This is a genomic window from Primorskyibacter marinus (assembly GCF_003313245.1).
GTDB classification, from domain to species: domain Bacteria; phylum Pseudomonadota; class Alphaproteobacteria; order Rhodobacterales; family Rhodobacteraceae; genus Primorskyibacter; species Primorskyibacter marinus.
Map to the genome: position 1 here is coordinate 1 of NZ_QJSD01000015.1, position 86352 is coordinate 86352.

The window sequence follows — 86352 nt, forward strand, 5'->3', positions numbered from 1 at the left end:
ATCTGTCAGCGCCCACCCTCCGAGGCTGACAAGCTGATCCATCACAGCGATCGCGGCAGCCAATACCTGTCGAACAGGTACACCGAAGACTGGCCGAGGCCGGCATCGACACCTCGGTCGGCAGCGTCGGTGACAGTTACGACAACGCCTTGGCTGAAAGCATCATCGGCCTCTTCAAGACTGAGGGCATCAATTTCCTCGGCCCCTGGAAATCGGTTGGTCAGGCCGAATGGGAAACCCTGAAATGGGTCGACTGGTATAACAACACACGCCTGCACAGCGCTATCGGATATGTCACGCCACAAGAAGCAGAGGAGGCTTTCTACGACAGCTTGAACGAGGACGAAAAAGCAGCCCAACTATTGAAACAAACCCTCTCCGGTAAAACCGGGGCGGTTCAGCCAGCCAGCCCAAAGATCATCAGCCACCTCGTCCCAACTTTGCCTCCCGTAAAGCTAAAAGCTTGGATATGTTCTGCCGATGTGTCAATTCAATGGCGACTGAGGAACGAGGAACAGCGCCGGTGAACCTGACACTCCGACAACTCAAAGTCTTCAAAACGATCGCCAAAGTTGGGAGTTACCGAAAAAGCGCGAAAATGTTGAACACATCACAACCGGCGCTGACAAAGACTATCCAGTCGTTGGAATATACGCTTGGCGTCGAGGTATTTCGGCGCAACACACGTTCGGTCACCCTGACCTCCGCTGGTCTTGAGTTGCTGGGCCGGATCGAGGGGATATTCGAACAGCTCGACCAGACCGTAGATTCGGTGCGTGATGTATCATCGGGCCGAGGCGGCAGCATCAATCTGACCTATGTCGACTTCGCAATTCTTGGAACGCTGCCGGACACGCTCGCGCGCTATCGGCGTTATAATCCGCGGATCAAGATCAACGTCCAGTTCGCCTCGACTGCCGATCAGATCGCGCTGGTCAAATCGGGTAAAGCCGACCTTGGGTTTGTCATGGATATTGACCTGAAGTTGCCCAGTTCGTTCTGTCGCAAGCACGTCGTGCAAGAGGGATTGGTTGCCGTGGTGCCGCCCAAGCACCGGTTGGCCGAGCGTGAGACGATCGAGCTTGCCGAACTTGAGTTGGAGTCCTTCATCATGGGGGACACATGGTCACGTTATAACGAATTGATCCGCGATCTGTGTATCGAACGAAACTTTATGCCGCAGGTAACCCACAAGGCTTTCTTGCGGGATGAGATGCTGGCCTTTGTCATGGCCGGCCTTGGGGTTCTTGTTTATCCGAAATGTATCTGCAATGCTGGGTTGCTAGGTCTGAAAGTGGTGCCGATCACCGATGTACCACCGGTCGTTCGGACGACCGCAATCTGGCGGGCCGACGCCAAGAACCCGGTGCTCCCATCCTTTCTGCGTGAGGTCAAGCCGATGTAGGCCGATCATTTTCGGGAGGATAAGATCATGCGATTTGACGCTGGCAAGCACGGCGGTTTTATCATCTTACCATCTCGTCTGGTCGACCAAGTACCGTTACAAGGCCCTGACCGGGGCGCTTCAACTGCGGGTGCGTGACACCTGCCGTCAAATGTGTCGCTAGAACGGGGCAGGCACCTTGCGTGGTGTACTCTCGAGCGACCATGTCCACATGGTCGTGGGCAGAAAGGAACCTTCGCGCCGTTGGTCGGCACCACGTCGTCGTCCATCTGTCACTTGTCTACAGGTTTCGGCCGATCCTTTCGGATGCAGTTGGCAAAATGGGGGCCGAACCGGCTTGCCCACAGTCGAATGCTCTCTCCGCTGACGACCACGCCATGCTCGGCAAGCAGATCCTCGACATCGGCTGTGCCGAGTGCAATCCGATCGTAAGCCCAGACGGCATAGCGTGCCGTTTACTGATGGCTGCATCACGGATCCGTGCCTTGCCTGCGATCCGTGACATTCAGATCATCGGCCGGAACGCAAAGCGGCCCCAACACTTGCAGAATGGGTGGTGGGGACGGTTGATCAAGGTCGAACCCGTCGATGACGTGCAGGATGATCACAGTGCAGATGATGTACGCGGTTATGCTGAGCCGGATGTACCATTCTGACCCCTGCGTCGGATGGGGCGAACCTAAACCACGACAGCAGATGCCACGGCTGCGGGGATTGGTACATTCCATTCTGGGCCGGCTCCGTGCTTTTCCAGAACCTTCGACACCACTGCTGCCCGGATCGCCGTGGCATTTTCAGCCGGTTGGGGGCGCAACAACGCGCCGCCCCTTGCCGTACCTCTTAGGAAGAAATCATAAGGTGCGCCGGGATCATTCACCTGCCACTCGGACGCGACAATAGACTGGTGGCAGTCGGAAACCATACGCGTTCCCTTCAACAAGCGCCTCAAGGCGAACACTCTATCCTCTTCACGGGAACAGGCGTCACGACGTTTCCTGCGGCATCTTTAACCTGAAGTCGAACCGCGCCTGAGCCTGCCCTGATGCACTCGCCAATGAATACATGCGGCGGAGGATTGAGAGGGCCAATCGTACTCGTCGGCGGCCCTGGGAAAACGCCACCGTAGTCTTTGTCGGCGATTGGAACGATCCTGACATCGCCCGAGGCCGCCACCCCAACTATATCGATGCCGCTTGTCCGACCCACAAAGCCAGGGCCGACAAGTCGCCTATCTTCCACGTCAACGACTATGTCGAATGCGCTCCTCACCCTCGCCGCGGCAGGCACGGTAAAGGCCTGAACATCTGGCATTAGCGTCTCTCGTATAATCACCTTCGCGTCGGTGGTCGCAACGGGTCCGCCGCCGGCTGGTTGAAACAAGCACCTGACCAATACATCGCGCGAAGTTCCGGTGTTTCGCGTCGGTCTGTAGGTGGTCTGAGCGCTGAAATTGGGCGGGACGGCAGGGACCGGGCCTGCATTCGATACTAATCCATCGCCAATCACCGAGAAGCTGATAGTGCCGGCACCAGTCGTTTGACATCGAACGAGCGAAGACCCACTGTCCTTTATGTCGCTTGGGGCTGCGGTTGCGCTGGCTGGCGGGGGAGGCGCAAGAAACGCACAACTTCCTGTCAGAAGGACAGTTGCCACAGCTGATGCGTGAATTATTGAAGTTCGAGTTGGACTCCGCATCGTCGGAAACCTCTCTTGAGAAACCGGTCGTGCACTTCTGAAGCGTAATTTTTTATGACCATGATAGCAGAGAATGCGTTCTTTGTCGTGTGGTTGTTTGATCCCACGGTTTGATGGCGCTATTTTTCTCAGACGTGGAAGGCAGCACTACGGGACAAGTCCGTCACGGAAGCGCCACGACCACGCATGCCGTCAGAGGGCTGCAAAAATCGCCAAAGGGACTAAAGTTACTGGAAGTGCCCGTCTTCCAGCGCTTTGGTAGCATTGGTGCAATGACGGGCTTTCTCCTCATCACTGAGAAAGCGCAGGCTTGTACGGTTTGATTGTACGAGCACCGCGCCGATGCTCCGGCGGTTTTCGTCCTGAACGACGAAAAGCCCACGCGCGGGGCCACGGAAACGATGGGTTTCGACAAAGGCGTTCAGCATTTCATGGGCAGGCCATGGCGCGGTCCCGGGGCAGGGCAGGATGTGAGCAAGCGCGGGCGCGTCTTTCTGTAGGGCTGGCCGCAGTGTGGTGTGGCCAACGGTCATAACTCGCGGGTTCAGAAGGTGCCACTGCTCTGGGGCCAGGACGTAGTCTCGACACGGCTCGGCGCGTTGCGTCGCGTGAAAAAATATACGTCGGCCATTTGGGCAGGCCGCAAAGCCCAGCCGGGTCAGCAACTGCTGCGATGCGGTATTGTCGTCGTGGCAGGTGGCAACCATCGGCGGTGCAGGCAAACAGAACCGCGCGCCGATCGCCATCCGCAGTGCTCGTTGCATGAGACCCTGACCCCAGCAATCCGGGGTCAGCCAATACCAAAGCGCGGCACCAATACACAGCCCGCCCACGACCGCGCCATCCTGTTCGATCATGCGCATCATTTCGCCCGGATCGCGGCTGTGTGCCAGGATTTCATCCGCTGCCGCCGCGTCGAAAGGCTGCCGCACGGCGGCGAGCCAACGCGCGACGCGAGCGTCGTCAAGATCACGGGCAATTGTAGGCAGGTCTGCCTGTGTCAGAGGGCGGAGTAACAGGTCATCTTGTTGCAGAATGTCGGCGCAGTTTGTCATCTCTTTTCCCCGAACAATTAGGGATGCGGATCAACTCAGCGTCAAAAGACCACAAATAGCAAACAAATGATTCGACTGATTAACATGCAAATCAAAATCTTCTGTATTGCTGCGAAACCGTCTTTGGAACAGGCCGTTACACGGCGCGATTCAAAACGTAAATTTAGTTTACACTTTATCGGCACCAAGGCGAAATTTCACAGAAAGTCGAAGGATTCTTACAGAAAACGTTGCGTCACCATGTCGCTCGGGTAGCTTTCTCGACGCTTGGTCAATCGAGTGTTCATGGGAGGTGAGGCCAATGTTTGAACCGCGCGCAGAGTATGCCCGCGATCACTGCCGCAACTGGCTAGTTTGGTCTTCGTTTGCTGGGGTCGGCGGCCATGGGCAACGCATCCCAAATCGCCGAGATATCAGTGGCCATGATCAGGTGCGCTTGTTGCAACAGGCGGTCTTTCAAAGCGGCGTCCAATGCGTCCATAGACTGACGTGCGGAAAGCAAGTCCCTAGAATGGCCTGTCTCGACCGCGCGGTCAATCGCCTCGCGGCAGGATTGATCCACGTCGCCGGACTGGCTGCAAATTTGTTTGAGCGCGCGGAAGAAACGGACATCGGCAGGATCGTTCATCGGATGAGCCTTTTGGTTTGCAAGACGCGCTTGATGTATAGGGGGCAACAATGACAGGTCAATTGCGCAGCCTCGAAGAGATCATGAAGGATCGGCTGAAGGCGACGCAGGACATCGCTGCCGCGAATGCCGAACAGATGCGACTGAACCAGAAGTCCAGCGGCCTGCTCGTCCTGGATTTGAAAGTCGAGCGCGACGGCATCGTCGACAGCACCCATGAGAACGAACACGCCCGAACAGAGGCGGCTGTTGAAGACAACTTACGAAAAATCGATCGGTTGGAACGCGAACTTTCCGCATTGGATGAAGAGCTTGAAGCCACTATGAAGAAGGAAGGCTGATGACACAGCACAAGCCGCCACAAGCGATGACGTTATTCGATCTGCTAGCCCGGACCTGGGCACTGCCGGGCGAGGTGCGTGATGTCATTTTCAATGCCACGGGGTCGTCATTGGCCGTCCTGCTGGCCGATGGTCGGCTTGCGTTTATATCGGTCAAGGATGCCGAGCATCCCGAAAGTCGCGTCCGGATAGAGGCCGACACCGGACGGACAAGCATCCGGCCCCGGACAAAGCCTTTGCCTGCGCCAGTGGTCAGCGATGCCGCTGTGGCGCGCGCCGATGTGACGCCGTGTCGACTTGGCGATCAGGGCTTTGCCTTTTCGAATGCCGATACAAATGCCTTGTGGCGCGCCACGGCGCGGGGGCAAACCCTTGCTGTTAACGGGGCACGCAATGAAGAAGCGGTCACGGCGCTGGCGGCGATCCCGCGAACAGGGCGCATCGTGCTGGCCTATGACAACAGGTTGGCATTGGTCGCTGAAGACGGAGGCGCAGAATTTGCCACCGCCGAGTTGAGCCACGGCGTGAGCCGTATCGCGGTGTCTGATGATGGTTGCGTTCTGGGATGTTTGGGCGCGGACCAGATCAGCATCGTCGCGAGTGATGACCTTAAATCAACCAGCACCTTTGCCTGCGAGGGTGAGGTGCTCGACCTTGGCTGGTCGCCCTGCAAACGCTGGTTGGTGGCCGGTTGCGCCAACAAGACCGTGCTGCTGATCGATGTGCAGGCAGGTGTTTCCGACCGGATCGTCGATTTTCCCGATGCCGTACGAACAATCGGTTTCAGCGACAAGGCGCGCGCCATGATCGCGTCTGGGGCCTTCCGCGTCGTCGGGTGGTCACTGCCTGATCTACCCTTCGGTGACGATGAAGGCAGCGCAATCGAAACCGGCAAGCCGGGATTGACGCTTGTCGATCTCGTGGCGGTCCATCCGAAAAGGGATCTCTGTGCGGTCAGCTATGCCAACGGGCTGGTGATGATCTGTCGCATTGGCCATCCGGACGAAATGCTGCTGTGCGAAGGCAGCGGTGCCACCGTCAATTCCCTGACCTGGTCTGACGATGGTGCCCATCTGGCAATCGGGGGCAGGGATGGCAGTGTCTCAATCGCGACATTCCCGAAAAACATGTTCAAATAGAAACCCCAGGGAGGGAAGCCAATGACACAAGTTCTGTCTGACGAAGAAAAAAGCAAAGACAAGTATTTCCAACAAATTGCCAAGGTCGCAGAGGCCATGGTGGAGGAGCACGGCAAGGATTTTGCCGCAGGGGCGCTGGTGTTGGCGGCGCGCTGGGTTTCTGAAAACCGTCTCGGTCGTGCCGAAAACCTCAAGCACTAATGTGGTTTTGCTGGCCGTCTCGATGTTACGGGTTGCGGCGAAAGACTTGAAATTTGATTGACGAGTATTCCGCTCAAGGGACCGGCCAACGCTGCAAGGGCGCTGACGGCAGGATCTGCTGTTGCAGAAACTCGATCAGCCGCAGCCAGTGTCTCCGTCAATTCAGGCTTAAGCATCTGCGCAAAGGCACATAGCTCATGGATACGAAAGGTTGAAAAATGCAGGCTGTCGCCGTTCAGCAATACGGCACCCTGTTGCCGGGTGAGCAGATCCGTTCGAAGAGCATTGCTGTGAACGGCCGCGCCCAAGGTGGACAGCACCGATTTACGCCATTTTGCATATTCCGTATCCGCCGAATGGTCGATCCCTACGGAATACAGCCGTTCGGAAATGCTGCGGAACGCACGCCCGCCCGCGATGTGACGCCGCCAGAAATCGTTTGCCTCTTCGACGCTGCGACATTCGGCAAAGCGCTGTGCCAGTTTGGGGCGGATCAACAGGACCAGTGCCATGTCCACATCCTCGGAAACCGAGCGGGCGATCTGCATTGCAGGCATCGGCAGGTCGGTCAGCGCCAAAAGACGCAAAGCTGCGAGTTGTTCAGTCAATCGCGCCGACAGCGCCGCCAACCCATGCCATTGCGCCGGGCTCAGCCCGTCGATCTGTCGGTCGCGGCCGACATTCGCGGCACTGTGCAGGGCCCGCACCCAAAGCACAGATTGATCGAACAGAAAAACCAGATCCACCTCAGTGCTGGTGGCCGATGCCTCGACCCGTGGCACGGCACGAAAACCCGGCAGAGTGCGGACGCCGATCCGCCAGTGGCGGTCAAAATCCAACCCATTGGCGGACCACAGCAGCTTTACGCGCGCAAGAAGTTGCGGCGACAAGCCGGGGTAGGACATTTCCGGCGGGGCGCGATCAAGCGGAACAATGCCGCCGATTGGGGGGTTCTTGTTCATCACACTGCAATTCAAGGGTTTCTTTCGGCCACGTTAGCCCGGTGCGTACTGTCATGGCCAGTGATTTGTCCCCTGCACATTCTGCCGAGGGCGGTATGTCGCTAGGGTTCAAACTTGGTGTCAAACAGACCCAGGTGTTTCGGCTGGGGCAGGTGGTCAGCGTGTTACAGATGTCGGCTGGCAAATTGGACGACCATTTGAAAGAGGTGGCGGAAGCCAATCCGATGGTCATCCCGCGCCGACGGCCCGGTGCGGGGGCCAGTGCGACAGATGCGCTTGAAATGACTGCGGTCGAGGAAGCGGGAAGCCTATACAGCCATGTTTTCCGCGCGCTCGCCGGACTGATCGCCCAAGGTGGCATGATGGAGCGGGTAATCACCGCCCTGATCGAAGAGTTGGAGCCATCCGGCTGGCTGGGTCGCCCTGTCGACGACATTGCCGACACGCTTGGACTGACGCCGCAACTGATCGAGACGGCGCTGAAGGTCGTTCAAAAACGGGTGGAGCCAACCGGGATTTTTGCACGAAATCTTGAAGAATGCCTGCGTCTACAGCTTGAGGACCGCGATGCGATGACCCCTGCCATGAACACTGTCCTTGCCCGGCTTTCATCGCTGGAAAATGGTGGGCCTTGCGCGCTCGTCGCGGCCACGGGGCTGCCTGAAAACGAGGTAAGCGATTGTCTTGCCGTGATCCGATGCCTTGATCCGAAGCCGGGCGGGGCGTTTGCCACGGATCCCACGCTGATGCGAGAGCCGGATGTTCGAGTTGTTCCTTCCGGCGATGGCTGGGACATCGAATTTATTTCGTCGTTGAAAGACGATATCGACATCGCCAATATGCCCAGATCTCAACAGTCCGACATGACACGCGAGGCGCTGGCCAAGGCGCGGGCGCTGAAACAGGCTTTGGATATAAGGCAATCTGCACTCCGGCAGGTGGTCGGGCAAATTGTCGAACGGCAGGGTGGGTTTTTGCGCACTGGCGCATCAGCATTGACGCCGATGACGATGTCCGAAATCGCGCAAGCCACGGGGTTTCATCTGAGTACCGTCAGCCGCGTGTTGAACGGGTTGCTGATTGAAGGGCCGATCGGCATCGTTGCAGCCCGATCGCTTTTTGTCGGCGCAGCCTCGGCGCAGACGGCGCATTCCAGAACGCAGGTACGGGCACGGATCCAGGCTTTGCTTGCCGATGAAGACCCAAAACGACCGATTTCGGACCGGCGTCTCACCACGCTGTTGCGGTCCGAAGGCATTACAGTGTCACGGCGTATAGTGTCAAAATACCGCCACAATGCCGGTATTTTGGCGGCGGCGCTACGGCGGCGGCAAGGCTGATTGCCCCATCAAACGCGCGGTAGGTTTTAAGGCCGTGGGGCTTGCTCCAGCCTCAAACTTGTCCATGAAATTCCACGATCACGCGGGCCGTAATGCGGGGCCAAGCCGTTGTTTGACGGGTGGAAGCCATGCTTGGCAGCCCCACGCGCACTATGTGCGGGCGCAACCGTGACCCCACGATTTTTCGGGCCGGGGAAATATGTAACGAAGCGTAAAGGCCAGAACGCAACGAGTGTAACGATATGCGACAATGTGCCTCGGGCGTTTGAATGCTTCGCACCGCCGAAAAATTACGCCGCAATTTTTTATAGCTAAAAAAGTACCGTATTTTCAGAGCGTTAAGAATTATTTGGTGACCAAGAGGCGCATTTCTCGAAATCTGGAACATGCCTTGCCACAAGAGAGGCACAAGATGCGAGCGTCCAACCAAACAGGGGCGGCTCAAAGAACGAAGGATAGGGAGAGAGGCATGCGTCCCGGCGCAGGCCGCAAGCGCCAACGGGCGCAGCAGCGGGCATTGTCCATCTTCAAAACCTTTGCCGAGAAACCGGTGCCTGTCCGTCACATAACGGCAGGTGCTCACATGAAACGGCAAAAGCCGCCAACGGGTGGTCGGGCAACCGGCCCCAGAGCTTTAAGGAGGCTCATGGCATGACTTTGACGCTTAACAAGATCACGTCGCAACGTGGTATCTCGGTTGGGGAGGCAACTAAGAAGATTTCCGACTTGGGATGGAATCCTTCCTATGTTCAGGAAGCCAGCACATATCCGACGGACTACAAGATTACCAAAGCCCCGCGCGACCCGATGAAACAGGTTCTGCGGTCCTATTTTCCGATGGAAGAAGAAAAGGACAACCGGGTTTACGGTGCGCTTGATGCCGCGCTTCGCGGCGACATGTTCCGCAATGTGGAGCCGCGCTGGATCGAATGGATGAAGCTGTTCCTCGGGATCATCCCGTTTCCGGAAATTTCGGCTGCGCGTTCGATGGCAATGGTGGCCCGTCTGGCCCCGGGCGAGGATCTGCGCACCGGCTTTACCATGCAGATGGTCGATGAATTCCGTCACTCCACGATTCAGATGAACCTGAAAAAGTGGTATATGGAAAACTACATCGACCCGGCCGGTTTCGACATCACGGAAGAAGCCTTTGGCAAGTGCTATGCCACGACGATCGGACGCCAGTTCGGTGAGGGTTTCATCACCGGCGACACAATGACCGCCGCATGCATGTATTTGACCGTGGTTGCCGAAACCGCGTTTACCAATACGCTGTTTGTGGCCATGCCCTCCGAGGCGGCGCGGAATGGTGACTACGCGCTGCCGACGGTGTTCCTGTCAGTGCAGTCGGACGAAAGCCGCCACATCGGGAACGGCCATTCGCTCTTGATGGCCGCGTTGAAGGAGCCGGAGAACCACCTGCTGCTGGAGCGCGACCTGCGCTATGCCTTCTGGCAGAACCACGCAATCGTTGACGCCGCCGTCGGGACGATCATCGAATACGGCACCACGAACCGCGACAAGGACAAGGAATCCTATGCGGAAATGTGGCATCGCTGGATTTTTGAAGACTACTACCGGACGTATATGCTGCCGCTCGAAAAATACGGCGTGAAGGTGCATCACGACGACGTGCAGGAAGCCTGGAAGCGGATCACCGAGAAGAACTATGTCCATAAGGTTGCACAGTTCTTTGCGGTCGGCTGGCCCGTGAACTTCTGGCGGATCGAAGCCCAGACCGAAAAGGACTTCGAGTGGTTCGAGCACAAGTATCCCGGCTGGTATGCCGAGTTTGGCGACTTCTGGAAATGGTATGGCAAGCTGTCCAAACCGGGCGAGACCATCATCACCTTCAACGAAGACACCGGCTATGTCTATCCGCACCGTTGCTGGTCCTGCCTGGTGCCGTGCCTCATCCGTGAAGATATGGTTGTCGACGAGATCGACGGCGAGTTGCACACCTTTGCGCACGAGTTGGATCGCTGGACTGCGGTCGAGGCCTTCTCGGATGAATTCCAGGGGCGTCCGACACCGGCCATGGGCAAATTCTCGGGCAAGCGTGAGTGGGAAAGCGTCTATGATGGCTGGGATCTGGCAGATGCCATCAAGGATCTCAACTTTGTCCGCGAAGACGGCGAAACACTGGTGCCACAGCCACACCTGCGCTTCGACAACAAGGACATGTGGAAGCTTGAGCATGTTCGCGGTCACACGCTGCGCTCGCCGCTCAACATGCTTCGCGGCATGTCAGAGACAGATCGTGCAGCCCATGTTGCCGAGTATCAGGCGGGTTTCACCATCAATCCATGCAACTGATTGCAGAAAATGCGGGGGCCGTTTGCGCGGCCTCCGTCCCCAGTGCGCATATCTGCGCGCAGCGGCAAGGGAGAGAGAAATGACGGACACTTACAACGTCCGATTGGAGCCGGTCGGCGTGGAATTCGAGGTTGAGGAAGACGAGACAGTCCTCGATGCGGCATTCCGCCAGGGCATCGCGTTGCCCCACGGATGCAAGGAAGGGCAGTGTTCCGCCTGCAAATGCGTTCAGTTGGACGGTGAATCGGAGATGATGAAATACTCCACGTTTGCCCTGAATGACATGGAAAAGGACAGCGGCCACATTCTGATGTGCCGGACCCTGGCATATAGCGATCTCGAAATCGAGCTTTTGAATTTTGACGAGGAACTCCTGTCGAAATCCATTCCAGTGAAGCAGTTTTCCGGCAAGATCGTCGATTTTCACAAACTGACCCATGATATTCGCGGTGTCCAAATCGAACTGGATGCGCCTTTGAAATTCTGGGCGGGTCAATATGTCGACATCACGGTCAAAACAGAAATGGGGGAGGAGATTACGCGCTCGTTCTCCATGGCAAATCCGCCGAGCAAAACCCAAAACCTCGGCTTCATCATCAAAAAATATCCAGACGGGAGGTTTTCAAACGAACTCGACGACGGAGGCATCAAAGTCGGCGTCGACGTCAAAATCGAAGGCCCCTACGGAATGTGCTTCCGAAGAGACAACCGACAAGGACCGGTGATCTTGGTTGGCGCAGGTTCGGGTATGTCGCCGGTTTGGTCGATACTGAACGATCAGATCACCAGCGGCGAAGATCGTCCAATCTACTTCTTCTATGGCGCGCGGTCGCAGGATGACCTGTTCAAGCTGGACGAAATAGATGCGCTGACCACTGCGCATTCCAACGTCGAATTCATTCCGGTGCTCAGCCATGCGGATGATGACGCAAGCTGGACTGGCGAGCGCGGCTTTGTTCACGAATGCGTCGACGCGCGGCTGAAGGCTTTGGGGATCGACGGCGACGGAGATGTGTATGCCTGTGGACCGCCACCGATGATCGATGCGCTGACGCCTGTGCTGTTCATGCATGACTTCGATACCGATCGCATTTTCTACGATAAATTCACGCCCACTTCCGGTTCTTCGGGCCACTGATTTCGGCCTGAACGCTAGTGACGTGATACCAACCAAAGGGAGGCTACAATGGTAGCGACATCCAGCTCTATCAGTTCCGGTGCCGCAGGTTCCGCACAATTCGTCGGCTCGAACAGCCGCAAGTACAACTACTTTGAACCGCGCGGGAAACGCGCGACCCACTACGAAGACGTGACTGTCGACGTGCAACCAGATCCCGAACGCTATTTGATCCAGGATTGGATCATAGAATTCGAAGGTGGCAAGGGCGGCGGCGCATATACCAAAGACAGCACCGCAGCCAAGTCGAGCAACTGGCACGCGTTCCGCGCCCCTGATCAGGAATGGGAGCGGACCCACTATCAGCGTCAGTCCAAGATCGAAACCATGGTGCAGCACGTCATCACCAATGCCCGCAAAGCAGGTGCACACAAGTCCTTTGACAAGGTCTGGCAGGCGGTTCTGCAAAAGCATCTGGGTGCCTGGAAGCATGCGGAATTCGGCCTTGGTACCTCGCTCATGCAGGCGCAGCGCTATGGCTTCACGCAGATGATCAACAACGCCACGTTGACCAACTCGTCCTACAAGATGCGTCTGGCACAGGACATCACGTTGTATCTGGCCGAAATCGGCATGGACATTGATGGCTGGAACGACGACCTGGGAAAAACGACCTGGCTGGAAGATCCGATCTGGCAACCGACGCGCGAGGCGATCGAGACGATCATGGGCTCGGAGGATTACCTCGAGCAGTATTTCGCGATCAACATCGTGTTCGAGCCGCTGGTGGGGGAACTGCTGCGCTCGGGCTTCTTCATGCAGGCGGCAGCGGCAAACAACGACTTCATCACGCCGCCGGTGATTTCGGCTGCCGAGGCGGACTACGAGCGCAATCTCGCGAATACGGTTGACCTGATCTACCTGCTCGCCAACGACGAAGAGTACGGGGCTCAGAACAAGGCCCTGTTCAAGTCATGGCTGAAAAAGCACGGCGATCTCGCGCATAAGGCCGCCGCCGCGTTGCAGCCGATCTGGTCGCAACCGCATTCCAAACCGGTTTCCTTCGAGGACGTCAAAGCCGTCTCGCAAGAGCGTATCGGTCAGATCGTCGCCGAGCTGGGTCTCGAGTAAGCCTCTGAAAAGGAATTAAATTATGTCTAGCATTGCGCGTGACTCATCCAACCAGAACATCTTCAAGTCGATGAAGGACATCGACCTGACCTCGCGCGAGGTCTCTCACCAGTGCGGTGTCACCATGAACGACAGCGTCGAGGCTCGTGCCATCGCCGAGTTCATGGAGGAGAACGATCCCAAGGTGACGATCACCTACAACCCGGCGACCATCCGCATCGACGGCGAGGGCAAGCTGATCTTCAAGATGAGCGAGATCACCGAGTTTCTGGGGCGTGAGATGACAGCCGAGACCTTCGAGGTCAACACCTCGACCCACTATGGCCGGATGGTTCGGGTCGATGACGACACCGTTATCCTGTTCGGCGACATGAACGAGGTCATGGAATACATCTGATCTGCCTCTGAACACGTCCAGGGCCTGCACAGCAAAGGCCCCGGACATCCGACAGGATACTCAGCGAAAAGCAAGGGAGGACACCATGTTCAAAACACCCGATGGAAGAGAGATCTTCGTTCTCGACAGTCATGTCCATTATTGGGACGCCAGCCCGGAAAACCAAACCAACGTACAAGGCAGGCAATTCATTGATTGTTTCTATGCGTATCACACCAACCTCAGCCCCGAAGATCAGCTTTGGGAAAAGGCAAAATTCGAGAAGTACAGCGAAGAGGACATCTACCGCGATCTTTTCGTCGATGGGCCTGACGATATGGCGATCGTCCAGTCGACCTATCTGAAGGAATTCTACAACAACGGCTTTTCGTCGATCGAGCGCAGCACGTCGATGGCCGAACGCCATCCTGAACGTTTCATCGTCAACGGCTCCTTCGATCCCCGCGATGGTGAAAAGGCGCTGGAATACATCCACTACATGAAAGAAACGTTCGATATAAAGGGCGTGAAGATGTACACGGCCGAGTGGAATGGCGACAGTAAAGGTTGGGCGCTGAATGATCCGGCGGCCTACAAATGCTTTGAACTGTGCGAAAAGCTGGGCATCAAGAACGTCCATGTCCACAAAGGCCCAACAATCAGGCCGCTGTCGAAAGATGCGTTTGACGTTCACGATGTGGATCACGCTGCGACTGATTTCGTAAACCTTAACTGGATCATCGAACATTGCGGTCTGCCGCGGCTGGACGATTTCTGCTGGATCGCGACGCAGGAGACGAATGTCTACGCCGGTCTTGCCGTCGCGATGCCGTTCGTCCACTCGCGTCCGCGCTACTTTGGCGAGGTGATGGCCGAATTGTTGTGGTGGGTCGGCGAAGACAAGCTGCTTTTCGGCTCGGATTACGCGATCTGGACCCCGCAATGGCTGGTCGAGCAATTCTGGGACTATCAGATCCCCGAAGACATCGCGGCAGAGCGTGGTGGGGTGCAACTGACAGACGAGGTGAAGGAAAAGATCCTCGGCCTCAATGCAGCAAAGCTCTATGACATTGATGTTGCGCAAAAGCGGGCCCAACTGGCCGGTGTTCCCGTTCAAATTGCGGCGGAGTGATCCGATGTTGGTCGCCAATCTTATGGCGGAACTGGAAATGGATGTCTGGAACCGTCTCGATGCCGTGACCGACCCTGAACTCGACGAACCCATCACCGATATGGGTTTCGTCGAGAGGGTCGAGGTGACGGATGCGAAAATGGTGCGGGTCGAGTTCCGGCTTCCGACCTACTGGTGTTCGCCCAATTTCGCGTTTCTTATGGCGTTTGGAATTCGCCAGGAGGTGATGTCGCTGCCTTGGGTGGTCGAAGCCACGGTGCAACTCAATGATCACTGCTTCAATGACCAGGTCAATGCCGGGGTCAACAGTGGTCGAAGCTACCATGACATCTTTGCCGAAAACTGTGAGGGTGCCGATCTGGATGAGGTGGTGATGAAGTTCCTGGCCAAGGCGTTCGACCGCCGACAGGAAACCGTGCTTCTGGGCTTGCAGGGTCTTGGCCTTGCCCCGGCTGACATCGTTTCAATGACGCTGGGTACGCTTCGGCAGATTCCGTTTCGGGGCGAAGAAGAGCTTCGGCAATTGCCGAGGTATCTTGAGCTGCTTGCGTCGCAAGGCCTTGCGCAAAACTCGGGCGATCTGGCCTTCCCGACTTGGGGCGGGGATCCGCTTAAACCCGGTAACCTGTCGGATCATCTGGCCCGCCTGCGAAGCACCCGGATCAATATGGAGTTCAACGGTGCCCTGTGCCGCGGGCTTGCCAAGACACGCTACAAGGAAGTCGAGATTGGGCCCGACGGACCCACATTGGTTGATTTCATAGCGGGGCATGTGCCGCCAAGGGAAGAGACAACCGCCAACAGTTAAGTAACTGGAAAAGCGAAAATTTTGGGATGACGCCCAGGAAAGTCCCTGGGCCGAAGGAGGAAGATATGGCTAAACTCATGGTACATGGCAATGTTGCCAGAAATTGTCTTGCACGCGGTGTCGCACGACTTTCAGCGGCAGTGGAGCCCACGCTGGGACCGAAGGGCCTGAACGCGATGGTGGACCGCCCGGTGGGCACGCCTTTGGTCACGCGTGACGGGGTCAGCATCGCCTCAGAAATTGAGCTGAACGACCGGTTCGAAAACATGGGCGCACAGGTTGTCCGCGAAGTGTCGATGCAAACCAACGATGTGGCCGGAGACGGGACAACCACGGCAATCGTTCTGGCAAATGCACTGATCCAGCGTGGTGTCGATCTGACCGATAGCGGCGTCAAGCCGGTTGACCTGTGTAAGGGAATAGATCTGGCCGTAAGCCGCGTTGTGGATGCGATCGACGCCTCGTCGCGCAGTTGCGACGACCATCCTGAATACCTTGAGGCAGTGGCGCGCGTGTCGTCGACCGATCCGAAACTGGGCGAGTTGGTGGCAGAGGCCTTCCGTCGCGTTGGTCGGGACGGGGTGATCTCTGCCGATTTTGGCGTCACGATCGAGACGACGATGGAAGTCGTCGAAGGCATGTCATTCGAGCGCGGCTACATCTCGCATCACATGGTCACGGACCGCGAGAACATGGAAGCCATCCTGCGGAAGCCGCTGATCCTTCTGACGGATCAGAAAATCCTCAAGCCGGAGTTGCTCGATAGCGCGGTCGCTATTGCGGAAAGCGAAAATCGCCCTCTGTTGATCGTGGCAGAAGAGATCGCCCCCGAAGTGGTCATCAAGCTTCTGGAAAACGGCGGGGCGGGCAAATATCTGATCGTTCATCCGCCGGAATACGGTCATTGGCGGACTGCAATGATGGACGATCTTGCGATCCTGACCGGCGGCGAAGTCTTGGCCCGCGATCTTGGCAAGAAGATCGAGAATGTCACGAGGGAACAGCTTGGCGGGGCTGAAATGGTTCGCTCGCACGCGTCCGGAACGTCGGTTCTGCGCGGTGAAGGTGAACCGGATGCCATCGTGGCGCGGCGCAATCAGGTGCAGCGACAGCATGATGCGGCACCGCCGAATATCGACAAGGACAAGCTGCGCGAACGGTTGTCCAAACTGACTGGTGGCAGTGCGATCATCTATGCCGGCGGGTTCACCCCGGTGGAACAGAAGCGGACGATCCAGCTGATCGAGGATGCGCTGTGCGCCGTACAAGCAGCGGCAGAGGATGGCGTGGTTGCAGGTGGGGGAACGGCGCTGGCCCAGATCGGATCCTGTCTCGACAACCTTGATGCGTTGGGGGATGTCGCCAAGGGTATCCAGCTTGTCCGGTCTATACTAAGCGAGCCGGTGCGCCGGATTTCGCGGAATGCAGGCGCAGACGTGGCGGCCGTTGCCCAGGCAGTGGCCGCGGGTGCCGCGGGTCACGGGTTCAATGCCGCCACAGGAACATTTGGCGATATGTACGAGGCGGGCATCATCGACCCGGCGCGCGTGCCTGCAAGTGCGTTGGTCAACGCGGCGTCAGTGGCGACGCTGATCCTGACCACCGAGACCCTCGTGGCAGACCTGGATGAAGGCGAGGCCGATCCGACCGAAGGCCCCGCCCGCGGCGGCGGCGCAGAGCTGCTGGGGCGTGCCTGACCCGGTGTTCAACAGTATATTGGTCGGCCTTTCGGGGTCGGCCAGTCCAGACAGCGTGGCCAAGCCGAACAGATAGGCCAGATCAGACGCAGGGAATGAAAAAATGAAAGCAGCCAGATTATACGAATACGATCCCGACATGAATGTGGAGCTGAAGATTGAGAATGTTCCTCCCCCCACAATCACGGCTCCCGATGAAGTGATCGTCAAGGTCGGTGCGGCGGGCCTCTGCCGCACCGATCTGCATATTATCGAAGGTGTCTGGAAAGACATCATGGATACCGAAGGCAACCTGCTCCCCTATGTGATGGGGCATGAAAACGCGGGTTGGATCGAAGATGTCGGCAGCGCCGTAACCTCGGTCAAACCGGGTGATGCGGTGATCTGTCATCCGTTCCGAAGCTGTGGCATCTGCCTGGATTGCCGGTACGGACATGACATGTATTGCGATCACGGACAGTTCCCCGGCCTTGGAATTGACGGTGGTTTTGCCGAGTATTTCAAGACCAACGAAAGCTCGCTCATCAAGCTCAATACCGGGATCACGCCGCTTGAGGTTGCCCCGATGGCCGATGCCGGCATCACGGCATATCGCGCTGCTAAAAAGGCGGCGAAACTGCTGAATCCGGGTGGCTATGTGATGATCCTGGGCGTCGGTGGGCTAGGACATATTGCGCTACAGGTGCTGAAAGAGACCTGTGGGGCGCGGGTCATCGCGGTAGACCGTGAACCTGCGGCTCAGGTGTTGGCCAAGGAGCTTGGTGCCGACATCGTGCTGGACGGCGGTCCCAACCTTATCGAAGAGATCAAGGAACTGACTGGCGGCGGCGTGCATGTTGCGATCGATTTTGTCGGTGAACACGGCACCGAAAATACCTGCTGGAAATTGCTCAGGCAGGGCGGAGAGCTGATCATGGTCGGTTACGGCGGAACCATCGAGGTGCCGACGCTGGAACTGGTTGCCAATGAGATCAAGATCGGCGGCAGCCTCGTGGGTGATTTTGTCGAGCTTGTCGAACTGATGGAGTTGAACGCCGACGGAAAGGTGAAGATGCACCAGACCGAATACAGCCTCGCGAACATAAATCAGGCGATTTCAGACTTTAAAGATCGCAAATTTACCGGACGCGGGGTTATCGTTCCCTAGGATTCCGCTGTGGTCGCGCGGTGCATCGGCGGTCTGTCGACCATGTCTGATGCACACGCCTTGGGGCGGATCTTTTCCAGCGCGCCACAAGGCGCCGATGTCTAAAACTTCAGAGGACCAATATGGCCAAAGCAATTCACTCCATGATCCGTGTGCTTGACGAAGAACGTTCTGTGGCTTTCTACCGCGAGGCTTTTGGCCTCGGGGTTGCCGAACGGATGGATTTCGACGGTTTCACACTGGTCTACCTGTCCAACGACGAAGCCGCGTTCGAACTTGAACTGACGATAAACAAGGACACGACAGAGCCTTATGATCTGGGCAACGGCTACGGGCATCTTGCGTTCTGCGTCGAGGATGTTGACGCCGAACATGCCCGTTTCGAGGCCGCCGGCCTTTCGCCGCGAAAGCTCGTGGACCTCAAGAAGGACGGCAAAACACTTGCCCGCTTTTTCTTTGTGCAAGACCCCGATGGCTACGAAATCGAGGTTTTGCAGCGGGCGGGTCGATACCAGTAAACACTAACCAAAAATAAGGGAGGATATCATGTCAATTCGTAAGCAAGCCATGACGCGACGCCAGCTGCTGTCAAAAAGCGCGATGTTCGGTGCCAGTTTTGCAATCGGTAGCGGCTTCGTGGCGGGCCAAGCCACGGCCGCGAACTGGGCGGTTGAAGTCGAACATCTGAAACCTGAAACGATGGCCACGCTGATCCAGCTGGCGCGGGACATCTATCCCCATGATCAGGTTTCGGATGAATACTATGCCGTTGCCGTCAAAGGATATGACAGCGCCGACGCCGCTGAAGGGATCGAGGTCGGCATCGCCGAGCTGAACGAAGCGGCCAAGGGCATCGGATTTGCCAATTACATTGATGTCGGCTGGGAACGCGACCGCGTTGATCTGCTGCGCGGCATGGAAGACAGCGCGTTCTTCCAGCAAATCCGCGGCGGGCTGGTGACCGGTCTTTATAACCAAAAGGCTATCTGGCCGATTTTTGGCTACGAGGGCGAAAGCTTTTCCAAGGGCGGTTACATCGACCGCGGCTTTGACGACATCAATTGGCTTTGAGGGGGACACGCTATGAGTGCACCATTTGACATGAATGACGACAACGTGGTTGTTATCATCGGAACCGGGGCAGGCGGTGGCGTTCTTGCCAACGAGCTTGCCCAAAAGGGCGTTTCAGTCGTCGCGTTGGAAGCGGGCGGGCGCTATTTGCCCGAGGATTATATCAACGATGAGTGGGACAGTTTCGGCCAGCTTGCCTGGACCGATCCGCGCACCACATCGGGTGATTGGCGCGTGGCCAAGGATTTCTCTGGCCTGCCTGCCTGGATCGTCAAGGCGGTTGGCGGCACCACGACCCATTGGGCGGGCGCGTCGCTGCGGTTTCAGGATCACGAATGGAAACCCCGCACGACGTATGGCGACATAGAAGGCGCGAATCTTCTGGATTGGCCAATCGACCCGCGCGAGATGGACGATTATTATACCAAAGCCGAAAACAAGCTGGGCGTGACCCGGACCGGCGGCCGCGCTGGCCTGCCGGGCAGCAACAACTACAAGGTTTTCGAGAAAGGCGCCAAGGCGCTGGGGTATGAAGAAGTCCATACCGGGCGTATGGCGATCAACTCTGCCGATTTCGATGACCGGTTGGCGTGCCAGCAGACGGGGTTTTGTTTTCAGGGGTGTAAATGGGGTGCCAAGTGGTCCTCAGCCTATACCGACATTCCCCGAGGCGAAGCGACGGGAAATCTGGAAGTGCGGGATCGCTGCCACGTCATGCGGATCGAGCATAACGAGCAGGGCAAGGTCACAAGCGTTGTCTATGTGGATGCAGATGGCAATCAACAAGAGCAACGGGCGCGGGTGGTCTGTGTCGCAGGCAACTCGATTGAAAGCCCACGGCTGCTTTTGAACTCGGCCTCTTCGATGTTCCCTGACGGGCTTGCCAACAGCTCGGGGCAGGTGGGTCGCAACTATATGCGCCATGTGACCGGGTCGGTTTACGCCGTCTTCGATCAGCCGGTGCGTATGTGGCGTGGCACAACGATGGCGGGCATCATTCAGGACGAAGCCAAGAATGATCCATCGCGCGGATTTGTCGGCGGGTACGAGCTTGAAACACTGTCGCTTGGCCTGCCGTTCATGGCGGCGTTCCTTGACCCCGGCGCATGGGGGCGCGAATTTACTACGGCGCTGGATCACTATGAAAACATGGCCGGAATGTGGATCGTCGGTGAAGACATGCCGCAGGAAACCAACCGCATTACGTTGAATCACGATGTGACCGACCAGCACGGGCTGGCCGTCGCAGATGTGCATTTCGACGACCACCCCAACGATGTCGCGATGCGCAATCACGCCTATAAGCAGGGCATCGCGGTCTACGAAGCGGTTGGTGCCACGCGGGTTTTCCCGACGCCGCCCTATCCGTCGACGCATAATCTGGGCACCAATCGGATGTCGGAAGACCCGCGTGACGGGGTGGTCAACCGCCACGGACAAACGCACGATATTTCCAATCTGTTTGTGTCCGATGGCAGCCAGTTCACCAGCGGTGCGTCGGAAAACCCGACGCTGACGATTGTGGCTTTGGCAATCCGGCAGGCTGACTTCATCGCGGCTGAATTAAGCAAGAACACTCTCTGAAAAGAGCGCTTTGACAAGAATTCCGGCACCCCGCGCGGCGGGTTGCCCAGCCCTGCCCGGCAATTGGGCAGGGCCGCGATACCTATTTTCCGAACGAGGGAGCAAAAACAATGGACGGAAATGATTTGCGTGGGATCGGCGGTTGCCCCGTCATGCACGGTGCCACGAATGTTTCGGGGCGCAACAACCGCGATTGGTGGCCAAACCAGTTGAACCTGCGGATCCTGCATCAGCACCCGCCGTCATCCGATCCAATGCCCGCCGGATTTGATTATGCCGAGGCATTCAAAGGGCTGGATCTTGATGCGGTGAAGGCCGACCTGACCGCGCTGATGACGGACAGCAAGGATTGGTGGCCCGCAGATTACGGCCATTACGGGCCGCTTTTCATCCGCATGGCCTGGCACAGCGCAGGCACATATCGCACGGCGGATGGCCGCGGCGGGGCATCAACCGGGAACCAAAGGTTCGCGCCCCTGAATTCCTGGCCGGACAATGGCAACCTTGACAAGGCACGGCGTCTGCTTTGGCCTATCAAGGAAAAATACGGAAACGCGATTTCCTGGGCTGACCTGCTGATTCTTGCGGGCAACGTGGCCATCGAAAGCATGGGCGGCAAGACGTTTGGCTTTGCCGGCGGACGTGCGGATATCTGGGCACCCGAAGAGGACATCTACTGGGGTGCCGAAGTCGAATGGCTGGCCCCATCCGATAACCCGAACAGCCGCTATTCCGGCGACCGTGAGTTGGAAAACCCGTTGGCTGCCGTGCAAATGGGGCTGATCTACGTCAATCCGGAAGGCCCTGACGGCAATCCCGATCCACTGGCATCGGGCCGTGACATCCGCGACACGTTTGGCCGGATGGCGATGAATGACGAAGAGACCGTCGCACTGGTTGCAGGAGGGCATACTTTTGGCAAAGCGCACGGCGCGGGGGATCCCGGACTTGTCGGTGCAGAACCCGAAGCATGCGGACTACAGGACATGGGCTTGGGCTGGACGAACAGTCACAAGTCGGGCAGGGGGGTGGACACCACCACCTCCGGCATAGAAGGCCCGTGGACGGCCAATCCGATCAAGTGGGACAATGGCTATTTCGATTTGCTCTTCGGGTATGACTGGGCGCTGACCAAGAGCCCCGCCGGGGCACATATCTGGCACGCAAAAGGTCTGTCGGACGATGATCATGCGCCGCAGGTAGATGGATCGGCCGAAACCGTGCCGGTGATGATGACCACCGCCGACATGGCGATGAAGATGGACCCGATCTATGGCCCGATCTCCAAACGATTCCATGAAAACCCTGCTGAATTTGCCGACGCGTTTGCAAGGGCATGGTTCAAGCTGACGCATCGCGACATGGGGCCGAAAGACCGCTATTTGGGCAAGGAGGTGCCGAATGAAGACTTGATTTGGCAGGATCCGGTTCCGCCCGTGGATCACCCCTTGATTGACGACAAGGATATCGCCGTTCTGAAGAAGGAGTTGCTTGGCTCGGGCTTATCGGTGGCGGATCTGGTCTGGGTGGCATGGTCGTCGGCCTCAACATACCGGGGGTCGGACAAACGCGGTGGCGCAAACGGCGCGCGCATCCGGCTTGCCCCGCAAAAGGACTGGGAGGCCAATGACCCCACGCGGCTTGCGCGGGTTCTGGACAGGTTGAACGGCATTGCATCGGCGTTCAACGGCGGGGCATCCGGGGGCAAAAAGGTCTCCTTGGCCGACCTGATCGTGCTGGGCGGCAGTGCAGGGATCGAAGAGGCGGCACGGGCGGCCGGACAGGATGTCACTGTGCCTTTCGTGCCCGGACGGACCGACGCCAGCGCCGACCAGACCGATGCGGATTCCTTTGATCCGATGGAACCTTTGGCCGACGGTTTCCGCAACTTCGAAAAGGCGGCCTATACCGTTCCGGCAGAGGCGCTTCTTGTCGATAAAGCGCAGCTTTTGGGACTTAGCGCGCCAGAAATGACGGCTCTTGTCGGTGGGATGCGCAGCATCGGGGCGACCCATGCCCCAACTCAGACCGGAGTTCTGACCGATCGTCCAGGTACGCTTAGCACCGATTTTTTTGTCGAACTCCTTGATATGACAATGGAATGGGTGCCTACGGATGCGGATGAGCGTCTATTCGAAGGTCGTGACCGGGCAACGGGAAACAAAAGATACACCGGATCGCGCGTTGATCTGGTCTTTGGCTCCAACTCACAATTGCGCGCTTTGGCGGAAGTCTATGCCAGCCGTGGAAACGAGCGGCTCTTCATCAATGATTTTATAGCCGCCTGGACCAAGGTGATGAACGCCGATCGGTTTGATCTGCACTGAAACAAGAGCGCATGATGTCTGCGTAGACGCCGTCATCACATTGAATTAATCGTAGGCCGGTTCTCCGGCCTCGATTGCATAGGTTCACCTAATACGCTGAATTATAATAAACAAAATGTGTATGTCGTGGGCTTAACTGGCCTGAGTTCGAAACTTGACACAAAACAGAACAACCTATTCGACCTATTAATAATAGAAATCGAGGGTCTTTATTGGTAGGTTCTGCATCGGGAGGAGATCCAAGTGGACATTTTTTCAAAGCGGGATGGTCCGCGTTTAGAAGACGTGAAGGCCAAACGCATCATGTCTGAAAACGCGGGTACGATCCGTAAACTGGCGGACCAACTTACCAATGGCGGCTATTCAAGAAATCAGGCCGAGCAGGCGCGACGAAAAGAGCCCCCAAAGCCCGATGGCCTGATCATACATGATCTCAAAGCAAGGCCGAGTGTGGACGCGCCAGTGCCCTATGTCAAAATCAGCGTGAACAATCGCGTGGTTCTGGTGGACAAATCTACGGCGCGCCAGCTTGAGATGCTGGGTGAAGTTCGCGGCAATTACCTGACAAAAACATTCGTTCTGGCCACAAAGGAAAACGGTTTTTTTACGCCCGTCAGCGACGAAATTCTTGCTTTGATTGGCCATCTCGATCATCGAGAACTCTCTGCCGAGTTCACGACGGACGATCTTGCGGCGGCTCTGGAGGCTGTGCTTGTTCCGGAGGGTGCTGTCTAGGCACCTCTCTTCACTTTCAATGAAGTGAATCAGAAGGATAATTTTCCTCGGCCAAGGTACAGGACTGGCAGCCTATGTCGAAAAGCAAGAGGGTCAAACATTGTCTAAAAACTCCAGCTATTCGGATTCCTACACACGAGAGGCTTGGGAACGTTTCGTTTCTTCAAGCGAGGAAGGTGACGAACGGCCCACCGCGGTTCGTGATGAAATTCTTGATTCCTGGAAGCGCAGCAGACAGCTGGGTGTCGCTGCCGACGGCTCGGCCTCGCACAAGATCCTGGACGAGAACCAACTTTACCTGCGTCGCGAACGGAACGCCGCGTTGCGACAGGCGGCCTCGGCCGCGTTCAAACGGCTTGAACCGCATCTGACGGAAGCCAGAACCATTCTGATTCTTGCAGATGATCAGGGTGTGATCATTGATGCAATTGGCGACGAAGAGGTGCTGGATGAGGGGCAGGGCATTCACCTGGAAATTGGCGGTGACTGGAATGAGAACATAATCGGAACAAACGGCATTGGCACGGTGCTGAAGACGGGTAAACCGACCTATGTTCATGCGTCCGAACACTTTGTGGCAGGCGTGCAATCGTGGACCTGTGCGGGCGCCCCGATCTACGATCCATTCACGCAAGCGGTTATCGGGGTGGTGGATCTTTCGGGGCCACCGCAGATTTTTAGGCAGCATAACGTGGCCTTGGTGCTGGCGACCGCGCGCGAAATCGAGATCGCGCTGGCTGAACAGAGGCAGGTTGAACGTACGCAGTTGCTCGAAGCCTTTATCATGTCGAACCACAGCCGCGCCCATGACAGCGTCATTCTGGTGGATCAGACCGGACGGGTTCTGTTCCGCCGGGGACTGGAAACCGATGTGCTACGGCGCACCAAAGAACTGTCAGTCGGCCACAAGCTCTTGCCGAAACTAGAAGGATTGTCAGATCAGGAAATTCCGAATTTCCTGCCTCTGAGTATTGAAACGCAGGGCATCGAGAGACTGAACCTCGAAGGTGTTTTTCGGGGGGTGGCTGTCTTCTTGAAAGATGGGGCGAAGCTCCAGAAAGGTCCGAACGAGGCCTACAAGATCAAGCCGCGCATCAACGTTTCAGAAGGTCAGACCCAGATCGTCGGTTCTTCGCCCAAGATGGTCGATGCGATCAGCCTTGCGGAACGTGCTGCGATGGCCAATGTGTCGGTTCTGATCCATGGTGAAACCGGGGTCGGGAAGGAACTGTTTGCCCGTCTGATCCACAGTCAACTTCCGGGGGCGGCTGCCCCCTATGTGCCAGTCAACTGTGCTGCAATTTCAAGCGATCTGATCGGCGCCGAGTTGTTTGGTTATGTTGATGGTGCCTTTACCGGTGCCGCGCGCGGCGGTCGCGCCGGTAAATTCGAACTCGCCGACAAAGGCGTTCTTTGTCTTGACGAAGTTGGCGATATGCCAATCGAGCTTCAGCCCTATCTGCTCCGGGCCTTGGAACAACGCGCGATCTACCGGGTCGGGGACAGTCAAAGGCGGCCGGTCGACGTCCGATTGGTTGCGATGACCAACCGTAACTTGCGCACTGAAATCGAGAAGGGAAATTTTCGGCGCGATCTGTTCTACCGTATAAGCCTGATGACCATCGAAGTGCCTCCCCTTCGTGAACGTGGCAATGATATTCTGGAGCTTGTCCACCACTTTTCAGAGCATTTTTCCGAACAGACTGGACAGCCTCCGATGGTCTTTACCGACAAGGTGCTTGAGTTGCTGGCCGGGTATCAATGGCCCGGCAACGTCCGGGAGTTGCGAAATGTCATGCACCGTTTCTATCTGATTAAGACCGACAACGTCGTGACAGAGCGCGACCTTCCTCCGGAGATCCTCGACGATTTCGAGAACGATGACGAGGACGCATTGGAACACATCCTTCGCGGCCATTCCGGAGATCTGGAGAGCATTGAGGCCAGCGCCATTCGGCGGACGATCATTTCCGAGAATGGCAACCTGACCAAGGTTGCGCATGTCTTGGGAATTTCCCGGCCGACCCTATACCGCAAGATGAAGCGGTATCACATTCGAAAGAACTGAGCTGGATATATTACGAGAGCATCCGGCGTTGGATCATCAAACTCGGCGCGATTAACCTTCAATCAATAAAATAGCTACTGAACACGGTTGCGCCAACAAGAAGGAACAAGGTTTCGGAAATGAGAATGAAGAAAAGATAAGGTTGAACATTCAAGACTGCCCTCAGGTTCGATCGCACGCCAATTGCGGAAATTGCCGCCACCATCATCCATTGTGACATCGCCGACAGAAACTGAACCGCAGATTCGGGTATATCAAAAACCGATCTCACGATTGCCAGAAACACAAAGGCGAGAAGAAACCATGGAAAGGCCAACTTACCGGTCTGGCTGTTACGGAACCAAAAATGAACTGCGATCAGGATCAGGGGCAACATGGCAACGCGCAGCATCTTGACCACGGTGGCGGCGATGCCGACTTCGTCGTTTATGGAGTAGCCCGCACCCACAACCTGCGCGACGTCATGAATCGTTGCTCCAAGGAGAAACCCAGTCTGGACATCGCTGTAGCCGAGAGCCTGAAACAGGACCGGATATAGCACCATGGCCATGGTTGACAGGACGGTGACAGTGATGACCACCAGAACGGTATCCTTATCCCGACTTGGATGCCTCGGTAGAACGGAAGAAAGCGCCAGCGCGGCAGACGCGCCGCAAATTGCTACCGAGCCGCCGGACAGAATGCCAAAGACCGCTTTACGACCGAACAGATATGAAAGCGCCACTCCACACAGGATGGTTGTCATAACTAGCGCGACTATGCCGCCCACTGACGCGATTCCCAGCGCCTGCACCTGACTGAGCCCCAACTGCGCCCCCAAGAGGCCGACCCCGATACGCAGCACGGTCCTCGCCGAGAAGGACAAACCGGGTTCGAGTGCGGGAACGTCCGACAAAAAACCCAACGACAAACCAATAAGCAGGGCGAACAGCATTTTCGGAACACCGTAATGCTCTGACAGGAACGTCGATGCTGCGGCGATCAAAAGGGCGACAGCAATGCCTTTCCATATTTCCGCGGTTGGCAAAACAGCTGTCCAGCCGAACATTCTGTTGGAATCGCGCAGCGAGGGCTGTTGGTTGGTCATATTGGATCCATAGTTCGAGGGCGTACCGTCCACGGCATTCGGGCAGTTGCAGCGGCCTGTTAAGACCGGTCGCGCCGATCCCGGCGCCGACCGTTGTTGACTGGATTATTCACGCAATGTTCTGATCGGCTTTGCATCCGGCCAGTTGTGATATCAGGAAAGAATCGCGCCCGCATTCGGAGCCGTTGGATCTAGCCCAAGCGATTTCAGCATGAAATGCGTCGTACAGGCCGCTGCCGAGACACTGGGCAACCCGTATTTCGCTTCTATTAGCGGCAGCGATGCGAGCGATGGCATCTGAACGCATGCAGACGCCACGATCACATCAACGTTTGCGGTCTTCAGACCTGCCGCGATCTCTGCAGGCGCAGCCGGATCGCGACGGCCGACCTCAATATTATCGGGTATTTCCAGCGCGATGGAATCCTCAACCTCGATACCCTGATCTTCGATGTAGTCGATCACCAATTGTGCCAACGGCTTCATATACGGACAGATAAGCGCAATTTTTTTGGCACCCATCTCATGCAGCCCATCGACGAGCGCCCCAGCGCTGGTAATAACGGGGGCGGGCGCGCCGTTGTCCAAGGCCACCCGGTGGAGCCTGTCCTGCGATGTCAGGTGGTATCCTTTGCCCATCGACATGATCGCCACCAGGCAGGCATATCCCAGCACATCAACCCTGGCATCCGAAAGCTCAAGCGCACAGCGGTCACTGTCGGCATCCATGGCCGCAAGCTCTTCTTTCGTCACTTTTTTCATGCGCATCCGGCTGGAATGAAAGGTAAAACGGTCCGGCAGGATCGCTTCACGCGCGCGCAGCATTGCGGGGATCTCGGTCTCCATCGTGGTGTTTGAGCTGGGCACGATTTGGCCGATGCGGTAAGTGGTCATTGTTATTCTCCAGTGTCATATCTTCAGGGTTTGAGGCCCAATACGTCGAGTATCCATCGTGCATATGCGAACAGCTCTCTGTCCTTCCGTGGGTAACCGATAAGCTGAATTCCAAGCGGCATGCCGTCCGCCTCCAGCACCGGCAGGCTTATGGCCGGAGCCCCGAGGACAGAGGAGGTCACCGCATAAATGGGATCGCCGGTCCAATCGTGGCCCTGGGGTGCCGGGCCGGGGGCAGACAGCGTAATGAGGCCCGTAAACTCGTCGCTGAGCGCCTCATGCGCTGCGCGCATTGCCTGTCGTTTATCCAGAAGTACCGCGTACTGATCGGCGGAAATCTTTTCCCAATCCGATAGCCGCCCCGATATGTTCTGACTTAACGAGTCGGGATCGCGTCTGTGGTAATACTTGAGAGGCCATAGAGATTCATAGCCGCAGATGTCATTCGTCACGTCCAGCGCAGGCGTCATCAGCTGCTCGAAACCTTCCAGCCGAGGGCAGTTCTGGCACCCGGAAATCGGAATGCCGGCGGAGGACAGAATCTGGATAAAGGCATTGAATTTCGCTTGGATGTCTGGCGATGTCTTGTCCCACCCCGCGCTATTGAACCGGGCAAGGTGCCCCGGACGCGTAGGTTCCGGTAAGGCGACGTCACCGGTCAGGCCCACATATCCCGGATCGCCGCCACAGAATTTCGCTGCAACGCGTGCGGCGACCCAAGCATCGGTCAGCGTCGCCGCATGTGTGCCAAGCGCAGTCTGACTGAGATTGGAATAGGCACCTTCACGGTTGATTGCGCCAAAAGAAGGCTTGAAGCCGTAATTTGCGTTGTAGCTGGATGGTCGGATTAGCGAACCTACGACTTGGCTGCCGATGGCCACAGGCACAAACCCCGCACCAACAGCCGCGCCTGATCCACTTGATGAACCGCCCGGAGTGCGGCCGAGATCGAACGGGTTCCGCGTTGGGCCAGGATTATAGAATGCGAATTCAGTGGTAACTGTCTTGCCAAGAATGATCGCCCCCGCCGCTCGCAGGCCCGCGATCAAAGCGCTATCGCGCCCGGTGTGGTTATCCTTGAAGATTGGGCTGCCACATTTGGTCGGCATATCCTCGGTTTCGAACAAGTCCTTGATACCAAGCGGCATTCCGTCGATTTCCGAAAGCGGGGCCCCGGCGGCGTAGCGCGCCGTCGACGCATCAGCCGCCGCCCGCGCCCCATCGATATTCAGCGTCACAAAGGCGCGCACATCGCCCTCGCGCCGATCGATTTCATCAAGACACCGGTCGAGATAGGCGCGCGGCGTATCGCTTCTGTCCAGAAAGCGCTCGACATGCATGTAGAAGCCCCGCAGGCGCGTAGCCTGCGGATTATATGTTTCGGATATCATGAGATACGTCCTTTTGAGGAAGATCAGCCGTAGATCGGAGTTAGCTTCTTGAAGGCTTCAAGCATCTGCGCATTGCCGACGAAGACACCCTCGTCCAGAATTTGTTCGCCATCGATCCAGAGCGATTGCATCCCAATCACAGTGTCGGGGTGGTTTTCGCCGCCGCCGGGTTCCCAGAACGGTACGCCAAGCCCGATCGCGTTGTAGCCAATCACCCGCTGATCCTCGATGAAACACTGGCCGGTGTAGCGCGCTGTGGGGTGAAATCCACAAGTGAAGTGAACCACATGGCCCAGATTGCCGTCGCCAGCCCGTTCCAGAGCCCGCATCATCACCTTGTTTTCGGGGCCGCCGCCAACCACTTCTTTGACATCGCCATCAAGGATCAGCGTCATAGGCTCGAATCCTGTAACATAGTATTCATGGAGCACGTCGCTGGTAACGAACTGCCCCTGTACGGTCTCTATCTCGGGAAGGAACACTACCGTACCGGGTACAAAGTAGCCGCCCGGCTTGTTGGCCTTGGACAGGGCAAACCCGTTGGTCGGTGCCAGCGTAAAGGTCAAGTCCGTGCCAGCCGCCGTCGTCACGCGCCCGGTCTTGCCCACGGACTTTTCGATCAGCCCGGAGAAAATGTCCCCAAATTCAAACAGGGTGTCCAGATCGGCACCGCCGAAGATACGCACGATTTCATCCGCGCCGATATCGGCGGCCAGCACATAGCGTGTACGCCCGTTTTTCATCGCCTCGTCATGAGCATGGCATCCCGCCATGTACGGCATGCACAGGTCGATCCAGGCATCGCAAGTGGTAACCGCGGCCTCAACCGTGTCAGACACGTAGGCATCGGCCAGTCCGCCCTGAAACGGCAAGCGCGGTGCCAGGATCAGTGTCGAGACCTTCGCCCCGATCATATAGGCCGCGTCCTGAATGGCATTCACCGCTGTCAGGTCAGCGCCTGTATTGATGGTGATCAGAACGCTTTCGTCCTTCTTCACGCACATCATGTCACGCACGAATACCATCGCTGCACGGGCGAGTTTGGGTCCGACATCAGTATGAAGCATGGTAGGCTCCTTTCGGTTGAAAATTGGTGGAGGGAAGTATGGACGCTTTGGTCATCGTGCCAATTCAGGCAGGAAAAGCGCCAGTTGCGGAAAAGCGACGATCAGCACCACCAGCAGGATGGAACAGATCAAGAAGGGCAGCCCGGCCATGAAGATTTGCGAAAGGCGCAGCGATCCACCCGTGATCGAATGCATGACGTAAAGCGCCAGCCCCAGCGGCGGCGTCACTGCGCCGATCTCCAGTGAAATCATCATGATCACGCCGAAGGACACTTCGTTGAACCCCAGGTTCTGCACGATGGGCAAAAGAATAGGGATCGTGAGCATCATGGTGGAGATTGCGTCGAGGAACATGCCTGCAACCAGCAAGACAATGAAAATGACCGCAATCATCGTGTAGATGCCGAAATCGAAGCCTGTTGCCCAATTCACAAGCCCATGGGTGGCACCGGAATAGGCGAATACCTGCGAAAAAGTGGAGGCACCGACGATTACAAAGAAGATCATCACCGAAAAGCGCAGAGATTCCTTTACAGAGCAAACCAACACGTCGATTGCGAAACAACGGTAGAACACCATCAGCACCAGGACAGCAAGCACACCGAACGCCGCGGATTCAGAAGGGGTCGCAATACCGGCGATGATGGTGCCGACCACGGCCACGATCACCAGCGACAGCGGCAGAACATCCGTTGTGAAGATGCGGAACTTTCGCCCAATCGAGATTTTCTCAGTAGTGTAGTCCGGTGCACCTTGGGGATCGAGTTTTGTCATGATGAAGATCGTGGCGGCATAGAACGTCGCCAGAAGAAGTCCGGGGATCACCCCCGCAAGCAGAAGCGATCCGACATCGATCCGCGCCAGGCTACCCAGTAGCACCATGAGGATCGACGGCGGGATCAGGATGGCAAGCCCCCCGGCCCCCAGCAACGGTCCGACGATGAACGCACTTTTGTAGCCGCGCCGTTCGCCCTCGGGCACCATGATCGATCCCAGCATCGCGGTGCTGGCCAGACTGGAACCGGACATCGCTGCCGTGACCGTCCCGCCCGCGATGGTGATGTAGGACAGCCGCCCCTTGAAGTTTCCGAACAGTTTGTCGAGCGCGTCAAAAGCGCGTTTCGACAGACCGGATCGAAAGAACAGTTCCCCCATCATGATGAACAGCGGAATTGGCACCAGCAAAAAGCTGTTGACGGAGGTCGCGCCGTTGGCGACCAGCTGCGAGACGCCGCGCTCGCCACCCATGAACAAGTAAACGCCCACAATATTGGTGATCAGAAAGCCTATGGCGACGGGGAAACCAAGCGCCATAAGGAACAGGATCAATCCACACATCAGAAGGGCGGCAGAATACCATTCCATGATTTTAGCCTCCTAGAGCCACGGTATCGTTGGATAGTGCCCCGGCACCGAACGCATCCCGAAGAAACTGGAGAGCGAGCAGAAAGAACCCTATGGGAAGTGGCGCGAAGCGAACCCAGCGCGGAGTCTCGATCGCGGAAACGTCGTAATATCCGATATTGGCATGTACGACGGTTGCGGATCTGTAGCTGAGATAGAGGCACACAATCGCGCAGATCAGTGCCACACACTGTGCCAGCCTGCGACGAGGGACGCCGCGCAGCTGATCGGCGATAACCTCCACATAAATGTGTCCACGCTCGCGTTGCAGCCAAGGAGTAGCAAGAAAGGTCGCATAGACGAGGAAAATTGCACTGTAGTCGTTCACCCAGACCGATGCCCCTATCCGCAGGACACGCAGGGCAGCGTCGTAGAAGATCAAAAGGGGCACCAGGGCGAGCAGAATTCCTGCGATAATCGCCATGGCATTCAACAAGCCATCAAAAAGCCGGATCATGCTCACTATCTTTCGTAAGAGAGTAGGGGAGTTTCAAAGGGACGGGTGAGGCCCGACGGATCAGTCTGGCGGGCCGTCACTCGATGGAAGCGCGTTAACGCGTGAATGCAGCTTCGAGATTATTGCGGTTCTTCGCACCCGAAGATTCTTCCACCAGATCCCACAGTGCCTCGGTCGCTGACGCGAGATAGGCTTCGGCCGCCTCGCCCTGCAATTCGATATCCTGCATACCGGCGTCATGCAGCGCCGCGGTCTCGGTCTCCTGCAAGCCTATCATGTAGTCGTGCGCGATCAGCTCGTATTCTATCGCGATTTCGGTCAGTAGCTCTTGCGCCTCTGGCTCCAGCTTGGTCCAAGCCTCCTTGCCAACCAGCACCGACACATCGCCCTGCCAAAAGTTGGGCGTGATCCGGAAATTGGTATGATCCTGCCAGGAAAAATCCGTCAGCCCGATATCCAGCCAGCCGAACCCGTCCACCCGACCCCGCGACAGAGCCTCGTACAGCTCGGCGACCTCGACATTTATCGGCGTCGCATTCACATGCTTCATGACCGGATGCCACAGAAAAGGTGCCCGAACCCGCATGCCGGTCAGATCAATATCGCCATCCGCTGTCTGGGCGGGTTCCTTGTTAAGATAGACATAAAACGTGTAGCCCGAGCCGAAATAGCCCAGATAATGCAGGCCAATGTTGTCAAAGAACGGGCGCAACAAGTCAAAAGATCCGCGCTCACGAAGCTCCGCCGCCGTGTAATCACTTAGGACCAGCGCGCGAGCCTCGGGAACACGCTGCTGGAACGCCGAGATCGTGCCATACCACATGTCATTCACGCCCAGATCGAGCGATCCAATCTGTTCAGAAAGGGGCGTAACCTCGGGGCCGCCGACTATACGGATCTGGACCAACCCTTCACCGCGCTTGTTCACCTCTTCCACGAAATTCTGAAGCGGAACATGAAAGAATGACGTGGTCGGCCAGCCCGTGATAAGGCGCAGCGTCGTTTCCGCCGTTGCCGGGGTTCCACCGGCGGCGAAGGCCGTCATCGCCAGCGCACTGACCGTAAAAAGCGTTCGAAAAGTGGTCTTGATCGTCATCTGGACTTTCTCCGTGTTGGATGAGGGCCGCACCTTATCTTAGATGCACGCGGTGCTTTTCACCCTTATATCCCTATGTTTTATAAGTATTATTTTGCACCCTGATTTGCATTTTTGGGCGCTGGTACTGACCTATCTAACGAGCCCTCTTCGAAACAGTCCAGAAAATCTTCCTACTGATAACATTTTTATATCAGTGCGATAATTTTCTTGAGTTTGAGCTTTTTCGCCTGCTTCTTCTCGCCACATGCGTTCGCCCAAAGATAGCGGCACACGCGCTCCAATTGCCGGGCTCTGCGCACCGGTATGCGGCTTTTTCAGGCGCAAAACACAAAGAAGAGGTTGAAAAATGTCAAAAGCCAATTTGAAAATCGCGGTCGTAGGGGCCGGCCTTGGCGGTTCAACCGCAGCCGCTCTACTGCAACGACAGGGATTCGACACCACACTGTACGAGCAAGCCCCAGCATTCGGCCGTGTTGGCGCAGCCATCCACTTGGGCCCCAACCTAGTCAAGGTACTTCGGATATTGGGACTGGAACAACAATTCCTGAAAACCAGTGTCGCCATGACAAACTGGGTCAGCCGCAAGTGGGACACGGGGGAAACCCTGTTGGATTATGAGGTCGACGGCGAAAACCGGTTTGGCGCGCATTACCTGCAAGCGCATCGGGGCGACTTTCATGCCGCTGTCACCGGTGCCGTTGATCCTGAGACTGTCGTGTTCAACAAGAAACTCGTGGGCTACGAATTGAAGGGCGGCAAGCCACTGCTGACCTTCGAGGACGGATCGACCGCTACGCACGACATCGTTATCGGTGCCGACGGGGTGAACTCCAAGCTGCGGACGATCCTCGCAGGGGCACCAAAGCCGATCTTCATGAAACAGGTCGCGCACCGGTCGATCTTCCCGACCGAGCTTCTGGGTAAGCAGGGCGACCAAGAAACGGGTCTTTATACCAAGTGGTGGGGAGAGAAAGGCGAACACCGGATGGTGAACCACTATTTCTTCACCCCCGACCGGAAAGAGTTCTTCGTCTATACAAGCACCCCACGCGAAACCTGGGATTTCGAAGGGTCTTCAGCCCCCGCCGATATCGAGGGAATATTGCAGGCCTTCGACGGTGCCCATCCCGATCTTGTTCAGGTCGTCAAAGCCATGCCGCCGGAACGGTCGTCGATGTGGTCTCAGTTCATATGCGAGCCGCTGGAGAAATGGACACATGGTCCAATCGCAATGCTGGGTGACGCGGTTCATCCCATGCCTCCCTATCTGGGCCAGGGAGCGGCTATGGCGGTCGAGGACGGCGCGATGCTGGCCCGGTGCATTGGTGCCTTTCCGGACGATGTCGATCACGCGTTCCGCGTTTACGAGGCCAATCGCATCGCGCGCACGGCAAAGGTGCAATACACGGCGCGGAACCATGACATCTGGCTGCGCGACTTCGCTGATCCGGACTGGATCTTCGGTTACGACGCCTGGGACGGTCCTCTTAAAAAAGCGGTGGCCTGAGCCATGGCCAAAAAAAAATCTGACTTCAACGGCGATACGCTGCGCGGCATGACCGACCTGAGTGGTCAGACGGCTGTGGTCACTGGCGGCAGCGCCGGAATCGGTAAGGCCACGGCGCGGCTTCTGGCCGAAGCCGGCGCGAATGTGGTGATCGTCAATCGCCGCGCCGAGGCAGGGCGCGTGGTGGCTGATGCGCTCGTGGCCGAAGGTCACAGCGCCGTTGCCATGGCCTGCGATGTTGGCGACGAGGAATCGATCCGGCACCTTTTCGAAGACACAGCCGGACGCTTCGGCACGGTGAACATCCTGGTAAACAATGCCGGGATCATGCCCAAGACGCCCTTCACCGAAGTGACCGCCGAGGAATGGGACACGGTCCAGCGCGTCAACCTGCGCGGCACCTTTCTGTGCATGCGCGAAGCCGCGCGCCTGATGCAGGACAACCCAGAGGGCGGGCGAATCGTAAATGTCTCATCCACCAGTTCGATGCATCCGGGTGTTATCGGCAATGCCGCCTATTGCGCATCCAAGGGTGGCGTCAACATGTTGACTAAATCAGCGGCTTTCGACCTTGCGCCGGATAGTATCAACGTCAATGCGGTTCTCCCCGGGGGCACCGAAACCGAAGGCGTCGAGGAATTGCGCAAGGGTTCGACCGTTTTTGTCGGACCGAACACTGAGAAGCAGCGCTACCGCTTCGGTCGCCTGGCTGAACCGTTGGAAGTCGCCGCTGCGATCTTCTTCCTCGCCAGCCCTGCCGCCAATTACATCACCGGCCAGACACTTGTGGTCGATGGCGGTTTTCAAGTCGCGTGACGTAGAAAAAGGATTTTCCATGAATATCATCGATTTCAGGGCACGGCCGACCACCAGGGAATTTGAATATGTCCAGACCAATCCCGCGATGATCGATGAGTTCGAGCGCATGGGTTTCAAACCCAAACCGCTCGGCTCGATCGAGGATTTCATCGCGACACTGGATGCTGCCGGCGTGACCCAGGCTGTCATACCTGCCCGGGATGCTGAAACCAACTGGGGCGAGAAGGTCTCTAACGACTACCTCGCTGAAATCGTGGGTAAGTATCCAGATCGCATTATCGGTTTTGCCGGGACCGATCCGCTCAAGGGGCGGGCCGCGGTCGAAGAAATCGATCGCGCCATTCGCGAACTGGGGCTTTCGGGCGTCTCGCTTGACCCGTGTTTCGCCTTCATGGCACCGAATGATCGGCGTCTCTATCCGCTTTATGAGAAGTGCATCGAGTTGAACGTGCCGGTGATCCTTACCATCGGACCTCTGCCGATAAAGCCGCTGCGAATGGAACATGGTGATCCGATGACCGTGGACGCGCTGGCCACAGATCTTCCGGATCTGGACATTGTCTGTTCCCATGGCGGCTGGCCCTGGACCCAACAGATGATCGCGATCGCTATGCGCCATGACAATGTGTGGTTTGAAAACGCCGGCTATCACACGATGCCGGGGGCCGAGATGATCGTGCAGGCCGCCAATACACTGATCCCCGACAAAGTGCTTTTTGCCACCGCCTATCCCGGTGGGCAGTGCGACAGCCTGAAGGAAGAAGTAGAGCAGTTCAAGAATCTCGGATACGCGCCAGACGTGTTGCAAAAGGTGTTTCACGACAACGCCAAAGCACTGCTAACCCGCGATTAGAGGTTCCGATGAACCCCCATCAAACATTTTGTGTGGCCGATTTCGCGCTGGAATGCGGCACCGTCCTGCCCGAGGCAGTGTTGGCCTACGAAACGATGGGCACACTGGCCCCGGATGGCCGTAATGCCGTGATCTATTGCAGCCATTTCGGGGCCACACATGAGCAGTGCAAGTTTCTAATCGGCGCAGGGGCCCCGCTGGACCCGGCGCGCCACTTCATCGTGCTGACCAATCTCTCCGGCAACGGATTAAGCTCCTCGCCCGACAACACACCAGCTCCGTTCAGCGGGCCAAACTTTCCCTTGATAACGATCCGGGACAATGTGCGCCTGCAACGGGCTTTGGCGGATCATCTAGGCATCAAGCATGTGGCGCTTGTGCTGGGACACTCCATGGGAGCGCTGCAAACCTTCGAATGGGCGGCGTCCTACCCGGATTTCGTGGCGGCCGCCCTGCCTTACTGTGGGGCCGCGCGTGTTTCGGATCACAACAAGGCTTTTCTGGAAGGAATGTTGGCAATCCTCGCCTGCGATCCGGCGTTTCGCGGGGGCTATTATACCAGCCCGCCTACCATGGGGCTGAAGGCAATCGGCCGGGCTTGGTCGGCTTGGGCACCGACGCATGGATTCTACCGGATCCGGGCTTGGGAACAGCTGGGATTTGAAAGCCTCTCGGCCTTTCTTGTTGATTATTGGGAAAAAACCTTCGCCGGGTTTGATGCCAATAACATGCTATCGCAGATCCGTACCTGGCTGACGGCAGATATTGGCACCCATCCTGATCACGCGAGCTTCGAAGCAGCCTTGGCCAGCATAACGGCCCGAACCGTGGTGATGCCCGGCGCGACGGATGCGTATTTTCCAAAGGAAGACGCAGAATTCGAAGTTTCGCAAATGCCAAACGCCGAATGCCGTCCAATCCCGTCGGATTGGGGGCACTGGGCGGGGTCGGGGCGCAATCCAAAGGATAATGATTTTTTAGGCGTGGCTGTGCGCGAGCTACTGAACGACTACCGGCAGGTGCCGCTATGATCTGGACTGTCCCGTTTTCGTGCCGCCCCAAGTGCTCGTTTAAACCACTTTTCTTTCGAATGCGACGAGGGTTTCCCAGCCCAGTGCTGAGTGACGGCGACACGGATAGCCCCCTGATGTAGGCGCTGCTCTCGCAGGGCCTCTTTCGATCAACGCTGCGGTTTTTCAGAACAAATGGGGCGAGATCGGTAGTCGTATATGATGCCTACAATCAACATAAGAGTGATTATCGGCACAAATTTCCGAAGTAGGAGCGCGCTACCCTGAAGTGCGCCTCCTATTAGAAAACAATGAGTTATCTAATAGGAGATCATGGCATGGGAATGGTTTACACGCAACTATCACTGCGAGAACGCCGCAAGATCGAGACCTGGTGGCACGCAAAGGTGCCTGTCAGAGAGATGGCGCGTGTTCTCAAGCGCCACAAATCGACGATCTTTCGTGAGATCAAACGGAATTTCTGAGCGGATGACGCGTTCCCGAAGAAGTACGCAGGTTACTTCGGTCATGCGGCTCAGTTGCAGACAAACAAGCGCCGTTCAGTGCAGCGTAAACTGATCCGGCACCCTGAGCTGTGCCAGACGGTCATCGCACGCATCAAACAAGGCTGGACGCCCGAGCAGATCGGCAATCGCATGATCTACGAAGGTGCTGCGCTGCGTGTCTGTCAGGAGACGATTTATCGCTATATCTATTCCAAGGAAGGCATGGATCAGGAGCTGTGGTGGTATCTGCCTGAGCATCGAAAGGCGCGTCGTCCACGTCGGGCCAGAAAGCGCCAAAAGCCCAAGTTCGCCCGTGATGTCAGCATCCTGTTCCGCCCGGACGATGTCGCACACCGCCGCCAGTTCGAACACTGGGAAGCTGATCTTGTCTTGTTCAAACAACGCTTTGGCCAGTCAAATGTGACCTCTCTCGTGGAGCGCGTGAGCCGCTTCACTGTTTTGTTGAAGAACCCGAACAAACGCACCAAGCCAGTGATGGGTAAAATCATGAAGGCTGTGCGCGACCTGCCCTACATCGCACGCCGCTCAATCACCTTCGACCGGGGCACGGAGTTCGTCAGTTGGCCCCATCTTCAGGCCGAGATCGGAACCCAGACATGGTTCTGCGATCCCTCGAGCCCGTGGCAGAAAGGCACGGTCGAAAACACCAACCGGCGCGCTCGAAGATGGCTGCCCCGCAAGCGCGACATCACGGCGGTCTCAGATCATGAATTGAAAATGATCTGCGACCGCCTCAACGCAACACCCAGAAAATGCCTCGGATGGAAGACACCGGCCGAAGTGTTCCCGGAAAAGATGATGGAAGAGATGGGGCAGTCCCCCTACCCTCAAAAGGAATAGGAGTCGCGGTTCAAGTATCGCTCACACTTTGCACCTAGGTCGGAAATTGCAAGCATCCAAGTATGAAAACGGACGAAACTCTCACTTAAAAACGATAGGCAAATAAGGTCAGTACGGCCGACCTAGTTAACATAATCCGGGCATGCAGGGCTAAAGGGTCCGCAGTCGCATCCGTTCAAGAATACCGGCCAGGACGTCCCGCGCTTCGCGGCGATGCTTGCCGTGGAGACGTCGCGCCCGGGCTGCGTCACCCGCGAGGATCGCAGCATGGACCTCGCGGTGATCCTCGTTGGACCGGACCGGTAGAGGGCGGAGAAAGAGTGTCGAAACCTTTGCGCGGCGCGCCTGGTCGCTCATCATCGCTGCGATCATGGCGACACGCGAATTGCCCCCAGACGCATCAATTCGGCGTGGAACCGTTCGTCCGCCTCGGCCCGGGCTGCCAGGTCCTCGTCTACGATCGCACCATCCATGTCCGCAATGGCCGCAGCCAGATCGGCAAGCTCCGGCTCCTTGTAACCGATCTCTGCCGCCGTTCCGCAGCGAGGCTCTAAAGCCTCTGGGGCTGGAGGCCGAGGCGGTGACGCAGGCTATCGTCACCCATCTGCACTACGATCACGCGGGCGGTCTGCACCTGTTCCTAATGCGGTGCTGCACATGCAGGCAGCAGAGAGGCAATACGCCACCGGACCCTGCATGTGCCACGACATGTTGCGCGCGCCGTTCACGGCGGGGCATGTCTGCGAAGCGGTGAAGCGGCTCTATTCCGGCAAGGTGGTGTTCCACGATGGCACTGGGCCAGCTAGTAGTGCCCGAAAGCTCTCGCAACCAGCGGGTTTCGTCCTCCGGATCGGCGGTGCCGCAATTGGCCTGAACGTGGATGCTGGCCGAGAGCGGCAGGCCTTTGAAAGCCGCGAGGTAATCCGCCGGAAGGAAACCCGGCGGATTGTGGCCTTGTCGCCGAAACGCGCGGGCGGCGCATCGGGGGCGAGCCAGCGGTAGGGAAAGCGCGACAGTTCCCAGAAGTGGTGATGGGGGTCGATCAGCGTGATCCCGTCCAGCCAGTGCGCCATCAGTAGGTCGCCCGGCCGCCCGAGAGATCAAAGACCGAAGCGGTGGTGAAGCTGTTCTCTTTCGAACAAAGCCAGGCGATCATTGCCGCGGCCTCGTCGAGTTCGAGGAACCGACCCCGCGGGATCTTCGACAGCATGTAGTCGATGTGCTCCTGCTTCATCTGGTCGAAGATCCGGGTGCGCGCAGCGGCGGGCGTCACGCAGTTCACCGCGATGTCCTTGTCGGCCAGTTCCTTGCCCAGCGACTTTGTCAGCCCGATCACCCCAGCCTTGGATGCGGAATAGGCGCTGGCCATGGGATTGCCCTCCTTGCCCGCGACCGAGGCGATGTTGACAATGCGGCCATAGGCTTGGTCGGTCATCGCGGATACCACTGCACGGTTGACGTGGAAGGTGCCGAGCAAGTTGATCTCGGTGATCTGGCGGAATTCCTCGACCGGGTAATCGACCAGCGGCCGGTTAGAGCCCGCGATCCCGGCGGAGTTCACCAGGATGTCGGCGCGGCCTGCCGTGTCCAGCGTCGCTTTCATAGCCGCCTCGACGCTGGCCCAGTCCGAGACGTCGACATCGCAGGCGAATGCGCCGCCGCCGATCTCCTCTGCGGCCGTGTCGCCAAGCGCCGTGTCGCGGTCCCAAATGGCGATCCGCGCGCCGCCCTTGGCGAGGCGGTTGGCGACGGCGCGGCCGATGCCCTGTGCGCCCCCGGTGATGATGGCGGTCTGATTTGTGAAATCTGTCATTCTGAGACTGCCTTCTGGTTCTGTTTGATGATTTGTTCCGCCCCCTGGGCCTTGTCCGAGGCGGCGATGGCGTGAAGTGTCTCGGCGGCGCGCAGGTCGGTCAGCCAGTAGAGAATGCCGAGCGCGTGGGAGAGCTGGCCATAGGCGTAGCCGCCGCCTTGATCGGGGGCCTCCCATGTGCTCCGGTCGGGCTGGACGGCGATATGTTTCCAGTTCGACAGGCTGCCGCCGGGGAAAATGCTGCGGGTAAAAGTGGCCAGGTGGCAGACGATGTGCTCGATCTCGCCGATTTGGCTGACCATGTCACGCATTTCGTCGAGGCCCGAGGAAGAAGATCGCGTCGGGCTTATCTTTGCGCGCCATGAGGCGCTGGATCAGCGCGCCCCCGCCCTCGATCGTGGCCGGGCTGTCGTCCTCGACAATCGTGTCTTTGGTGACACTGCACCCTGCCCCGCGCATGGCATCGACAAAACCGGGTGTCCGGTCTTCGGTCTGGTCATTGCGATGGGCCGCGCCCCCGACCATAACGATGTTTTCGGAACCCCGTTCAATCAGGGAGCGGGTCATCTCGACAGAGGCTGCGTAGTTGTCGAAGCCAACGGCACTGTCTATGGCGCTGTCGCGCAGGTTCCAGGCTTCGACGACCGGGCCGGAGAACTTGCCCAAGAGCTTGGCGCGCGTATCGGCATGTACCGCCTTGGGCTGGCGCAGTGCCCGCGACACGGTGGTCAGCGATAGGCCCGAGGCTTTCGAGACGTTCTTGAGCGTCACCTTCCTGTTGTCACCCTGCGCCATTGGCGGACTCCTGTTCGGTATTTTGCCATCGCGTTCCCCGCAGATCCTGCGCAAGCCGGGCAGCGGACGCAATGCTGCAAAATATCCGTTAACATACGAGTATCATTGCCCTTAACGTCCGTCACCATGAAATGATGTTCGTATGCCGTTTACGTTTCCGCACAGCGCGCGTCACGAAAGGGAGGACAAAATGTCGAAATCAATCAGCCGCCGCAGGTTCCTGGGCACCACAGCCGCCGTGAGTGCGGCCACCTTTCTGCCGGGCAGTCCCGGCGTTTGCCGCTAGCGAAGAGATCACTGTGTGAAAGTTCGGTGGAACGCCGCAGGAGGTCGAAGTCTGGGCGCAGCGCAATAACGCCTTTAATGCGGCCAAAGGGGATATCGACCTGAAATACTCCTGCCTCAACGGTCAGATGCGCAATCGGCTCGGGATGCAAAAGGTTCGTGGCAGCGCTCAGCCTGGCGAGATGCGCGTCACGACACGAAGCCGGAAAGTGGAGCTCAAACTCCGGCTGCGCCAGTTTAACCAACGATGAAAAGCGCATCCAAACCTCCCTGTGACGACATGCGTCAGGGACCGATGCGGGACCGGATCCGTGAGATCATTCGGCAGACCTGAGAGGAAATGGGCGTCCACATCGTGCGCGGCGTCCTGGCGCGGGACCACATGTTCCTGTCGATCCAGCCAAAACTCTCGTTGTCGGATGTCAGGCTGCGGATCAAACGGAGGCCGTCCCGGCGCATCCAGATGGAGTTCCCGGAACTGCGCAAGCACTACTGGGGCAGGCGGTTCTGGGCGCGGGCATATTTTTCAACCACCTCGGGCAATGTCACCGACGACATCATCTTGCAGTATCTGGAATTTCATTCCTCCAAATGATGCTATCGGCCTCCGCGGGTAGTCGTTCACTTTATCGGGTAAAAATACGAATGCCCTCCCTGTTCTTGACCGAACGGGAGGGCAATGCGAGTTTTTGACGATTTTGCGCTGTGGCTGTCGCCTGCCTAGATGGACGGAAGCGCGTTCACCATGGCCGCGAGCACGTCGTCAGCCGGCTTTTTCCACCAGTTTTCGGCCGAGAAGATCTCGACCTCGACCAACCCGTCAAAGCCTGCGGCCTCGACCATCTGACGGAAGGCAGGGATGTCGATCACCCCCTCGCCCATCATGCCGCGGTCCGTCAGCATGTCCCTTGTCGGGCTCATCCAGTCGCAGACGTGGAAGGCGTGGATTCGCTCCTTGCCCGCGCGCCTAATCTGGGCGGCAATCTCCGGATCCCACCAGATGTGATAGACATCAAGGGCCACGCCGATGCCGACACCCAGTTTGTCACAAATATCCAGCGCCTGCCCCGTGGTATTCACGCAGGCGCGGTCGGCGGCATACATCGGGTGCAGCGGCTCGATTCCGATCCTGACACCTTGGGTGCGGGCATATTCCAGCGTTTTCGCCAGCCCCTCGGTGACGATCTCGCGCGCCGCCACGATATCCTTGGAGCCTTCCGGCAGCCCACCGACAACCATGACGAGGGTTTCCGCCCCGATGGCCGCCGCCTCGTCCACGGCGCGCTTGTTGTCGTCAATCACGTCTTGCGTCAGCGCACCCTCGGCGGTGTACCAGCCGCCCCGGCAGAGCCCGGACACGCCCAGCCCCGCTTCGCGGATGAGCCTGGCGGCGCGGTCGACACCGCATTCCTGCAACTTGTCGCGCCAGGGAGAAATACCGCCAATGCCGTGACGCTTGCAGCCTTCAATGCACTCTTCAAGCGACCATTGCTTTGACACGGTGGCGGTGTTCAGCGACAGGTCGGCGGCGTTGAGCGTTCTCATGCCCACACCCCCCGTGCCTGAAACACCGGCGTCGCGCGGCGCACCACCTCGTCGGGATCGGTGAAGAGTTGCGCGGCGTTTGCCAGCCGGATCGCCTCGGCCAGGTGCAGGGTCGAGCGGGCACTTTCCTGGCCGCCGACCATGGTGAAATGATCCTGGTGTCCCATCAGGTAGGCCAGGAAAACCACCCCGGTCTTGTAGAACCGTGTCGGTGCCTTGAAAATGTGTCGGCCCAGCGGCACGGTCGGGTCGAAGACGTCGTGGTATTTCGCGTCGTCGCCCGCGGCCAGTGCATTCAGCGCCCGGCAAGCGGCCCCGGCAATCGGGTCGAAGATGCCCAGGAGCGCGTGGGAATAGCCCTGGTCGTCGCCCTTGATCAACTCGGGGTAGTTAAAATCGTCGCCGGTGTACATGAGCACGCCCTCGGGCAGGCGACGGCGCATGGCGATTTCTTTCTCGGCCGAGAGCAGCGAGACCTTGATGCCGTCGATCTTGTCGGCATTGTCGGAGATCACCGAAAGGCAGGTCTCCATCGCCGTCATGTGATCGGCATCGCCCCAGTAGCCCGCCAGCGCCGGGTCGAACATCTCGCCCAGCCAGTGCAGGATTGCGGGTTGCTTGAGCCCCGAGAGAACACGACCATAGACTTTCGCGTAATCCTCCGGCCCCTTCGCCGCCTGCACCAGCGCGCGGCTGGCCATCAGGATCACGCGCGACCCGGTGGCCTCGACCGCCTCGCATTGCATCTCGTAGGCGGCGATCACGTCGTCGAGGGTGACCTCCGGGCCGGGGGCAAGGTGATCGGTCCCCGCGCCGCTGGCGATCAGCGCGCCTTCGGGGGCCACGTCCATGCTGCGCTGGATCAGCTCCAGCGAGGTCGGCCAGTCCAGCCCCATGCCGCGCTGTGCGGTGTCCATTGCCTCGGCCACGCCGAGGCCCAGCGACCACAGGTGCTGGCGGAAGGCCAGCGTGCGGTCCCAGTCGACCGCGACGCCATCGCCGGGATCGACCGCCGCCAACGGGTCAGCGACCACATGGGCCGCGGCATAGGCGGTGCGGGTCCAGTCGCCGCCCGGTGCGGGGACCGGGCCTGCGGTGATCTCGAACGGGGCGGTGCCGCCGCCCGCTGTGGGAAGGATGAGTTGTGCCATGTCCGCCTCCTCAGATGTCCAGCGCCGGCACGTCGAGCCAGCAGCGCTTCTCGGAGCTTTCATAGCCCAGCTCCGCCAGTTGCACGCCCTTGGCACCCTCTTCCAGCGTGTAGGACCACGGCGCATCCTCGACCACATGGCGCAGGAATTGCTCCCATTGCACCTTGAAACCGTTGTCAAAATCCTTGTTGTCAGGCACTTCCACCCAATCATCGAAGAAATTCATCGTCTGCTTCTGATCGGGGTTCCAGACCGGCTTGGGCGTGTTGACGCGCGCCTGAGAATAACAGGTATGCAGCCCGGCCACGGCACTGCCATGGGTGCCGTCGATGTGGAAGGTCACGAGGTCGTCGCGCCGCACCCGGGTGCACCACGAGCTGTTGAGTTGGGCGATGATGTCGCCTTCCAGCTCAAACGTGGCATAGGCCGCGTCGTCGGCGGTGGCGTCATAACGCTCGCCGTTTTCGTCCCAGCGCTCTGGGATGTGGGTCACGGCGGTACAGTTCACCGCCTTCACGGGTGCCACGACGTTGTCGAGCACATAGCGCCAGTGGCAGAGCATGTCCGACACCATGCCGCCGCCGTCCTGCTTGCGGTAGTTCCAGGACGGGCGTTGCGCCTCCATCCAGTCGCCTTCGAAAACCCAATAGCCAAACTCGCCGCGCACCGAGAGGATCTTGCCGAAGAACCCGCTGTCGCGAAGCCGCTTGAGCTTCAGGAGGCCGGGCAGGTCCAGCTTGTCATGGACGATGCCATTCTTCACGCCCTTTGCCTTGGCGTGTTTGGCAATGGCAATCGCCTCATCCAGCCCTTCGGAGACCGGTTTCTCGGAATACACATGCTTGCCCGCGTCGATTGCCTTGCGCAGAAGGCCGGGGCGCATCTGGGTGCTGGCGGCGTCGAAGAAAATGGTGTCGTCGGGATTGGCCAGTGCCGCATCCAGATCGGTCGTATAGCGCTCGACGCCGTGTTTGGCGGCCAGTTCGGCGATCTTCTTTTCGTTGCGACCGACGATGATCACATCCGGAACAAGCCGGTCACCGTTCTTGAGCAGCATGCCGCCCTCGTCGCGGATGGCCAGGACCGAGCGGATCAGGTGCTGGTTCATCCCCATGCGTCCAGTGACGCCGTGCATGATGATGCCGATGCGTTGTGTGGTCATTGTCTTGCTTCCTTTTTCTCGGGGTCTTTCGGGCGCACGCGGCGCTTGGGTGCCGTTAATCTGCACGGGCGAAGACAGGAAAACGCGATGCTGTTCATGTATCCTCCCGCAAGCTTCCACCTGGTAGCCTATAAACTACTAATTAGTAGTTTAAGAGAATCAAGTCAATGATCGATGCTTGAGACACCGCGATATTCGGCTCTGCCGGGGGTCAGTTTTGAATTGTCGGGAGAACCTAGTCGGCGTCCGTCTCGGGCCGCCGCAGATAACCCACGATCATGTCCGCAGCCTTGTCGGCGTGGACCGTCAACCAGTCTTCCGAGATCGGCGCGCGGAAGACCGCGCTGAGCGTGTGCATGTTGGAGATCGGGAACCAGCAGACCGAGGCGATAAAGATATACAGCTCCACCGGGTCGATGGAGGAACGGAACTGACCTGATGTATTGCCGCGCCGCAGGATTTCCTCGACACGGCGCAACAGGACCGACTGGATCTCGGTGGCGTCGTCCAGCGTCCGCACGGTTTCGCCCCCCATCAGGTTCTCGGTGTTCAGCATCCGGATGAACCACGGATTGTTCCAGAAGTGGTTCATGGTGAAATGCACCAGCGCACGCACTGCCTCTTCCGGCTCCAGCGTATCGAGCTCCAGCGTCATTTCGCCTTGACGAATCTGCACATAGGCTTCGCGGAGTGCCGCGGCATAAACCGCGTCCTTGTCGCCGAAATAGTCATAGATCATCGGCTTGCTGACACCGGCCCGAGCGGCGATCCGGTCGACACGCGCGCCGGAATGGCCGACCTCGCTGAACTCCTCCAGGGCGGCATGAAGAATGGCGGCCCGGGTCACTTGCGGGTTGCGCTTGCGGTCCTTGCGGATCGGGGTAACTTGCTTGGCCATGCGTCCTCTCGATGGTCGTGCGATCCCCCGCCCCGGGGCTCTCTTCTCCTTAGCAGCCGAAACCGGGGCGGGCCAGAGAGCCGATTTCGACACTGCCACCGGCAATGCGAAGCGCCACTCCATTGCGATCCTGCATCAGGATATCGTCATGGCGCTCCAGCAGCATCGCGCGTTCTTCTTCCGGCGCGCCTTGCATTCCGCCTGCGAAATGATGGCCGTTGCGTTCAACGTCCCGCACACCGCAGGCCGACATCATCGCCGCGTCCTGAAGCCAGCAGATGCCGGGTTGACAGGTCAGATCCTCGCCCGAGAGGATCGCCCCCGCCACTTCGGCGCGCGCCTTGTTGATCAATGCCCTGAGCACGCCCTTGCAACTCTTGATCGAAGTGCCGGACCAGCCGAGGGCCAGGGCGCGGGCAAAGGCATCCTCTGTGTCGTCGCTTTCGTCGATGATCAGTGGAAGCGAAGCTTCAACGGGCGCGGTCAGGGCGATCTCGCGCGGGAAGGGTTGCTCCACAAAGCGGACCGCTGAGAAGAAACGCTTCAGCGTTGCATCCTTGGCAAGCGCGCTCAGGAAGGCTTCGAAATCCCTGGGCGCATATTGCTCGTTGGCGTCCAGCGTCACCGCATAGTCACCGCCCTTGTCAAGCAGCCCGGCGATGTCGCACAGACGACGATGATCGGCATCCGGGCCGCCTTTGAGCTTGATCTTGAACGCTGACACGCCGGTTTCCTCGATCACTTCGTCCAGCGATACCGGCCGCCCGTCTCCTGGGCGGTCCTGCCCGACATCGGCCTGCCGCAGGGGCGCGTCAAAGCCGACGGTATGGCGCAGGACAAGCGCTTTTGGCGCAGATATAGAATCCAAGGACCGAGACAGATCGGCAGGCAACAGATCGTTGGGACAGCCGCTGACCAGCCCGAAGACATCTTCGCGCGCCGCCTTCCAGAAAGGGAGCCGCAGCGCTGTGCAGATCGCATCGATCACCGCCATCTCGACCAGCGCGGGCCCGAAACAGCGCGCCAGCGGCGGGGTCTGAGGCAAGGCCCGGTCCAGGCCGTCACGCAAGGCGCGCGTCACGTCCAGCGCGGTGCCGCGCAATCCAGGGGCCCCGGCCACCGCGCTGTCCACGACCGCGCGCAATTCATCAATGGTGTCGGCATTGCTCATCTCCGCGCTCTTGTTGAACCAGCGCGGCACCATGAGCTGTGCCGACCGGCCCGTGACCCGAGTGCCGTTTACCTCGATCTCGACGCGGGCATGCGCCTCGGCGGTTTCGCGGACCTCGGTGCTGCCGAACTGGAACGGCAGCCGCATGGTGACGGGGCGTTCCGACCAGGTGGCCGATAGGATCGTGAGTGTTGTCATGCACAGGCCTTTTCACAAGCAAGCAGGGTGGCAATTGCGGTGGCGGCGGTGACGCGCGCGTCGATCAGGGTCCGGAATGGCTCGACGCCGACGGGCCGATTCCAACCCGTGTCGAGCAGTGCGGCGACGATCTCGGGAAACGGGTCATCCCCCATTCCCGGCGCGCCGCGATTGGTGTCGTTGGCGTGGATATGCCCGATCATGCCGGTCGGCACCCATTGGCGGATCAAATCGGCCACCGGCGGCTCGGTCTGACCTGCGGCGCTGATGTCGATCATGGTCTTGAATGCCGGACTGCCGATGGCCCGTGCCAGCGCCGCGCCCTGCGCCACAGTGTTGATGGTATTGTCCTCGGCGCGCGACAGCGGCTCGATGCAATAGATCACGCCCGCCTGCTCTGCCGCCTTTGCCACCGGCGCGAAAAAAGCAGCCAGATGGGCGGTCAGCGCGGCATCTTCCATCCCCTCCGGGCGCAGCCGTTGCTTTGGCGATCCGTGGATCAGGACTTCGCCGCCGAGCGCCGCGCAGAGCTCCACCAGTTTGACGAGAATGTCCTGTGTCCTGCCCTGCCGCGCCGGATCGGTGATCGAAAGGTCGGGATAGCCGCTGAGCAACCAATGCAATCCGGTAACGCGGAGACCCTCGGCCTCGATCACGGCGCGAAGATCGGCAATCACCTGCGCGCTCAGGTCATGCGGCGCGTCGCCTAGCGTGGCGGGTGCCAGTTCCAGCCCGCAATACCCCAGCGCGGCAGCAACACGCGCCTGTTCGGCCAGACTGCGGCCCTCCTTGGCGAGCAGTTCGTTGCACAGGGTATACTCAAGCATTCAGGCGCGCTCCGATCCAGCGGAACGGTGCCAGCGTCACGCGCCGCACCACGGGCATGTTCATCGCGATGGACAGAACGATTACCGCCACGAATGCCGCCGACACCGGCCGCGTGAAGAACGGTGCCAGATCGCCATCGCTCAGCGTCAACCCGCGCCGCAGGCTCTTGTCCAGCAGGTCGCCCAGGATGATGCCCAGCACCAGCGGTGCCATCGGATACTTCATCTGCCGCAGGACGAACCCCACCAGCCCGAAAAACACCATGATCCAGATATCGAAGATCCGCTGGCTCAAAGCGTAGGTGCCAATGACGCAGAGCACAAAGACCACCGGCATCAGATAGCTATAGGGCACGCGCAGCACCTGCACGAAGGCCTTGGTCAGCGTGAGGCCGTAGATCGCCATGAACAGCGTCGCGATCAACACCATGGCACTGATCAGCCCCACGAAATGCGGCTGTTCGATCATGATCAGCGGCCCTGGGCGGATGCCGTGGATAAAGAGCGCCGCGATCAGAACGGCAGACGAGGCCGAGCCGGGCACGGCCAGCGTGATCGCAGGGATCAGCGAACCGGGCACCACGGCGGAATTTCCGGTCTCGGCGGCAATCAACCCCTCGTGGCTGCCGTGGCCGAACTTTTCTTTTTCCTTCGAGGTCTTGCGCGCGGTGGCATAGCTGGCCCAAGCGCCAATATCTTCGCCGACGCCTGGAATGATGCCGACGATGGTGCCGATGATGCCAGAGCGCGCGATGGTGAACTTGTAGCGCCACAGATCGGCAAGGTCAGGGATGGTCCGGTCGCTCTTGTCCTTTTTGGCGACGACTTCGCCGGCCTTGTTCCACATCGCCGTCAAAACCTCTGCAAAGCCAAAGGCACCGACCATTGCCGGAATAAGCGCAATGCCTGCGTTCAGATCCCCTACCCCAAGGTTAAACCGCACATGCGCGTGGATGCCCTCGGAACCGATCATTGCCACCGCCAGCCCCAACAAGCCCGCGATATAGCCCTTGAGCGGCGTGGTGTCGGCGGTCAACTGGCCGGAAATCAGGATACCGAAGACCGCCAGCCAGAAGAACTCGAAACTGCCGAAGTTCAGCGCGGCCTCGGCCAAGGGCGGTGCGATCAGCACCAGCATCAGAACGCCCGCAATCGTCCCCAGCGCCGATCCGGCAGTGGCCAATCCCATCGCGTAGCCCGCCCGCCCCTGCTTGGCCAGAGGATAGCCGTCAAGCGACGTCGCCGCACTGGCCGGCGTGCCGGGAATGTTCAGCAGGATTGCGCTACGCGACCCGCCATAGATCGCGCCGACATACATGCAGATCAGAACAAAGATGGCGGATGTGGAATCCAGCGAATAGGTCAGCGTGGTCATCAACGCCACGCCCATGGTCGCCGTCAGCCCCGGTAGCGAGCCCACCACGATGCCCAGAAGCGTCGCCCAAGCCGCATGAAACAGCATCATCGGTGTGAGCAACGAGCTCAGCCCGGCAATCAGATCGCCCAGCCCGCTCATGGCAGCCGCACCAGGAAAAGTTCTTGAAACAGAAGCGACGAACCCAGCGCCACCCCGACGCCCAGCACCAGTGCCCCGGCGACCGCGATCAGTTGCGTCCGTCTTTCACCATCCAGCGGGAAAGAGAAGATCAGCGTGAAGCAGACGGCAAAGACGAAGGTCGCCCAGAAATACGGCAGCCAGCCGACCAGCCCCAGCGCATAGACCGTGCAGATCACCGTGGTGATCCCCAGTCGCCCCCAGGACCCGCCCGAAAAAACCGGCGCGGCGTTGCGTTCTTCCGGTCTGTAGGACGACCGGTACAGCAGCACCGCGCAGATCGACAGCAGCACGCCAAGGATCATCGGCACCAGGCCCGGGATCGACGCCGGGTGAATCTGCCGGATCTCCAGGCGGTCCATGGTGTAGCCGCCGACCAGAAGCGCCAGACCGAGCATGAGAAACAGGATAGCGGTGAGGCGGTCCGCCAAGGCCATGTGCATGGAATCACCTATCTGTGGATAGAAATTGAAGCGTAACAGCGGGACGTTCGGGCGAAGCCAACAGGCCTCGCCCGAAGTCTGCGATTATTCCGCGGGGCAGTCGATGCCAATTTCAGACGGATCGACGACCGCCTCGCCGCGGGTCACACGGGCGCAGGCCTCGGCGATCACCACCGGCATCGCCTTTTCGAGCGCGGCCTCGCCATAGCTGGGCGCAAAGACCGCGCCGCGGTCGGTGGCATAGGATTTTAGCGCTTCGCTGTTCATGACGTGGTCCTCCCAGACCTGGTCAACGGTGTCATAAACCTCTTGCGGGGCACCCGCGGGGATGAATACGCCGAAGTAATCCGCAGCCACATGGAAGTCGGGCATGAAGTCGGTGATTGGCGGGACCGGGTCGATGCCCTCGACCTCAAGCGCCGTATCAGAGAGCACCGCCAGCGCGCGCAACCGCCCGGCGCGGATCATCTCGGTCTGTTCCACCGCAAGCTGGGTGGTGACCTGCACCTCGCCCGAGGCCGCGGCGATCACGGCCGGGTTGCCACCGTCATAGGTGATCATCCGCGCACCGGACAATTCGCTCTCGGCACCTTCCTTGACGGCCGCAAGCGCCATGCCACCAGAGGAGTTCACGCCGGCGGTGCCGACCGTAACCGAGCCGTTTTTCATGGCTTCCAGAAGTTCCGGGAAGGTCTGATAAGGCGCATCCGCATTGACGCTGACCACCGGCACGTTCGCAACGTGCAGATAGATGCGATAATCCTCGATCGACGTGTCCTCGATCAGCCCGGTCACCGAATAGGTGGCATTGTTGGCAATGGCGTTCGCAGTCCAGGTATAGCCGTCGCGCGGTGCGTCCAGCGCGGCCTTGGTGCCAGTGGAGCCGGACGCACCCGTCTGGTTGACCACCACGACCTCAGTACCCAGAGCCTCTTCGAGGATGGGGGCGACGACGCGGGTGACCTGGTCGGTCGATCCACCTGCCGACCACGGCACGATGATGTTGATCGGACGATCCGGGTTCCAGCTGTAATCCTGCGCTGCAAGCGGGCCGGCAAACGCCGTGGCCGCAGCGACAATGGCGATCCTTGAAAGGGCTGACATGGTTTCTCCTCCGTTATCTACTGAACGGTAGGTTAGGGAGGAGACCTCCGCCTGTCAAACATTTTGGTGAAACCCGTTTCTCAATTTTGTGTCAGGTGGGTAGCCGCGCGGCATGGCGGATCGAGACCGAAGGAACGCACTTGCACCCCCTCGGCGGTGCCGCCGATAAGTCCTCGATTTACACGAGATTCAGTCGCCAACCAGACTGCTGAAATGGGCCGTCAGCGATCCGATACCAGGGCTGGATAGGTATCGATTTCCGAGACCCGCGCAATGTCCGTGGGCTACACGCTGTCGCGCGCCCAAATATTCATCCAACCCAGCGTGTCATCGGTGTTGGTGCCGGGTTTGTATTCCGCGCCAAGCGGGGCGTCATAGCCAAGACCGCCTACGACTTCGAATACATGGTTGTAGTTGATCTCGCCGTGATCGGGTGCGCCGCGATCGGGGACGGAGGCGAACTGGATATGACCGATATACGGCAAGAGCCCCTCGATCCGGTGGCTCAGGTCGCCTTCCATGAGCTGCACATGATAGCAATCGAACATCAATTTAAGGTTCGGGGTGCCGATGGCTTTGATGATCGCCAGCGCCTGATCGGTCGTCGTCAGAAAATAGCCCGGCGCGTCATACTTGTTCAGCGGTTCGATCAGGATGGTGATGCCGTGGGGCACCGCCTGGGCGCAAGCGTAAGTCACGTTGTCGAGAAAGGTCTGATGAGCATCGTCCCCGTCGGCAAACCCTGCCATGACATGAATATTGGGCGTGCCGATGGCCGTGGCATAGGCGATTGCTTCGTCGATGGCGGCCCGCGCTTCGGCCTTGCGACCGGGGATGGCGGACAGGCCATTGTCACCAGCGCCAACATCGCCGCGCCTTGTGTTCAGGCCCAGCATCGTCAGCCCGGTTTCATCGAGCGCCGCTTTCACCGCTTCGGCAGGCACATCGTAGGGCCAATGGCATTCCACGGCGTCAAAACCGGCCACCTTGGCGGCGCGAATTGCCTCCGGCAAGGGGCGGTCATTCCACAGAAACCCCAGATTGGCAGAAAATTTCATACATCCCACTCCACATCGAACTTCGTGATCAGCGCCTGGACCTGCGCGTCAGTCAGGGCGCGCGGGTTCAGGCCGCGCGTCAGCATCGCCAGACGCGCGGTGTCTTCCAGTTCCTCGATGGCGTTGCAGGCCGCCTCGATGTCCTTGCCGGCAACCACCGGACCGTGATTGGCCAGCATCACCGCCGTACGTTTGCCGGCCAGACCGCGCACGGCCGCGCCCATCGCCGGATCGCCGGGCAGGAAAAAGGGCAAGAGCTTGACGCGGCCCAGCTTCATGATGCCGTAGGGTGTGAGCGGCGGCAGGAAATTGTCTTCGTCCGCATCCGGCATCAACGACAGCGCGACCGCGTGACAGGAATGTAGATGCACCACTGCGGCCGCAGAGCTCCGCGTGTCGTAGAAGGCGGTGTGCAGGGGCATTTCCTTGGTCGGCTTGTCTCCGTCCACTTGCCGGCCCCGCGAATCGAAACGGCTCAGCCGACCGGGATCAAGCCGGCCAAAACTGGTGCCAGTGGGCGACACGAGAAGGCCGCCATCCTCTGTCCGGGCCGAAATATTGCCGGTGCTGCCGCCGGTCAGGCCGCGGTCGAACATGGACTTGGCCAAAAGGCAGATCTGTTCGCGTAAACGGGCTTCCTCGCTCATGACATCAGCCTATCCTGTGCGTCTGTAAAGAAGGTCTCGGTCCCGAAGTTGCCGGATTTCAACGTAAGCGCAATCTGGTGCCCGCCGGACTCGCAATAGGTCCAGGGCACGCCCGGCGCAATCTCGGAACCAATGTCGAGCTGGCTGACGCCAAGCGCCTTGGTGACCGCGCCGGAGGTTTCCCCACCCGCGACGATCACCCGCCGCGCGCCCGCATCCCGCGCCGCCACCGCACAGGCCGATAGAGTTGCCTCGACGATTTCTCCGGCCCCGGCGACGCCCAGCCTTTCCTGCGCAGTCCGCACGCTTTCCGGATTGGCGGTGGCATAGATCAGGGGGGCGGCACCGAGATCCTGCACCGCCAGCCATTCGAGAACCGTGCGCGGCCCGTTTTCGGCCAGCGTCAGTGGATCGAGCTGAAAGGAAGGAACGCCGCGAGCTAGGTAATTGGAAACTTGCCGGTTGGTCATGGCAGAGCAACTGCCCGAAAGCACGATTGTCTTGGCATCAAACTGCGGCCTTTGCGTTTTGGGAACATCGGCGGCAAGCGTACCGTCGGCAAGATAAAGCGCAGGTAGGGGCATCGCCACGGCGCTGCCCCCCGTCAAAAGCGGCATGTCGCGGCAGGCCTCGGCGATCACCGCCAGATCTTCGTTGGCCACAGCATCGACCACGACATGGGCCACGCCTTGCGTCCTCAGGGCATCCATTTCCGCCCGCAACGCCTGCGGCCCCTTTGCGACCGTCAACCGGTTGGCCAGCCCAACAGCTTTGGTCACCTGTGGCTCCAGAAGCCGCATCAGATTACTGTCGCGCATCGGGGTCAGCGGGTGATCCTTCATCGAGCTTTCCGCCAAAGGCTGTTCGCCGACGAAGAGATTGCCCATAAAAATGCTGCGGCCGTTTTCGGGAAACGCCGGACAATAGATCGTCTGGTCGGTGCCCAGATCGGCCATCAGTGCCTCGGCCACTGGACCAATATTGCCTTGTGGCGTGGAATCGAAGGTCGAACAATACTTCCAGAAGAACCGCTGCGCCCCGGCGCGGCGTAGCCAGTCCAGCGCAGCTCGTGCTTCTGCCACCGCTTCCTCTACCGGCGCGGTTCGGCATTTCAGGGCGATGATTTCAAACGGTGCGGAACCTTTCGGTGCCGTGTCTGGAATGCCGATGCGCAGCGATAACGCCAGCCCAGAGCGTGCAAGCAATCCGGCCAGATCCGTGGCTCCGGTAAAATCGTCGGCAATGCAGCCAAATACGGTCGTCATTCGTTCAATCCCCAAAAAAATGTCGCCCGTCCGTTGCAACGGGCATTGACGGCACGCCATGCGCGGGTCAGGTCCGCGCATCCTCGAAGACGGTCGAAAGCCGCTCAAATTCCGCCACGTCGGCGGAACCTGCCTGAACTGGCTTGGTCACGTTGCTTTCGCTGCCAATGAGCGTTTTCAAAGCGTCATGGAGCGACGGCAGACCCACCTGCGGAATAATCGCGGCACCATGCCTGTCAGCGTGGACAAAAACTCCCTGCGCCACCCGCATACCGAAAACTTCGACTGGCGGACCTATCTCTCGCACATGGACGAAACCGTGACTAGGGTCGATCCCGCCGACCATTATGGGAAATCCGTCAGGCAAATCGGCCATGTCGCGGACAATGCCATTGGTCTACGCCTCCGGCGCGCGGATCACCGGGGGACAGCGTCACGGAAAGCGACGATGCCAAGCATCACGCCGCCCGCCAAGCCGTTACCGAGCAAACAGAACCAGGGCTTGCTGGTGCCCCCTGCCCGGCCCGCCAGAGGCGCTCCAAATGAACGCCGCGCGACATGTCACCGCGTCAACTTAGGTCACGCGGCTGGGCAACGCCGTGCCCCCAAAGAACGCGTCGAGATTGTCGGCGGCGAGGTGCCCCATGGCTTCGCGCACCTCGCGGGTCGCCGATCCGAGATGCGGCAGCAGTGTCACGTTCTCCAACGCCCGCAGCGCCTCTGGCACCTCCGGCTCATTGGCAAAGACGTCGAGCCCGGCCCCGGCAATCCGCCCCTCGGCCAGGGCCGCGACCAGCGCCGCCTGGTCGAGACTGTCGCCCCGCGCGGTGTTGATCAGGTAGGCCTCGGGCTTCATCAGCCCGATGTGATCCGCCGTCACCAAGGGCGCCGCACCGCCGCCGGGCACATGGATCGACACCACATCCGCCGCCGCCATCACCGCGCCGATGCTCTCGAGCCTCTGCGCCGCAAAGGGCAGATCGTCGATCTCCGAGCGGTTGTAATAGACGATCTCCATCCCGAACCCTGCTGCCGCCCGCGCGGCGGTGGCGCGACCGATCCGGCCCATGCCGATGATCCCGAGCACCTTGCCCTGGATGCTGCGACCGAGGCCGCCGACAATGGAAAACCCGTTCCAACGCCCCTCACGCAGTCGCTTTTCCGCCGCATAGGTCCGCCGGGTGGCCGCCAGAATGAGCAGCAGCGCGAGATCGGCGGTGGCATCGGTCAGCACATTCGGCGTGTTCGACACAACGACCCCCGTCTGCGTCGCCGCGTCCACATCGATGTTGGAATACCCGACACCCACATTGGCAACGATCTGCACCCTCCGCCCTTCGGCCTGAAGCATCTCGGCCGTGATCCTGTCGCTGACCGTCGGCATCACGGCGTCATGTTTGCAAAACGCCGCCGCCAGCGCCTCGGGCGAGAGCGGCCGGTCATCCGGGTTGAAGGTGGCGTCATAGGTCTTGTCCAGCCGCGCCTCGACCGGTGCCGGTAGACGCCGCGTCACCAGGAGGCTCGGCCGCGCACCGCCGCTCATGTCCGGGCCGCCTCGAACTGCGCCCAGACCTCCTCCAGCCGGTCGATGTCGAAACCGGGCGCACGCGCCGGGCCGAGCACGATGTTCTCGCTGGCGATCACCGTCTCGATCGCCTGTTTCAAATCCGGGATAACCTCTGCGGGGATCACCAGCGCGCCGTGCCGGTCGGCGTGGATCAACTCACCCTGGGCCACCCGCATCCCCATGATGCTGACCTCTTTGCCGATATCGACCACATGCACATAGCCGTGGCTTGGCCCGATAGATCCGGCCAGTATGGGAAATCCGTCATCGATTACGTCGAGATCGCGCAGCACGCCGTTGGTGACCGCGCCGGCCAGCCCCAGCCCCTTGTGTACCGCCACATGCACCTCGCCCCACCAACCGGCGATGCAATTGGGGTAATCGACATCCTCGACGACCGCAGCCGTCGGACCCTCGCCCCCTGCCATGGCGCGGAAATAGTCCATCCGTCGCGCACGGATCACCTCGGGTGCCTCGGTGGGCGGTGCCAGACCCGAGATCCGCGCGGTGCGGGCGAAACCCACGGTCGCCGGATCGCCGGGTTTGGAATGCTGCATGGTGCCGCGCGTAAAGCGGTTGAAGCCACGTTTGCCCTGCGCCACTTCGATGGCATTGCAGACCGTGGGCGTATCGACCTTGCGCAAAAGTGCCAGCAAGCCGTCGGGAAGTGCTGTGTCAGTCATGCGTTCTCCTCCAATTGAATGTCTGTCTCGCGGCCGGCTCAATCCGCCGTCCAGCCGCCATCGATCAGCAGCGAAGTGCCGGTGATCAGCGCTGCCGCGTCGGAGGCGAGGTAGAGCACCGCCCCCATGATATCCTCGACCTCGCCGATCCGCCCGAGCTTGATCTTTTCTTGCACCCAGGCGGCGCGCTCGGGGTTGTCGAAAGTCTGGACCGTAAGCGGCGTGCGGATGAAGGTCGGGCAGATTGAATTGATGCGAATTTGCTGCGGCCCCCATTCCACCGCCATCGCCTTGATCATCCCTTCGAGCCCGTGCTTGCTGGCGCAATAGACTGCCCGGTCGATGCCGCCCACATGGCCCATCTGACTGCTGATGTGGATGATCGAGCCGCCGGTGCCAGCCATGGCTTTTGCCGCAGCGGCCGAAAGGAAGTAAGCCGCCCGCAGGTTGACTGCCATGACCGCGTCGAAATCCTGGGGAGTGGTCGCCAGCGCCGGACCGTGGCGGGCGAGACCGGCGGAATTGACCACCACGTCGAACCGCTGGCCCTGCAAGGCCGCCGACATCGCATCCAGATCAGCAATGTCGAGCACCAACGCCTCGGCCGACCAGCCCTCGGCCTGCATCTGCGTCACGGTCTCATCCAGTCGGTCGCGCCCGCGGGCGGCACAGACCACATGCGCTCCGGCCTCGGCCAGCGCCACCGCGCAGGCCTGGCCGATACCAGAGGAGGCACCCGTCACCAGCGCACGCTTGCCAACGAGACGGAAGGAAGGGGTGCGTGGCAGGCTCACTCCGCTGCCTCCGGCAGAACGGCCGGTTCGCCATAGGGCACGTTCACCCCGCCGTAGCGACGCACCCGGATGTTGCATTGCTCGGCATGGCCGACAAAGCCTTCGAGCAGGCAAAGCCGCGAGCCGTAGGCGCCAATCCGGGCCGCGGCGTCGTCGGTGGTGACCTTCTGGTAGCTGTGGGTTTTCAGGTACTTGCCCACCCAGAGACCGCCGGTATAGCGCCCCGCCTTCTTGGTGGGCAGCGTGTGATTGGTGCCGATCACCTTGTCACCATTGGCCACGTTGGTGCGCGGCCCGAGGAACAGCGCGCCATAGCAGGTCATGTGCTCCAGGAACCAGTCATCTCGGTCGGTCATCACCTGCACATGCTCAGATGCGATGTCGTCGGCAACCTCGAGCATTTCTTCATAAGTATCGCAAACGATGACCTCGCCATAGTCCTGCCAACTTACCCGCGCAGTATCGGCGGTAGGCAGGATCGACAGTAGTCGATCGATCTCGGACAGTGTATTCCGTGCCAGCTTCTCGGAATTGGTGAGCAGCACACAAGGTGAGTTGTAGCCATGTTCCGCCTGCCCAAGCAGATCGGTGGCACAGAGCTCGGAATCGGCGGCGGTCTCATCCGCAATCACCATTGTCTCGGTCGGGCCTGCGAATAGATCGATGCCGACGCGACCGAAAAGCTGACGTTTGGCTTCGGCCACGAAGGCGTTGCCCGGACCGACCAGCAGATGCACCGGCGCGATGCTTTCGGTGCCAATGGCCATCGCGCCCACGGCTTGGATACCGCCGAGAACGTAAATCTCGTCCGCGCCGCCGAGATGCATCGCGGCGATTACGCCAGGATTCGGTTCGCCGTTGAACGGCGGGGTGCAGGCGACGATGCGTGGCACACCCGCCACCTTGGCCGTGACCACGGACATATGCGCCGATGCCACCATCGGGAACTTGCCGCCGGGGACATAGCAGCCCACCGATTGGACGGGAATGTTCTTGTGACCCAAGATGACGCCAGGCAAGGTTTCGACCTCGATATCCAACATGGAATCGCGCTGCGCCTGGGCAAAAGTCCTGACCTGCTCCTGTGCGAACTTGATATCGGCCAGATCGCGCGGCGAGACCTTGGCGATAATCGTCTCGATTTCCGTCAACGACAGGCGATAGTTGTCGCGGTCGTAACCGTCGAATTTCACCGCCAACTCGCGCACCGCTGCGTCGCCGCGCGCTTCGATGTCCTTGAGCGTGGCGGCGACCACGGCCGCAGTCTTCGCATCGTCCTGGGCCCGATCAGCCTCGGGTTTGCCGCGCTTGAGATAGGTGATGGTCATGTCGGAATCTCCCCTCGTGTGGTTTCTAGAGATTAGGTGTCAGGGATGTGGCCTTGTGATGCACTCAGGCATCACAAGGCCACCCTATGGCTTCGCACGATCAGGCTGCTTGCGAGCTGCGGGCTTGGTGCGCCCCGGTCGCCTGCCGCGACAGCACCACCAGCCCGCCGAAGACCAGCGCTGCGGTGAGTGTCGCCCACCAGGGCGGCATCAGCGCCAAGACGACAGGAACCGCCCAGAGCAGCCGTGAAAGCCCGCCCCAGGGCAGCCGGGCCCCGCCCAGCAGATGCGCGACACCCAGGGCAAAGACCGCGCCCGATAGCACTGCACGGGCAATATCCTCGGCCCCGCCGCCGCCCAGCATGCCAGGATAGGCAAGGAACAGCATCGGCAGCGCATAAGCCGTGGCTCCGAGCCGCAAAGTCTCCATCGCAACCTTCATCCAGGGAGCCTGGGCAATGGTGGCGGCTACGAACACCCCGAGGCATACCGGCGGCGTGATCACCGAAAGCGCGGCGTAGTAGAGCACAAACATATGCACCACCAGTGGGTCGATGCCCTGCTGGATCAGCGCCGGGGCAAAGACCGCAGCGACCATCACATACGCCGCCGAGGTCGGCAGCCCCATGCCGGCGATCAGGCAGACCACTGCCATCAGACCGGCAATCAGCCAGATCTGCCCCTGCCCGATGGCCAGAACTGCCGAGGTGACCGCCACGCCGAAGCCAGTCAAGTTGATCATCGCCACGAAGACCTGGGCACCGACCAACAGGATGCCAACGATGACAACGCCCTTCCCGCCCGCCTCCAGCGCGCGCAGAATGATGCCAAAGACGGCGCGCGGGTCCTCGCCGGCAGCGATCCGTGCCACCAGCACCGCCACCAGCATGGCGATCATGCCATAACACGCCGTCAGCTCGACAGAATTGCCGTTGATGACGCCAAATCCTAGCCCTCCCAATGCTGCCGCGATCGGGGCCAGCCGGGTAAAGCTCATCGCCCCGCGCCAGTCCGGCAGGTCTTCGGCACTGACCGCGCGAAAACTCTGGCGGCGGGCGATCACATGCACTGTGGCATAGATTCCAAGATAGAAGAGCAACGCAGGCACCACGCCGGCCAGCGCAATCGACCAGTAGTTTACGCCGACCAGCTCTGCCATGACAAAGGCGGCAGTGCCCATGATCGGTGGCGCCAGTTGGCCCCCTGTCGAGGCAATGGCCTCCACCGCGCCGGCGTAAGCGGGCGGGTATTTCAGTCGCTTCATCAACGGAATGGTGAAATTTCCGGTGGTTGCCACATTGGCCACAGTCGAGCCGTTAATAGCGCCGAAGAAGCCCGAGGCAAATGTCGCGATCTTGGCCGCGCCGCCGGGCCGTGCCCCGCCGAGACGGGCCGAGAGGTCAAAGAAGGTCTCGCCCGCGCCGGTGTGCAGCAGGATCGCACCAAAGAGCACGAAGGCCGCCAGCGTCGTCGAGGCCACATTGACCAACATCCCCCACAAACCGCGGTCCGACAGGAAGATGATCTCGGTCAGATAGCCAGCATCAAAGCCGCGATGGCCGAACTGCCCAGGGATCAGGTAGCCAAAGAAAGCATAGCCCACCGCGCTCAGCACGATCAGCGGAAACACCCAGTTCGAGGTCCGTCGCGCCAGCTCCAGCACGCAGATCAGCGTGCCGAACCCCATCACCATGTCACGGGTCGTGGCCCAGGGCAGATCGGTCATGATGGTTTCGTAATTGCCGATGATATAGACGCCCGAGACCGTCACCATCGCGACGATCGCGGCATCGATTGCCATGCCGAGCGGCCGCCAGCGGCTGCCCTCGAACAGCGGGTTCATCAGCACCGCGAGTGCGACGATGGTCATCACGAAGAGCGACCGCTGCACCAGCGACTCGAACGGGCCGTTGAAAGAGGTGTAGAACACGAAGGCACCGAGCAGCACGGCGAGCCCGGCGATGCTCACCTGACGGAGCTTGGTGAAAGACGGGAGTTTGGGCATCTCGGCACCTTTGGGCAAAGGACGGTCCAAGCGGGGCAGCAGCACGCCACCCCGCCCGCATCGGTCGGTCGCGTTACTTGAGGTGGTCCGGCACAGTCAGGCCGATTTCCTCGTAGTAGCGGATTGCGCCGGGGTGCAACGGGCTGGTGGCATATTGCAACGTCAGCTCTGGCAGGTTCTTGCCCTTGACCGCCGGAAAGGCCGCCTCCTGCTCGGCCATGTTCTCCATCACCGCGCGGGTGATGTCATAGGCGGTCTGATCATCCATGCCCGGGCGCGCCGAGACGCCGATCATGAAGCCCCAGACGGTATAGGGGCCGGAGTTTTCCATGTCACCGCCCGGCATCTCGACGATCGATAGTTCCGGCAGGGTTTCGCGGATCTTGGCTTCTTGCGCGTCGCCGATACCCAGCACCTGCAACGGCGTGAAGGCTGCGATATCGGTGGTCAGCGCGTCAAAGGAGGTGCCAACCGCGCTTTTGACAAAGCCCTCGGACCGGTCATCCTTGATTGCATTGGCTTGTTCGCCGTTGGTCCCGCGCACCCAGTCCGGCGTGATCTCTAGCAGATCGAAGACCTCAAGCGTGGTCGCCTCGGTTGAAGAGCCGCGCATTCCAGGGCCGAACTTCTGACCATCCAACGCTGCAAGCTCGGTGATCTCTGAATCGCGGCGCACCACGACGTTCTGCGGTGCCAGCGAATAGGCCCAGAGCAGCTTTGACTCAACCGGCCGGCCATCAAAGGATTTGACGCCGTTATAGGCGTGATAAAGCGTCGAGGTGGTGATCAATCCGATGTCAAGCTGGTCACGGGCCATCCGCTTGAGGTTGTCGACCGTGGCGCCGGTTTCCACCACCGAGGCCTGGTAGCCGTCGGGATAGGCGTTGTTCACGATCTTCGCCAAAGAGGCAAAATATGCGTAATGCGCGCTTTGCGAATTGGTCGCGCCAAAGGCGAGCCGGGTTTCCGCGGCCGCCGGCAGGCTGGCGGCCAGCCCGGCCACCGTGATCGCTGTGGCCGAGATCAATGTCGTAAATTTCATGTCAAACCTCCCTTGAACAGGAATCGCCCAACAATCGGGCGTCTGTCAGCGGAGGGGCCATGAAACCCGGCATCAGTGCAAGGCCTGCCAGGTTTCATGAAATTTTTTCATCAGCCGCTTTCGCGTTCCTGCATCGCCCCCTGAAGTACCCGGATATCCCCCGTTGCGAGCGTCGCCTCGGTGCTGGTGAGGATGTCGACCGCCTGCCGCAGCATCCGTCTCAGCGGCTGGCGCACGGTGGTCAGCCGGTAGGCCTCCCATGAGGCCATGGGGATGTCGTCAAAGCCAATCACGGCAATATCCTCCGGCACCGAGACCCGCTTGATCCGCGCCGCGTCAAGCAGCGCGATGGCCATGATGTCATTGGCACAAAACACCGCGTCCGGCAGCGGGCGCCGGGCCAGAAGCTCCTGCCCGACGCGAAACGCCTGCTGGTAGTCGAAACCGCCATCGTATTGTTCGACAATGGCCGTGCCGGCCTCTTCAAGGTGGTCACGAAAGCCGCGCATCCGCTCAAGATGCGTCGAGGTATCACGCCGCCCGCCGACAAAGGCGACCCGTTGCCGCCCTTGGGCTAAAAATCGCTTCGCGATCTGCCTGGCGCCGCCGTAGTTGTCGCAACAAACCGCCATCATGCGGCTGTCGGACTGCACGCGGTTGAGCAGCACCGCCGGCATGCCATTCGCTCGGCACGAGCGCGCCAGCTGCGAGGTCATCGTCGAGCTTGCCAGGATCACGCCTTCGGTGCGGAAATCCAGCACCTGCCGCATGATCGTGTCGACCTCATCGGCGGACGAGACCACATGCACGATGGCGCGCAGCCCGCGCTCCGGCAATTGCCGCATCAACTCGTCCACCGTGCCGGGGTAGAACGGATTATGCAGTTCGCTGACCACCAGCGCGATGGTATTGGTCGATTGTTGCGAGAGCACCTTGTCGACGCTGCTGACAAAGCCCAGCTCGCCTGCGGCGGCAAAGATCGCCTTGCGCTTGGCCTCGGTGATCGAGGCATCCGCCCGATAGGCCCGCGACACTGCCGAAACCGACACCCCGGCCCGTGCGGCCACATCTTTGGCAGTGACTTTTTTCATGCGTCCATCAGTAACCTGATTTCAGATGAGTGTGAAATATTTTCATCTGTGAACGTGATCCGGATTTGTGCGATATACACCATGTCCCTCTGTCGCGTTGCCCTTAAATCTGAGACGCGAGGCGTATGGCGGCTCTTTTTGCCCTTAATTTCAGGATTCTGGTGCCATTGGGCCTGTGTTTTCCGCACGTCGTAGCGCGATGTGATCAACCGCGGCAAACAGTCGAGGTTCCTTCCCGAAGGCGCGCAACATTGCAACACTTGCATGGTCGCCGATGCCGAAGCTGAAGATAGCTGCTTTGGCTAAGCGCCCCGCACGACCTGCATCACCGCAGCGGCTTGCATCATGTCATAACCCATGCCCCCGCACCCAGGTGCCGCTGGCATCGTTGCCGCCGAAACATTCGCGCATGATCCGGACGAGCGAGGAACGTCGGAGCGGTCGATCTTCGATCTCCGCGCCGATTTGCGACAGAACTTGCTGAAGGTGACTTTTTGATGGGATGTGGTGCGTGGGATTCCGGCAGTGACCGCGTCGACTCCTTCCAAGTCAGATTACGGATTCGACAGCACAGAAAGCCCCCTCTCCACTTTCAAGATGCAATGGAGGCTTGCACGGTTGGTAGGGGAAATGGCCGGGTTCGACCGACTGTCCGGGGTCCGGCAGAAGGATTAGGGCCTTAGAGGCACGCTTGGGGGCTTTGCCCCACATAGGGTGGGTCAAAATCAAACGCTGAAACCGGGTCAGTTTTGAACGCTCAGTGACAATATTGGCAATCTGGCCGGGTGAACAAAGCCATCAATCCGGTGCCGAGCGCCAGAAGCGGCTGCCCCGGTTCCGACTGGATGAAAGCGTTCAGTGCAGATTCCGGGAGCACAACTGGGCAGCGAGAGAACGGGCTATTTCTTGACGAACCGGAATACCGCTTCGACGATTTCAGCCTTGCGCCGGTCAAGTTCCTTGCGCTCGAGAATGTCGATTTCGAAGGTGATGCTGAAGGTATGCGCCGTCGCCACGGTGAACCAGCACAGGCCCGATATCATCAGGTAGAGACTGTCTTCTCGAAGATCCTCTCTGAACAGGTCACGCTCTATTCCGCGGGAGATAATATCGCCAAGAATTCTCCGCAGGCTCGAGATCTTTAATACCTCGGTATCGATCTGCGCCAAATGCCTGCCATGGTTCAGGTTTTCCACTCCGACCAAGGCCAGGAAGTCGGGATTCCTGACGTAGTATTCAAAGGTGAACGCCACCAGTTGTTCCAACGCCTCGCATGGATCCTCGGCGAGTTTCAGCTTGGCCTCGGCGGCGCGAACCTTGTGATAGGCCTCTTCCAGTACCGCACGGTACAGGTTCTCGCGGTCGCCGAAATGGCGATAGATCAGCGCCTTGTTGACGCCGGCGCGGGTCGCAATCGTTTCGATGCGTGTCCCTTCGAGGCCGTTCTTCACGAACTGCTCATGCGCCGCCGACTTTATCCGACGCATGGTCTCTTGTGTTCTGGATCGGTGATCGCGCGACGCCTGTCGCGGGATCATTCGTGACTCCTTGGGCAAGAATTTGCTCCTGTTTTTACTGTTAGCCCGAAGGTGATTCTATCCGAGACCGTCCGAACCATTTCCTCGCATAACGGCTAATAACCTAACTTTACGCACAAATCCCGCCAAGAAACAAAATGGTTGACAGGGGTGCTCGCTCCGTTCCTTATAACTGAAACGTTATCGTTACAGAAGGGAAGTTTCCGTATGACACCGCAGTTCAGGGTTTCTTCGGATGTGGGTGGCACCTTTACCGACAGCGTCGCCTACAATGCGCGCACCCATCGAATAACGGTGTCTAAGGTGCCCACGACGCCGTTGAATCGGGCCCTCGGCACGGCCGCCGGCCTGAAAAAAGCATTAGCGATTCAGAACGCTGACGGGTCGGATGTCGCATATATCGGGCATGGCATGACGACAGCGACCAATGCCGTGATCCAGCGCAACGGGGCCAGGACCGCATTTCTGACGACCGAAGGGTTCCGCGACATTCTGGAAATCGGCCGCCAGAACCGTCCGACCTTGTTCGATATCGACATTGTCCGCCCGACCGAACTTGTCCCGCGTTCGCTGAGCTTCACTGCCGAGGGTCGACTGGATGCCTCCGGTGCCGAGCTGGTCCCGCTCAACGAATCCGATGTTCGCGAAGCGGCGCGGCGTATGATCGAGGAAGGCGTCGAGGCAGTGGCCGTGCTGTTCCTGCATTCCTACGTCAATCCGAGCCACGAACGGCGCGCCAGGGAAATCCTCTCGGAAATGATGCCGAAAGCGGCAATCTGCATCTCGACCGACCTGATGTCCGAATTTCGCGAGTACGAACGGGCTTCCACGACCGTTCTCAATGCCTACCTGCGCCCGGTGATGGAACTGTATCTCGAATCCCTGGCCACGGTCCTGCGCGATCCCGCGCAGGGCCTCGGGCTTGGCAAGGAGCAGGAGGTGATGGTGATGGACGCCGCCGGCGGGCTGATGAACCTGATCTCGGCCCGCGAGAAGCCGGTGCATACTGTGCTATCCGGACCGGCGGGCGGCGTTGTCGCGGCCGCACATATCTCTCAGATGTCGGGCGTAAGCGACATCATCACCATGGATATTGGCGGCACCTCGACCGATATCAGCCTGATCCGGGACGGCGAGCCGCAGATCACGCGTTCAGCAACCCTGCAAACAGTGCCGATCCAGATGCCGGTCATCGACATCAACGCAATCGGTGCCGGCGGAGGTTCGATCGCCTGGATAGATGATGGCGGCGCGCTGCGGGTCGGCCCATTCAGCGCCGAGGCCATCCCCGGCCCCGTTTGCTACGGCAAGGGCGGCGACCGCCCGACCGTGTCCGATGCCAACCTTGTCCTCGGCCGGTTTGACGCGCAATCGCGGCTGGGCGGCGACATGGCGCTGGACATCGAAGGCGCGCGCCGGGTCATCCAGCGCGACATCGCCGAACCGCTGGGCGTTTCGCTGGAAGAGGCTGCCGCCGGCATTCTGCGCGTCGCTCATGCCAATATCGTGCGCGGGATTCGCGTCGTCTCGGTCGAACGCGGACATGACCCCAGGGATTTCGCGCTGGTCCCCTTTGGCGGTGCCGGACCGATGCACGGCTCGCCCGTGGCGCGAGAGCTGAGCATACGCAAGGTCATCGTGCCGCCTGATCCCGGCACGCTGAGCGCGCTGGGGCAGTTGATCTCAGACCTGCGCCACGACCTGATCGAAACCCATGTTGCGCCCTTCGCCGACTTCGACCAGGCGCGCGCCGAAGAGGTGATCGGAAAAATGCGCGACAGGGGTGTCGCCCTCCTCACCCGCGACGGCATCCCGCAGGACCGGCAGGACATGCAGATCGCCGCCGATCTGCGCTATCGTGGACAGAGCTTCGCCTTGACGGTGCCCTGCAACATGGCGCTGGAGAACTGGTGGGACGGGCTGCCACGGGGGTTCAACGATCTTCACCAGGATCGCTTCGGCCATGCCGACCGGACCGCGCCGCTCGAGGTCGTCGGGTTCAGTGTCACCGCCTTCGGGCGGATCGACAAGCCACAGTTGCCGGAAATTCCGCAGGGTGGCTATGCACCGCAGGCCGAGGCCCTGACCGGAACGCGGCAAATCTACATCGAAGGTGATTTTGACAGCGCGGCGGTGGGCTGGGTCGAGGCTCCGGTCTACGATCGCGGGTTGCTCTTGGCAGGGAACCGGATCGACGGTCCCGCCGCCATTGTCGAGATCTCCGCCACCACGATCATCTATCCCGGTGACGTGCTGACCGTGGATGCGTCCGGAAGTCTGATTATGGAAGTGGCACAATGAGCAGCTTTGATCCCATTCATCTCGAGGTTCTGCGCAACGCACTCGAGGCGACGGCCCAGGAAATGGGCGCGGTTCTGAAACACACGTCGTTTTCACCCAACATCAAGGAGCGCATGGATGCCTCCTGCGCCATCTTTACCGCCGATGCGGAGCTGGTGGCCCAAGCTGAACATGTGCCGGTCCATCTCGGTTCGATGCTGCGCGCTATCGGCGAGACGCTGGATGTAACCGGCCCCCTCGATGAGGGCGACGTGGTCATCGTCAACGACCCCTTCGTCGCTGGCGCACATCTGCCGGATATCACCCTGGTCTCGCCGGTATTCAGTGCCGGCGAGCGGATCGCCTATGTCGCCAGTCGCGCGCATCACTCGGATGTCGGCGGGATGGAGCCCGGCTCCATGCCCGGACGTTCGACCGAGATCTACCAGGAAGGAATCATCATTCCGCCGATCCGTCTTTACCGCGACGGGGTAGAGCAGCATGACGTGATGACGATGATCCTCGGCAACGTGCGCACCCCGGCGGAACGGCGTGGCGACCTGAACGCCCAGCTTGCCGCCCTGCGGGTGGCGGAGCGACGGTTGCAGGAACTGGCCGGGCGCATCGGGGTCGCCGACCTGAAGGCCGGGCTGAACGAGATCCTCGATTACACCGAGCGTCGCATGCGGGGGCAGTTGGCCGATCTCCCGCGCGGGGTCTGGACCTGCGAAGACTTTCTGGACAGCGACGGCTTTGCGGATGAGCCGGTGCGGATCAACCTGCGGATCGAACTGACCGACGACAGGTTTATCTTCGATTTCGCAGGCACATCGACGCAACGGCGCGGCAACGTCAATGCAGTGGCTCCGATGGTCTGGTCGGCGATTTTCTATTGTCTCAAGCTGCTGACCGACGCCACGCTGCCGCCGAACTCGGGCGTCCTGCGCCCGGTCGAGGTGCGGATACCCGAGGGTTCGTTCCTCAACTGCACCCGGCCGGCTGCGGTCTGTGCGGGGAATACCGAGACAACGCAGCGTTTGGCCGACACCATCCTGCGGGGATTTGCCCAGATCGCGCCGGATCGGATCGCGGCGGCTTCGAACGGGACGATGAACCTGATCGGCATCGGCGGTATCGATCCGCGCAACGGCCAGCCCTATACCTACATCGAGACTTCGGGCGGCGGCCAGGGTGGCCGGCCCATGGGGCCGGGCATGTCCGGCGTTCACGCCAACATGTCGAACACGCTGAACACGCCGGTCGAGGCGCTGGAAATCAGCTATCCCTTGCGGATCACGCGATACGAGTTGCGCGACGGCTCCGGCGGCGGGGGCAGGAACCCCGGCGGCGAAGGCATCGTGCGCGCCGTCCAGATCGTGGGCCATGAAGCGCGGGTTTCGCTGCAAACCGACAGGCGCATCTTCGCGCCCTACGGTCTGCATGGCGGTGCGAACGGACAAAGCGGCCAGAACTGGACGGTAGACGCCAGCGGCAGGCACCATTCGCAGCCTGGAAAATGCTCCATTTCGCTGCGGGACGGCGAATCCGTGATCATGGAAACGCCGGGCGGCGGCGGCTGGGGCACGACAGGCACGGCCTGAACTGCCGGTACATCACGCATAGACTACCAAACAGAGAGGAGACCAACATGACGATCAATCTCAACAGGGCGATGCTGCGGGCAACGGTCACGGCCTGCGCGCTTGCGGTGACAGCCGGACTCGCATCGGCCGAGACATGGCGCTTCGCCTCCAAGATGCCGGCCGACAGCCCCGAAGGGCAGGTCTACCAGTATTTCGCCGACCGGGTCAGTGAGCTGACCGACGGAGAACTGGACATCCAGGTCTATCCGTCTGAACAACTGGGCAAGGAAAGCTCGGTCCTCGAACAGCTGGAGCTTGGCACCATCAACTTCTATGCGGAAGACGCGTTCTTTCTTCAGAAATGGGTGCCGGAGATCAAGTGGATCGCACCGCACTTCCTGTTCCAGACGCGTGAGGACTGGGTGAAGTTCACCCAATCCGATCTTGTCAAAAGCTGGTTCGACAAAGCCGAAGACGAGGCCGGCGTACGCGTCCTGGGCGAGCCGATGGGGGTGGTTCGCGGGCCGTTCCGAGTCCTGATCTCCGAGCGTCCCATCGAAACCTACGAGGACATCAAGGCGCTGAAACTGCGGATGTATCCCGACCAGCTGGCCATCGACGTCTGGACCCATCTCGGGACCGATCTGCAGATGCTGGCATGGACGGAAACCTATCAGGCGCTTCAGTCGGGGATCGCACAGGCGGTGACCAGCCCGGCCGCGCTGGTGGAATCCATGGGCTTCTATGAACAGGCCCCCTACATGACGCGCACCAACGAATACTGGCAGGGCCTGCCGTTCATGATGAACGCCGCAGCCTTCGACGCCCTGTCCGAGGACAAGCAGGCCGCGCTGTTGCAGGCGCATGAGGAAACCGCGGAATATTCGGCCAAGTTCATGGCGGATATCGCGGAAAAGATGCGCGCCAATGTCGAGGCCAAGGGCGTCACCTTTACCGACATGCCGCTCGAGCCACTATTCGAGCACATGGCCGACTGGTACCGCGAGCTGGATGCGCAGGGCAAATTGCCCGAAGGCCTGCTCGAGGCGGCGCTAGGCGACAAGAAGTGACCGGGGCCAAGCAGGAAGGAATGGGCAGGTGAGCGTTCGCGTTCCAGAATGGTTCCGCGGTACGGATCGGGCTCTCGATCTGATCGCGAGCCTGTTCCAGATCCTCGCCGAGGGGTTGCTGGCGACAATGCTCGCCTGCAACCTGCTCAACCTCGTCATGCGCAATTCCGGAGCGGGCAGCCTGCTCTGGGTCGGGCCCTGGACAGGGGTGATGATGGTCTGGGCCGTGTTCTTCGGCTTCTATGTGATCTACCGCCGTCAACTCGACATCGCGCTCAGCTTTGCCGTCGCGAGGTTCAGCCCGCGGATACGCCGGGCGATGCGCGTGCTGACCGGGATCTGCGCGATCATCGTCGCGGGGGTGATCGTTCTCGAAACGCCGCAGATCCTGGCGCGTCAGCGTGGAACGATCGAGATCGTCGACATCACACGTTACTGGCTTTCGGTTCCGATGATCGTCTCGTCAGCCTTTATCGTCCTGCATTTCGCCTTTGATATCGTGGCGGTCCTGTTCGGCTGGCACGAGGTAAACCCGGAAGAAGATCTGGAGAATCTGCAATGGTAGCCGTCAGCATATTTGCGATCTTTCTCGTGCTGATGCTTCTGGGTGTGCCGGTCGTCATCGCACTGGCCACCGGAACGCTCGTCGGGTTCTGGCAGATCGGCCTCGCCGCAAGTCTCAAGATTCTCTATACTTTTCCGCTCAACATCCTGGAGGGGATCGACAGCCCCATCCTGATGGCCATTCCTTTCTTCATCCTTGCCGGCCACCTGATGACGATCATCGGGCTGACCGATCGCATCTTCCTTCTCGCCGACGGGATCGTCGGCCACCTTCGCGCGGGCCTGGCGCAGGTCAACGTCGTCTGTTCGCTGCTGTTCGGCGGTGTGACAGGTTCCGCGCTGGCAGATGTCGCAGGGATCGGCAACCTCGTGATCGCGCAGATGGAAAAACACGGCTATCCGCGCGCCTTTGCCTCTGCGCTGACCGTCGCCAGCTCGGTTATCGGGCCGACGATGTGGCCCTCGGTGCCGCTGCTGATCTACGCATTCGGCGCGCAGGTATCGGTCGAGCGCATGTTCCTGTCCGGGATCGGGCCGGGAATCGTGCTGGTCATCGTGCTGATGCTCTACAACCGCTATGTCGCCGTCCGCTTTGACGTACCGCTGACCAAACGTCCGCCGATACGCAAGCTGCTGGGCGAGTTCTCACGCTCGGGCTGGGCATTGCTGGCACCACTGATCATCATCGGATCGGTCATCACCGGCGTTGCCACGCCGGTCGAAGCCGGCGCGATCGCCTGCGGCTACACCCTCATTCTCGGCCTGGCCTATAGGACGCTGTCACTTGGCAGGCTGCGCACGGCCCTAGGCGAGACGATCATCCTTTTCGCCACCATCATGATGGTGATCGGTGTCAGCCACGCGATGAGCTTTGTGCTGACCTATGATCAGGTACCCCAGAGACTTGCGCAGAGCGTGCTGAGCCTGACCGAGAACAAGTACCTCTTCCTGTTCCTCGTGATTATCTTTTTCCTCGTCGTCGGCATGATCCTCGAAAACATCCCGGCGATGATCATCCTGATCCCGATCATGATGCCGCTTGTGGACCACTTCGGAATCGATCGCGTGCACTTCGGCCTGATCATGGTCTACGGCCTGCTGATCGGGATCGTCACGCCCCCCATCGGTGTCGCCCTGTTCGTGGTGACGAAGATCGCCGATGTCTCCTTCGAGGAAGTCTGCAAGGCCGCACTTCCGTTCCTGGTGCCGCTGATCGGCGTCCTTTTCATCATAACCTACCTACCTGGGGTGGTCCTGTACCTGCCCAACCTGCTCTTGGGAGTTTGACACATGACTGGTTCTCTAAGAATTGCCGCCGATATCGGCGGCACCTTTACCGATGTCGCGATGATCCGCGGCAATGAAACGATCGCGACCCGCAAGGTCGCGTCGACCCCGGACGATTATGCCCGCGGGGTCGCCGAAGGCATACTGGAACTCATCGAGGTCGAAGAGCTCAAGCCTTCGGATGTGGGCGAGGTCATGCACGCCTGCACTGTCGCGACAAACGCCATCCTCGAAGCCAAGGGCGCGCGCACGGCCCTCGTCACGACCGAAGGCTTCCGCGATGTGCTGGAGATGCGCCGCATCCGGGTGCCGCGTCTCTACGACCCGCTCTATGAAAAACCCCCCGCCCTCAGCCCGAGGAAATGGCGTTTCGAGGTGACCGAGCGGCTGGACTGGCAGGGTCAGATCATCACCCCGCTGGATGAACAAAGCGTCGAGCGCGTGATCGAGCAGATACGCGCCGCCAAGGTCGATGCGGTTGCCGTCTGCCTGCTGCATTCCTACGCAAACCCCGCGCATGAAGTGCGGATCGGCGAGATGCTCAAGGCGGCGCTGCCGAATATCTTTGTGTCCCTGTCGGTCGATATTCTGCCCGAGTTGCGTGAGTACGAACGTACCTCGACCACGGTCATCAACTCCTATGTCGGCCCGCCGGTAAAGCGCTATCTGGATTCGTTGCGCGCCCGGCTGGCAAACGCCGGGTTGCCCGAGCGTTTCTTCATGATGCACTCGGCCGGTGGCATCATCGATTCTCGCACCGTGATCCGCAAACCTGCCCAGATCGTGGAATGCGGCCCCGCTGCCGGGGTGATCGGTGCCCGCGCCATCGTGACCGAGGCCGGCTTTCCCGACGCGATTGCCTTCGACATGGGCGGCACGACGGCCAAGGCATCGCTGATCGTGAACGGCGAATTGCTCCGCGCCGACGACTACGAGGTGGGCGGAGGCATCTCGTTGTCGTCCAAGCTCGCCAAGGGAGGCGGCTATGCCCTGAAACTGCCGGTCATCGACATTTCCGAGGTCGGTGCCGGTGGCGGCTCCATCGTCTGGCGCGATCGGGCCGGGGCGCTCAAGGTCGGCCCGCACAGCGCCGGGGCGGCACCGGGCCCCGCGTGCTATGACGCGGGAGGCACCGAGCCGACCGTGACCGACGCCAACATGGTGCTAGGCTACCTCAACCCGGTCGCGCTTGCCGGCGGGGCCGTCACCGTCAACCCGCAGCCGAGCCAGGACGCCCTGAACCGCGTCGTGGCAGAGCCACTGGGCATCTCGCTGGACGAAGCCGCCTTTGGGGTGCACGAGCTTGTCTCCACGATCATGACCCGCGCGGTGAAATCGGTGACGACATTCCGCGGTCACGATCCGCGTGACTTTGCGATGATCGCCTTCGGCGGCAATGGCGGCGTCCATTCCGTCTCACTGGCGCGTTCGCTCCAGGTGCCCACCGTGATCGTGCCACCCGCTGCCGGGGTGCTGTCCGCGCTCGGCCTGCTTTATGCCGATATCGAAACCTCGGCCTCCGGCAGTCTGCTTGCACCGCTCGAGGGCGTCGATGCGACCCGTGTCCTGGCAAGCTATGGCGCGTTGATCGATCAGACGGCCAACGAACTCGGTTTGCCCCGCAGCAGCCTGAAATTCGTGCAGGAGATCGACCTGCGCTACAAGGGTCAGGCATTCGAACTGACCTTGCCCCTGCCCGCCGGTTCGCAATTCACCGAGTCCGACACCGAGCAGTTGGTGAATATCTTCCACGACGAGCACCAGCGCGCCTACGGCTACCGGCTGAAAGACACGCCGGTCGAAATCGTGACGCTGCGGGTGACGGCCAGGGTTCCCAGGACGGAAACCGGGATGGCGAGCTACGAAGGCACCGGCAAGGCCAGGGAGATGACCACCAGGATGGTGTACTTCGGCCCGCAGTGGGGTCGGCTGGAAACCCCGATCATGGAGCGCGCTGCGCTGACGGCGAAAGCGCAGTCCGGCCCGCTGATCATCGAGGAATACGAAGGCACGACCATCGTGCCCCCCGATTGCAAGGTGCATATCGACCAAACCGGAAACATCATCATCGCCCTGCCCCGGCAGGTGCGGCTTACCCAGAGTGCGGAGGCAGCAGAATGACCAATCGACACGCTCAGGATATCGACCCGATCCGCCTCGAGGTGATGAAGAACGCCTTCGACGCAATTGCCGACGAGATGGCCTTGATGCTGATGCGGGCGGCCTATTCGCCCATCGTTCGCGACAGCATGGATTACTCGACCGCCATCTGCGATGCCAACGGCCAGACCCTGGCCCAGGGGGTGACGACGCCTATGCATCTCGGCAGCTTCTATGACGCGATGCAGTATCTCATCACGACATTCGAAAACGACATCCACCCGGGCGACACGTTCATCGCGAACGACCCCTACGCGGCAGCCGGGCAGCACTTGCCGGACATCTATATCATCGAGCCGATCTTCCATGACGACGTGCTCGTAGGCTGGACAACGACGCTGGCGCATCACGCGGATGTTGGCGGCATCGTTCCAGGGTCGAACGCGATGGGGGCGGTCGAAATCTACCAGGAAGGCCTGCGTCTGCCATTCCTCAAGCTGGTCGAACGCGGCAAACCGAACGAGGCGATCTGGTCGATCATCCGGCTGAACGTCCGCATTCCCGAGATGGTCGAAGGCGACCTGCGGGCGCAAATGGCCGCCAGCCATGCCGGGCGGCGATCATTCCTGGACCTGGTGGAACGCTACGGGATCGACGACGTTCTGGCCTGCGCCGAGGAGCTGCACAATTACGCCGAACGTCTGGGCCGCGCCGAAATTCGCGATTTGCCCAAGGGCACCTACCGGTTTACCGACCATCTGGACGGGCTGGGCGAAACCCCCGAGACCATCACCATCCAGCTTGCCGTCACCATCCACGAGGAAACCATATCGGTCGATTTCGAAGGGACTTCGCCACAAGTCGCCGGTGGTCTCAACACGCCGCTGCCCTTTACCAAGGCGTCGGTCTATACGGCGCTTCGCTCCATCATGCAGTCGGAGATCCCCAACTGCCACGGGTTCGAGCGGGTGGTCGAAGTCACGGCCCCCAAGGGAACACTGGTCAACTCGGTGCACCCCGCCCCCTGCGGCGCGCGCGGCATTACCGGCTATCGCACCATCGACGCGATGTTCGGCGCGCTTGCACAGGCGGTGCCCGACCGCGTGACGGCGGACGGCATGGGCGGATCGACGATCCCCACATTCTCGGGCGTGCACGAGGGCAAGGCATTCGTCTTTTCCGAGACCGCCATGGGGACGTGGGGGGCGACCTCGGCCCATGACGGACAGGTCGGCGTGCCGCACATGGGTGCCAACCAGGCCAACGTTCCGATCGAGATGATCGAGGCAAACTATCCGCTGCGCATCAGGCAATACGGAATTGCCCCGGATACCGGCGGCGCGGGAAAATTCCGGGGCGGGAACGCCTTCATTCGCGAGTACGAGTATATCGGCGAAACCGACGGCCTCTTTTCGCTGCGGTCGGACAAGCGCAAGCATCTGCCGCATGGCCTGTTCGGCGGCGAGAACGGAACCGCTCCGGTCAATCTGCTGATTACCGAGCAGGGCGAGCAGGAATTGCCGGTCATGGTGACAAATCCCCATGTCATCCGCAAAGGTGATGTCTTCCGCCATATATCGCCATCCGGTGGAGGGTTCGGCCCGGCCGAAGAGCGGGACCCGTCGCTGATCGAAGCGGATATGGAAGCGGGGCTGATTACCTCAGACGCCAGGTGACCGGTCGAAAAATCTTTCGCGAAAGCCCGAGCTCTGGCTTTCGCGAAACACCCCGATCAGGCCGTGGGAGATTGTTGGGTTAACTTCCGGCTTCGGCACTTGACCAGGCCTTTGATAAAGGAGTGTCCGATGCCAGCACCAAAGAACCGGTTCAAACCTCACCGCGTTCCAAACGAAGTCATTCTGTAAGGTGTTCGCTGGCACTGTCGGTTCGCGTTGTCCTATCGCGATGTGAAGGATCTGCTCAAGGAGCGCGGTGTCCATGTCGATACCGCAACGATCTATCGGTGGGTTCGCAAGTTCGGCCCTGAGTTCGCCAAAGGCTCATTCAAGCACAAGACTTGCCGCAGCCCAACATGGCACATGGACGAATCCCATATTCACGTCGGTGGCAAGTGGCATTACCTGTGGCAAGCCGTTGACCAGCCAGCGACTATTGTCACGGACAAGGCTCATAGCTACGCCAAGGTGATCAGCAAGACAAACCGCTGGTCATTCCCCGGCGAAGAGATCCACCAAGTCGACCGGAAATGAAAAATAACCGGATCAAAAGTGATCATGCCTCATCTTGGACAAAAACCAGCGCAACACCCCCTCTTAGCCTTCGTAACCAAACAGACGCGGTAGCCAGAGCACGATGCCGGGGAAAAGGATCATCGCCAAAAGCGCGAGGATCAGCACCCCGAGGAACACCCAGATTTCGCGGATGATCTCGCCCAGCGGAATGCGCGTCACCGCGTTGATAACGAACAACAGCACGCCGTAGGGCGGCGTGATCAGGCCGATCATGGTATTGACGATGGCGACAACGCCAAAGTGAACCAGATCAATCTCCAACGCGCGGCAGACCGGAATAAAGAGTGGCAGGATCACGAGGATGATCGTGGTCGCGTCCAGCAAACAGCCCAGCAAGAGCAGCAGAATATTCACACCAATCAGGAACGTCAGTGGGCTGATATCAATATCTGACAGGCGGGCGGCGAGCAGATTGGGGATGTTTTCGGACGCAACAACATAGTTCAGGATCAATGCGCCGCCGATCAGCAAGCCGACCGCAGCCGAGGATCGCGCGCTTTCGATCAGGATATCGACAAAAGCACCCCCTGTCAGAGCGCGGTAAAAGACCGCCGCGAGGATCAACGCATAGAGCGCCGCGACCGCCGCTGCTTCGGTCGGCGTGGTCAGACCGCCGTAAATCCCGTAAAGCAAGATTGCGGGCATCAGCAGGGCGGGGAAGGCCTGCACCGTGCGCCGTGGCAGTTCTGACAGCGCCACCGGCTCTTCAATGCCAAAGCCACGCGCGCTGGCGAGGACGTAATTCATCACCATCAAAACCGCGCCCATGATCAATCCGGGCAGGATGCCACCCAGAAACAGATAGCCGATAGAGGTGTTGGAGATCAGCGCGTACAGAACCATCGGGATGGATGGTGGAATGATCGGCCCGATAGTGGCTGATGCTGCGGTGATCGCGGCGGCATAGCCGCGTGTGTATTGGCCGGACTTTGTCATCATCTCAATGATGATCTTTCCGATTCCTGCGGCATCGGCCACGGCGGACCCGGACATGCCCGAAAAGATCAGCGATGCGACCACGTTCACATGCCCCATGCCGCCCCGGAAACGTCCAACCAGCGCGACACAGAACTGCAAAAGCCTATCGCTGATTGTACCCGCGTTCATGATGTTGGCCGCGACGATGAACAGGGGAACAGCCAGCAAGATAAAGCTGCTGTACATCCCATCCATCAGCACCTTGCCCGCAAGGCCGATTCCCGCGCCAGAAATTGCGAGATATCCCAAGGAGCCGACAATCACCGCATAGGCAATCGGCGCGCCAATGCCTGCAAGCAGCAGAATGAGGCCCAGACAGGCTAGAAGTGCAATGCTCATTTAATGGCCCTTTCAGGAGGTCGGGGCGTCAGTACCGCCCCGTATGGTCCGCCATGCTGACCAAGCAAATCGCAGGGACACGGCCACAAGAAAGAGAATGTAGACTGAGTAGATGTCTCGCACCCTGATCCAGTCGCCAAAGAGGCCCGAAAGGGATGCGGTCTTTTTCAGTCGCAGGATATGGAATTTCTCCCATGTCGGGAGAATGGATGCGCCAAGCGCGATCACGATGGCAAGAGCGCCAAGAATGATCAGCACGCGCCGAACCTTTGGACTGACAAGGTCATAGACAAGATCAAAGGTCACATGATCCTGACGACGCACGACAAAGGCGCAACCACAAAAGACGATCCAGATCCACAAAAGCCCACTGAATTCCAGCGTCCAGCTATAGTGCGACGGATCAAGAAGCGGCACTGCTTCGGCGACCCAACCCAGCCTTGCTGTGTAGCGAATGAAGATCTGAACAAGGAAGGTCAGGAACATCAGGCCCATCATCAGGCCCAGAAACAGTTCCGCGGCGCGCTGTAGTCTTGCCGCTATGCGGGAAACCATGATGTTACCTCCCTCGTCAGACAAAGCGGCAGGCGGCAATGGTGCCGCCTGCCCTCTTGATGTCAGGTCTTAGTTGCCCAGAGCGTTGATTTTGTCCAACGTGCCTTCGGGCCATGTCGCGGCAAGGTCGGACGACAGGTATGCGGCCTGAACCGCTTCACGGAAGGCTGCGACGTCGGGTTCATAGATTTTCATGCCTTGCTCAGTCAGGAAAGCGACAAGCTGTTCTTCTTTCTCGAGCTGGGCCTGACGCGCGGATGCCGCAGCGGCGTCTGCTGCTTCTTGCAACGCTGTTTGCTGTTCTTCGGTCAGCTCGTCCCATACCGCTTTGGAGAAGGCGACATAGTTGAGGTCAACAAGGTGAGACGTCAGAGCGATCTGGCAAGTGACTTCGTAGAACTTTGCGTCAACCACTGTCGGCAGCGGATTGTCCTGACCATCGACGGAACCGGTCTGAAGCGCGGTGTAAACTTCGGTAAAGGCCATCGGTGTCGGGTTCGCGCCAAGCGCCTTGCCAAGGAACTGCCAGGATTCAGAACCGGGCATACGCAGGTTCACACCAGCCAGATCCGCCGGAGTTTTGACGGTCAGTTCATCGGGGCATTGGCGCAGGTTCACTTGACGTTGGCCCAGATACATGACCGTCAACAGTTTGACGCCAAGTTCTTCTTCGACCTTAGCCTTGAAGGGGTCCATCAGTTCGTCGTTGAAAACGGCAACCTGATGCTCTGCACTTTGGTGGACGTAGCCCGCCGTGAAGATAGAGAATTCAGGGAAGAACTGCGCCAGTTCTTGCGCTGATGCGATGGACATTTCCAGATCGCCGGATGCAATGGCTTCAAGCTCGGCACCCTGTTGGATAAGCGAGGCGTTGTAATGCGGTTCGTAGGTGATGAAATCGGCGACCGCAGGGGCAAAAACTTCGCTCAAAGCAATGGCGCGTTGGTCAGTATCCGTGGCCGGCGTCGACATGCGGACCGTTACGGTCTCGGCAAGCGTCGGCGTCGCCAATATGGCTGTCGTGATCAGCGCAATTGCGCTGCTTTTAAGGGATAATGTCATGGAACCTCCTCCTTCTTGATTCGTAACAGGGGTTGCCCCCTAGTGATGCAAGGCTCTCCGCCTTGCGCTCTCGATATGCGCGACCAGCGCAGCCAAAGCCGTGGTTTCGTCACGGCGTGACAGTGCTTCGATGATGGGTAGATGTTCTTGCATCACCGCAGTCACCCGGTCGGGCGTAATTCTGGCTTTCTCATTGACGATGAGCCGGATCTTGATGGCGTTCACCCGGTAGACTTCTGCAACAATCTGGTTGCCCAGCTTCTCTACCATTCGATCATGGAAGCGCCAATCAACATCCTGAGCGCGCTGCAACAGCGCCTCATCCACACCGCTTTGGGCTGCGTTCAGGATCCTTTCATGTTCCGCCAGAAGCTCTGCGATTTCAGTGTCTTCGGCCTGTTGACAAAAAACGCTTAAGGCCTCGGTTTCGATCATCCGGCGCAGCTGAAACGCATCACGCACAAGGTTCAGGTCGATGGCCACAACCTGCAAGCCACGCTTGGGCGCGGTGCGGATCAGGCCATCAGCCTCAAGCCGTGGGATCGCCTCGCGAATGGCACCAAGGGGCATGCCCGTCAAAGCCACCAACTCGCGTTGCGACATGATTTGTCCCGGCGTGATCTCCTTCGCCAGCAGTTTTTCAGTAAAGCTGGAGTAAGCGTGATCACGCAGGGGGACGGACGCGCCAGCCATGTATCAGGCTGGCTCATCTACTGCGGGCGCTTCGATGGCAGAAAACAGCCCGGCGCGCGCCGTTTCTGACAGGGGGCGCTGTGGGTTTCGCACGCGATCCCATCCGGCTTCACCGCGTTGCTTGGCAATCAGCGCTTTCAGTGCGGGGACCACAGGCCCACTGACAATCGCTGTGACCCGTGCGGAAAGCTCTTTGTCCTCGGTCTGGGTCTCGAACAGTTTGACCAGACGTTCGGGGTAAAGGTTCGCAACACCGCAGATCGAGCCTGCCGCGCCAAGCGCCGCAGCCCGGTGCAATTGGCGTTCATCCCCGACAAGCACGGGCAGCAGTCCTTGCTGCAACAGTGCCTCGGTATTTTCCCAACTGCCAGAGCTGTCCTTGATCGCGATAATCCGCTTTGGCGCGGCAGTGGCCAGACGGCCAATCAGATCGACGGAAAGCGGAACATATGTGACCTGCGGGATATGGTACAGGATAAGTTGTGCGGCATCGTCGGTTTGGGCCAGCAGATCCATGTGCCAGTCAAACAGCCCGTCATCTTCGTTGTTCTTGAAGTAGTACGGAGGAAGCACCAGAAAGCGCGTCACGCCAAGGGCCAGCCCTTCGGCAATTCGCGCGGCTGCGTCACCTAGCGAGGTTTCAGCAACACCCAGAACCAATTGATCTGGCGAAAGACCCGCATCAAGCACGGCCTTGACGGCCGCATCACGTTCGGATGCGGCAATGGATGCGCCCTCGCCCGTGGTGCCGAAAAGAGTAACGCCCGACGCGCCTGCCTGAACCATGCGGCTTGCATGAGCGCCGATTTCAGCCAGATCAATCGCACCGGTTTCGGTGAATGGCGTCAGTAGCGCCACAGAGATGCCAAATTTAGCCAATGATTCCCTCCTACGGTTGAGTCTGTCTACAATCTGCAAAAACATTGTTCAACTGACATGTTACGAATATGTGCGCCGAACAGGCGCTACATCTGCTAAGATAAGCATAAAAATCGCATATCCCTGCTTCTCTTCTAAAAAACCCCAGTAGAATACGTTAAGATATTCCAAGCACATTGTCATTCTGATTGTATCAGATATACTTCTTGGCAAACGCTGCGAAGCGCGGGCGTTCGGCGAGGGAGGGTGGTGTGATTTGAGCGCGATGATCTTACATGGGGCAGGATCAGGCACCGCCGCGAGTGCGATAGAGGTTGGCTATCAGACGTTTCAGGCCGCGCTTCTTGATGGCAGGCTGCGACCGGGGCAATTCGTAAGCCAGAAAGAACTGGGTGCGATGCTGTCGCTTTCCATTGGGGCCTTGCGTGAAATCCTGCCGCGCCTTCAGTCCGAAGGTTTGCTGTTGGTGCAACCAAAGCGCGGATTGCAAATTCCGGCGATCGACCTGCCGATGATCCGCGATGCCTTCCAAATGCGCGCGGCTTTGGAACGTGAGGCGGTGCTGCAAGCGATCCGAAAAATATCCGACGATGTTCTGGAAGGTCAACGCGCCCAGCACCTTGCAGTGCTTGATGCGCTGGAAAAGTCGACCGATCACAATGTCCCGCCCGAGGGGCAAGAGGTGGATGCCAAGTTGCATAGCCTGCTGATCGAAACCACGGACAACAACCTGCTTCGCCAAAGCTATCACATCAACAGTATCCGTATCCGTCTGATCCGCACGGACCGGATCAAGCTGACCCGTGCGACCTTGCCAGCGGCCTTTGCCGACCACCTTGAAATCATAGATGCGATACTCATGCGCGACCGTCACCGTGCGGTTGATGCAATGGATGCGCATATTGCCAATGCACGCGACCGGGCGATGGAGTTGTAAAATGAGCCTCTTTCTTGGAATTGACGTTGGAACCGGAAGCGCTCGCGCTGGCGTCTTCGACCGTACCGGACGGTTACTGGGCCATGATGCGAAAGGGATCGAAACCTACCGCCCTGCCCCCGATTTCGTACAGCAAAGCAGCGCCGAGATTTGGAGCGCGGTTTGCGCCGCCATACGCGGTGCGCTGGACAATGCCGGAACTGATCCGGCGCAAATCATCGGGATGGGCTTTGACGCGACGTGTTCGCTTGCCGTCGCGGGGGCGAATGGCACGCCTGTTACCATCAGCCCGAATGGTGAGCCTGATCAGGATGTGATCTTGTGGATGGATCACCGCGCAATGGATGACGCATATGAGATCAACGCACTGGGCGGGGCACCGCTAGAGTATGTCGGTGGTGAGATCTCGCCCGAGATGCAGCTGCCCAAGTTACGCTGGCTGAAACGTGAACTGCCGCAAAGTTGGGCGGCGGTTGAGCGGTTTTGGGATTTGCCGGATTGGCTGGTGCATCGTGCCACGGGTGGGGAAACCCGTTCGCTTTGCTCGACTGTCTGCAAATGGACCTATCTGGGCCATAAGGGGCAGGCTGGCGAAGGCTGGGACGATGCGTTTCTGGCCAAGATCGGCCTGGCGGAACTCTCCGAAAACGATCACGCCGCCATCGGTCACACGCTTGCCCCACCCGGAACCAATTGCGGCGGGCTTAGCGAAACGGCTGCGAAAGAGCTTGGGCTGCTTCCCGGCACGGCGGTTGCGGCGAGCATGATCGACGCCCATGCCGGTGCGCTTGGCACTTTGGGTATGGAACTGGGAGATGATAATATCACCCAGAGACTGGCAATGATTGCAGGCACGTCGACCTGCCACATTGGCCTGACCCGTGATCCGGTTTTTGTGCCGGGTGTCTGGGGGCCGTATTACGGCGTTGTCCTGCCCGACGCTTGGGCATTGGAAGGCGGTCAATCTGCCGCTGGCGCGCTGCTCGACGCAGTGATCGCCCGCCACGGCGCAACGGCGGAATTAACGGCGCAAGCCAAATCACGGGGCAAACGCATCACCGATCTGCTGGAGGCGCTCTTGGCCGCCAAAGGCGATGATATTTCGCAACTCGCAGCACACCGCCATATCCAACCGGATTTCCATGGAAACCGCTCTCCATTGGCCCAGCCGTGGCGGCATGGGGGTATCGATGGCCTGACACTCGATACCGGGCCGGATGATCTCGCGCTGGATTACCTCGCCACGGTGCAGGGCCTCGCCTATGGCACGCGTCAGATCATGGAGGCAATGACAGCCGCCGGAGCCAGCTTTGACACACTGGTCCTGAGCGGCGGTTTGGCGAAGAACAAGCTCTATCTTCAAGAACACGCCGACGCGACTGGCTGCACGCTGCTTGTGCCCCATCAGGCAGAGCCAGTCCTTGCAGGCAGCGCCATGTTGGGCGCGGTGGCAGCGGGAGCATTCGACACCCTGCCCGCTGCTATGGCCGCCATGTCCGGCACTGGTACAACCATCACGCCACGCGGCAGCAAGGCGGCAGATTTCCACAACAGGAAATACCGTGTTTTCCAGAAAATGCAGGCCGATCACGCCGCCTATCGCGACATCATGAACGAAAAGGACACGACCCAATGACCCAAATCGCACTCGTAGCCAGCGGCGACCTGCGGGAAAGCGCAAACGTAATGTGCTGGCCCGCGCAAAAGGCCATGGAAGACAAGCTGATCGAAGTGCTTGCGGGCCTCGGCCACGACCTGAAGCGCGCTCATCCGGTCAAACCGGAAGGACACGGCTTTATCGCCAGCCAACGCGAGGGCATGGACATTTTCGCCACCATTGACCCCGACATGCCGCTGATTGTGGCAGAGGCAGTCTGGCAATACTCGCACCATGTGCTGGCTGGCTTGACCACGCATCGCGGTCCGATCCTGACCGTGGCCAATTGGTCGGGCCAATGGCCCGGGCTGGTTGGGCTTTTGAACCTCAACGGGTCACTAACCAAGGCGGGTGTCAAATTCTCTTCGATCTGGAGCGTTGATTTCGAAGACAGGTTTTTCCTTGAAGGTCTGAAGTCCTGGCTGGCGACCGGAACGATTGACCACGACTTAACGCATGTGACCGCCTTCGATGCTTCAAGCGTTTCGGGTGAAGATGGCACCCTTGCCCGACAGATTGCCGGTAGCCTGCGGCAGGATAAATCCATCATGGGTGTCTTCGACGAAGGCTGTATGGGCATGTATAACGCCATCATCCCAGACGAACTTCTCATGCCGATGGGTGTGTTCAAAGAGCGCCTGTCGCAATCGGCGCTCTACCACGCAACAACCGAAATCCCGGAAGAAGAGGCACGCGCGGCTTATGACTGGATGGTCGAACGGGGCATGACCTTTCATCTCGGTCAGGACCACGACACCGAACTGACCGAAGCGCAGGTTATCCGCCAGTGCCAGATGTACATCGCTGCCGTACGCCTTGCTGACAGCTTTGGGTGTGAAAGCATCGGCATTCAGTACCAGCAGGGGCTCAAAGACCTGTTGCCAGCCTCTGATCTGGTCGAAGGCATGCTCAACAATGACGACCGCCCCGATGTGACCCGTGCCGATGGCTCGGTGATCCGTCAGGGTCAGGCGATTGTGCATTTTAACGAAGTGGACGAATGCGCTGGTCTTGATGCGCTGCTGATCAACCGTGTGCACCGAGCCCTGGGGCAGCCGGTTGAAAACACCCTTCACGATCTTCGTTGGGGCGATACGGACCAATCAGGCACGCTGGACGATTTCGTCTGGGTTTTCGAAATCTCGGGTGCAGCCCCACCTGCTCACCACCCCGGCGGCTGGGCTGGCACCGAAAGCCACCGTCAGCCGCCCATGTTCTTTCCCAACGGCGGTGGCACAGTGAAAGGTATTGCCCGTGCGGGAGAGATCATCTGGTCGCGCATCTTCGTCGAAAGCGGCGCGCTGCATATGGACATCGGGCGTGGGCGTGCGGTTGACCTGCCAGAAGAAGAAACCAAGCGGCGCAGCGAGGGAACAACGCCCGAATGGCCGATCATGCATGGCGTGCTTGATGGCGTAACCCGCGACCAAATGATGGCGCGGCACCGGGCCAACCACATTCAGGTGGTCTATGCGACCGATGCGGAAGCTGCTGATCGTGCGTTAAAAGTGCGCGCAGCCCTTGCGGCGGAATTGGGGATCAAAGTGAACCTCTGCGGTATCTCCGCTTAGGGTCGGGACTCATAGCCAGTAAATGACGAGTGCGGCGAGGGCGATGGCTGACAGGAAGACCTTTGGGCATCTACCGTAGCGGGTTGCGACGCGCTGCCAATCCTTCAGCCTGCCGAACATGATCTCGATGCGGTTGCGGCGTTTGTACCGGCGCTTGTTGTATTTGACGGTCTTCTTGCGCTGTTTCCGGGCAGGGATGCAGGCGTGTATCCCTTTGTCTTTCAAAGCTTCTCTGAACCAAACGGCGTCATAGCCACGATCTCCAAGCATCCAGTCCACCTTGGGCAAACTGCTCACCAATGCCCACGCTCCGATGTAATCGCTTCTGTGGTTGCCGCGCGTAGTGCAAGAAGCTTTTGACCCTATTAGCGCGTGATCAAGTGCGGATTTCTGTCAGGCCTTCATGATGCGGCGTTTCCAGAAGCCGCGGGCCGGGATGGTGATCAGCAGATTGGGGCCAAATCTGACTTTCGAGCTCAATGCTCGTAGCGACTAACTGGTTTTCCCAATCCAGATCTGTTCGATCATTTTGCCCATTCAGGTCGTCGTCTTCTCACACTCCCCTCGGCACCGGCCCTAGCGGTTCGACATGAGCATCATGCCACGACCGCCATTGCCGGATCTCTGTAATCTTTATTCTTTGTCAGCATCGCCCAGATCTGGCGGGCCATCTTATTGGCGAGCGCGATCGCGACCAGCATCTTGGGTTTGCGCATCAACATGCGTGATAGCCAGCTACCCTCTACAATGGTGCGCTGTCCAAGCCAGTTCAGTCGCGACATTGCGCCAATGATCAACAGGCGCCGGATATCGGCCTGACCAGCCTTGGTCATGCGACCAAGGCGCTCCTTGCCTCCGGAAGAATGTTGCCGAGGCACAAGGCCCAACCAAGCCGCAAAGTTGCGCCCAGTTTTGAAGTCCGCCATGTCGGGACCGAACGCTTCGACTGCAACAGCCGTCAGCGGTCCAACACCCGGCATCGTCTGGAGCCGGCGTGCTCTGTCTGATTGGGCGGCCAGCGTCTTGAGCTTCGTGGTGCGCTCAATGATACGCGCGGTTTTCTCTGCGATCTGCACGAGTAAGTCCAAGCACTCTTCCCGGATCAGTGCATGCAAGTCGCCGGTCTCATCCCGCACAAACGCCGTCATACGAGCGAGGTGGGACATGCCGACTGGAAACACATGGCCGTGCTCATAGAGCAGCGCCCGCAACGCATTCACATCTGCGGTCCGCTGATGCACCAGGCGTTCCCGGGCACGGAACACGGCAGCGCAGGACTGCTGCTCGACTGTCTTGGGCTCCACGAAACGCATCTCGGGCTGACGTGCCGCAATGACAATCGCCTCGGCA

The 86352-nt window shown here is 59.5% G+C and carries 81 protein-coding genes and 5 pseudogenes; 42 read left to right on the forward strand and 44 right to left on the reverse strand.

What is annotated here, in order from left to right; all coding sequences use genetic code 11:
- From DMZ65_RS19905 to DMZ65_RS20150, 3 genes and pseudogenes are all read left to right on the forward strand, one after another.
- Positions 1-326 (forward strand): annotated as a pseudogene (locus DMZ65_RS19905) (transposase); the annotation flags it as partial.
- Between the two features lie 167 nt (positions 327-493).
- Positions 494-1405 (forward strand): LysR family transcriptional regulator, encoded by a 912-nt coding sequence (locus DMZ65_RS15205; protein ID WP_232825017.1) that lies wholly within the window; start codon positions 494-496, stop codon positions 1403-1405.
- Positions 1311-1568, forward strand: coding sequence for a transposase (locus tag DMZ65_RS20150; RefSeq protein WP_116599803.1), 258 nt, complete (start codon positions 1311-1313; stop codon positions 1566-1568). Before DMZ65_RS15205 ends, DMZ65_RS20150 begins: the two co-directional genes overlap by 95 nt.
- Before the next feature lie 112 nt (positions 1569-1680).
- Here DMZ65_RS20150 and DMZ65_RS15215 read toward each other — a convergent pair.
- A pseudogene (locus DMZ65_RS15215) lies at positions 1681-1851 on the reverse strand (IS6 family transposase); the annotation flags it as partial.
- Between DMZ65_RS15215 and DMZ65_RS15220 the strand changes: the two are divergent.
- Positions 1783-2061 carry a hypothetical protein gene (locus tag DMZ65_RS15220; protein WP_116599735.1) on the forward strand — a complete coding sequence of 93 codons (279 nt, stop codon included), beginning with the start codon at positions 1783-1785 and terminating at the stop codon, positions 2059-2061. The pseudogene DMZ65_RS15215 and the gene DMZ65_RS15220 sit on opposite strands and share 69 nt — an antisense overlap.
- 1266 nt (positions 2062-3327) lie before the next feature.
- On the opposite strand, the gene DMZ65_RS15240 is transcribed toward DMZ65_RS15220, so the two are convergent.
- Complete coding sequence (locus tag DMZ65_RS15240) at positions 3328-4155, reverse strand: GNAT family N-acetyltransferase (RefSeq protein ID WP_116599738.1); 828 nt, start codon at positions 4153-4155, stop codon at positions 3328-3330.
- Between the two features lie 349 nt (positions 4156-4504).
- Positions 4505-4783: a hypothetical protein gene (locus DMZ65_RS15245; protein WP_116599739.1), complete on the reverse strand. Its 279-nt coding sequence runs from the start codon at positions 4781-4783 to the stop codon at positions 4505-4507.
- Between the two features lie 50 nt (positions 4784-4833).
- Between DMZ65_RS15245 and DMZ65_RS15250 the strand changes: the two genes are divergently transcribed.
- The 3 genes from DMZ65_RS15250 to DMZ65_RS15260 are packed head-to-tail and all read left to right on the forward strand — an operon-like array spanning position 4834 to position 6464.
- Entirely contained in the window at positions 4834-5124 is a 291-nt protein-coding gene (locus DMZ65_RS15250) for a hypothetical protein (RefSeq protein ID WP_116599740.1), read from the forward strand.
- Positions 5124-6263 carry a WD40 repeat domain-containing protein gene (locus tag DMZ65_RS15255; protein ID WP_116599741.1) on the forward strand — a complete coding sequence of 380 codons (1140 nt, stop codon included), beginning with the start codon at positions 5124-5126 and terminating at the stop codon, positions 6261-6263. The genes DMZ65_RS15250 and DMZ65_RS15255 overlap by 1 nt, the downstream gene beginning before the upstream one ends.
- Before the next feature lie 21 nt (positions 6264-6284).
- A complete protein-coding gene (locus DMZ65_RS15260) occupies positions 6285-6464 on the forward strand; it encodes a hypothetical protein (RefSeq protein ID WP_116599742.1) in 180 nt (59 codons plus the stop codon).
- On the opposite strand, the gene DMZ65_RS15265 is transcribed toward DMZ65_RS15260, so the two are convergent.
- A complete protein-coding gene (locus DMZ65_RS15265) occupies positions 6461-7426 on the reverse strand; it encodes a hypothetical protein (RefSeq protein WP_116599743.1) in 966 nt (321 codons plus the stop codon). The genes DMZ65_RS15260 and DMZ65_RS15265 overlap by 4 nt on opposite strands.
- 53 nt (positions 7427-7479) lie before the next feature.
- Here DMZ65_RS15265 and DMZ65_RS15270 point away from each other — a divergent pair, with 53 nt between their 5' ends.
- The 15 genes from DMZ65_RS15270 (at position 7480) to DMZ65_RS15340 (ending at position 26275) form a co-directional block, all read left to right on the forward strand.
- Positions 7480-8766, forward strand: a complete 1287-nt coding sequence (locus DMZ65_RS15270) for an RNA polymerase factor sigma-54 (protein WP_232825018.1) — start codon at positions 7480-7482, stop codon at positions 8764-8766.
- A gap of 651 nt (positions 8767-9417) precedes the next feature.
- On the forward strand, positions 9418-11082 hold the full coding sequence (locus DMZ65_RS15275) for an aromatic/alkene/methane monooxygenase hydroxylase/oxygenase subunit alpha (RefSeq protein ID WP_116599744.1): 1665 nt from the start codon (positions 9418-9420) through the stop codon (positions 11080-11082).
- 103 nt (positions 11083-11185) lie between these two features.
- Positions 11186-12220, forward strand: a complete 1035-nt coding sequence (locus DMZ65_RS15280; protein WP_232825019.1) for an NADH:ubiquinone reductase (Na(+)-transporting) subunit F — start codon at positions 11186-11188, stop codon at positions 12218-12220.
- Between the two features lie 48 nt (positions 12221-12268).
- Positions 12269-13330: an aromatic/alkene monooxygenase hydroxylase subunit beta gene (locus DMZ65_RS15285; protein WP_116599746.1), complete on the forward strand. Its 1062-nt coding sequence runs from the start codon at positions 12269-12271 to the stop codon at positions 13328-13330.
- Positions 13331-13352: 22 nt separating this feature from the next.
- Positions 13353-13727 carry an MmoB/DmpM family protein gene (locus tag DMZ65_RS15290; protein ID WP_116599747.1) on the forward strand — a complete coding sequence of 125 codons (375 nt, stop codon included), beginning with the start codon at positions 13353-13355 and terminating at the stop codon, positions 13725-13727.
- A gap of 85 nt (positions 13728-13812) precedes the next feature.
- Positions 13813-14838, forward strand: coding sequence for an amidohydrolase family protein (locus tag DMZ65_RS15295; RefSeq protein WP_116599748.1), 1026 nt, complete (start codon positions 13813-13815; stop codon positions 14836-14838).
- A 4-nt stretch (positions 14839-14842) separates the two neighbouring features.
- A complete protein-coding gene (locus tag DMZ65_RS15300; protein ID WP_116599749.1) occupies positions 14843-15646 on the forward strand; it encodes an iron-sulfur cluster assembly protein in 804 nt (267 codons plus the stop codon).
- Between the two features lie 65 nt (positions 15647-15711).
- Positions 15712-17343 (forward strand): chaperonin GroEL, encoded by a 1632-nt coding sequence (groEL, locus tag DMZ65_RS15305; protein ID WP_116599805.1) that lies wholly within the window; start codon positions 15712-15714, stop codon positions 17341-17343.
- A gap of 103 nt (positions 17344-17446) precedes the next feature.
- Complete coding sequence (locus tag DMZ65_RS15310; protein ID WP_116599750.1) at positions 17447-18490, forward strand: NAD(P)-dependent alcohol dehydrogenase; 1044 nt, start codon at positions 17447-17449, stop codon at positions 18488-18490.
- Between the two features lie 122 nt (positions 18491-18612).
- Positions 18613-19008: a VOC family protein gene (locus DMZ65_RS15315; RefSeq protein ID WP_116599751.1), complete on the forward strand. Its 396-nt coding sequence runs from the start codon at positions 18613-18615 to the stop codon at positions 19006-19008.
- A gap of 28 nt (positions 19009-19036) precedes the next feature.
- Positions 19037-19561, forward strand: a complete 525-nt coding sequence (locus DMZ65_RS15320; RefSeq protein WP_084353645.1) for a Twin-arginine translocation pathway signal — start codon at positions 19037-19039, stop codon at positions 19559-19561.
- Positions 19562-19573: 12 nt separating this feature from the next.
- Positions 19574-21145 (forward strand): GMC family oxidoreductase, encoded by a 1572-nt coding sequence (locus DMZ65_RS15325; RefSeq protein ID WP_116599752.1) that lies wholly within the window; start codon positions 19574-19576, stop codon positions 21143-21145.
- 110 nt (positions 21146-21255) lie between these two features.
- On the forward strand, positions 21256-23472 hold the full coding sequence (gene katG / locus DMZ65_RS15330) for a catalase/peroxidase HPI (protein WP_116599753.1): 2217 nt from the start codon (positions 21256-21258) through the stop codon (positions 23470-23472).
- Positions 23473-23715: 243 nt separating this feature from the next.
- Positions 23716-24207 carry a hypothetical protein gene (locus DMZ65_RS15335; RefSeq protein ID WP_084353642.1) on the forward strand — a complete coding sequence of 164 codons (492 nt, stop codon included), beginning with the start codon at positions 23716-23718 and terminating at the stop codon, positions 24205-24207.
- A 100-nt stretch (positions 24208-24307) separates the two neighbouring features.
- Positions 24308-26275 carry a sigma-54-dependent Fis family transcriptional regulator gene (locus DMZ65_RS15340; RefSeq protein WP_232825020.1) on the forward strand — a complete coding sequence of 656 codons (1968 nt, stop codon included), beginning with the start codon at positions 24308-24310 and terminating at the stop codon, positions 26273-26275.
- Positions 26276-26333: 58 nt separating this feature from the next.
- Here DMZ65_RS15340 and DMZ65_RS15345 read toward each other — a convergent pair whose 3' ends face one another.
- The 8 genes from DMZ65_RS15345 to DMZ65_RS19735 form a co-directional block, all read right to left on the reverse strand.
- Positions 26334-27362: a YeiH family protein gene (locus DMZ65_RS15345; RefSeq protein ID WP_232825021.1), complete on the reverse strand. Its 1029-nt coding sequence runs from the start codon at positions 27360-27362 to the stop codon at positions 26334-26336.
- 153 nt (positions 27363-27515) lie between these two features.
- Positions 27516-28256 carry a maleate cis-trans isomerase family protein gene (locus tag DMZ65_RS15350; protein WP_116599755.1) on the reverse strand — a complete coding sequence of 247 codons (741 nt, stop codon included), beginning with the start codon at positions 28254-28256 and terminating at the stop codon, positions 27516-27518.
- Between the two features lie 23 nt (positions 28257-28279).
- Positions 28280-29647, reverse strand: a complete 1368-nt coding sequence (locus DMZ65_RS15355; RefSeq protein WP_116599756.1) for an amidase — start codon at positions 29645-29647, stop codon at positions 28280-28282.
- 23 nt (positions 29648-29670) lie between these two features.
- Positions 29671-30714, reverse strand: coding sequence for a 2,5-dihydroxypyridine 5,6-dioxygenase NicX family protein (locus tag DMZ65_RS15360; RefSeq protein WP_116599757.1), 1044 nt, complete (start codon positions 30712-30714; stop codon positions 29671-29673).
- 51 nt (positions 30715-30765) lie between these two features.
- Positions 30766-32079 (reverse strand): TRAP transporter large permease, encoded by a 1314-nt coding sequence (locus tag DMZ65_RS15365; protein WP_116599758.1) that lies wholly within the window; start codon positions 32077-32079, stop codon positions 30766-30768.
- 4 nt (positions 32080-32083) lie between these two features.
- Complete coding sequence (locus tag DMZ65_RS15370; RefSeq protein ID WP_116599759.1) at positions 32084-32575, reverse strand: TRAP transporter small permease; 492 nt, start codon at positions 32573-32575, stop codon at positions 32084-32086.
- A gap of 94 nt (positions 32576-32669) precedes the next feature.
- Positions 32670-33671: a TRAP transporter substrate-binding protein DctP gene (gene dctP, locus DMZ65_RS15375; RefSeq protein ID WP_116599760.1), complete on the reverse strand. Its 1002-nt coding sequence runs from the start codon at positions 33669-33671 to the stop codon at positions 32670-32672.
- Positions 33672-33803: 132 nt separating this feature from the next.
- On the reverse strand, positions 33804-34034 hold the full coding sequence (locus DMZ65_RS19735) for a hypothetical protein (protein WP_198662712.1): 231 nt from the start codon (positions 34032-34034) through the stop codon (positions 33804-33806).
- Here DMZ65_RS19735 and DMZ65_RS15380 point away from each other — a divergent pair.
- The 5 genes and pseudogenes from DMZ65_RS15380 to DMZ65_RS15400 all read left to right on the forward strand — a co-directional run bounded on the left by DMZ65_RS15380 (position 34021) and on the right by DMZ65_RS15400 (position 39230).
- Positions 34021-35181 carry an FAD-dependent monooxygenase gene (locus DMZ65_RS15380; RefSeq protein ID WP_116599761.1) on the forward strand — a complete coding sequence of 387 codons (1161 nt, stop codon included), beginning with the start codon at positions 34021-34023 and terminating at the stop codon, positions 35179-35181. The two genes, DMZ65_RS19735 and DMZ65_RS15380, sit on opposite strands and share 14 nt — an antisense overlap.
- Positions 35182-35184: 3 nt before the next feature.
- Entirely contained in the window at positions 35185-35997 is an 813-nt protein-coding gene (locus DMZ65_RS15385) for an SDR family NAD(P)-dependent oxidoreductase (RefSeq protein WP_198662709.1), read from the forward strand.
- Positions 35998-36016: 19 nt separating this feature from the next.
- Complete coding sequence (locus tag DMZ65_RS15390) at positions 36017-36853, forward strand: amidohydrolase family protein (RefSeq protein WP_157960642.1); 837 nt, start codon at positions 36017-36019, stop codon at positions 36851-36853.
- Between the two features lie 8 nt (positions 36854-36861).
- Positions 36862-37884 (forward strand): alpha/beta fold hydrolase, encoded by a 1023-nt coding sequence (locus DMZ65_RS15395; RefSeq protein ID WP_116599763.1) that lies wholly within the window; start codon positions 36862-36864, stop codon positions 37882-37884.
- Between the two features lie 317 nt (positions 37885-38201).
- Positions 38202-39230: pseudogene (locus tag DMZ65_RS15400) on the forward strand (IS30 family transposase).
- 368 nt (positions 39231-39598) lie between these two features.
- Here the strand turns inward: DMZ65_RS15400 and DMZ65_RS20095 are convergent.
- Complete coding sequence (locus DMZ65_RS20095) at positions 39599-39754, reverse strand: FCD domain-containing protein (RefSeq protein ID WP_332871581.1); 156 nt, start codon at positions 39752-39754, stop codon at positions 39599-39601.
- A 2-nt stretch (positions 39755-39756) separates the two neighbouring features.
- Here DMZ65_RS20095 and DMZ65_RS19910 point away from each other — a divergent pair, with 2 nt between their 5' ends.
- Both DMZ65_RS19910 and DMZ65_RS19915 read left to right on the forward strand, forming a co-directional pair.
- Positions 39757-39984: an MBL fold metallo-hydrolase gene (locus DMZ65_RS19910; protein ID WP_232825026.1), complete on the forward strand. Its 228-nt coding sequence runs from the start codon at positions 39757-39759 to the stop codon at positions 39982-39984.
- Positions 39888-40232, forward strand: a complete 345-nt coding sequence (locus DMZ65_RS19915) for a hypothetical protein (protein ID WP_232825027.1) — start codon at positions 39888-39890, stop codon at positions 40230-40232. The genes DMZ65_RS19910 and DMZ65_RS19915 overlap by 97 nt, the downstream gene beginning before the upstream one ends.
- 70 nt (positions 40233-40302) lie before the next feature.
- Here the strand turns inward: DMZ65_RS19915 and DMZ65_RS15415 are convergent, their stop codons facing one another.
- The 3 genes from DMZ65_RS15415 to DMZ65_RS15425 are packed head-to-tail and all read right to left on the reverse strand — an operon-like array spanning position 40303 to position 41838.
- On the reverse strand, positions 40303-41043 hold the full coding sequence (locus DMZ65_RS15415; RefSeq protein WP_116599765.1) for an SDR family NAD(P)-dependent oxidoreductase: 741 nt from the start codon (positions 41041-41043) through the stop codon (positions 40303-40305).
- Positions 41040-41354, reverse strand: a complete 315-nt coding sequence (locus tag DMZ65_RS15420; protein WP_157960643.1) for a hypothetical protein — start codon at positions 41352-41354, stop codon at positions 41040-41042. The genes DMZ65_RS15415 and DMZ65_RS15420 overlap by 4 nt, the downstream gene beginning before the upstream one ends.
- Positions 41347-41838 (reverse strand): LacI family DNA-binding transcriptional regulator, encoded by a 492-nt coding sequence (locus tag DMZ65_RS15425; protein ID WP_116599767.1) that lies wholly within the window; start codon positions 41836-41838, stop codon positions 41347-41349. The genes DMZ65_RS15420 and DMZ65_RS15425 overlap by 8 nt, the downstream gene beginning before the upstream one ends.
- 190 nt (positions 41839-42028) lie before the next feature.
- Between DMZ65_RS15425 and DMZ65_RS20155 the strand changes: the two genes are divergently transcribed.
- The gene (locus tag DMZ65_RS20155; RefSeq protein WP_157960644.1) at positions 42029-42124 is read left to right on the forward strand and encodes a twin-arginine translocation signal domain-containing protein; all 96 of its coding nucleotides are present in this window, start codon (positions 42029-42031) and stop codon (positions 42122-42124) included.
- Positions 42125-42409: 285 nt separating this feature from the next.
- Positions 42410-42718: pseudogene (gene tnpA / locus DMZ65_RS15435) on the forward strand (IS200/IS605 family transposase); the annotation flags it as partial.
- Positions 42719-42843: 125 nt separating this feature from the next.
- Here the strand turns inward: tnpA and DMZ65_RS15440 are convergent.
- From DMZ65_RS15440 to DMZ65_RS15540, 21 genes are all read right to left on the reverse strand, one after another.
- Positions 42844-43668 (reverse strand): sugar phosphate isomerase/epimerase family protein, encoded by an 825-nt coding sequence (locus tag DMZ65_RS15440; RefSeq protein ID WP_116599769.1) that lies wholly within the window; start codon positions 43666-43668, stop codon positions 42844-42846.
- A complete protein-coding gene (locus tag DMZ65_RS15445) occupies positions 43665-44819 on the reverse strand; it encodes a dihydrodipicolinate synthase family protein (RefSeq protein WP_116599770.1) in 1155 nt (384 codons plus the stop codon). The genes DMZ65_RS15440 and DMZ65_RS15445 overlap by 4 nt, the downstream gene beginning before the upstream one ends.
- A 10-nt stretch (positions 44820-44829) precedes the next feature.
- The gene (locus DMZ65_RS15450; protein WP_116599808.1) at positions 44830-45981 is read right to left on the reverse strand and encodes a Gfo/Idh/MocA family protein; all 1152 of its coding nucleotides are present in this window, start codon (positions 45979-45981) and stop codon (positions 44830-44832) included.
- 235 nt (positions 45982-46216) lie between these two features.
- Positions 46217-46879, reverse strand: coding sequence for a TetR/AcrR family transcriptional regulator (locus DMZ65_RS15455; protein ID WP_116599771.1), 663 nt, complete (start codon positions 46877-46879; stop codon positions 46217-46219).
- Between the two features lie 49 nt (positions 46880-46928).
- The gene (locus DMZ65_RS15460; RefSeq protein WP_116599772.1) at positions 46929-48248 is read right to left on the reverse strand and encodes an enolase-like domain-containing protein; all 1320 of its coding nucleotides are present in this window, start codon (positions 48246-48248) and stop codon (positions 46929-46931) included.
- Complete coding sequence (locus DMZ65_RS15465) at positions 48245-49075, reverse strand: sugar phosphate isomerase/epimerase family protein (protein WP_116599773.1); 831 nt, start codon at positions 49073-49075, stop codon at positions 48245-48247. The genes DMZ65_RS15460 and DMZ65_RS15465 overlap by 4 nt, the downstream gene beginning before the upstream one ends.
- Entirely contained in the window at positions 49068-50591 is a 1524-nt protein-coding gene (locus tag DMZ65_RS15470; RefSeq protein ID WP_116599774.1) for a tripartite tricarboxylate transporter permease, read from the reverse strand. Before DMZ65_RS15470 ends, DMZ65_RS15465 begins: the two co-directional genes overlap by 8 nt.
- A complete protein-coding gene (locus DMZ65_RS15475) occupies positions 50588-51067 on the reverse strand; it encodes a tripartite tricarboxylate transporter TctB family protein (RefSeq protein WP_157960645.1) in 480 nt (159 codons plus the stop codon). Before DMZ65_RS15475 ends, DMZ65_RS15470 begins: the two co-directional genes overlap by 4 nt.
- Before the next feature lie 90 nt (positions 51068-51157).
- The gene (locus tag DMZ65_RS15480; protein ID WP_116599776.1) at positions 51158-52177 is read right to left on the reverse strand and encodes a Bug family tripartite tricarboxylate transporter substrate binding protein; all 1020 of its coding nucleotides are present in this window, start codon (positions 52175-52177) and stop codon (positions 51158-51160) included.
- 284 nt (positions 52178-52461) lie between these two features.
- Positions 52462-53235 carry a hydroxypyruvate isomerase family protein gene (locus DMZ65_RS15485; RefSeq protein ID WP_116599777.1) on the reverse strand — a complete coding sequence of 258 codons (774 nt, stop codon included), beginning with the start codon at positions 53233-53235 and terminating at the stop codon, positions 52462-52464.
- On the reverse strand, positions 53232-53882 hold the full coding sequence (gene otnC, locus DMZ65_RS15490) for a 3-oxo-tetronate 4-phosphate decarboxylase (RefSeq protein ID WP_116599778.1): 651 nt from the start codon (positions 53880-53882) through the stop codon (positions 53232-53234). Before otnC ends, DMZ65_RS15485 begins: the two co-directional genes overlap by 4 nt.
- Positions 53879-55147, reverse strand: a complete 1269-nt coding sequence (otnK, locus tag DMZ65_RS15495; protein ID WP_116599809.1) for a 3-oxo-tetronate kinase — start codon at positions 55145-55147, stop codon at positions 53879-53881. The genes otnC and otnK overlap by 4 nt, the downstream gene beginning before the upstream one ends.
- Before the next feature lie 67 nt (positions 55148-55214).
- Complete coding sequence (locus DMZ65_RS15500; protein ID WP_438942739.1) at positions 55215-55535, reverse strand: RraA family protein; 321 nt, start codon at positions 55533-55535, stop codon at positions 55215-55217.
- Between the two features lie 186 nt (positions 55536-55721).
- Entirely contained in the window at positions 55722-56660 is a 939-nt protein-coding gene (locus DMZ65_RS15505) for an NAD(P)-dependent oxidoreductase (RefSeq protein ID WP_232825023.1), read from the reverse strand.
- Between the two features lie 26 nt (positions 56661-56686).
- Positions 56687-57397, reverse strand: a complete 711-nt coding sequence (locus DMZ65_RS15510; protein ID WP_116599781.1) for an RraA family protein — start codon at positions 57395-57397, stop codon at positions 56687-56689.
- 38 nt (positions 57398-57435) lie between these two features.
- On the reverse strand, positions 57436-58191 hold the full coding sequence (locus DMZ65_RS15515; protein WP_116599782.1) for an SDR family NAD(P)-dependent oxidoreductase: 756 nt from the start codon (positions 58189-58191) through the stop codon (positions 57436-57438).
- Positions 58188-59519 (reverse strand): histidinol dehydrogenase, encoded by a 1332-nt coding sequence (gene hisD, locus DMZ65_RS15520; RefSeq protein ID WP_116599783.1) that lies wholly within the window; start codon positions 59517-59519, stop codon positions 58188-58190. Before hisD ends, DMZ65_RS15515 begins: the two co-directional genes overlap by 4 nt.
- A gap of 100 nt (positions 59520-59619) precedes the next feature.
- Positions 59620-61569 carry a TRAP transporter permease gene (locus DMZ65_RS15525; RefSeq protein ID WP_232825024.1) on the reverse strand — a complete coding sequence of 650 codons (1950 nt, stop codon included), beginning with the start codon at positions 61567-61569 and terminating at the stop codon, positions 59620-59622.
- A gap of 28 nt (positions 61570-61597) precedes the next feature.
- Positions 61598-62566 (reverse strand): TAXI family TRAP transporter solute-binding subunit, encoded by a 969-nt coding sequence (locus tag DMZ65_RS15530; RefSeq protein ID WP_116599784.1) that lies wholly within the window; start codon positions 62564-62566, stop codon positions 61598-61600.
- 110 nt (positions 62567-62676) lie between these two features.
- Positions 62677-63657 carry a LacI family DNA-binding transcriptional regulator gene (locus tag DMZ65_RS15535; RefSeq protein ID WP_116599785.1) on the reverse strand — a complete coding sequence of 327 codons (981 nt, stop codon included), beginning with the start codon at positions 63655-63657 and terminating at the stop codon, positions 62677-62679.
- Between the two features lie 899 nt (positions 63658-64556).
- Positions 64557-65195, reverse strand: coding sequence for a TetR/AcrR family transcriptional regulator (locus tag DMZ65_RS15540; RefSeq protein WP_116599786.1), 639 nt, complete (start codon positions 65193-65195; stop codon positions 64557-64559).
- Between the two features lie 207 nt (positions 65196-65402).
- On the opposite strand from DMZ65_RS15540, the gene DMZ65_RS15545 reads away from it, so the two are divergent.
- From DMZ65_RS15545 to DMZ65_RS15580, 8 genes are all read left to right on the forward strand, one after another.
- On the forward strand, positions 65403-67496 hold the full coding sequence (locus DMZ65_RS15545) for a hydantoinase/oxoprolinase family protein (RefSeq protein WP_116599787.1): 2094 nt from the start codon (positions 65403-65405) through the stop codon (positions 67494-67496).
- Positions 67493-69076 (forward strand): hydantoinase B/oxoprolinase family protein, encoded by a 1584-nt coding sequence (locus tag DMZ65_RS15550; protein WP_116599788.1) that lies wholly within the window; start codon positions 67493-67495, stop codon positions 69074-69076. Before DMZ65_RS15545 ends, DMZ65_RS15550 begins: the two co-directional genes overlap by 4 nt.
- 47 nt (positions 69077-69123) lie before the next feature.
- Positions 69124-70128 carry a TRAP transporter substrate-binding protein gene (locus DMZ65_RS15555; protein ID WP_116599789.1) on the forward strand — a complete coding sequence of 335 codons (1005 nt, stop codon included), beginning with the start codon at positions 69124-69126 and terminating at the stop codon, positions 70126-70128.
- 28 nt (positions 70129-70156) lie between these two features.
- Positions 70157-70693, forward strand: coding sequence for a TRAP transporter small permease (locus DMZ65_RS15560; protein WP_232825025.1), 537 nt, complete (start codon positions 70157-70159; stop codon positions 70691-70693).
- Positions 70687-71979, forward strand: coding sequence for a TRAP transporter large permease (locus DMZ65_RS15565; protein ID WP_116599790.1), 1293 nt, complete (start codon positions 70687-70689; stop codon positions 71977-71979). The genes DMZ65_RS15560 and DMZ65_RS15565 overlap by 7 nt, the downstream gene beginning before the upstream one ends.
- A 3-nt stretch (positions 71980-71982) precedes the next feature.
- Entirely contained in the window at positions 71983-74100 is a 2118-nt protein-coding gene (locus DMZ65_RS15570) for a hydantoinase/oxoprolinase family protein (protein ID WP_116599791.1), read from the forward strand.
- The gene (locus DMZ65_RS15575) at positions 74097-75755 is read left to right on the forward strand and encodes a hydantoinase B/oxoprolinase family protein (protein ID WP_116599792.1); all 1659 of its coding nucleotides are present in this window, start codon (positions 74097-74099) and stop codon (positions 75753-75755) included. Before DMZ65_RS15570 ends, DMZ65_RS15575 begins: the two co-directional genes overlap by 4 nt.
- A gap of 216 nt (positions 75756-75971) precedes the next feature.
- Positions 75972-76289, forward strand: a complete 318-nt coding sequence (locus DMZ65_RS15580; RefSeq protein ID WP_116599793.1) for a DDE-type integrase/transposase/recombinase — start codon at positions 75972-75974, stop codon at positions 76287-76289.
- Between the two features lie 63 nt (positions 76290-76352).
- On the opposite strand, the gene DMZ65_RS15585 is transcribed toward DMZ65_RS15580, so the two are convergent.
- From DMZ65_RS15585 to DMZ65_RS15605, 5 genes are all read right to left on the reverse strand, one after another.
- Positions 76353-77648, reverse strand: a complete 1296-nt coding sequence (locus tag DMZ65_RS15585) for a TRAP transporter large permease (RefSeq protein WP_116599794.1) — start codon at positions 77646-77648, stop codon at positions 76353-76355.
- A gap of 12 nt (positions 77649-77660) precedes the next feature.
- The gene (locus DMZ65_RS15590; protein WP_116599795.1) at positions 77661-78203 is read right to left on the reverse strand and encodes a TRAP transporter small permease; all 543 of its coding nucleotides are present in this window, start codon (positions 78201-78203) and stop codon (positions 77661-77663) included.
- 69 nt (positions 78204-78272) lie between these two features.
- Positions 78273-79265, reverse strand: a complete 993-nt coding sequence (gene dctP / locus DMZ65_RS15595) for a TRAP transporter substrate-binding protein DctP (protein ID WP_116599796.1) — start codon at positions 79263-79265, stop codon at positions 78273-78275.
- A 39-nt stretch (positions 79266-79304) separates the two neighbouring features.
- Positions 79305-79958 carry a GntR family transcriptional regulator gene (locus DMZ65_RS15600; protein ID WP_116599797.1) on the reverse strand — a complete coding sequence of 218 codons (654 nt, stop codon included), beginning with the start codon at positions 79956-79958 and terminating at the stop codon, positions 79305-79307.
- 3 nt (positions 79959-79961) lie between these two features.
- Positions 79962-80837: a dihydrodipicolinate synthase family protein gene (locus DMZ65_RS15605; RefSeq protein ID WP_157960646.1), complete on the reverse strand. Its 876-nt coding sequence runs from the start codon at positions 80835-80837 to the stop codon at positions 79962-79964.
- 265 nt (positions 80838-81102) lie between these two features.
- Here DMZ65_RS15605 and DMZ65_RS15610 point away from each other — a divergent pair, with 265 nt between their 5' ends.
- From DMZ65_RS15610 to DMZ65_RS15620, 3 genes are read left to right on the forward strand one after another with little or no spacing between them, the layout of a single operon-like run.
- The gene (locus tag DMZ65_RS15610; protein ID WP_116599799.1) at positions 81103-81774 is read left to right on the forward strand and encodes a GntR family transcriptional regulator; all 672 of its coding nucleotides are present in this window, start codon (positions 81103-81105) and stop codon (positions 81772-81774) included.
- Position 81775: 1 nt separating this feature from the next.
- Positions 81776-83410, forward strand: a complete 1635-nt coding sequence (locus DMZ65_RS15615; RefSeq protein WP_116599800.1) for an FGGY-family carbohydrate kinase — start codon at positions 81776-81778, stop codon at positions 83408-83410.
- The gene (locus tag DMZ65_RS15620; RefSeq protein WP_116599801.1) at positions 83407-85002 is read left to right on the forward strand and encodes a fucose isomerase; all 1596 of its coding nucleotides are present in this window, start codon (positions 83407-83409) and stop codon (positions 85000-85002) included. The genes DMZ65_RS15615 and DMZ65_RS15620 overlap by 4 nt, the downstream gene beginning before the upstream one ends.
- 9 nt (positions 85003-85011) lie before the next feature.
- Here DMZ65_RS15620 and DMZ65_RS15625 read toward each other — a convergent pair.
- Positions 85012-85326 (reverse strand): annotated as a pseudogene (locus tag DMZ65_RS15625) (transposase); the annotation flags it as partial.
- Positions 85327-85598: 272 nt separating this feature from the next.
- Positions 85599-86352: IS110 family RNA-guided transposase (locus DMZ65_RS15630; protein WP_116599802.1), on the reverse strand; the 754-nt coding region annotated here is incomplete at its 5' end.

Bases quoted from the DNA above. Each gene is read 5' to 3' on its own strand.
- DMZ65_RS15415 (WP_116599765.1), bottom strand. From the start codon at position 41,043: ATGACAGATTTCACAAATCAGACCGCCATCATCACCGGGGGCGCACAG.
- DMZ65_RS15585 (WP_116599794.1), bottom strand. From the start codon at position 77,648: ATGAGCATTGCACTTCTAGCCTGTCTGGGCCTCATTCTGCTGCTTGCA.
- DMZ65_RS15395 (WP_116599763.1), top strand. From the start codon at position 36,862: ATGAACCCCCATCAAACATTTTGTGTGGCCGATTTCGCGCTGGAATGC.
- DMZ65_RS20150 (WP_116599803.1), top strand. From the start codon at position 1,311: ATGTACCACCGGTCGTTCGGACGACCGCAATCTGGCGGGCCGACGCCA.
- DMZ65_RS15425 (WP_116599767.1), bottom strand. From the start codon at position 41,838: ATGGCGCAGGGTGACAACAGGAAGGTGACGCTCAAGAACGTCTCGAAA.
- DMZ65_RS15590 (WP_116599795.1), bottom strand. From the start codon at position 78,203: ATGGTTTCCCGCATAGCGGCAAGACTACAGCGCGCCGCGGAACTGTTT.
- DMZ65_RS15615 (WP_116599800.1), top strand. From the start codon at position 81,776: ATGAGCCTCTTTCTTGGAATTGACGTTGGAACCGGAAGCGCTCGCGCT.
- DMZ65_RS15310 (WP_116599750.1), top strand. From the start codon at position 17,447: ATGAAAGCAGCCAGATTATACGAATACGATCCCGACATGAATGTGGAG.
- DMZ65_RS15550 (WP_116599788.1), top strand. From the start codon at position 67,493: ATGAGCAGCTTTGATCCCATTCATCTCGAGGTTCTGCGCAACGCACTC.
- DMZ65_RS15320 (WP_084353645.1), top strand. From the start codon at position 19,037: ATGTCAATTCGTAAGCAAGCCATGACGCGACGCCAGCTGCTGTCAAAA.
- DMZ65_RS15540 (WP_116599786.1), bottom strand. From the start codon at position 65,195: ATGATCCCGCGACAGGCGTCGCGCGATCACCGATCCAGAACACAAGAG.
- hisD (WP_116599783.1), bottom strand. From the start codon at position 59,519: ATGACCATCACCTATCTCAAGCGCGGCAAACCCGAGGCTGATCGGGCC.
- DMZ65_RS15530 (WP_116599784.1), bottom strand. From the start codon at position 62,566: ATGAAATTTACGACATTGATCTCGGCCACAGCGATCACGGTGGCCGGG.
- DMZ65_RS15365 (WP_116599758.1), bottom strand. From the start codon at position 32,079: ATGGAATGGTATTCTGCCGCCCTTCTGATGTGTGGATTGATCCTGTTC.
- DMZ65_RS15245 (WP_116599739.1), bottom strand. From the start codon at position 4,783: ATGAACGATCCTGCCGATGTCCGTTTCTTCCGCGCGCTCAAACAAATT.
- DMZ65_RS20155 (WP_157960644.1), top strand. From the start codon at position 42,029: ATGTCGAAATCAATCAGCCGCCGCAGGTTCCTGGGCACCACAGCCGCC.
- DMZ65_RS15355 (WP_116599756.1), bottom strand. From the start codon at position 29,647: ATGATATCCGAAACATATAATCCGCAGGCTACGCGCCTGCGGGGCTTC.
- DMZ65_RS15270 (WP_232825018.1), top strand. From the start codon at position 7,480: ATGGCCAGTGATTTGTCCCCTGCACATTCTGCCGAGGGCGGTATGTCG.
- DMZ65_RS15575 (WP_116599792.1), top strand. From the start codon at position 74,097: ATGACCAATCGACACGCTCAGGATATCGACCCGATCCGCCTCGAGGTG.
- DMZ65_RS15510 (WP_116599781.1), bottom strand. From the start codon at position 57,397: ATGACTGACACAGCACTTCCCGACGGCTTGCTGGCACTTTTGCGCAAG.
- DMZ65_RS15250 (WP_116599740.1), top strand. From the start codon at position 4,834: ATGACAGGTCAATTGCGCAGCCTCGAAGAGATCATGAAGGATCGGCTG.
- DMZ65_RS15600 (WP_116599797.1), bottom strand. From the start codon at position 79,958: ATGGCTGGCGCGTCCGTCCCCCTGCGTGATCACGCTTACTCCAGCTTT.
- DMZ65_RS15450 (WP_116599808.1), bottom strand. From the start codon at position 45,981: ATGACCACACAACGCATCGGCATCATCATGCACGGCGTCACTGGACGC.
- DMZ65_RS15545 (WP_116599787.1), top strand. From the start codon at position 65,403: ATGACACCGCAGTTCAGGGTTTCTTCGGATGTGGGTGGCACCTTTACC.
- DMZ65_RS15290 (WP_116599747.1), top strand. From the start codon at position 13,353: ATGTCTAGCATTGCGCGTGACTCATCCAACCAGAACATCTTCAAGTCG.
- DMZ65_RS15360 (WP_116599757.1), bottom strand. From the start codon at position 30,714: ATGCTTCATACTGATGTCGGACCCAAACTCGCCCGTGCAGCGATGGTA.
- DMZ65_RS15610 (WP_116599799.1), top strand. From the start codon at position 81,103: ATGATCTTACATGGGGCAGGATCAGGCACCGCCGCGAGTGCGATAGAG.
- DMZ65_RS15285 (WP_116599746.1), top strand. From the start codon at position 12,269: ATGGTAGCGACATCCAGCTCTATCAGTTCCGGTGCCGCAGGTTCCGCA.
- DMZ65_RS15620 (WP_116599801.1), top strand. From the start codon at position 83,407: ATGACCCAAATCGCACTCGTAGCCAGCGGCGACCTGCGGGAAAGCGCA.
- otnK (WP_116599809.1), bottom strand. From the start codon at position 55,147: ATGACGACCGTATTTGGCTGCATTGCCGACGATTTTACCGGAGCCACG.
- DMZ65_RS15570 (WP_116599791.1), top strand. From the start codon at position 71,983: ATGACTGGTTCTCTAAGAATTGCCGCCGATATCGGCGGCACCTTTACC.
- DMZ65_RS15260 (WP_116599742.1), top strand. From the start codon at position 6,285: ATGACACAAGTTCTGTCTGACGAAGAAAAAAGCAAAGACAAGTATTTC.
- DMZ65_RS15205 (WP_232825017.1), top strand. From the start codon at position 494: ATGGCGACTGAGGAACGAGGAACAGCGCCGGTGAACCTGACACTCCGA.
- dctP (WP_116599796.1), bottom strand. From the start codon at position 79,265: ATGACATTATCCCTTAAAAGCAGCGCAATTGCGCTGATCACGACAGCC.
- DMZ65_RS15265 (WP_116599743.1), bottom strand. From the start codon at position 7,426: ATGAACAAGAACCCCCCAATCGGCGGCATTGTTCCGCTTGATCGCGCC.
- DMZ65_RS15440 (WP_116599769.1), bottom strand. From the start codon at position 43,668: ATGAGAACGCTCAACGCCGCCGACCTGTCGCTGAACACCGCCACCGTG.
- DMZ65_RS15445 (WP_116599770.1), bottom strand. From the start codon at position 44,819: ATGGCACAACTCATCCTTCCCACAGCGGGCGGCGGCACCGCCCCGTTC.
- DMZ65_RS15345 (WP_232825021.1), bottom strand. From the start codon at position 27,362: ATGACCAACCAACAGCCCTCGCTGCGCGATTCCAACAGAATGTTCGGC.
- DMZ65_RS15380 (WP_116599761.1), top strand. From the start codon at position 34,021: ATGTCAAAAGCCAATTTGAAAATCGCGGTCGTAGGGGCCGGCCTTGGC.
- DMZ65_RS15475 (WP_157960645.1), bottom strand. From the start codon at position 51,067: ATGGCCTTGGCGGACCGCCTCACCGCTATCCTGTTTCTCATGCTCGGT.
- katG (WP_116599753.1), top strand. From the start codon at position 21,256: ATGGACGGAAATGATTTGCGTGGGATCGGCGGTTGCCCCGTCATGCAC.
- DMZ65_RS15370 (WP_116599759.1), bottom strand. From the start codon at position 32,575: ATGATCCGGCTTTTTGATGGCTTGTTGAATGCCATGGCGATTATCGCA.
- DMZ65_RS15295 (WP_116599748.1), top strand. From the start codon at position 13,813: ATGTTCAAAACACCCGATGGAAGAGAGATCTTCGTTCTCGACAGTCAT.
- DMZ65_RS15300 (WP_116599749.1), top strand. From the start codon at position 14,843: ATGTTGGTCGCCAATCTTATGGCGGAACTGGAAATGGATGTCTGGAAC.
- DMZ65_RS15485 (WP_116599777.1), bottom strand. From the start codon at position 53,235: ATGAAATTTTCTGCCAATCTGGGGTTTCTGTGGAATGACCGCCCCTTG.
- DMZ65_RS15465 (WP_116599773.1), bottom strand. From the start codon at position 49,075: ATGCTTGAGTATACCCTGTGCAACGAACTGCTCGCCAAGGAGGGCCGC.
- DMZ65_RS15350 (WP_116599755.1), bottom strand. From the start codon at position 28,256: ATGACCACTTACCGCATCGGCCAAATCGTGCCCAGCTCAAACACCACG.
- DMZ65_RS15470 (WP_116599774.1), bottom strand. From the start codon at position 50,591: ATGAGCGGGCTGGGCGATCTGATTGCCGGGCTGAGCTCGTTGCTCACA.
- DMZ65_RS15255 (WP_116599741.1), top strand. From the start codon at position 5,124: ATGACACAGCACAAGCCGCCACAAGCGATGACGTTATTCGATCTGCTA.
- DMZ65_RS15555 (WP_116599789.1), top strand. From the start codon at position 69,124: ATGACGATCAATCTCAACAGGGCGATGCTGCGGGCAACGGTCACGGCC.
- DMZ65_RS15455 (WP_116599771.1), bottom strand. From the start codon at position 46,879: ATGGCCAAGCAAGTTACCCCGATCCGCAAGGACCGCAAGCGCAACCCG.
- DMZ65_RS15385 (WP_198662709.1), top strand. From the start codon at position 35,185: ATGGCCAAAAAAAAATCTGACTTCAACGGCGATACGCTGCGCGGCATG.
- DMZ65_RS15460 (WP_116599772.1), bottom strand. From the start codon at position 48,248: ATGACAACACTCACGATCCTATCGGCCACCTGGTCGGAACGCCCCGTC.
- DMZ65_RS15240 (WP_116599738.1), bottom strand. From the start codon at position 4,155: ATGACAAACTGCGCCGACATTCTGCAACAAGATGACCTGTTACTCCGC.
- DMZ65_RS15325 (WP_116599752.1), top strand. From the start codon at position 19,574: ATGAGTGCACCATTTGACATGAATGACGACAACGTGGTTGTTATCATC.
- otnC (WP_116599778.1), bottom strand. From the start codon at position 53,882: ATGAGCGAGGAAGCCCGTTTACGCGAACAGATCTGCCTTTTGGCCAAG.
- DMZ65_RS15480 (WP_116599776.1), bottom strand. From the start codon at position 52,177: ATGTCAGCCCTTTCAAGGATCGCCATTGTCGCTGCGGCCACGGCGTTT.
- DMZ65_RS15390 (WP_157960642.1), top strand. From the start codon at position 36,017: ATGAATATCATCGATTTCAGGGCACGGCCGACCACCAGGGAATTTGAA.
- DMZ65_RS19915 (WP_232825027.1), top strand. From the start codon at position 39,888: ATGCAGGCAGCAGAGAGGCAATACGCCACCGGACCCTGCATGTGCCAC.
- DMZ65_RS15420 (WP_157960643.1), bottom strand. From the start codon at position 41,354: ATGCGTGACATGGTCAGCCAAATCGGCGAGATCGAGCACATCGTCTGC.
- dctP (WP_116599760.1), bottom strand. From the start codon at position 33,671: ATGACGATCAAGACCACTTTTCGAACGCTTTTTACGGTCAGTGCGCTG.
- DMZ65_RS15315 (WP_116599751.1), top strand. From the start codon at position 18,613: ATGGCCAAAGCAATTCACTCCATGATCCGTGTGCTTGACGAAGAACGT.
- DMZ65_RS15220 (WP_116599735.1), top strand. From the start codon at position 1,783: ATGCTCGGCAAGCAGATCCTCGACATCGGCTGTGCCGAGTGCAATCCG.
- DMZ65_RS15535 (WP_116599785.1), bottom strand. From the start codon at position 63,657: ATGAAAAAAGTCACTGCCAAAGATGTGGCCGCACGGGCCGGGGTGTCG.
- DMZ65_RS15565 (WP_116599790.1), top strand. From the start codon at position 70,687: ATGGTAGCCGTCAGCATATTTGCGATCTTTCTCGTGCTGATGCTTCTG.
- groEL (WP_116599805.1), top strand. From the start codon at position 15,712: ATGGCTAAACTCATGGTACATGGCAATGTTGCCAGAAATTGTCTTGCA.
- DMZ65_RS15275 (WP_116599744.1), top strand. From the start codon at position 9,418: ATGACTTTGACGCTTAACAAGATCACGTCGCAACGTGGTATCTCGGTT.